The organism is Pseudidiomarina terrestris (assembly GCF_030466405.1).
In the GTDB taxonomy this organism is placed as follows: Bacteria; Pseudomonadota; Gammaproteobacteria; order Enterobacterales; family Alteromonadaceae; genus Pseudidiomarina; species Pseudidiomarina terrestris.
On the sequence record NZ_JAGGJF010000004.1, the window covers coordinates 1 to 115,343 of the forward strand.

Annotated in this window: 106 protein-coding genes, 1 tRNA gene and 1 rRNA gene (1 of these 108 running past the window's edge); 60 read left to right on the top strand and 48 right to left on the bottom strand. The window is 52.5% G+C overall.

Translation table 11 applies throughout. The features are described 5' to 3' along the window. From rrf to J6J34_RS08720, 4 genes are all read left to right on the top strand, one after another. Positions 1-114 (top strand): 5S ribosomal RNA (gene rrf / locus J6J34_RS08705). Positions 115-382: 268 nt separating this feature from the next. After that, positions 383-694, top strand: a complete 312-nt coding sequence (locus J6J34_RS08710) for a hypothetical protein (protein WP_301721620.1) — start codon at positions 383-385, stop codon at positions 692-694. A gap of 35 nt (positions 695-729) precedes the next feature. Further along, entirely contained in the window at positions 730-1,152 is a 423-nt protein-coding gene (locus J6J34_RS08715; protein WP_301721619.1) for a copper chaperone PCu(A)C, read from the top strand. A gap of 39 nt (positions 1,153-1,191) precedes the next feature. Further along, positions 1,192-1,950 carry a TIGR04219 family outer membrane beta-barrel protein gene (locus tag J6J34_RS08720; protein WP_301834698.1) on the top strand — a complete coding sequence of 253 codons (759 nt, stop codon included), beginning with the start codon at positions 1,192-1,194 and terminating at the stop codon, positions 1,948-1,950. On the opposite strand, the gene J6J34_RS08725 is transcribed toward J6J34_RS08720, so the two are convergent. Genes J6J34_RS08725 through J6J34_RS08745 form a run of 5 tightly spaced genes read right to left on the bottom strand, consistent with a single transcriptional unit; the run spans position 1,947 to position 6,015 of the window. After that, positions 1,947-2,447 carry a DUF3299 domain-containing protein gene (locus J6J34_RS08725; protein WP_301721616.1) on the bottom strand — a complete coding sequence of 167 codons (501 nt, stop codon included), beginning with the start codon at positions 2,445-2,447 and terminating at the stop codon, positions 1,947-1,949. The two genes, J6J34_RS08720 and J6J34_RS08725, sit on opposite strands and share 4 nt — an antisense overlap. After that, the gene (locus J6J34_RS08730; protein ID WP_301774920.1) at positions 2,444-3,748 is read right to left on the bottom strand and encodes an FtsX-like permease family protein; all 1,305 of its coding nucleotides are present in this window, start codon (positions 3,746-3,748) and stop codon (positions 2,444-2,446) included. Before J6J34_RS08730 ends, J6J34_RS08725 begins: the two co-directional genes overlap by 4 nt. Continuing rightward, positions 3,741-4,442, bottom strand: coding sequence for an ABC transporter ATP-binding protein (locus J6J34_RS08735; RefSeq protein WP_301774919.1), 702 nt, complete (start codon positions 4,440-4,442; stop codon positions 3,741-3,743). The genes J6J34_RS08730 and J6J34_RS08735 overlap by 8 nt, the downstream gene beginning before the upstream one ends. Positions 4,443-4,447: 5 nt before the next feature. After that, positions 4,448-4,978, bottom strand: coding sequence for an inorganic diphosphatase (ppa, locus tag J6J34_RS08740; RefSeq protein ID WP_301721611.1), 531 nt, complete (start codon positions 4,976-4,978; stop codon positions 4,448-4,450). Positions 4,979-5,022: 44 nt separating this feature from the next. Then, the gene (locus J6J34_RS08745) at positions 5,023-6,015 is read right to left on the bottom strand and encodes a class 1 fructose-bisphosphatase (protein WP_301721609.1); all 993 of its coding nucleotides are present in this window, start codon (positions 6,013-6,015) and stop codon (positions 5,023-5,025) included. Between the two features lie 155 nt (positions 6,016-6,170). On the opposite strand from J6J34_RS08745, the gene mpl reads away from it, so the two are divergent. Genes mpl through panP form a run of 6 tightly spaced genes read left to right on the top strand, consistent with a single transcriptional unit; the run spans position 6,171 to position 12,290 of the window. Beyond that, on the top strand, positions 6,171-7,532 hold the full coding sequence (gene mpl / locus J6J34_RS08750; protein WP_301721608.1) for a UDP-N-acetylmuramate:L-alanyl-gamma-D-glutamyl-meso-diaminopimelate ligase: 1,362 nt from the start codon (positions 6,171-6,173) through the stop codon (positions 7,530-7,532). Positions 7,533-7,545: 13 nt separating this feature from the next. Beyond that, the gene (locus tag J6J34_RS08755) at positions 7,546-8,169 is read left to right on the top strand and encodes a flavin prenyltransferase UbiX (RefSeq protein WP_301721607.1); all 624 of its coding nucleotides are present in this window, start codon (positions 7,546-7,548) and stop codon (positions 8,167-8,169) included. A gap of 6 nt (positions 8,170-8,175) precedes the next feature. Continuing rightward, positions 8,176-9,120: an ABC transporter ATP-binding protein gene (locus tag J6J34_RS08760; RefSeq protein ID WP_301721606.1), complete on the top strand. Its 945-nt coding sequence runs from the start codon at positions 8,176-8,178 to the stop codon at positions 9,118-9,120. 4 nt (positions 9,121-9,124) lie between these two features. Continuing rightward, positions 9,125-9,901, top strand: a complete 777-nt coding sequence (locus J6J34_RS08765; RefSeq protein WP_418055180.1) for an ABC transporter permease — start codon at positions 9,125-9,127, stop codon at positions 9,899-9,901. Then, positions 9,898-10,605, top strand: coding sequence for a tRNA (guanine(46)-N(7))-methyltransferase TrmB (trmB, locus tag J6J34_RS08770; RefSeq protein WP_301721604.1), 708 nt, complete (start codon positions 9,898-9,900; stop codon positions 10,603-10,605). Before J6J34_RS08765 ends, trmB begins: the two co-directional genes overlap by 4 nt. 32 nt (positions 10,606-10,637) lie before the next feature. Beyond that, the gene (panP, locus tag J6J34_RS08775; protein WP_301721603.1) at positions 10,638-12,290 is read left to right on the top strand and encodes a pyridoxal-dependent aspartate 1-decarboxylase PanP; all 1,653 of its coding nucleotides are present in this window, start codon (positions 10,638-10,640) and stop codon (positions 12,288-12,290) included. Here the strand turns inward: panP and panC are convergent. The 7 genes from panC to sfsA all read right to left on the bottom strand — a co-directional run bounded on the left by panC (position 12,287) and on the right by sfsA (position 18,025). Beyond that, positions 12,287-13,132 carry a pantoate--beta-alanine ligase gene (panC, locus tag J6J34_RS08780; RefSeq protein WP_301898883.1) on the bottom strand — a complete coding sequence of 282 codons (846 nt, stop codon included), beginning with the start codon at positions 13,130-13,132 and terminating at the stop codon, positions 12,287-12,289. The two genes, panP and panC, sit on opposite strands and share 4 nt — an antisense overlap. A gap of 3 nt (positions 13,133-13,135) precedes the next feature. Continuing rightward, positions 13,136-13,933, bottom strand: a complete 798-nt coding sequence (gene panB / locus J6J34_RS08785) for a 3-methyl-2-oxobutanoate hydroxymethyltransferase (RefSeq protein ID WP_301721601.1) — start codon at positions 13,931-13,933, stop codon at positions 13,136-13,138. A 40-nt stretch (positions 13,934-13,973) separates the two neighbouring features. Beyond that, the gene (folK, locus tag J6J34_RS08790; protein ID WP_301721599.1) at positions 13,974-14,453 is read right to left on the bottom strand and encodes a 2-amino-4-hydroxy-6-hydroxymethyldihydropteridine diphosphokinase; all 480 of its coding nucleotides are present in this window, start codon (positions 14,451-14,453) and stop codon (positions 13,974-13,976) included. Continuing rightward, positions 14,450-15,820 carry a polynucleotide adenylyltransferase PcnB gene (gene pcnB, locus J6J34_RS08795; RefSeq protein WP_301721598.1) on the bottom strand — a complete coding sequence of 457 codons (1,371 nt, stop codon included), beginning with the start codon at positions 15,818-15,820 and terminating at the stop codon, positions 14,450-14,452. Before pcnB ends, folK begins: the two co-directional genes overlap by 4 nt. A gap of 102 nt (positions 15,821-15,922) precedes the next feature. Further along, positions 15,923-16,774: a tRNA glutamyl-Q(34) synthetase GluQRS gene (gene gluQRS, locus J6J34_RS08800; RefSeq protein ID WP_301834690.1), complete on the bottom strand. Its 852-nt coding sequence runs from the start codon at positions 16,772-16,774 to the stop codon at positions 15,923-15,925. Position 16,775: 1 nt separating this feature from the next. Then, positions 16,776-17,228 carry an RNA polymerase-binding protein DksA gene (dksA, locus tag J6J34_RS08805; protein ID WP_301721596.1) on the bottom strand — a complete coding sequence of 151 codons (453 nt, stop codon included), beginning with the start codon at positions 17,226-17,228 and terminating at the stop codon, positions 16,776-16,778. Between the two features lie 74 nt (positions 17,229-17,302). Beyond that, positions 17,303-18,025: a DNA/RNA nuclease SfsA gene (sfsA, locus tag J6J34_RS08810; RefSeq protein WP_301898884.1), complete on the bottom strand. Its 723-nt coding sequence runs from the start codon at positions 18,023-18,025 to the stop codon at positions 17,303-17,305. Positions 18,026-18,094: 69 nt separating this feature from the next. Between sfsA and pepB the strand changes: the two genes are divergently transcribed. The 3 genes from pepB (at position 18,095) to mrcB (ending at position 24,240) form a co-directional block, all read left to right on the top strand. Beyond that, the gene (gene pepB / locus J6J34_RS08815) at positions 18,095-19,381 is read left to right on the top strand and encodes an aminopeptidase PepB (protein WP_301774912.1); all 1,287 of its coding nucleotides are present in this window, start codon (positions 18,095-18,097) and stop codon (positions 19,379-19,381) included. Next, positions 19,382-21,835, top strand: a complete 2,454-nt coding sequence (hrpB, locus tag J6J34_RS08820; protein ID WP_301898891.1) for an ATP-dependent helicase HrpB — start codon at positions 19,382-19,384, stop codon at positions 21,833-21,835. It abuts the gene before it with no gap. Between the two features lie 155 nt (positions 21,836-21,990). Continuing rightward, positions 21,991-24,240 carry a penicillin-binding protein 1B gene (mrcB, locus tag J6J34_RS08825; protein ID WP_301898892.1) on the top strand — a complete coding sequence of 750 codons (2,250 nt, stop codon included), beginning with the start codon at positions 21,991-21,993 and terminating at the stop codon, positions 24,238-24,240. A gap of 38 nt (positions 24,241-24,278) precedes the next feature. On the opposite strand, the gene hemL is transcribed toward mrcB, so the two are convergent. The 3 genes from hemL to hemJ all read right to left on the bottom strand — a co-directional run bounded on the left by hemL (position 24,279) and on the right by hemJ (position 27,133). Beyond that, the gene (gene hemL / locus J6J34_RS08830; protein WP_301774909.1) at positions 24,279-25,568 is read right to left on the bottom strand and encodes a glutamate-1-semialdehyde 2,1-aminomutase; all 1,290 of its coding nucleotides are present in this window, start codon (positions 25,566-25,568) and stop codon (positions 24,279-24,281) included. Between the two features lie 22 nt (positions 25,569-25,590). Next, positions 25,591-26,604, bottom strand: a complete 1,014-nt coding sequence (locus J6J34_RS08835) for an aspartate carbamoyltransferase (RefSeq protein WP_301721590.1) — start codon at positions 26,602-26,604, stop codon at positions 25,591-25,593. A gap of 100 nt (positions 26,605-26,704) precedes the next feature. Continuing rightward, the gene (gene hemJ, locus J6J34_RS08840) at positions 26,705-27,133 is read right to left on the bottom strand and encodes a protoporphyrinogen oxidase HemJ (RefSeq protein ID WP_301836230.1); all 429 of its coding nucleotides are present in this window, start codon (positions 27,131-27,133) and stop codon (positions 26,705-26,707) included. Positions 27,134-27,191: 58 nt separating this feature from the next. Between hemJ and J6J34_RS08845 the strand changes: the two genes are divergently transcribed. From J6J34_RS08845 to pepQ, 3 genes are all read left to right on the top strand, one after another. Next, the gene (locus J6J34_RS08845) at positions 27,192-27,860 is read left to right on the top strand and encodes a DUF6776 family protein (protein WP_301898894.1); all 669 of its coding nucleotides are present in this window, start codon (positions 27,192-27,194) and stop codon (positions 27,858-27,860) included. A gap of 73 nt (positions 27,861-27,933) precedes the next feature. Further along, entirely contained in the window at positions 27,934-28,281 is a 348-nt protein-coding gene (gene erpA / locus J6J34_RS08850) for an iron-sulfur cluster insertion protein ErpA (RefSeq protein ID WP_301721587.1), read from the top strand. Between the two features lie 89 nt (positions 28,282-28,370). After that, positions 28,371-29,684: a Xaa-Pro dipeptidase gene (pepQ, locus tag J6J34_RS08855; RefSeq protein WP_301774908.1), complete on the top strand. Its 1,314-nt coding sequence runs from the start codon at positions 28,371-28,373 to the stop codon at positions 29,682-29,684. A gap of 29 nt (positions 29,685-29,713) precedes the next feature. On the opposite strand, the gene J6J34_RS08860 is transcribed toward pepQ, so the two are convergent. Together J6J34_RS08860 and J6J34_RS08865 are read right to left on the bottom strand one after the other, a co-directional pair. Beyond that, positions 29,714-30,856 carry an anhydro-N-acetylmuramic acid kinase gene (locus J6J34_RS08860; protein ID WP_301898895.1) on the bottom strand — a complete coding sequence of 381 codons (1,143 nt, stop codon included), beginning with the start codon at positions 30,854-30,856 and terminating at the stop codon, positions 29,714-29,716. 2 nt (positions 30,857-30,858) lie between these two features. Then, positions 30,859-32,253, bottom strand: a complete 1,395-nt coding sequence (locus J6J34_RS08865; protein ID WP_301898896.1) for a peptidoglycan DD-metalloendopeptidase family protein — start codon at positions 32,251-32,253, stop codon at positions 30,859-30,861. A 189-nt stretch (positions 32,254-32,442) separates the two neighbouring features. On the opposite strand from J6J34_RS08865, the gene tyrS reads away from it, so the two are divergent. Continuing rightward, the gene (gene tyrS / locus J6J34_RS08870; protein WP_301721584.1) at positions 32,443-33,645 is read left to right on the top strand and encodes a tyrosine--tRNA ligase; all 1,203 of its coding nucleotides are present in this window, start codon (positions 32,443-32,445) and stop codon (positions 33,643-33,645) included. A 7-nt stretch (positions 33,646-33,652) separates the two neighbouring features. Here the strand turns inward: tyrS and J6J34_RS08875 are convergent, their stop codons facing one another. Genes J6J34_RS08875 through J6J34_RS08900 form a run of 6 tightly spaced genes read right to left on the bottom strand, consistent with a single transcriptional unit; the run spans position 33,653 to position 40,242 of the window. Continuing rightward, positions 33,653-34,486, bottom strand: coding sequence for a symmetrical bis(5'-nucleosyl)-tetraphosphatase (locus J6J34_RS08875; RefSeq protein WP_301774905.1), 834 nt, complete (start codon positions 34,484-34,486; stop codon positions 33,653-33,655). 14 nt (positions 34,487-34,500) lie between these two features. Continuing rightward, positions 34,501-34,869, bottom strand: a complete 369-nt coding sequence (apaG, locus tag J6J34_RS08880) for a Co2+/Mg2+ efflux protein ApaG (RefSeq protein WP_301721582.1) — start codon at positions 34,867-34,869, stop codon at positions 34,501-34,503. Next, on the bottom strand, positions 34,866-35,675 hold the full coding sequence (gene rsmA / locus J6J34_RS08885; RefSeq protein WP_301898898.1) for a 16S rRNA (adenine(1518)-N(6)/adenine(1519)-N(6))-dimethyltransferase RsmA: 810 nt from the start codon (positions 35,673-35,675) through the stop codon (positions 34,866-34,868). The genes apaG and rsmA overlap by 4 nt, the downstream gene beginning before the upstream one ends. Then, positions 35,672-36,664 (bottom strand): 4-hydroxythreonine-4-phosphate dehydrogenase PdxA, encoded by a 993-nt coding sequence (pdxA, locus tag J6J34_RS08890; RefSeq protein ID WP_301774903.1) that lies wholly within the window; start codon positions 36,662-36,664, stop codon positions 35,672-35,674. Before pdxA ends, rsmA begins: the two co-directional genes overlap by 4 nt. Next, the gene (gene surA, locus J6J34_RS08895; protein WP_301721579.1) at positions 36,661-37,953 is read right to left on the bottom strand and encodes a peptidylprolyl isomerase SurA; all 1,293 of its coding nucleotides are present in this window, start codon (positions 37,951-37,953) and stop codon (positions 36,661-36,663) included. Before surA ends, pdxA begins: the two co-directional genes overlap by 4 nt. A gap of 9 nt (positions 37,954-37,962) precedes the next feature. Beyond that, the gene (locus J6J34_RS08900; RefSeq protein WP_301721577.1) at positions 37,963-40,242 is read right to left on the bottom strand and encodes an LPS-assembly protein LptD; all 2,280 of its coding nucleotides are present in this window, start codon (positions 40,240-40,242) and stop codon (positions 37,963-37,965) included. A gap of 90 nt (positions 40,243-40,332) precedes the next feature. Here J6J34_RS08900 and J6J34_RS08905 point away from each other — a divergent pair, with 90 nt between their 5' ends. Beyond that, positions 40,333-41,340, top strand: coding sequence for an aminoglycoside phosphotransferase family protein (locus tag J6J34_RS08905; protein WP_301898899.1), 1,008 nt, complete (start codon positions 40,333-40,335; stop codon positions 41,338-41,340). A 15-nt stretch (positions 41,341-41,355) separates the two neighbouring features. After that, complete coding sequence (djlA, locus tag J6J34_RS08910; RefSeq protein WP_301721574.1) at positions 41,356-42,144, top strand: co-chaperone DjlA; 789 nt, start codon at positions 41,356-41,358, stop codon at positions 42,142-42,144. On the opposite strand, the gene J6J34_RS08915 is transcribed toward djlA, so the two are convergent. Continuing rightward, complete coding sequence (locus tag J6J34_RS08915; RefSeq protein WP_301721573.1) at positions 42,116-42,772, bottom strand: pseudouridine synthase; 657 nt, start codon at positions 42,770-42,772, stop codon at positions 42,116-42,118. The two genes, djlA and J6J34_RS08915, sit on opposite strands and share 29 nt — an antisense overlap. After that, complete coding sequence (locus J6J34_RS08920) at positions 42,769-45,438, bottom strand: SNF2-related protein (RefSeq protein ID WP_301898901.1); 2,670 nt, start codon at positions 45,436-45,438, stop codon at positions 42,769-42,771. The genes J6J34_RS08915 and J6J34_RS08920 overlap by 4 nt, the downstream gene beginning before the upstream one ends. A 168-nt stretch (positions 45,439-45,606) precedes the next feature. Here J6J34_RS08920 and J6J34_RS08925 point away from each other — a divergent pair, with 168 nt between their 5' ends. Next, positions 45,607-46,992, top strand: coding sequence for a PhoH family protein (locus tag J6J34_RS08925; protein ID WP_301836241.1), 1,386 nt, complete (start codon positions 45,607-45,609; stop codon positions 46,990-46,992). A gap of 17 nt (positions 46,993-47,009) precedes the next feature. Here J6J34_RS08925 and ruvX read toward each other — a convergent pair whose 3' ends face one another. The 4 genes from ruvX to J6J34_RS08945 are packed head-to-tail and all read right to left on the bottom strand — an operon-like array spanning position 47,010 to position 49,734. Next, positions 47,010-47,423 carry a Holliday junction resolvase RuvX gene (gene ruvX, locus J6J34_RS08930; RefSeq protein WP_301721568.1) on the bottom strand — a complete coding sequence of 138 codons (414 nt, stop codon included), beginning with the start codon at positions 47,421-47,423 and terminating at the stop codon, positions 47,010-47,012. Then, a complete protein-coding gene (locus J6J34_RS08935) occupies positions 47,420-47,986 on the bottom strand; it encodes a YqgE/AlgH family protein (RefSeq protein WP_301721637.1) in 567 nt (188 codons plus the stop codon). The genes ruvX and J6J34_RS08935 overlap by 4 nt, the downstream gene beginning before the upstream one ends. 7 nt (positions 47,987-47,993) lie before the next feature. Next, positions 47,994-48,947 (bottom strand): glutathione synthase, encoded by a 954-nt coding sequence (gshB, locus tag J6J34_RS08940; protein ID WP_301721567.1) that lies wholly within the window; start codon positions 48,945-48,947, stop codon positions 47,994-47,996. 4 nt (positions 48,948-48,951) lie between these two features. Further along, positions 48,952-49,734, bottom strand: a complete 783-nt coding sequence (locus J6J34_RS08945) for a 16S rRNA (uracil(1498)-N(3))-methyltransferase (protein ID WP_301834668.1) — start codon at positions 49,732-49,734, stop codon at positions 48,952-48,954. Positions 49,735-49,786: 52 nt separating this feature from the next. Between J6J34_RS08945 and J6J34_RS08950 the strand changes: the two genes are divergently transcribed. From J6J34_RS08950 to J6J34_RS08985, 8 genes are all read left to right on the top strand, one after another. Beyond that, positions 49,787-51,637, top strand: a complete 1,851-nt coding sequence (locus tag J6J34_RS08950) for a M1 family metallopeptidase (protein ID WP_301834667.1) — start codon at positions 49,787-49,789, stop codon at positions 51,635-51,637. An 18-nt stretch (positions 51,638-51,655) separates the two neighbouring features. Beyond that, complete coding sequence (locus J6J34_RS08955; RefSeq protein WP_418055285.1) at positions 51,656-52,714, top strand: NAD(P)-dependent alcohol dehydrogenase; 1,059 nt, start codon at positions 51,656-51,658, stop codon at positions 52,712-52,714. Between the two features lie 95 nt (positions 52,715-52,809). Then, complete coding sequence (metK, locus tag J6J34_RS08960; protein WP_301721563.1) at positions 52,810-53,958, top strand: methionine adenosyltransferase; 1,149 nt, start codon at positions 52,810-52,812, stop codon at positions 53,956-53,958. A gap of 80 nt (positions 53,959-54,038) precedes the next feature. Continuing rightward, positions 54,039-56,051 carry a transketolase gene (tkt, locus tag J6J34_RS08965; RefSeq protein ID WP_301898903.1) on the top strand — a complete coding sequence of 671 codons (2,013 nt, stop codon included), beginning with the start codon at positions 54,039-54,041 and terminating at the stop codon, positions 56,049-56,051. Then, positions 56,048-57,082, top strand: a complete 1,035-nt coding sequence (gene epd / locus J6J34_RS08970) for an erythrose-4-phosphate dehydrogenase (RefSeq protein ID WP_301721560.1) — start codon at positions 56,048-56,050, stop codon at positions 57,080-57,082. The genes tkt and epd overlap by 4 nt, the downstream gene beginning before the upstream one ends. 28 nt (positions 57,083-57,110) lie before the next feature. Continuing rightward, positions 57,111-58,295: a phosphoglycerate kinase gene (locus J6J34_RS08975; protein ID WP_301898904.1), complete on the top strand. Its 1,185-nt coding sequence runs from the start codon at positions 57,111-57,113 to the stop codon at positions 58,293-58,295. A 37-nt stretch (positions 58,296-58,332) separates the two neighbouring features. Next, a complete protein-coding gene (gene fba / locus J6J34_RS08980) occupies positions 58,333-59,397 on the top strand; it encodes a class II fructose-bisphosphate aldolase (protein ID WP_301721558.1) in 1,065 nt (354 codons plus the stop codon). A gap of 75 nt (positions 59,398-59,472) precedes the next feature. Next, the gene (locus tag J6J34_RS08985) at positions 59,473-60,276 is read left to right on the top strand and encodes a DUF481 domain-containing protein (RefSeq protein WP_301898905.1); all 804 of its coding nucleotides are present in this window, start codon (positions 59,473-59,475) and stop codon (positions 60,274-60,276) included. A 44-nt stretch (positions 60,277-60,320) separates the two neighbouring features. On the opposite strand, the gene J6J34_RS08990 is transcribed toward J6J34_RS08985, so the two are convergent. Further along, positions 60,321-61,064, bottom strand: a complete 744-nt coding sequence (locus tag J6J34_RS08990; RefSeq protein WP_301898906.1) for a TerC family protein — start codon at positions 61,062-61,064, stop codon at positions 60,321-60,323. 167 nt (positions 61,065-61,231) lie between these two features. On the opposite strand from J6J34_RS08990, the gene J6J34_RS08995 reads away from it, so the two are divergent. The 7 genes from J6J34_RS08995 to tgt all read left to right on the top strand — a co-directional run bounded on the left by J6J34_RS08995 (position 61,232) and on the right by tgt (position 67,714). After that, positions 61,232-61,912, top strand: coding sequence for a TIGR00153 family protein (locus J6J34_RS08995; RefSeq protein ID WP_301721555.1), 681 nt, complete (start codon positions 61,232-61,234; stop codon positions 61,910-61,912). A 14-nt stretch (positions 61,913-61,926) separates the two neighbouring features. Further along, a complete protein-coding gene (locus tag J6J34_RS09000) occupies positions 61,927-63,195 on the top strand; it encodes an inorganic phosphate transporter (RefSeq protein ID WP_301898907.1) in 1,269 nt (422 codons plus the stop codon). Positions 63,196-63,329: 134 nt separating this feature from the next. Then, complete coding sequence (locus J6J34_RS09005) at positions 63,330-63,872, top strand: RNA polymerase sigma factor (RefSeq protein WP_301898908.1); 543 nt, start codon at positions 63,330-63,332, stop codon at positions 63,870-63,872. Further along, complete coding sequence (locus J6J34_RS09010) at positions 63,869-64,441, top strand: hypothetical protein (protein WP_301721551.1); 573 nt, start codon at positions 63,869-63,871, stop codon at positions 64,439-64,441. Before J6J34_RS09005 ends, J6J34_RS09010 begins: the two co-directional genes overlap by 4 nt. Positions 64,442-64,445: 4 nt before the next feature. Beyond that, positions 64,446-65,387 carry a hypothetical protein gene (locus J6J34_RS09015; RefSeq protein ID WP_301834662.1) on the top strand — a complete coding sequence of 314 codons (942 nt, stop codon included), beginning with the start codon at positions 64,446-64,448 and terminating at the stop codon, positions 65,385-65,387. Between the two features lie 110 nt (positions 65,388-65,497). Further along, positions 65,498-66,544, top strand: a complete 1,047-nt coding sequence (gene queA / locus J6J34_RS09020; RefSeq protein ID WP_301721635.1) for a tRNA preQ1(34) S-adenosylmethionine ribosyltransferase-isomerase QueA — start codon at positions 65,498-65,500, stop codon at positions 66,542-66,544. Positions 66,545-66,598: 54 nt separating this feature from the next. After that, entirely contained in the window at positions 66,599-67,714 is a 1,116-nt protein-coding gene (gene tgt, locus J6J34_RS09025) for a tRNA guanosine(34) transglycosylase Tgt (RefSeq protein ID WP_301834661.1), read from the top strand. Positions 67,715-67,734: 20 nt separating this feature from the next. Here tgt and J6J34_RS09030 read toward each other — a convergent pair whose 3' ends face one another. Next, complete coding sequence (locus J6J34_RS09030; protein WP_301721546.1) at positions 67,735-68,382, bottom strand: MarC family protein; 648 nt, start codon at positions 68,380-68,382, stop codon at positions 67,735-67,737. Positions 68,383-68,798: 416 nt separating this feature from the next. On the opposite strand from J6J34_RS09030, the gene rpsU reads away from it, so the two are divergent. From rpsU to J6J34_RS09060, 6 genes are all read left to right on the top strand, one after another. Then, positions 68,799-69,014, top strand: coding sequence for a 30S ribosomal protein S21 (gene rpsU, locus J6J34_RS09035; protein WP_034733010.1), 216 nt, complete (start codon positions 68,799-68,801; stop codon positions 69,012-69,014). A 201-nt stretch (positions 69,015-69,215) separates the two neighbouring features. Further along, entirely contained in the window at positions 69,216-70,979 is a 1,764-nt protein-coding gene (dnaG, locus tag J6J34_RS09040) for a DNA primase (protein WP_301774890.1), read from the top strand. Positions 70,980-71,183: 204 nt separating this feature from the next. Further along, on the top strand, positions 71,184-71,573 hold the full coding sequence (locus J6J34_RS09045) for a DUF3192 domain-containing protein (RefSeq protein ID WP_301834659.1): 390 nt from the start codon (positions 71,184-71,186) through the stop codon (positions 71,571-71,573). A 114-nt stretch (positions 71,574-71,687) separates the two neighbouring features. After that, complete coding sequence (gene rpoD, locus J6J34_RS09050; protein WP_301721540.1) at positions 71,688-73,526, top strand: RNA polymerase sigma factor RpoD; 1,839 nt, start codon at positions 71,688-71,690, stop codon at positions 73,524-73,526. Positions 73,527-73,677: 151 nt separating this feature from the next. Continuing rightward, complete coding sequence (locus tag J6J34_RS09055; protein ID WP_301721536.1) at positions 73,678-74,472, top strand: amidohydrolase family protein; 795 nt, start codon at positions 73,678-73,680, stop codon at positions 74,470-74,472. A 78-nt stretch (positions 74,473-74,550) separates the two neighbouring features. Beyond that, a tRNA-Ile gene (locus J6J34_RS09060) sits at positions 74,551-74,626 on the top strand. Between the two features lie 32 nt (positions 74,627-74,658). On the opposite strand, the gene J6J34_RS09065 is transcribed toward J6J34_RS09060, so the two are convergent. After that, positions 74,659-75,411, bottom strand: coding sequence for a hypothetical protein (locus J6J34_RS09065; protein WP_301834628.1), 753 nt, complete (start codon positions 75,409-75,411; stop codon positions 74,659-74,661). Positions 75,412-75,736: 325 nt separating this feature from the next. On the opposite strand from J6J34_RS09065, the gene J6J34_RS09070 reads away from it, so the two are divergent. Together J6J34_RS09070 and J6J34_RS09075 are read left to right on the top strand one after the other, a co-directional pair. Continuing rightward, positions 75,737-77,068: an ATP-grasp domain-containing protein gene (locus J6J34_RS09070; protein WP_301834626.1), complete on the top strand. Its 1,332-nt coding sequence runs from the start codon at positions 75,737-75,739 to the stop codon at positions 77,066-77,068. Beyond that, positions 77,065-79,095, top strand: coding sequence for a CocE/NonD family hydrolase (locus J6J34_RS09075; protein ID WP_301834623.1), 2,031 nt, complete (start codon positions 77,065-77,067; stop codon positions 79,093-79,095). Before J6J34_RS09070 ends, J6J34_RS09075 begins: the two co-directional genes overlap by 4 nt. 338 nt (positions 79,096-79,433) lie before the next feature. Here the strand turns inward: J6J34_RS09075 and J6J34_RS09080 are convergent, their stop codons facing one another. Continuing rightward, complete coding sequence (locus J6J34_RS09080; RefSeq protein ID WP_301774872.1) at positions 79,434-81,509, bottom strand: S8 family peptidase; 2,076 nt, start codon at positions 81,507-81,509, stop codon at positions 79,434-79,436. A gap of 243 nt (positions 81,510-81,752) precedes the next feature. Here J6J34_RS09080 and J6J34_RS09085 point away from each other — a divergent pair, with 243 nt between their 5' ends. From J6J34_RS09085 to J6J34_RS09095, 3 genes are all read left to right on the top strand, one after another. Further along, complete coding sequence (locus tag J6J34_RS09085) at positions 81,753-83,285, top strand: S10 family peptidase (RefSeq protein ID WP_301898922.1); 1,533 nt, start codon at positions 81,753-81,755, stop codon at positions 83,283-83,285. 19 nt (positions 83,286-83,304) lie between these two features. Beyond that, entirely contained in the window at positions 83,305-84,087 is a 783-nt protein-coding gene (locus tag J6J34_RS09090) for a PhzF family phenazine biosynthesis protein (RefSeq protein WP_301834619.1), read from the top strand. A gap of 70 nt (positions 84,088-84,157) precedes the next feature. Beyond that, positions 84,158-85,354, top strand: a complete 1,197-nt coding sequence (locus J6J34_RS09095) for a GGDEF domain-containing protein (RefSeq protein ID WP_301834618.1) — start codon at positions 84,158-84,160, stop codon at positions 85,352-85,354. On the opposite strand, the gene J6J34_RS09100 is transcribed toward J6J34_RS09095, so the two are convergent. Further along, positions 85,351-86,271: an alpha-E domain-containing protein gene (locus tag J6J34_RS09100; RefSeq protein ID WP_301834617.1), complete on the bottom strand. Its 921-nt coding sequence runs from the start codon at positions 86,269-86,271 to the stop codon at positions 85,351-85,353. The genes J6J34_RS09095 and J6J34_RS09100 overlap by 4 nt on opposite strands. A gap of 2 nt (positions 86,272-86,273) precedes the next feature. After that, entirely contained in the window at positions 86,274-87,725 is a 1,452-nt protein-coding gene (locus J6J34_RS09105) for a circularly permuted type 2 ATP-grasp protein (RefSeq protein ID WP_301721527.1), read from the bottom strand. 145 nt (positions 87,726-87,870) lie between these two features. On the opposite strand from J6J34_RS09105, the gene J6J34_RS09110 reads away from it, so the two are divergent. Further along, the gene (locus J6J34_RS09110) at positions 87,871-88,611 is read left to right on the top strand and encodes a proteasome-type protease (RefSeq protein ID WP_301721524.1); all 741 of its coding nucleotides are present in this window, start codon (positions 87,871-87,873) and stop codon (positions 88,609-88,611) included. Here J6J34_RS09110 and J6J34_RS09115 read toward each other — a convergent pair. Then, entirely contained in the window at positions 88,608-89,699 is a 1,092-nt protein-coding gene (locus J6J34_RS09115) for a zinc-binding metallopeptidase family protein (RefSeq protein ID WP_301721523.1), read from the bottom strand. The two genes, J6J34_RS09110 and J6J34_RS09115, sit on opposite strands and share 4 nt — an antisense overlap. 181 nt (positions 89,700-89,880) lie before the next feature. Between J6J34_RS09115 and J6J34_RS09120 the strand changes: the two genes are divergently transcribed. The 4 genes from J6J34_RS09120 to J6J34_RS09135 all read left to right on the top strand — a co-directional run bounded on the left by J6J34_RS09120 (position 89,881) and on the right by J6J34_RS09135 (position 93,694). Next, positions 89,881-90,879: a hypothetical protein gene (locus tag J6J34_RS09120; protein ID WP_301834614.1), complete on the top strand. Its 999-nt coding sequence runs from the start codon at positions 89,881-89,883 to the stop codon at positions 90,877-90,879. A gap of 89 nt (positions 90,880-90,968) precedes the next feature. Further along, complete coding sequence (gene arcC, locus J6J34_RS09125; protein ID WP_301774865.1) at positions 90,969-91,877, top strand: carbamate kinase; 909 nt, start codon at positions 90,969-90,971, stop codon at positions 91,875-91,877. Between the two features lie 56 nt (positions 91,878-91,933). Then, on the top strand, positions 91,934-92,824 hold the full coding sequence (locus tag J6J34_RS09130) for a DMT family transporter (protein ID WP_301834613.1): 891 nt from the start codon (positions 91,934-91,936) through the stop codon (positions 92,822-92,824). A gap of 30 nt (positions 92,825-92,854) precedes the next feature. Further along, complete coding sequence (locus J6J34_RS09135; RefSeq protein WP_301721519.1) at positions 92,855-93,694, top strand: patatin-like phospholipase family protein; 840 nt, start codon at positions 92,855-92,857, stop codon at positions 93,692-93,694. Position 93,695: 1 nt separating this feature from the next. Here J6J34_RS09135 and J6J34_RS09140 read toward each other — a convergent pair whose 3' ends face one another. The 4 genes from J6J34_RS09140 to J6J34_RS09155 all read right to left on the bottom strand — a co-directional run bounded on the left by J6J34_RS09140 (position 93,696) and on the right by J6J34_RS09155 (position 97,675). Next, the gene (locus J6J34_RS09140; RefSeq protein ID WP_301721518.1) at positions 93,696-93,968 is read right to left on the bottom strand and encodes a hypothetical protein; all 273 of its coding nucleotides are present in this window, start codon (positions 93,966-93,968) and stop codon (positions 93,696-93,698) included. Positions 93,969-94,029: 61 nt separating this feature from the next. Then, on the bottom strand, positions 94,030-96,210 hold the full coding sequence (locus J6J34_RS09145; RefSeq protein ID WP_301721516.1) for an OsmC domain/YcaO domain-containing protein: 2,181 nt from the start codon (positions 96,208-96,210) through the stop codon (positions 94,030-94,032). A 53-nt stretch (positions 96,211-96,263) separates the two neighbouring features. Further along, on the bottom strand, positions 96,264-96,932 hold the full coding sequence (locus J6J34_RS09150; protein ID WP_301721515.1) for a LiaF domain-containing protein: 669 nt from the start codon (positions 96,930-96,932) through the stop codon (positions 96,264-96,266). A gap of 206 nt (positions 96,933-97,138) precedes the next feature. After that, complete coding sequence (locus J6J34_RS09155; RefSeq protein WP_301721514.1) at positions 97,139-97,675, bottom strand: DUF3750 domain-containing protein; 537 nt, start codon at positions 97,673-97,675, stop codon at positions 97,139-97,141. A 116-nt stretch (positions 97,676-97,791) separates the two neighbouring features. Between J6J34_RS09155 and J6J34_RS09160 the strand changes: the two genes are divergently transcribed. From J6J34_RS09160 to J6J34_RS09175, 4 genes are all read left to right on the top strand, one after another. Then, the gene (locus J6J34_RS09160) at positions 97,792-99,231 is read left to right on the top strand and encodes a DUF945 family protein (RefSeq protein ID WP_301774862.1); all 1,440 of its coding nucleotides are present in this window, start codon (positions 97,792-97,794) and stop codon (positions 99,229-99,231) included. A gap of 126 nt (positions 99,232-99,357) precedes the next feature. Beyond that, positions 99,358-100,290 (top strand): tetratricopeptide repeat protein, encoded by a 933-nt coding sequence (locus J6J34_RS09165; protein WP_301834611.1) that lies wholly within the window; start codon positions 99,358-99,360, stop codon positions 100,288-100,290. A 214-nt stretch (positions 100,291-100,504) separates the two neighbouring features. Then, entirely contained in the window at positions 100,505-101,995 is a 1,491-nt protein-coding gene (locus J6J34_RS09170) for a SulP family inorganic anion transporter (protein WP_301834610.1), read from the top strand. Between the two features lie 16 nt (positions 101,996-102,011). Beyond that, a complete protein-coding gene (locus J6J34_RS09175) occupies positions 102,012-102,863 on the top strand; it encodes a universal stress protein (protein ID WP_301898909.1) in 852 nt (283 codons plus the stop codon). 14 nt (positions 102,864-102,877) lie between these two features. Here J6J34_RS09175 and kynU read toward each other — a convergent pair whose 3' ends face one another. The 3 genes from kynU to J6J34_RS09190 are packed head-to-tail and all read right to left on the bottom strand — an operon-like array spanning position 102,878 to position 105,488. Then, positions 102,878-104,146, bottom strand: a complete 1,269-nt coding sequence (gene kynU, locus J6J34_RS09180; protein ID WP_301834705.1) for a kynureninase — start codon at positions 104,144-104,146, stop codon at positions 102,878-102,880. 1 nt (position 104,147) lies between these two features. After that, on the bottom strand, positions 104,148-104,996 hold the full coding sequence (locus J6J34_RS09185) for an alpha/beta hydrolase (RefSeq protein WP_301834608.1): 849 nt from the start codon (positions 104,994-104,996) through the stop codon (positions 104,148-104,150). Then, positions 104,997-105,488 carry an Mpo1 family 2-hydroxy fatty acid dioxygenase gene (locus J6J34_RS09190; RefSeq protein WP_301774859.1) on the bottom strand — a complete coding sequence of 164 codons (492 nt, stop codon included), beginning with the start codon at positions 105,486-105,488 and terminating at the stop codon, positions 104,997-104,999. It lies immediately after the preceding gene. Between the two features lie 82 nt (positions 105,489-105,570). Here J6J34_RS09190 and J6J34_RS09195 point away from each other — a divergent pair, with 82 nt between their 5' ends. Next, entirely contained in the window at positions 105,571-106,617 is a 1,047-nt protein-coding gene (locus tag J6J34_RS09195; protein WP_301721503.1) for an AI-2E family transporter, read from the top strand. Between the two features lie 12 nt (positions 106,618-106,629). On the opposite strand, the gene cfa is transcribed toward J6J34_RS09195, so the two are convergent. Continuing rightward, positions 106,630-107,745 carry a cyclopropane fatty acyl phospholipid synthase gene (gene cfa / locus J6J34_RS09200; protein WP_301721501.1) on the bottom strand — a complete coding sequence of 372 codons (1,116 nt, stop codon included), beginning with the start codon at positions 107,743-107,745 and terminating at the stop codon, positions 106,630-106,632. A gap of 150 nt (positions 107,746-107,895) precedes the next feature. Here cfa and rcsF point away from each other — a divergent pair, with 150 nt between their 5' ends. Then, the gene (gene rcsF, locus J6J34_RS09205) at positions 107,896-108,291 is read left to right on the top strand and encodes an Rcs stress response system protein RcsF (RefSeq protein WP_301834605.1); all 396 of its coding nucleotides are present in this window, start codon (positions 107,896-107,898) and stop codon (positions 108,289-108,291) included. A gap of 19 nt (positions 108,292-108,310) precedes the next feature. Then, positions 108,311-109,354 (top strand): cysteine synthase A, encoded by a 1,044-nt coding sequence (locus tag J6J34_RS09210; protein WP_301834603.1) that lies wholly within the window; start codon positions 108,311-108,313, stop codon positions 109,352-109,354. Here the strand turns inward: J6J34_RS09210 and J6J34_RS09215 are convergent. Beyond that, positions 109,347-109,805, bottom strand: a complete 459-nt coding sequence (locus J6J34_RS09215; RefSeq protein ID WP_301834598.1) for a GNAT family N-acetyltransferase — start codon at positions 109,803-109,805, stop codon at positions 109,347-109,349. The genes J6J34_RS09210 and J6J34_RS09215 overlap by 8 nt on opposite strands. Next, the gene (locus tag J6J34_RS09220; protein WP_301721497.1) at positions 109,805-111,271 is read right to left on the bottom strand and encodes a RimK family protein; all 1,467 of its coding nucleotides are present in this window, start codon (positions 111,269-111,271) and stop codon (positions 109,805-109,807) included. Before J6J34_RS09220 ends, J6J34_RS09215 begins: the two co-directional genes overlap by 1 nt. A gap of 156 nt (positions 111,272-111,427) precedes the next feature. On the opposite strand from J6J34_RS09220, the gene J6J34_RS09225 reads away from it, so the two are divergent. After that, positions 111,428-111,934, top strand: coding sequence for a TIGR03546 family protein (locus tag J6J34_RS09225; protein WP_301721496.1), 507 nt, complete (start codon positions 111,428-111,430; stop codon positions 111,932-111,934). A 5-nt stretch (positions 111,935-111,939) separates the two neighbouring features. Next, the gene (locus J6J34_RS09230; RefSeq protein ID WP_301834595.1) at positions 111,940-113,715 is read left to right on the top strand and encodes a TIGR03545 family protein; all 1,776 of its coding nucleotides are present in this window, start codon (positions 111,940-111,942) and stop codon (positions 113,713-113,715) included. A gap of 27 nt (positions 113,716-113,742) precedes the next feature. On the opposite strand, the gene J6J34_RS09235 is transcribed toward J6J34_RS09230, so the two are convergent. Both J6J34_RS09235 and J6J34_RS09240 read right to left on the bottom strand, forming a co-directional pair. Continuing rightward, positions 113,743-114,933: an E22 family MetX-like putative esterase gene (locus tag J6J34_RS09235; protein ID WP_301834592.1), complete on the bottom strand. Its 1,191-nt coding sequence runs from the start codon at positions 114,931-114,933 to the stop codon at positions 113,743-113,745. 12 nt (positions 114,934-114,945) lie between these two features. After that, on the bottom strand, positions 114,946-115,343 hold the 3' portion of the coding sequence (locus J6J34_RS09240) for a long-chain fatty acid--CoA ligase (protein ID WP_301834591.1). Its footprint extends 1,276 nt past the window's final position; only the last 398 of its 1,674 coding nucleotides appear in the window; its start codon lies beyond the right edge, outside the window; it ends in the stop codon at positions 114,946-114,948.

A 115,343-nucleotide genomic window follows, 5' to 3' on the forward strand; every position in this document is an offset into this window, starting at 1 on the left:
CTGGCGGCAATAGCGAAGTGGAACCACCTGATCCATTCCGAACTCAGTAGTGAAACGCTTCAGCGCCGATGGTAGTGTGGGGCTTCCCCATGTGAGAGTAGGACACCGCCAGGCTTTAATTATCGAAGAGCCCTCAGCTAACGCTGGGGGCTTTTTTTATGCCCGCCTTTTTATAGCAGATGTCTTACGGATCTAGCCTTTGGTAACTTTCGATCAAGACCGGCTATAGCTGTGTGAAACTCACCACTTTATAGTCTTTTCTCTCAATATCGACTTATCGCTATCTAAATAAATTCAATTAAAACAGCATGATAAATAACTGGCACGGTTCTTGTATTACTTTAGTAGCAACATCTTGAAGTGATACTTAATGGAGAACGTCATGGGAAACAAATCGACCTGGTTATGGGTCATTGCCGCAGTCATCGGCCTGGCCTTGTTCGGCGACGAGGTGCTTGGTCTGCTTGGTGCGATTATCGGGCTTATTGTAAGTATCGGTATCACCGGATTGGTTATGCTGGCGATTGCGATTGGTGCTTTTGCCTTAGTCGTCATGGTTGGCGGTAGCATCGCTGTTGCCCTAATTGTCTCAGCGGTTGCGCTGGTGGCGGTGCTATTCAGTTGGCTATGGCCTTACCTGTTATTACTGGGGATCCTGTACTTATTGGTTCGAAAACGCCCTAAAGCTGTGTAGACTAAAAGCCTGTCAAAACCAACCAGGGTAAACCAATGAAACAGCTCGTGGTATGTCTGGCACTGTTGCTTAGCAGTATTAGTGCCCAAGCAGAACAACTTAGCATCGACGATGCGTGGGTAAAACCCACAATTCCGGGGACAGAGAACGGTGCCGGCTATGTGGTGATCACCAATACCAGCGAAACAAGTATCACGCTTATTGGGGTGACCACGGAAGCGGCGCGGGCGGCAGAAGTGCATCAACATATCATGAGCGAAGACGGCATGATGAGGATGCGGCGTGTGCCCGAATTGGTGATCGGGCCTAAGGAAACGGTCACCTTTCAGCCAGGTGGCTACCACGTGATGTTTTTCGGTGTAAAATTTCCGTTTAAAGTCGGAGATGAGGTTGCTTTTCAGCTACAGTTCGCAGATGCTGACGCGTTAGAGGTGAACGCTGAAGTGCGTCCACTGTAGTCATCAGTAACTTTTTAGAACCGCAAGGAATACCGCTACATGGCTGATTTAAAGCTAACCAGAGTGTCGACCCTTTTAGTGTGCTGCCTGTTATCTGCACCCGTAGCTGCGGATACCGTTTTTGGTGTTTATGCAGGAGGTCAGTACTGGCAGACGGATACGTCCGGCTCCTTTGGCAGTAACAGCAATGCGCAGGAGTTCGACTTTGAGGATGAACAGCAAAAGAGCTATTACATAGCGTTTGAGCATCCCATCCCGATGTTTCCTAACCTTAAGGTGCGTCATAACGAGCTGGTCAGCTCCGGGCAGCAAACCTTAAGCCAGGACTTCAACTTCTTTGGTACCAACTTCAGCGCTGGCACGTCAGCTGCGTATCAAACGGATCTTACCCATACGGATTACACTTTTTATTACGAGCTGTTTGATAACGACTTACTGACGTTTGATTTAGGGCTAACGGCCAAGCGCGTAGAGGGTGAACTTGCCGTACAGAGTCAGCAACTCGTGGAACGTAGCGCCACTGATGGCTGGGTTCCGACATTATACAGTCAGCTTCGGGTCGGTATTCCGGCGACCCCGCTTACCTTTTATGGCACTGCCAACGCCGTCAGTATCGATGACTCAAAAATCGAAGATTACGACCTGGGTATCGAGTATCGGGTCATCGAAAACCTGGCGATTGATGTGAACCTGCAGCTGGGTTATCGGGCGTTCGCAATCGAGCTTGATGATTTGGATGGCGTCTACAGTAACTTAGATTACAAAGGCCCTTATCTGGGCCTTGAACTGCACTTCTAACCACCGTAAGGCGTTACCGTGGCCGCTTCAAGCTGGTAACCAACCACCGCCAGCTCGCCGTCGGCGCGTTCTACCTTAATCGTGCCTTCGACCCACACCGGGTTGAAGGCCTGTCGAATCGGATAGCCCTCTGGGTAAGTGACCAGCAAGACCTGATTCGGTGGCGGTGGTGGTACGTGGATACAAGCGCCCTCGTAAGGTACCAGCAAGAACTCTGTAACCTTGCTGTCTTCCGCCTGTAACTGCACGACAAATCCTGGAATGCGTACTTTCTGGCCATCCAGGGCTGCCACGACAGGGGCATTCAATTCAGGCTGACCCATGGCTTCAGGGTTCATGTCATAGTAAGCCTGACTGCGCACCGGTGGCGGCGTATAACCTTCCGGGATCAGATTCTTCCACTCCAACTCACGGTAATCACTGGCAGTTGCCGGATTTACCGAACTCACCGCAACTAATGCCATTGCCGCGATACTCAGAAACCAACTTTTCATCATAATTTCACCGTTAATCCATCTGCTAAAGCATTGCGATAGGCTCGCCATGCCGGATAAAAACTCAAAATGATCGCAGCGCCTATTATCGCTGCCAGCAAGTAGATCTCACGCAGGGTCAATACACTCGCAGTCACCTGGATACCTAAGGTGTTCTGTAAAGCGTCGGCACCAAAGATGAGTACCGCATAAAGCGCGGCGGTGCCCGCAGTTGCGCCGACAATAGTGACAGCGGCTGCTTCACAGACTAATAAACCAAGAATCGTCACCGGACCCGCACCAATAGAACGTAAGACCGCCATCTCGCGGCGGCGTTCCCGTAAACTGGCGAGCAATGTGGTGAGCATCCCCAACAGTCCCGTAATGACCACCAATACCGAGATTGTCATCAAGGCACGCTCAAACAAATTCAGGGTGCGCCAGAAGTTCTGTAGCGCCAGACCGGGCATGATGGCGGACAGTGCTTCCTCATCATAGGTATTAATGACACGCTGCAGGCGCAGGGCGTAGGCACGGTTTTCAAGACCCAGCAGTACAGCGCTTAAGGTGTAGACCGGTGGCGCTGAATGCTCATTCGCGCTTTCCTGTTGATGCTCGTGCGCGTGTTGTTCATGCGCATGCCCTTCAGCAGAATGTGTGGTCTCAACTTCCGTTGCTGGCAAGTAGTCGCCGTGCACCAACCCTTGTCCTTGCAGAGGGATGAAGACACCACGATCAATCGGTGTCCCAGTTCTGGCTAACACGCCAGCCACGGTAAACGGGTGCGCGTCATGATCACTAAAACTGATGTCCCCGGTACCGTGAGAAATGGTGAGGGGTTGGTTGATAGTTTTGCCGAGCTCTGCTGCGGCCTCGGCACCCAACACCGCGACAGTGAAGTTTGTATGGGTAGCGAAGTTGCCCCCGGACTGAAACTGTAACGATTGTTTGGAGCCATATTGGAAATGTTCAAACAATGCATCTGTGGTGGCAATAACCGGAAACCCCTGCACACTGTCGCCCATAGCCATGGGAATATGCCAGTCGACGCCAGGCAGCTGCTGTAGGTACTGATAACTATTCCAGTTCAGCGTATTAGACAAATTGCCGATATGAAATACGCTGCTCAGCAGAAGTTCGGTGGAGCCTGTGCGTGCGCCAACGATCAGATCAGTGCCGGAAATTGTGTTGGCGAAATTTTCCTGGGTCTGTACGCGAATACGTTCCACGCCAAGCAACAACAAGGTGCTCACCGCGATGGCGACCACCGTCAGCCAGACGCTGCCGCGACGATTCCACAGGCTCGCTAAGGCCAGTTTAAACATGGGCAGCTCCACTGGCCTGGTTCAGCTCGTGCAGCTCAATCGTGCGCGGGAAATGTGGCGCTAAGGTGGCGTCGTGGGTGACAAATAACAACGTGGTATCCTGCGCTTCGCAGGCTTCAAACAGGAGTCGGATAAAATCGTCACGATGAGCCTGATCAAGCGCCGAGGTTGGCTCGTCGGCAATGATTAAAGCTGGACTGCCTAACAGCGCTCTGGCTGCGGCAACGCGCTGTTGCTGGCCCACGCTCAATTGGTGCGCCGGCTGCTGTTGCTGTGAGCGGCTCAGACCGAGCCGATCCAGTAAGACTTCTGCGGCAGCCTCGATGCTATGTCCTTGCAAACGATGCCGGCGCGCAGGGGCAAACTGACAGGCAAGCGTGACGTTAGCGAGCGCTGACAGGTAAGGCAGCAAGTTGAATTGCTGAAAAATATAACCGATTTCATTGGCACGCAGCCGATCGCGCTGATGTTGGCTTAATTGCGCAAGGTCATGGCCAAGCACATTCACCTGACCTGCTGCAGTGGTATGGATGCCGGCAATCAAGCTGAGCAAGGTGGATTTACCACTGCCACTGGCGCCGCGAAGCAGAACTCGTTCGCCGCGGGCGAGGGAGAGATGCGGGATGCTCAGCAGGGCAGACTGAGCACCCGGCCAGCTAAACTCGAGTCGATTTAGCTCAACACAGGTGCTCATTCGACTTACTTAGCTTGTGCGCGTTCGAATGACGTCAGGATCTCGTCTTTGGCTTCGTTCACGTCGCCCCAGCCTTCAACCTTGACCCATTTGCCACTTTCCAGCTCTTTATAGCGCTCGAAGAAATGCGTAATTTGTGCTTTTAAAAGCTCTGGCAAGTCGCTGACGTCTTTAATGTGATCGTACTCTTTGCTCAGCTTGCTGATGGGCACTGCGACGACTTTCGCGTCTTCGCCAGCTTCGTCGGTCATCTTCAGGACGCCAACCGGGCGGCATTTGATCACAGATCCCGCTTGCAACGGATAAGGTGTCGGCACCAATACGTCAACAGGGTCACCATCCAAAGATAAGGTGTCGTTTACGAAGCCGTAGTTGCATGGGTAGAACATTGGCGTTGACATAAAACGGTCAACCCATAGCGTACCTGTGTCTTTATCGACTTCATATTTGATCGGGTCCGCATTGGCCGGGATCTCGATGATGACATTTACTTCTTCAGGCAAGTTTTTACCTGCACTCACATCACTTAAACTCATGATCGTTCCTGTTTAACAAATAATGGTGAAAAATAGGTGACTTATTATACGTCGGTTGTCGTCGAATGCGAATCTTGCAAATACTCTAAGCAGGTGCTTACTTCCTGCTCTGAACCCAAGATAACACTGACGCGTTGGTGAATATGTTCAGGTTGCACCTCAAGGATTCGTTGCTTTCCCGTATGGGCGATACCGCCCGCTTGTTCGACCAGCATCGCCATTGGGTTACCTTCGTACATGAGTCTTAACTTGAAGGGTTTGCCCGGCTTACGGCTATCGCCTGGATAGGTAAACAATCCGCCGCGGCACAGTACACGGTGCACGTCAGCAACCATGGCGGCAATCCAGCGCATATTGAAGTTTTTACAACGGGGTCCGGTCTCCCCTGCCAGCAAGTCGTCCACATAGCGCCGCATTTGCGGCTCCCAGTGGCGGTAATTTGACATATTGATGGCAAATTCACAGGTGCTTTTCGGGATCTCGATGTCGGTGTCGGTCAGCAGGAATTCGCCCACCTTCTGATCCAGAGTAAACATGCGTACGCCACGGCCGGTGGTGAACACCAGCATGGTTGACGGACCATAAAGAACATAGCCAGCGGCGACCTGATGGGTACCAGGTTGCAGGAACATGTCCTCACCGGTACGGCCGTCTTTCGGTGTGGGCATGATCGAGAAAATCGTGCCGACCAAACTGTTAATATCAATATTTGAGCTGCCATCAAGGGGATCGAAAGCCACCAGATACTCGCCCTCGGTCGTCCCTTCAACGATGCCTTCTTCTTCCTCAGAAGCCACTGCGCGAACGTGTGGATTCTCCAGTAAGATATCTTTCAGCAGCTGGTTGGCCAGCACATCCAGCATTTTCTGTGTTTCACCCTGAATGTTTTCGTCCAGAGTTGAACCCAGCACACCTGCTAACTCACCCTGATGGAGACGGAACGAAATTTCTTTAGCACAAATTTGTAGTGTATTTATGACTGAAAGAAGCTCTTCATCGACCTGATCACGGCGTAAAGTAGGTATTAAGCGTTGCATAACGTCCTCATATGGTGTGCTGCTCAAAATCGCGGCTAAGTTTACCGCAAAAAGAGGTAAAATGCCTGCAAGAATCTCCGTAAATTGCGCCTGCATGCTACACTAGCTCCCTTTTTATTATGCACAGCACTACGATGTAACCGTTGGACGAAATTATGCACATTCATATTCTTGGGGTTTGTGGCACCTTTATGGGCGGTATCGCCGCGCTGGCCAAGGCGATGGGCCACCATGTCACGGGCAGTGACGCAGCCGTCTATCCGCCGATGAGTGATCAACTGGCAGCGCTGGGGATTGACGTTTATCAGGGCTATGATCCAGGGCAGCTGGAGCCGCGTCCTGATCTGGTGATTATTGGTAATGTCCTCAGTCGTGGTAATCCGGCGGTTGAAGCGGTGCTTAATCAACGCATCGCGTATCGTTCCGGTGCCCAATGGCTGCACGATACTTTGCTGCAAGACAAATGGGTCCTGGCGGTAGCCGGTACCCATGGAAAAACAACCACGGCAAGTATGTTGGCCTGGATTCTGGCGCAGGCAGGCTACCAGCCAGGCTTTCTGGTCGGCGGCGTGCTGGCCAATTTTGGTTGTTCTGCACAACTCGGTGCCAGCGACTTCTTTGTAATAGAAGCGGATGAGTATGACACTGCGTTTTTCGACAAGCGTTCGAAGTTTGTCCATTACCAGCCGTCGACGCTGGTTTTAAACAACCTGGAATACGATCATGCGGATATTTTCCCGGATCTGGCCGCGATTCAGACCCAGTTCCATCATCTGATTCGCATTATTCCCGGTCACGGTAAGATTATTTATCCGGCCAACACCAGCAGCATCGAGCAAGTGTTAGAGCGCGGGTGCTGGAGCGAGCGCGCGACCCTGGCGCCGACGGTCGATAACATCCCTGCGGACTGGCATTACCAATTGGTTAACGCTGACGCGAGTCGTTTTATTGCCAGACATGGTGACACCGAGGCGACCGTGAACTGGGAGCTGGTAGGCGAGCATAATGCGGCGAATGCGGTGATGGCAATGGCCGCGGCCCACCATGTGGGAGTGCCTTTAGAGGTGTCTGCGCAGGCGCTGGGTGAATTTAAGAACACCAAACGGCGGCTGGAATTAGTGGGTACGCCGAACGGCATTGCGATTTACGATGATTTTGCCCATCATCCGACCGCCATCGCAACGACCCTCGCCGGTCTGCGGGCCAAGGTTGGCGATGCCCGGATTGTCGCGGTATTGGAGCCGCGTTCCAATACTATGAAACAAGGCATTCATGCCGACAAGCTGGATGCTGCGCTCGCGGTGGCCGATGCTTGCTTTATGCTTGAGCCCGAAGGGTTAGAATGGTCTATTGCCGAGTGCGTTCCAGCAGCGACTGTGGCAACGTCTGTCGATGAACTTGCCGCGCTGCTGGTGCGTACATTAGAGCCTGGTGATCAATTGCTGATCATGAGCAATGGTGGCTTCGGCGGCTTGCACCAGCGCTTGCTGCGCGAGCTTGAACCTCAACAAAACTAACGAAGGTGGTGTGATGAACGTTTCCAGTTCAGCAATAACCCTCGCGATCACGGGTGCCTCAGGTGCACCTTATGCGATGCGTTTGTTAGAATGCCTGTTGCAACAACAGCAACAGGTGCATTTGTTAATGTCGAGCGCAGCGCGAGTGGTGTTTGCGACGGAGCTTGACTGGCAACTGCCAGCAGCCCCACAAGCCATGGGGAACGCCCTACGCGAACGCTTTAAGGTGAGTGCCGAACAACTGCAGGTGTACGGCAAAGAGCAATGGTTTGCACCAGTGGCATCCGGCTCTGCTGCGCCCAAACGAATGCTGGTATGCCCCTGCTCAACAGGGACGCTTGCGGCGATCGCCAGTGGTGCCAGCGACAATCTGATTGAACGTGCCGCAGATGTGGTGATAAAGGAGCGCGGACAGCTTGTTCTGGTGCCGCGCGAGATGCCGCTTTCTGCGATACATCTTGAGAATATGCTGAAACTGGCGCGGTTAGGGGTCACCATCATGCCTGCCGCGCCAGGGTTTTACCATCAACCGCAGAGCATCGACGATTTAGTCGATTTTGTGGTGGCGCGGGTGCTTGATCACCTCGGGTTAGAGCAAACTTTGCAGCCTCGCTGGGGCTACGGAGAGGAGTCGTAATTCGACATGAAAGCTTTATCGATTAGTAATTTAAGAAAAACCTACAAAGGCGGATTCGAAGCCCTGAAAGGCATCGATCTGGATGTCGAGGAAGGTGACTTTTTTGCCTTGCTCGGTCCGAATGGGGCAGGCAAGTCGACCACCATTGGTATTATTTCATCGCTGGTCAACAAGAGCGCCGGTCAGGTGAGCGTGTTTGGCTACGATCTGGATACCCAGCTGGTCGACCTGAAGAAGCAGATCGGACTGGTGCCACAGGAATTTAATTTCAATCAGTTCGAGACCGTACGCCAAATCGTGGTGAATCAGGCCGGTTATTACGGCGTGCCACGGCAAGTGGCGCACGAACGCGCTGAGCATTACCTCAAGCAACTGGGTCTATGGGACAAACGTGATAACGCTGCCCGGATGCTATCAGGCGGGATGAAACGTCGTCTGATGATCGCCCGCGCACTTCTGCACGAACCTAAATTACTCATTCTGGATGAGCCTACCGCTGGCGTGGATATTGAATTGCGGCGCAGTATGTGGGATTACCTCATCGATATAAATAAACAAGGCATCACCATTATCCTCACCACGCATTACCTGGAAGAGGCAGAAACCTTGTGCCGTAACATCGCCATCATTGATCAGGGTAACATTGTAGAAAATACCTCAATCAAACGCTTATTGGCCACGCTGAACCGGGAAACCTTTGTACTGGATCTGAGCCGTGACGATGACACGCGGGTTGAGCCTGCTCTTGAGGGCTTTACCATGCGTCAGATGGACGACCATACAATAGAGGTCGATGTCGAGAAATCCCAAGGTCTGAACAAGGTTTTTGACCAGCTCAGCGCACAGAACATTAAAGTCTTATCGATGCGCAATAAGGCCAACCGCTTAGAAGAGCTGTTTGTCGATCTGGTTGAACGTGGACGTACAGAAAAATCAGCAGCGGGAGCCTAACATGATGACCACGTCTTATAATTTTACCGCGCTTAAAACCATCTGGATTAAAGAGTGTACGCGCTTCCTGCGCATCTGGGTGCAGACGTTGGTGCCACCGGCCATCACCATGACCCTGTATTTTGTCATTTTCGGTAGCATTGTCGGTGAGCGTATCGGTGACATGAGTGGCCGCCCCTACATGGAGTTCATCGTGCCCGGTCTGATCATGATGTCGGTGATCACCAACTCCTATTCGAACGTTGCATCATCTTTTTTCAGTGCTAAGTTTCAGCGCAATATTGAAGAGATGCTGGTTGCCCCCGTGTCCACGCCGGTGATTATTGCCGGCTATGTTGGCGGCGGTTTAGCGCGCGCTATGATCGTTGCGGTCATCGTTACGCTGGTCTCTTTTACCTTTGTTGAAAATGTCAGCATCAATCACGCGGGTATTCTGGTATTGACTGTGGTGTTGACCTCAACACTGTTTTCACTGGCGGGACTCATTAACGCGGTCTACGCCAAAACGTTCGATGATATCTCCATCGTACCGACCTTTATTCTGACCCCCTTAACCTATTTAGGCGGGGTGTTCTTCAGCATCAGCCTGCTGCCTGGCATCTGGGAAACCGTCGCCCGGGCTAACCCGGTTTTGTACATGGTGAATGCGTTCCGCTACGGCTTCCTTGGCGTGTCTGATGTCAGTATCAGCGTCGCGCTGAGTGTCATCATCGCTTTTAATCTGGTGTTTTTCGTGACGGCTTACACTTTGCTGCAACGTGGTATAGGGATCCGTTCGTGAGTGCCAAAGAATCGCGTCCAGTTACGACCAATCAGCACGGTAATCATGAGGATTTGACGCAGGTGGTGATGCGCCATCTGCGCTCACCATTTAAAAAGCCGATCCAGGAACATAACCGGGAGGCCTTTCAGCAAGCGGCGCAGGCGGTTGCCGAATGGCAGGGGCCGGTGATTTTGGACTCCTGCTGTGGTGTGGGTGAAAGCACGGCCAGGCTGGCGGAACAGCATCCGCAAGCACTGGTGATCGGGGTGGATAAATCGGCCCATCGCTTGCAGCGCCATGCCAATTATCAGACTGCCGAAGCAGGACAACGTTACTTGTTGGTGCGCGCCGATTTACAGGATTTCTGGCGCCTTGCGGTCGAGGCAAACTGGCAGCTCCAGCAGCATTATATTTTGTACCCCAATCCCTGGCCAAAAGCCTCGCATTTTAGCCGCAGATGGCATGGCAGTCCGGTCTGGCCCTACGTTTTGGGACTTGGCGGTGAGTTGATCATGCGCTCAAACTGGGTGACGTATCTGACGGAAGTGGCCAGTAGTCTGGCACTGGTCAACTGTTCTGCAACCTTGCAGCCGTTGCTGGCGCGCCATGAGCCTATTACGCCGTTTGAACGTAAATACCAGCGCAGTGGACAGCAACTGTGGCAATTAACTGCTACTCTGCCAGAGGACGGTCGCTATTTTTCTGCAATCGAGGCAGAATAATCGCCTGCTCATAACGAATAAGGGTTAACGCCTTGAGTGATCAAGTTTTTGCTGAAGTGAGTGAAGAAGCGTTATTGAAAATATTTACGCTTCCGGAAGCACCTGACTCGACCCTGGGTCGGATAGAAAAGGACTTATCAGAGAACCTGATGGGATTTCTCGGTGAGCACATTGTCGCTCGCGAAAAACCTCTGCATGAAATAGAAACCAATTTTTCGGCCAGTGAGGTTCCTGAGCAGCCACGCTATGTGTCTGACCATACGGAATTTTTGTTAGATAATCTCGTTGCTCACTCGGTGCACACATCATCACCTCGTTTTATCGGCCATATGACCTCGGCACTGCCTTATTTTCTGCTGCCGTTAGCGAAACTTATGGTGGGTCTCAATCAGAATCTGGTGAAGATCGAAACATCCAAGGCGTTCACTCCGCTCGAGCGTAATGTGCTGGGGATGTTGCACAACCTGGTTTACGACCGGGATAAGAGCTTTTATCAGCGCTGGATGCACAGTGCTCAGCACTCCTTAGGCGCTATGTGTTCCGGCGGGACCGTTGCCAACATTACCGCGTTATGGGTCGCCCGCAACGTCCTGCTGAAGCCAGCGCAAGGCTTTGCCGGAGTCGCTGCGGATGGTTTTGCGGCCGGGCTCAGTCACTACGGCTATAAACGGTTGACGGTGATGGTATCTGAGCGCGGGCATTACTCGCTGGCAAAAGCGGCAGATATTCTTGGTATTGGCCGTAACAACTTAATTGGTGTGGCCACCGATGATCATAACCGTATCCGCGTAGATAAGCTGCGCGAAGCTTGCGCACAAGTGGCTGCCGACGGCGGCAAAGTGCTGGCGATTGTCGGTGTCGCCGGCACCACGGAGACCGGGCATATCGATCCGCTCAGCGAGCTTGCCGATTACGCCGAAGAAATCGGCGCACACTTTCATGTCGACGCCGCCTGGGGTGGTGCCACCTTGATGTCAAAGCAACACCGACACTTGCTTGCTGGTATCGAGCGGGCCGACAGTGTCACCATCGACGCACACAAACAAATGTACGTGCCTATGGGCGCTGGCATGGTGCTCTTCAAAGAGCCCGGCATGGTGCGGGCCATCGAGCATCACGCTGAGTATGTTATTCGCCACGGTTCGAAAGATTTGGGGGCGCACACCATGGAAGGCTCTCGTCCGGGCATGGCGATGCTGGTGTATTCTGCCATGCATGTGATGGGCCGGCGCGGTTACGAATTACTAATCAACAAAAGCATTGAGCAGGCGAAACAGTTCGCGCAACTGATTCGGGCGCAGGATGACTTTGAAGTCATCACTGATCCACAGCTGTGCCTGCTGACTTACCGGTTCGTGCCGAAAGCGGTGAAAGCAATTCTGCAGCAGGCGACAGCAGAGCAGATCCGGCGCTTAAATCCTCATTTAAATGCCATCACACGCTTTATTCAAAAGCGGCAACGTGAGACAGGGCGCTCCTTCGTGTCACGGACCAAGCTTACCCCAGCACACTATTATCGTGAGCCGACCGTAGTCTTTCGGGTGGTACTCGCCAATCCGCTAACGACCCAGGAAATGCTTGCGGAAGTATTGCAAGAGCAACGGGAAATTGCTGAGCAGGCCTTGGGACTGCGGGGCGCACTGCACACAGAAATGCGCGAGCTGGGCCTGCTGTCGCGACATTAAGCGTCGCGGGAAAACTGCAGATTATCAATCAGGCGGGTGCGGCCAAGAAATGCAGCGACCAGTACCACCAGATCTTTATCCGTGGCGTTCGCCGGTTGCAAATCCGCCTGCCGGCGAAGTTCCAGATAATCCATACGGAAACCGCTTTCCTGCAAGGCAATACGAGCTTCGGCGAGCGCCTGTTCCGCATCGATCTTGTCATGTTGAATGGCATGCGCAACAGTCTTTAGCACCTGGTACAAAATGGGTGCGAGGCGGCGTTCGGATGAGGACAGGTAGCCGTTGCGGGAACTTAATGCCAGGCCATCAATGGCACGCTCAGTCGGCATGCCGATAATTTCTACCGGAAAGCTTAAATCCTGTGCCATTAACCGAATGACCTGCAGTTGCTGGTAGTCCTTCTCACCGAACACTGCGTGGTCTGGCTGGACCATATTAAACAGCTTGGCAACCACAGTAGCGACGCCGCGAAAGTGACCGGGACGGCTGGCGCCGCAAAGGATGTCAGCGATTTTTGGAACTTCAATCGAGGTTTGTGCTTCCAGACCGCGCGGATAGACGTCAGTCACTTGCGGCGCAAACACCGCTTGTACGCCACGTTCGGCCAGAGCCTGGCAGTCAGCGTCGAGGGTACGGGGATAGCTATCAAGATCTTCATTGGCACCAAATTGCATCGGATTGACGAAAATGCTGACAATCACCTGGTCGGCATGCTGTTGCGCTAAGTCGACCAGTTTCAGATGGCCTTCATGCAGATTGCCCATCGTCGGTACCAGCCCCAGCGTTCCCTGTTGTTGGCGATGCCATGCTCTCAATTCCTCTAAGCTTTTTAATAACCGCATCGCTTAACCCTTAAAACTATGCTCAGGACCGGGGAAGCTACCGTCCTTGACTTGCTGCACATACAATTCAACTGCTGCTGTAAGATTACCGGCTTCAGCCAGGAAATCTTTCACAAATTTGGGCAGGTACTCACTGTTGAGGCCAATCATGTCATGCATGACCAGGATCTGGCCATCACACTCGGGGCCGGCGCCTATGCCAATGGTTGGAATGCTGAGTTTTTCGGTAATACGTTTGGCCAGCGAGCTCGGCACACATTCAAGTACCAGCATCTGTGCACCAGCTTCCTGTAGTGCCAGCGCCTGGCGGACTGTATTATCGGCCGCGCTGGCGTCTTTACCCTGCACTTTGTAGCCGCCGAGTACGTTAACTGATTGCGGCATTAACCCCAGGTGGGCACAGACGGGGACACTACGCTCGACCAGCTTATGGATAGTTTCGAGCAACCAGTCACCCCCTTCCAGCTTGACCATATTCGCGCCTGCACGCATCAGCTTGGCAGCTTCCAGACACGCTTGTTCGGGCGTGGCATAACTCATGAATGGCATATCGGCGATGACAAACGCCTCGGGTGCGCCGTTGCGCACTGCCTGGGTATGGTAAGCGACATTTTCGGTCGTCACCGGCAAGGTGCTGGAGGCTCCGAGGATGGTATTGCCAAGTGAGTCACCGACCAGCATAAAATCGACACCGCATTGCGCAAACAGCTTTGCAAAAGAGGCATCGTAAGCGGTCAGGGACGTGATTTTGTCGCCCTCGGCTTTCATTTTAGCGAGTTTAGCAATGGTAGTTGCGGCCATGATGAGTCCTTAACGCCGGGCAAAAGAGATGTTGATTGTATCAGGTAATTTTTATCAGGTCATGACTGGCCATGGAAGCACGCAGCTCGGAGACGGGACGACCATCCGGTAACCTCAGTTCAGGTGCGATTTCCGCCAGCGGCAGTACCACAAAGTCACGTTCGGCAAGCCCAGGATGGGGAACTTGCAGGCGTTCATGCTGTAGGGTGACATCGTTGTAAAGCAGCAGATCAAGGTCTAGTGTGCGAGCGCCCCAGCGGCGACCGCGCACACGACCGAATTGGCTTTCCAGCTGTTGCAGGTAATCCAGTAACGCAAGTGGTGCCAGGTCCGTCTCGGCGTAAAACACGGCGTTGACGTAGTCGGGCTGATCCTGCGGGCCCATAGGTTTGCTGCGATAGAAACTCGAGCAGCGAATAGCGCTTAATTCAGGCTGCACGCGCAAGTGCTCGAGCAGACGTTGCAGAGTTGTCACTGGGTCACCAAGGTTAGCGCCCAGAGCAATGTAGACCTGGCTCATGAGCTTGATGAACTGCCTGGCTTCTTACGTCGCCGGCCGCCGCGACGACCGCGGCGTTTAGCAGGGCGCACTTCGTCGCTGGCAGGTGCAGCTGGCGTGTGCTCCTGCTGTTTGGTCCAGAACTGTGCCAGTTCGTTGAGTTTCTTTTGCTCAAGCGGCGTAGCGGTAGCCGCGCGCAACAACAGGAAATCATAGGCCGCGCGAAAGCGAGGGTGGCCCAACAGCGATTTGACGCGTTTCCCTTTGGCGCGTTCCAGACGTTGCTGTAACTGCCAGATCTCACGGGCGGGAATAGTAAATCGTTTCGGCACTGCAATACTTTGCATCTGGCGGCCAATGACGTCTGCCGCGGCGATGTTCATGGCATCGACTGGTGGCAGTCCGCTCTCAAACATGAGCTCTTCCATGCGCGCCTGCAATGGCCACCACAGCAATGCTGCGAATAGATAAGCAGGGGTAATGCTGAGTCCTTTGGCCAGACGCGCATCGGTATCCGCGAAGGTCTGACGCAGCATCTGATAGGGCGATTCTTCAGGTGCTTTTAAGTAGTTTTTGAGTTGCGGGAATAGCTGCTGAAACAGGTGATAGTCGCTAAGCATTTCGAAATTTGCCAGCGCCTTACCGGCGGTAAATAACTTCAGCGACTCTTCAAACAGTCGCGCCGCAGGAATGTTTTGCAGAAGTGCCGCATGCTGACGAATAGGGTCGGCAACACTGGCATCCATGCGCATGGATAATTTGGTGGCAAAGCGAATGGCGCGCAACATTCGTACCGGATCTTCCCGGTAACGGGTCTCGGCATCGCCAATCATGCGCAATACACCGTTTTCAATGTCACGCACGCCGTTGGCGAAATCGTGAATTGAGAAGTCGGCGATATTGTAATACAGAGCATTCACGGTGAAGTCACGGCGTTGCGCGTCTTCCTCTATGCTGCCGTAGACATTGTCGCGCAGCAGCATCCCTTCGTTATCACTCTTGGCGTGTTTTTGCGCTTGTGCGTTTTCTTCGCTGTCGCTGTGGTGGCCGCGGAAGGTTGCTACTTCGATGATTTCACGGCCAAACATAATATGGGCCAGACGAAAGCGGCGGCCGACTAAGCGGCAATTACGGAATAACTTTTGCACTTCTTCAGGCTTGGCACTGGTAGCGACGTCGAAGTCTTTGGGTTGGATGCCAAGCAGTAAGTCACGGACGCAACCGCCGACTAAGAAGGCTTCATAACCCGCATTGTGCAGCCGGTACAGCACCTTTAAAGCAGGCTCGGCAATATCTTTGCGCGAAACCGGATGCTGATCGCGAGGTATAACCAAAGGTTTCGCGAGTATATTGCGAGGTAAGTCCGAACTGGGTTCGGCTTGCCGCATCGCTTTCTTGGCGAGGGCTTTGATGCGTTTGATAATAGTTTTGTCTCCCTAATCAAACCTTTGGTGTAGTGCAATGTGCGTATTGTAGCCGTTACTGAAGCTTCAGGAAAGGTACTTTAGCCGCCATGCTATGGTTGCTTGTTGTAGTAACTCAGCAGGCGACGCATCAGCTGCTATGTCGGTCAGGCCTAAAAATTCAAAGGCGCGCAGCAGTTGCGCTGGCACCTGGTCTGCACGCAGGGCTGGCGCGTGGTTCTGTTTACTCAGTTTGCGACCGTCCGGATCAAGCGCTAAGGGGACATGCGCAAGCCGGGGGCGACGCTCGCTGAGCTGTTGCCAGAGGGCAAGTTGCCAGCTGGATGCGGTCATCAGGTCGGCACCACGAACAATATCGGTTACGCCTTGTTGATGGTCATCAACGACCACTGCCAGTTGATAGGTATAGAGCTGGTCGCGACGATACAAAAGGAAGTCTTCGCGCGCAAATACCGGCTCCAGCTGGACGTCACCCTGAATACGGTCATGGAACTGCAGGCTGGGCTGGTCATTACGGAAACGCTCGGCGCTGCCTGCGGCAGGTCGTTGACGGCTGCGGCAGTAGCCAGTGTAGTGGGCGCCACGCGCTTTAATTTGTTTACGGGTGCAGGTGCAGTAATAAGTCAGGCTTTGCGCACGAAGTGTTTCGAGAGCTTGCTGATAAGCGGCATCGCGCTGCGACTGATACCAGATCTCGCCATCCCACAGCAGGCCATGCTGTTCCAACTGGCGTAAAATGGTGTCGCTGGCACCAGCGACTGCACGGGGTTTATCGACATCTTCGATACGCACCAGCCAGCGTCCGTCATGGGCTTTGGCGTCGAGGTAACTTGCAACTGCAGCGACTAAAGAACCAAAATGAAGAGGCCCCGACGGGGTCGGGGCAAAGCGTCCGCAATACGGGAGGCCGGTCGCCATATCAGGCGCCAGTCATTTGCTTCTCTTTGATTTCCGCGAGGGTTTTGCAGTCCACGCAGAGATCGGCGGTAGGGCGCGCTTCAAGTCGGCGAATACCAATTTCGATGCCACAGGAATCACAGAAACCAAAATCGTCGGCTTCAATTTTCTGTAGTGTCTTTTCAATCTTTTTAATCAGCTTACGCTCGCGGTCACGGGTGCGTAACTCAATACTGAATTCTTCTTCCTGTGCAGCACGGTCGACCGGGTCAGGAAAGTTCGCCGCTTCATCTTTCATGTGATGCACGGTGCGATCCACTTCCTCACGCAGCTGGTTGCGCCATACTTCCAGAATTTTACGGAAGTGGTCGCGCTGCTTTTCGTTCATATATTCTTCGTTTGGCTTTTCCTGATAAGGCTCTAAGCCAGCTTGTGCCAGAATGCCATGGGCTTTTTTGGGCGTTCCTTGAGGCATTGTGGATCTCCTGTATGAGATGATTCGTCAAAAAAGGTCGGTACATATACCAGAAAGCCAACCCCTGCGCAATTTTATTTGCTCGGAAGTTCGCCAATGGCGCGGATACCCTGTGGCGTGATATCGGTCTGTAATGCATAGAATTCAACCCCTGACTGCTTTGCTTTGTGGGTTAATTCAGCGTAAGCAGGATCGCAGTGGGCCGCGGCTTGTACACTCTTCACATCGCCATGAAGCACACAGTAGACTACCGCTGCCCGGTGTCCGTCGCGGCACATATCTATTAAACTCAGTAAGTGTTCACTTGCTCGCTTGCTAACGGTATCCGGGAAGTAGCCTTGTCGCTGTTCAGCCAGGGTGACGCTTTTCACTTCAATGAACACCTGCTGCCCCTGAGCGTCCCGGGCCAGCCAGTCAATTCTGCGGTTATCGTAACCGTAACGCTGTTCGGCACGCAGCTCCTGCAGCGGGCCAAGGGACTTCAGTAAGCCTAGCTGTAAAGCCTCCCCGACGACGGTATTGGCGCGCTGGGTGTTGACACAAATACCGGCACCGCTGGAGGTTTCGGCAAGTTCCCAGGTGTAGCGGTATTTGCGTTTGCTGTTATTGGAGTCGCTTAACCAGACCCGCATTCCCGGTTCAGCACAGCCAGTCATGGCCCCGGTATTCGGACAATGGACTGTTAAGGGGGTTTCCGCTGCAGCGTACTCAGGCCAGTCCGGATGATAGACATCGGCCAGAAAGCGCTTGTACCTGCGCACTAAAAAAGCCTCGCGTAAAGGGTTGTCAAACTGCATTGCCAGCCTCATATACTTTGCATAGGATATACTCAAATTGATTCGCAACCTTAATGGGAGCTGTAAAGCATGTCTACTGCATTAGCTGTATTTATTGTTCAACAAGAGTTTTCAGACGCTGCGTGGAAAAAGAGCGCCGCGGTCATCATGGGTGAAAAGGGCGCAACCATCTACGTCGGTAGCGACGAAGCGGAAAACTTACGCAAAGTTCAAAAAGCAGGACGTCAGCTTGACTCACTGGGCGTGAGCAAAGTCAAACTGGCCGGCGATGACTGGGATTTTGAGCGGCAATGGGCATTCGCTAACGGCTATACCGACACCCGCAGTACCAACTCCATCGAGTTTGCGGGTGATGCACAAACCTTAACCTCGATGCGTGAGCTGGTGAACTGGTCGCGCGAGCTGACCAACTTACCTCCGGCAGATATTTACCCGGAGTCACTGGCTAAGCGCGTCTCCGAAAAGCTTGAAGCCATTGCCCCTGAGCACGTCAGCAGCCGGGTCATCTCCGGCGATGAACTGCTGGATGAAGGCTGGGTGGGTATTCACACCGTGGGTCGTGCCAGTAAGCATAAGCCTTGTATGTTGATTGTGGACTATAACCCGAGTCAGCAAGACAGTGCCCCTGTTGATGCGGTGCTGGTCGGTAAGGGCATTACCTTTGACTCCGGTGGTTACAGCATTAAATCCAGTGAAGGCATGCTGGCGATGAAGTGTGACATGGGTGGTGCGGCCACGGTTGCTGGTGCTTTAGGGCTGGCGATACAGCAAGGCCTGCAAAAGCGGGTGCAGCTGGTACTTTGCTGTGCCGAGAACCTGATTGATGGCACCGCCTACAAGCTAGGGGATGTGATCACCTATAAAAATGGCACGACCGTGGAAGTCGTCAATACCGATGCTGAAGGCCGTCTGGTGCTGGCTGATGGCCTGCAATACGCGGGCGAGGTCAATGCTAAGCTGGTGCTGGATGCTGCCACCTTGACGGGTGCCGCTCAGATGGCGGTAGGTAATGAATACAACGCACTCTTTAGTGTCGACGATGAACTTGCCAATAAAGCTCTTGCAACGGCGGCGCAACAGCGGGAAAACCTCTGGCGGTTGCCGCTGAACCGCTGGCATAAGGAGAATACCCCGTCCGCCTTCGCCGATTGCGCGAACAGCCGACCACAGAAAGGCGGCGGCGCTGCTGGCGCAAGTAATGCTGCGGGCTTCCTGCTGCGCTTTGCGCCAAATGAAGGTAAAGGCTGGCTGCATTTTGACATTGCCGGAGCTTATCAAAACAATGCCAATGCAATGTGGGCAACAGGTGCGACCGCGCTTGGTGTGCGGACCATCGCTGCCTTGCTTAACGACTAAGTGAGCGGCCCGCAAGAACTACCTGTCGCTGCGCTGGTTCCTGAGGTTCTGGCGCAGCTTAAAGGTAGCAAACTTGTCTTGCAGGCGCCGCCCGGCGCCGGCAAATCTACCTACTTACCTTTAGCTTTACTGCAACAGGGCGACTGGCAAGGCCGGCGCATTCTGCTGCTGCAACCGCGGCGCCTGGCGGCGGTTGCCATTGCCCACTATCTGGCCGAGCAGCTGGGTGAATCTGTTGGCCAGCGCGTCGGCTATCACGTCCGTGGCGAGCGCCGCGCGCAGGCGAACACCCAGCTGATGGTGATCACTGAAGGTATTTTCGTACAATACCTGCAACAGGATCCCGAGCTCAGTGATGTTGCTGTGGTGCTTTTTGACGAGTTCCATGAGCGTAACTTATTCAGTGACTTAGGGCTGGCGATGTTGCTCGAAGCCTTGCCTTTAAGGCCAGACCTGGGCGTTCTGATCATGTCTGCAACGCTGCCGGCTGAGACCATTGCCAGCTGGCTGGGTGAGGATGCCAGAGTCTTGCAAAGTGCCGGACGACAGCATCCTATCAGCGTGCATTATCGCCCGCCAAAGGTCGCTAACGACTGGTTACAGCATAGTGTGCAGGTGATTAGCGAGGCACTGCAGAGCGCCGCGCAAGGCGTACTGGTGTTCCTGCCCGGCTGGCGCGAAATCCAGCAGTTACAGCAACGCTTGCAGCTGCCAGCCGAGGTACTGCCCTTGCACCGGCAATTGCCCTTAGCGGCGCAACGCGCAGCACTTGGTGAACTCCCTGAAGGTCAAAAGAAAGTTGTGCTAGCCACCAATATCGCCGAAACCAGCCTGACCATTCCCGGCATCGACGTGGTGGTCGACAGTGGCCGTGAGCGGCGCTCGGTGTTTCATCCGCGGCATGGCGTCAGCCGTCTGCAGACACAGCGGATCAGTAAGGCCGCGGCAACTCAACGCGCCGGCCGCGCAGGGCGGCTTGGTCCTGGTCAATGTTTTCGTTTATGGAGCCAGAATGAAGAACACAGTATGCGCGACTACGATGAGCCGGCGCTGCTGACCGACGACCTGAGTGGTGCCGCACTGGAAGCAAAACGCTGGGGCACTGAGCTGTCCGAGATGCAGTTTCTGTCGCCGGCAAACCCTGTGCATGTGGAGGTCGCGCAACAGCACTTGCAGGCGCTCGGTGTCATTGATGGCACTTTGCATTTGACCGCACTTGGGAAACGCGTCGCTGAGTATGGTGCGGAGCCACGCCTGGCCAGGATCGCCGTCGCCGTTGAGCAGGCTTCTGCGGAGCAACGCGGTGCGGCAGCATTAGTGCTGGCGCAGCTTGAACAGCCGCCACGGCAACCGGAACAGTTCCCGTTAACCGCAAACCAGTTGCAGGGCGAGGCACGCAAACGCTGGCAATTCTGGTGTCAGAAGTTGCGGGTCAAACCCGTAGTGACCCAGGTTGCTGCGCCACTTGCCGCAGAGCTTGCGCTGTGGGGCTTTGCCGATCGGATCGCCCAGTGTCGTGGTGAAGCCGGTACTCATTATCGTCTTGCCTACGGTGGCGGTGCACGCTTTCATCATGGCGATCATCGTGTTGGAGGAGAGTGGCTGCTGGTGTTAACCATGAACTTCAGTGAAGCTCAGGCAGATGCCATTATTGGCTGTGTGCTACCGCTGGCTGAGAGCGATTTTCGGCATCCGGCCCTGACCCTGGCGTGGCAGCAGGAGCTGCGCTTGAGCGGGCCCCGGCAGCGTTTTGAGGTGGTCGAGGTACAACGCCTGGGCGTGTTAACCGTAGCGCAGCGTGCTGCACAAACTCAACCGACCCACGACGAGCGCGTACAACTACTGGTGGATTACGTGCAGCAACAGCCGTCTGCTGCGCTGGACTGGGACTCCGCGGCCAGTTTATTGGCGCGCCTCAGATTAGCGCAGCGTTATTTGCCGGAGAGCGAACACGGCCACTGGCCCGATTTCGAGCAGCGTCCATTACTGGCTGAGCTGGCGCACTGGGCCGCACCTTATTGGCAGAACATTAAGGATCTCGAGCAGCTGCGACTCTGGTCGCCACAGGCCGCCTTAAAGGCGCGGCTCAGCTATCAGCAGGAACAACTGTTAGAGCATCTTTGTCCACAGTACTGGCACGCTCCCAGTGGCCATCGCCACGCCATCGACTATACCAGTACACCGCCGAAAGTAGCGCTAAAGCTGCAAGAGGTGTTTGGCACGCCAGCATCCCCCGCCCTGTGTCAGGGCAAGGTTACACTCATGCTCGAGTTACTTTCACCCGCGGGCCGGCCGTTGCAGCGTACCAGTGATCTGGCAAGCTTTTGGCAAAACTCCTATCAGCAGGTGAAAAAAGAAATGAAAGGCCGCTATCCCAAGCATCCCTGGCCCGACGATCCGGTGCAGGCGCAAGCGACGCGCAAAACCAAAAAGTTTCTGCAGAACAACGAATAAGATGAGCACGACGGATTTGTGTACAACGCCGCGGCAGGCGGGCTGAGCAGGATAAAGGTGCAGATTAAATTTAATGAAAATTCTCGCGAAAAGGGTACACATCAACAAAAACCAAAGTATCCTAGTGGGTCTCTGATAACAGAAGACGGATGCTGATGCGCTTTTTGCTAGTGACTCTGGCCAAGCTCGCCCTTGTGGTGCTGATTACGCTTGGCTTTTATGCCATATACCTCGACAGCTCGCTGACCAAACGCTTCGCCAGCGAGCGTTATCAGGCTTCAGCTATTGTTTATGCGCGGCCCCTGACCCTGGAGCCCACCGCACCATTGCGTATGTCGCAGGTGCTGGCAGAATTAACCCAATTACGCTATCAGCAAAGTGCCACCACTGCTGCGAGCGGCAGTTACCGTCGCTCAGGCGATCAGCTGGAAATCCACCGCCGCCCCTTTGATTTTGCCAGCGGCCCGGCAATGGCACAAAAGGTTCGTGTCAGTTTTGCCAATGGCCGGGTGGCAAGTCTACGCAGCCTGCCAGACGGGCGCATGTTAAGCCAATTTCAGCTGGATCCCTTAGTGCTTGGACAGGTCACCGGTGACCAAGGCGAGGACCGCCTGCTGGTGGGGCTTGAACGCGTGCCAAACTTGCTCATAGAAACCTTATTGCTGGTTGAAGATCGTGACTTTTACCATCACGCCGGGGTCTCCCTAAGCTCCATTGGACGTGCGGCACTGGCCAACCTTGCGGCAATGGAAACCGTACAAGGTGGCAGCACCCTGACCCAGCAGCTAGTGAAGAACCTTTATCTGACGCGGGAGCAAACGCTTTGGCGAAAAGCCAACGAGGCGTTGATGGCATTGATCATCGATTTTCGCTTTAGTAAGAACGAAATCCTCGAAACCTACTTTAACGAAATTTATTTCGGTCAGGACGGTGGCCGGGCGATTCATGGCGTGGGCCTGGCCAGCCGCTATTATTTTGGCAAATCTGTGGAAGAGCTCGAACCTGCGGAAATGGCCTTACTGGTGGCTATCGTCAAAGGTCCTTCGTATTACAATCCCCACCGTTACCCCGAGCGGGTAAAAAAGCGCAGGGACATGATTCTGCAGCTCATGTTTGCCGAGAATTTATTATCCCAACCGGCTTATCTGACGGCTCTGGATACCACACTGGTCGCTCCGAAAGGGCCAGGGGTGGGTCAGACCTGGGCGCCACACTACCTGGCGCAGGTGAAACAAGAGCTGAGCCAGCTCAATGTCCCTGAAGACTGGGCCCAACAAGGACTGCGGGTATTCACCTATTTTGATCCGCTGGCACAGCAAATTGCTGAGGCCAGTGTGGCGAGTCAGCTGCCGCGTCTGAGTAAAGCCGAGGAATTACAGGCGGCGGTGGTGATTGCCGAGCCTGATAATGCAAGTCTGGTGGCCTTGGTGGGCGACCGGCAACCACAGCAGTTTGGCTTTAACCGGGCCAGCATGGCGATTCGCCAGGTGGGTTCACTCATCAAACCCACGATTTATGGCCTGGCATTGGCCCAAAAAAACAGCTTCCACCTGGGAACCATTGTTGAAGATCAGCCGCTGGAGTTACAGGAAGCGGACGGCAGTACCTGGCGTCCAGCCAACTACGACGGCAAGTTCCAGGGCAGCTTGATGCTGTACGATGCGCTGGCGCAATCGCGCAACTTGCCGGCGGTCCGGCTCGGCTTGAGTGTAGGTATTCCCGCTGTGGTCGATAAACTGCAGGCCGCCGGAGTGGATACTCCGATTCCAAGTGTACCTTCGCTGGCTCTGGGGTCGGTGGAGTTATCTCCGCTGCAAGTCAGTGAGCTTTATGGAGTGTGGGCGCAACAGGGACGCTATCGCAGCTATGCGACCATACAGGCGTTGACGGACCATCGCGGTCTTGAATTTTATCAACGGCGCCCGCCGGCAGGTTATGAAGTTTTTGATGAGGTGACGACGGCGCTGGTGAATTACGGCCTGCGCGGCGTGATTAACGAGGGAACCGGCAAGGCACTAGCTGCGCTGTTTGGCAGCGATGCACTGGCAGGCAAGAGTGGCACCACCAATGATTACCGCGATAGCTGGTTCGTAGCTTATGATGAGGACAAACTGGTCACCGTGTGGCTGGGCCGGGATGACAATCAGCCGATTCATCTAACCGGTAGCTCCGGTGCGTTGCCAGTCGTTGCCGAAATTTTCAGTCAGCTCGGCGTGCGGCCTTTGGCAACTCAGCCTCCGGCACCTTTGCAGCTTACTGCATTTCATCCGCAAACAGGTGTAGCAATACCGCTGGATTGTCCATCCCAACGTCGTTTCCCGGCGTACCCTCAGGCACTACCTGAGCAGGTGAACTGTGACGGAGAAATCGACGAACGCGCGTGGTGGGAGAAGCTATTTAATTAGCGCTCCTCCACCATGCGGTCCATTCTGAGCAGGCTGGGTTAGCCTTGTTTTAATTCAGCAAAGGCGTTGCTGGCGGCATCCAGAGTGGCGTCGATATCGGCATCGCTATGGACCGCCGACATAAAGCCTGCTTCAAACGCTGATGGAGCCAGATAGATCCCCTGTTTGAGCATGCTGTGATAGAACTTACGGAAGTGTTCCATATTACACTGGGTTGCCTGGGCGTAGCTGGTGACTTCTGCATCAGTGCTGAAGAAGAAACCAAACATTGAGCCTGCGCGATTGGTGGTAAATGGAATACCTGCGGCATCAGCGCGTTCCTGCATACCGGTTACCAAACGTTCAACCTTGGCGTCTAGTTGTGGGTAAAGCGCTTCATCGTCAAGTTGTGACAGTGCGGCAAGACCTGCCGCCATAGCCACTGGGTTCCCTGACAGGGTACCGGCCTGATAGACGGGCCCTACCGGCGCAATATAATCCATAATCTCGCGCTTACCACCGAATGCGCCGACGGGCATACCACCGCCAATCACTTTACCCAGAGTGGTTAGATCAGGAATCACATTGAAGTACTCCTGGGCACCGCCACGGGCAACGCGGAAACCTGACATCACCTCGTCAAAAATAAGGACACTGCCGTACTCGTCACAAACTTCCCGTAAACCTTCCAGGAAGCCGGGGGCAGGAGGGATACAATTCATGTTGCCGGCCACCGGCTCAACGATAATGGTCGCAATATCCTGTCCGTGTTCAGCAAAGATCTGGCGGACCGACTCGATGTCGTTAAAGGTCACCGTCAGCGTATGTTTGGCGAAGTCTTCCGGGATGCCGGGCGAGTTTGGCACGCCCAGAGTCAGCAGGCCTGAGCCCGCTTTGACTAACAGGGCATCGGCGTGACCGTGATAGCAGCCTTCGAATTTCAAAATCTTGTCGCGCCCGGTAAAACCACGTGCCAGACGGATAGCCGTCATGGTCGCTTCGGTGCCGGAGTTCACCATGCGAACTTTCTCAATGGAGGGTACCAGTGCCTTGATTTTCTCGGCCATAGTAATTTCGCTGGAGGTCGGGGTACCGAAGCTCAGGCCACGGTCGACAGCAGCGTGAGTCGCCTCGCGAATCGCAGCATTGTTGTGGCCTAAAATCATCGGGCCCCATGAGCCAACGTAGTCAATGTAGCGCTGGCCGTCAGCATCGTACATATAAGCGCCGTCAGCACGCTCGATGAAGATCGGCGAACCACCAACTCCGTTGAAGGCACGCACAGGGGAATTAACGCCGCCAGGAATGGCGAGCTGGGCTTGAGCAAATAAATCTTCAGATCGAGACATCGTGATCCTCTTTTACGATAAGTTAGACGTTGCGCTTGTCGCTGAACCAGTTGACTTCACACTCGTAGTCCTGAACCTGGTCAGCAACACCAAGAGTGAGCGCAAATAACGCCATACGGATAAGAACGCCATTGTCGGCTTGACGGAATATGGCCAAATTGGGATTTTGGTTCAAATCGTTATCAAGTTCGTTCGCTTCAGCGCGGGAATCGCGCGGCAAAGGATGCATGATAACGGTGTTGGGCTTGTAATGTTTGGTGTAGATCTCGCTGTTCAGACGAAACTTGCCACGGTACTGATCAGCTTCCTGTGGCGAGGTAAAACGTTCCTGCTGGATCCGGGTCTGATAAACAATATCAGCATCGGAGCTGCCACTGACCTGATCAGTGACATTGATTTCATGACCGGCATTGGTCAGCACGCTCATGACACTATCTGGCATCATTAATTCGCGCGGTGAGATCAGGGTAAAGCGGACATTGTCATAAAGGGCCAGCAGACGTGACAAGGAATGTACGGTTCGCCCAAACTTGAGGTCACCCATCATACAGATATGCATGCCATCAACCGTATGGCCGTGGTAGGCGAGTTCTTTTTTGATGGTGTACAAATCCAGCAGCGCCTGGGTCGGGTGTTCGTTGGCGCCATCGCCCCCGTTGATGACCGGCACCCGGCTGCCCTCGGCAAATTCTGCAACCGCCCCTGATTTGGGGTGGCGCATGGCGATAACGTCACTGTAGCTACTGAGCACGCGAGCGGTATCGTACAGGGATTCGCCTTTCGCCAGAGCTGAGCTCTCCATACCCGTGGTTTCACGAACTTCGCCACCGAGTAGATTAAACGCGGTACCGAAACTTACGCGGGTACGGGTAGAAGGTTCAAAAAACAGGTTTCCGAGAATGGCACCGTCAAGTACGCGGGTGCGTTTTTGGCGACGGGCATAGGGCAACATACGGTCTGCCACTTCGAAAATGTCGTCAATACTGTCACGATTGAATTGGTCAACAGAAAGAATGTTGGCGCCAGTGAAGTTCATGTGTTGCAGCCTCAGCGAGTTACGAAAAGAGTAGCGAAAAGTTGATCAAACACTGGACCGTTATACTAGCAGATAGTGGCGCCAAAAAGAATGTTGGCACTCAAAATGGCTTCAGTATCGCCAGTAACACAATGGCAAACAAAGCGAATACCGGTACTTCATTGAAGATACGGTAAAACTTGTGGCTGCGGCGGTTGCGGTCATTGGCAAAATCCGCCAGCAACTTAAAGCAATACAGGTGGTAGCCATATAACAGAATCACCAGCAGCAGTTTGATATGCATCCAGCCGCTGGCAGAGAACCAGGCGCTACCATAGGCGATAATTAACCAGACCCCGAAGACCAATGTCAGCAGGGCAAAGGGGGTGACAAAATAAAGTAAGCGGCGCTCCATAACTTTAAGTTGTGCGCTCACTTCTGCCGACTCGGTCTGAGCGTGATAGACAAATAAGCGCGGCAGATAGAAAATTCCGGCGAACCAGGCCACCATAAAAATGATGTGGAGGGCTTTTACCCAGAGTAAAGTCATTGTTTAATCCTTTTAAGCTGCGTAGCATAACATGCGTTCCATGATATGAAGAGCTGCTATGAATGAGAAGCAAAAGTTTGGCTTAATTGCTGTGGTTGTGATCAGCGCTTTCGTGCTGGGTTACCTGATCGGCGCCGGACAAAACTGGTATTTGCTGAGCCGGGTAAACGACCTTGAATTGCAAGTCGAGCAGCTTTATGAACAAGCCGAAACAACGGATTATCAAAAGCATATTGCTGAAGTTGAGCTTGGCATCGAGCGCGCCGCCAGTGAACAGCTGGAACGCGATCTTATTGCGGGTCAGGATGAGTCAATGGCGCTCAAACGAGAGTTGGCCTTTTATCAGAAGATCATGGCTCCGGAACTGGAAGCGCAAGGGGTGGTCATCGATGCTTTTGAGCTTTATTCGTTACGCCAGCCAGAGCATTATCAGTTTCGTCTTGCGGTCGTGCAAACGGATCGGCAGCGCGGCGGTGTCAAAGGCACGCTGAATGTCAGCTTGCATGGCCTGTTGGACGGTAGCAGAGTGGTCCTGGATGTATTTGAGCTGGCAGAGCTGCCAGCGGCTGACAAAGAATTCAGCATGCGTTATTTCAAAGTCCAGACAGGGAGCTTCAGATTACCCGATAACTTTGAGCCAGAGAGCATTACTGTACGCGTAAATGTACAGGGAAGTGGAAATACACTGCTTGAGCGCACGTTTTTATGGAGTGAGCTGCAGTCATAGTCCGACTGCAATACTTGACCCTTTTACTCAGGTACGAGAAAATAGCGTTCTAATCATCGGAGGTAGTAAACGAATGACTGATGCAGCGCAAGCGATGCCTATCCAATTTACTGAGGCAGCAGCAAATAAAGTGAAGACCCTGATCGCAGATGAAGAGAATCCTGCGTTGAAGCTGCGTGTTTACGTAACTGGTGGGGGCTGTTCGGGCTTTCAGTATGGCTTCACTTTTGACGAAAAAGTGAACGCCGGTGATATGGAAATCGAAAAAAACGGCGTGACTCTGGTGGTCGATCCCATGAGCCTGCAATATCTGGTTGGCGGTACAGTCAATTACGAAGAAGGTTTGCAAGGCGCCCGCTTCTTTGTCGATAATCCCAACGCCACCACGACCTGTGGCTGTGGTGCGAGTTTCGCCGTTTAACCTCTTATCTGCACTCGTTAACGGACGAGTGATGCCTTCCGCTTAGCTTTACGTTAGAATGCCTTCTTCATTTGTAGGGGAGGTATTCTATGAGTTCTTACGCGGCACATATTGCCACAGTTCAGGCCCGTTTCGACGCAGCCCTGGCAGCAACCAATTTCGATTCCGTTCTGGTTTACGCGGGCCAACCGCGGGTAGCGTTTTTGGACGATAATCCAGCCCCTTTCAAAGTAAATCCATTATTCAAATACTGGCTGCCGGTCACAGCAAGCCCAAAGAGTGCAATTTTCTATGAGCGCGGCCAAAAGCCGGTACTGTTCCTGTTCCAGGCTCGCGATTTCTGGCATGCACCTGTCACTATCGAGCCGGCTGAGTGGCAGGAGCACGTAGAGCTGGTGGTCATCGACGACCTTTCCAAACTGACCGCACAGTTAGGCAGTAAACTCCAGGATGCTGCTTTCATCGGCGAAGATTTTGCCGAGCCAGTGGCCAGCTGGAACGTGAAAGCACGCAATCCACAAGATCTCATCGACCACCTGCACTTTCACCGTGCTCTGAAAACTGAATGGGAACTGGAGAACCTGCGCGTGGCAAACGAGCGCGCAGCCTACGCTCATCTGGCGGCCCGTGATGCGTTTTTAGCGGGCAAGAGTGAGCTGGAAATTCACCATGCCTATCTTGCCGCGATTCACTTCCGTGAAAGCGAGCTGCCTTACAACAGTATTGTCGGCCTGAATGAGCATGGCGCCATTTTGCATTACGATGTGTACGAGACCCAAGCTCCTGCCGAAAGCCGTTCATTCTTAATTGATGCTGGCGCCACCTATCGTGGTTACTGCGCGGATATCACCCGCACATACGCCCGTAATGAGGGCTTCTTTGCCGATTTAGTGACAGCGGTAGATGATGCGCAGCAAGCGTTGCTGAAGGAGATCAAGCCTGGTGTCGATTACTATCAGTTGCATGTCTCCCAGCACCTGAAAATTGCCCAGATTCTGAGTGATTTTGGTTTTGTGGAAGGCTCAGCAGAGAGCATTTATGAACAGGGCTTCAGCAGCGCATTCTTCCCTCATGGGCTGGGTCACTTTATTGGCCTGCAGGTGCATGATGTGGGTGGCTTCCTTCGCAATGATCGCGGGGATACGTACGACCGCGACCCACGCCATCCGTTCCTGCGTTTGTTACGCCCGGTAGAAGAAGGACAGGTCTTCACCATTGAACCCGGTCTTTACGTCGTCGATCAGCTGCTTGAAGCACATGCTGATGCCAAAGAACTGAACTGGGAGCGTATCGCTGAGTTACGCCCTTACGGCGGTGTGCGTATTGAAGACAGTATCGTGGTAGGTGCTGATGGCAACAATGAAAATCTTACCCGTGATGCTTTTGCGAAGCTGCAGGCTTAAGAGCCAAAGCTTAGCCTGATACAACGTCATTAAGGTAAGTAAAGACCACCGAGTACAGTGGCGCGGCTGGCGCCCGTCACTGCCGGCATATTGCCTGGTAAACCGAGCATAAACTGGCGCGCTAACCAGGCAAACGCCATCGCTTCCAGTTGTTGCGGGTCTACCCCTAAGGCAGCAACACTACGCCACTGAGCCTCGGGATAGTGCGCCGCTAAGCGGCCTAATAAATGCTGGTTAAAAGCTCCACCACCGGCAACAAAAACGCTATGGACCGGTGTCGGGCTGGCTTGCTGCAGGCCGTGAGCGACCGTGGCAGCGGTAAATTCTGCCAGGGTTGCCTGAATGTCCTCACTCCGCCACCCGCTATCTGAGCCATTTGCAGACTCAAGATAGCTCATTAGCCAGTTGTAATTAAAGTACTCGCGGCCGGTGCTTTTCGGAGGTGCCTGCTGGATGTAATCGTCGGCAAGCATAGCCGCAAGCAGCTCATGAATCACTTTGCCACTGGCACCATAACTGCCTTCCGGATCGTAGCTTTGCGCTGCGTCTGGGTGGTGGAGTTGATACCAAAGGTCGAGGAGCGTGTTGGCCGGTCCGGTGTCAAAGCCGGTGACCTCACCGCCGTTGGCTGCGAACAAAGTAATATTCGCAATGCCGCCGAGGTTAAGCACCGCCGTTGGACAGTCTTCTGCCAGACGCGTTTTAAACAAGGCCTCGTGAAAAGCAGGTACCAGCGGGGCTCCCTGACCACCTAAGGCAATGTCTTTGCGGCGGAAGTCTGCGACGACGGCAATTCCCGTTAGTGCGGCAAGCGTATTGGGATCAGCGAGTTGCAAAGTGTAGGGCGTCAGTGCGTCAGGCATATGGCGTACGGTCTGACCATGGCTGCCCACGGCTGCAATGGCTGAGGCTGACAGTTGAGCCTGCTCGAGCAATGCCAACACCACCTCAGCACTGTATTCGGCAAATTGCCGATCCGCAGTAGCGAGTCGGTGCAGTTCATTAGTACCGGGGGCACAGAGGTCTTGAAACTCTGCCTTGAGGTGCGGCGGAAGTGCCTGGGAGTAGTGTTGCAGAAGCTGCGGTTGTTCGCCGCTAAAATCAACAAGGACGGCATCAAGGCCGTCCATGCTGGTTCCTGACATTAAACCGATGTAAAGCTGTTCGCTCATGCTCAGCGCATGGCCAGGAAGACGCGTCTGTTATCTGCCAGCATCGCTAAACGTTGGTCAGCAATTTGCTTGAACTCTGGCATTTCGCTGGCGGTCAGTGACTCGGCCTCAGGGAATTTGACGGTGCGCGGATTACGATGCACACCATCTACCAAAAATTCGTAATGCAGATGAGCACCGGTGACACGGCCGGTTGCACCAACACGGCCAATCAAGTCGCCTTGCTTGACCCGATCGCCACGTTTCACCGTGCGCTTGCTCAGGTGCAGGTACTTGGTGACATAGCGCTCGCCATGCTGGATAAACACGTAATTGCCGTTCAGATTGTTGTAGGCGCTGGCAATGACTTTACCGCTACCTGAGGACATAACCGGTGTGCCGACATTGGCAGCGTAATCAATCCCATTGTGGGGACGGACCCGACCGGTAACAGGGTGCAGGCGGCGCGGATTAAAGCTAGAGCTTATATAGGTAAATTTCACCGGCGAGCGTAGAAATGATTTACGCATGGCGTTGCCATTCACCGCGTAGTAGTCGCCGTTGCTGTGTAAAATCGCCTGGAATTTACGATCCTGATTGACAAACTCGGCGGCCAGAACTCGGCCATAACCGACGAACTCACCGTCAACGTACTCTTTTTCAAAGATGACCGAGAACTCGTCACCCTTACGCAGGTCGAGTGCAAAGTCGATGTCCCAACCAAAAATATTGGCGATACTCATGATTTGATTTTCGGTCAGGCCCGCATTAATACCTGCGTTCCAGAAGCTTGAATCGATTTCAGCAAAGGCAAAGGCTTCCTGAATCTGCACTTCTTTAGTGTCGATTTCACTGGCGTAGCCCTTCGTGGTCTGGCTCACGATCAGGGTATCCACAGGACTGATTTGGTAGGCCAGCTGCAGCAGCTCGCCTTCAGCATTCTTGGCAAAGCGCAGGGTATCGCCCGGATGCAGCTTCAGCAGGTACTTGTTTGCTTGCTTATCTTGCGTAACCCGATAGAGCTGTTGCGGTGAGAAGCCCATGACATCGAAAATACGTGCCAGACTATCTCCGGACTTAACTTCATAACCGCTCCAGTGCACAGCAGGCTCTGCAGGTTCCTCTACGGCGACCGTTTCAGCGGCTGCGGTAGAATCTACGGCTGGCTTTAGCTGCAATTCCTGCGCGGCTGGGGCAGTCACTGTGTCCTTCAGGGTGAGCGGAATTTCGAGACGCTCGCCCAGAATCAACTGTTTATCGGCAAGTTTGGGATCGGAGGTATTACGCGACGCGGTCGCTGGCTCGGATGGCAGCAACATGACAATTAGCGTCGCGAGGCAAACCCCCGACAGTAAGAGCTGGTGACGTCGTGGCAGTTGCTTTAAAACACCTGCCATTCTAGTAGTTAATACCTTCATATACTTCCTGAAGTTAGCGCACTGGGAACCCTATTTCCCATAGTTCTTTTGGCAGAATAATACGAAGTGCAACGTTTTTCCAGTCGCTTTACCTTTATTTCCGCTTAAAAGACCGTCTCAAATAGCATACAATGCAACGTTTGATAGCCCTTCCCGCGTCACGGTCGACAGCTCAGGAGTATGAAAGTAATGACAAAATCAGCGGCGGATGCGTTTGCAGAGATAGCCCGCGGCACAGAAGAAATTCTGCTCGCCGACGAACTTAAGGATAAGCTCGCAAAAGGTAAACCTTTAGTGATCAAGGCCGGTTTTGATCCAACCGCACCAGATTTACACCTTGGCCATACGGTTTTAATCAATAAAATGCGGGCGTTTCAGGATCTCGGCCATGAGATCGTTTTTCTTATCGGTGATTTCACCGGCATGATCGGCGATCCAACGGGTAAAAATGTCACCCGTAAACCCTTGTCGCGTGACGATGTAATTGCCAATGCGCAAACCTATAAAGAACAGGTCTTTAAGATTCTCGATCCGGCAAAAACCCAAATTCGTTTCAATTCAGAATGGATGAATGAGTTAGGCTCGGACGGCATGATCAAACTGGCGGCGCGTCAGACCGTTGCGCGTATGCTGGAACGGGATGACTTCAAGAAGCGTTACGCTTCCGGGCAGCCCATTGCCATTCATGAGTTTTTGTACCCGCTGGTACAAGGCTGGGATTCCGTGGCACTGCGTGCCGATGTGGAACTCGGTGGTACCGATCAGCGCTTCAACTTGCTGATGGGCCGTGAACTACAAAAAGATGAGGGTCAGATCCCCCAAACGGTGATCATGGTACCTTTGCTTGAGGGCCTTGACGGGGTGCAGAAGATGTCGAAGTCGCTTGGCAACTACGTTGGCATCACTGAGCCCGCCAACGATATGTTCGGTAAGTTGATGTCGGTCTCGGACGAGCTGATGTGGCGCTACTTTGAATTGCTGAGCTTCCGGCCACTGGAAGAACTTGCACAGTTCAAGCAGGCGGTCAGCGCAGGCGCTAACCCTCGTGATTATAAAGTGCTGCTGGCAAAAGAGATTATCACCCGCTTTCATGACGCCGAAGCAGCCGAGGCAGCAGAGCAGGATTTTGTGCAGCGCTTTAGTAAAAATGCGATCCCTGATGACATGCCTGAACTTGAGCTTAACACTGAGGCTGGCGAAATCGGTATTTGCCACTTGCTTAAAGAAGCTCAGCTGGTCAACTCCACCTCTGATGCGATGCGGATGATTAAACAAAGTGCGGTGAAGGTGGATGGCGAGAAGGTCACCGATACCAAACAAATGATTGCAGCCGGCACTACGGCGGTCTATCAGGTTGGCAAACGTAAGTTTGCGCGGATTACTGTAGCTTAGGTGTCGCTTAATCCGCACCTTCAGGATTTTCTGCCTGCCAACGCTGGCCTTCGGGCCAGCGCAGCAGGGTCATTGTTTCGCCCCATACGCAGCCTGTTTCCAGACCAATCACATCGTCACGACCAGTATGACCTTGTAAGGCAGCCCAATGCCCGAACATCAGGGTCATGGGTTGTGGTTGCCAGGTTTCAAACCACGGTATTAGTCCCCGCTCCCGAGTGTCGGCATCTGGCGCTCCTTTAGTATCTAGCTCCAGGCAGTGATTCTCGTCGATAAAGCGCATACGCGTGAAGGCATTAATAATAAAGCGGATCCGCTCGGGGCCCTGCAATGTCGATGACCAGCAGGTCGGCTCATTGCCGTACATTTTATCCAGCCACTGGGCCAGCTTGCGGTGTCGCCAGGCACGCTGCAGACTCGCGCGGACTTCCTCGGCTAGCGCCGCAGCTTGCGCTAAAGACCACTGCGGATAGATGCCAGCATGGGTCATTACGACATCATCGACCTGGCGCATCAGCGGTTGTTGCACCAGAAATTCAATCCACTCGTGTTGTTCAGCTTTAGGAAGCGCGAGAATGGCATCCAGCTTGTCTTTCGGGTTGGCCTTGCGCACCCCAGTCAGCACCGCAAGTAAATTCAAGTCATGATTGCCGAGCACGCACTTTGCTGCTTCACCCAGGTCACGCAAGCGTTGCAGGCAGGCCAGTGAGTCCGGGCCGCGGGCAACGATGTCGCCGACGCACCAGAGTTCATCAAAGCGTGGATCGAAGTTGACCTGTGCCAGCAATTCGTCGAGCTGGGTCACACAGCCTTGCAGATCTCCGACAAAATAGCGTGCCATACAAAGCTCCGGTGTTAGTGCAGAATATTAGGCACAGCCAGACGGAATGACGGGATAGTAACCTCAAATTTCGAGCCATCAGCAGCTTCCATACCGTAATGTCCTTCCATTGTACCGATCGGTGTAGCGAGCACGGTGCCGCTGGTGTAGCTGAAGGATTCGCCCGGGGCTATGTGAGGCTGCTGACCGACTACGCCGTCACCGGCGACCCGGGTGATTTTGTGATCCGCATCGGTGATGCGCCAGGCACGATTCAGCAGTTGCACCGCTTGGGCGCCATCATTACTGATGGTGATGGTGTAGGCAAAAACATACTGACCATTATCCGGTGCTGATTGGGCAGCAAGATAGTGAGTTTGAACCTCAATACGTATGTCACTCATAAAGCACCTTCGTTTTCGTAATACCAATTGGCGAGCCGACAATAGTCGGCCACGGATAATGTTTCCGGACGTGTGCCCGGGTCGATTCCCAGCGCCTCAAGTTGTGCATCAGAGAAATGCTGTTTTAAGTTGTTGCGGATGGTCTTACGGCGCTGGTTAAAGGCAACCAGACAAAGTTTCTGCAAGGTTTTAAAGTCGTGCACCGGGTGGGGTGGCTCCGCATACGGAGTTAACCGTACCACTGCCGACTCCACTTTAGGTGGCGGGGTGAAGGCGCCGGCAGGCACCGTCAGCACCGGCGAAACGGCACAGGCTTGTTGCACTGCCACGGTCAGGCGACCATAAGCTTTAGTACCAGGTTGTGCTGCCAGACGCTCGACCACTTCTTTTTGCAGCATGAAATGCATATCGCTAATCGCGTCGACCTGGTCGAGTAAGTGAAAAATAATCGGCGTTGAAATGTTGTACGGCAGGTTGCCGAACACGCGCAGTTTTTGTCCGTCTTGTTGGAACTGACGAAAATCTGTTTTCAGCGCATCACCACGATAGACCGTCAGCTTTTGCTGCAAGAACGGATGCTGTTCGAGGCGATCAGCAAGGTCACGGTCAAGCTCGACCACGGTCAGGTGATCAATGCGGTCGCAGACCGGCTCAGTAAGTGCTGCAAGGCCAGGGCCGATCTCAAGCAACTGCTCGTCTTTTTGCGGATTGATTGCATCAACGATAGCGTCAATCACAAAGGTGTCGTGCAGGAAGTTTTGTCCAAAGCGCTTACGTGCGCGATGTCCCAAATGCGTTTTTGTCATTCCGTTACCATGGTTAAGGCGGTCTCTAAAGCGTAGCAGGCACTGCCGATGTCAATTGCGCCGGTGCCCGCTTTATCGAGGGCAGTGCCGTGATCCACCGAGGTGCGAACAAAAGGCAGGCCGAGGGTGATATTCACGGCATTGCCGAAGCCCCGGTATTTTAGCACGGGTAACCCTTGATCGTGATACATGGCGATGACAGCATCGGCGTTGGCTAAATAATGGGGTTGAAATACGGTGTCAGCCGGCCATGGGCCGCTTACCTCGATACCCTGCGACTGCAAGGCTGCGAGCGCTGGCTCTATGTGTTCGATCTCTTCCCGGCCGAGATGGCCTTGTTCGCCGGCATGCGGGTTAAGGCCACACATCAGTAATTTGGGCGAGCTGCACTGAAAGCGCTGGCGCAATTCTGTTGCTACGATCTTGGTCACACTCTCCACCAGCGGCTGGGTAATAGCTGCCGGAACCTGACTCAAGGGCAGGTGAGTGGTTACCAGGGCAACACGAAGACCTTCAGTGGCCAGCATCATGACCACTTGTTTGGTGTGGCTAAGCTCAGCGAAGAACTCCGTATGACCACTAAAGGCGATGCCAGCATCGTTAATCACCCCTTTGTGAACGGGGCCGGTCATGATGGCATCAAATTCGCCTTGCATGCAGCCTTCGCCAGCATGGCGTAGCAGGCTCAGTACATAGGCACTATTGGCACTATCCAACTGCCCGGCCTGCACGGGTGCGCCAAGTTCATGCTCGGCGACCACCAGAGTTCCGCTGGGCCAGAGTTGCGGGGGCCGTTCAGCGTCATAGTCGACACAGGAAACGACAAGACCGAGCTGTTCAGCCCGGTCTTGTAGGAGTTGTTTGTTACCCAGTACCACCAGTTCACAGGGCCATTGCTTCGCGGCCATCTCTTGCATTAAATACAGTGCAATGTCAGGACCGATGCCGGCCGGCTCGCCGGAACTATAGGCGATACGTTTTAAACTCATTTAATGACCTGTTCAATATACGCCTGGTCACGGATCTCTTGTTGCCAGTTTTCCAGCTCTTCCTGGTATTTACGACGGAACAGTAACTGATACGCGCGGTTTTGTTTACTCCGCTCGGTGGCGTCCTGAACACGGCGGTCGAGAACTTCAACGATGTGCCAGCCAAACTGTGATTTGAAAGGCTCACTAATGACACCGATCTCGGAGCTATCGACGACCTGCTTAAAGGCTGGGTCATAGACATCGGTTTGCGACCAGCCTAATTCACCGCCCTGGCTCGCTGAACCCGGGTCAGAGGAATGCTCACGCGCCATCTCTTCGAAGGTCGCTTCACCGGCGACGATTTGCGCACGAATCTCGGTCAGCTTCTCGCGGGCACGTTTGTCAGAGAGAATCACAGAAGGTTGCAGCAGAATATGCCGGGCATTCACTTCTTCCACTTCAACAGTTTCTAAACCGCGAGTGTCGGCAACTTTCAGAATATGAAAACCAACACCACTTTTAATCGGACCAATCAGGTCGCCTTCGCGCTTACCACGCACGGCTTCTGCGAATAACGTTGGCATCGCATTAATATTCATCCAGCCCAAATCACCACCTTCCAGTGCGCGTGAGCCCGACGATGCGGAAATTGCTGTCTCGGCAAAATCAGCACCGTTACGCAGAACATCTAACAGCTGTTCAGCACGCTCGCGTGCGTCCTGGACTTCGTCACCGCCACTGCCGTCACGTAAACCCACCAAAATGTGGCTCAACCGGTACTCGACTTCCTGGCTGTTGACTTCGTCCAGCATCTCAGACAGATTCTGAATTTCCTGTGGTGAGATATAAACCCGCTCGCGTACGGCGCCGCGCTGAATTTCACCTAGCAGCATTTCTTTGCGCACTGATTCACGGTAGCTCGACCAGGAACTGCCCAGACGCTCAATCTCGTTACGCAGCTCATCAACACTCATGTTGGATTCCTGAGCGATGCCTTGAATGGTTTGTTCAAGTTGCGCATCACTCACCTCAATACCGGCACGACGGGCGATTTGAAGCTGGACTTCCTGCAACACCAGGCGATCGATCGCTTGTACCCGCAGCACTTCATCACCGGGTAGGCTGATATCTTGTTCAGCGGCGTTACGCTTGATCTGAGCCAACATGGCTTCGACTTCGCTTTGCAGAATCACACCGTCATTAACGATGACAGCGACCCGGTCGAGCACTTCGTTGGCTTGCACTGAGACTACGCTGCTTGCGATTGCCAGCCATGCAATGCTCACTAACTTCAACATCTTGTTCATGAAAACTACCTAGTTGCTTAAATAAAACGGGTGGCGATAACCAAACAGGCTCTGCTCAATAAGTTCCAGCAGATTACCATTGTCAGAGCCAAGCCCCTTAATTATGAATTGTATACTGACCCCATTATCGAACTCTGGTTCACCTGCCATGGGATCAAATTGTTGTAATTCGAGATTGCGATTGATGCGACGATAGGCACTCACGCGTACGGCCCAACAACAGTCGTTGTACTGTAACGCAAGAAGCGCGTCGTTGGTACGCTTCTGCTGCAAATCGTAGTACCAATTTGTGGCCAGTTGCCACTTGCTATTCACTTGATAGACCGTCTGTAAACCTAATTGTTCGATATCATCGTTAAGAATGTTGGTCACCTGCCGGTGACTCAGCTGCACGAGGTTACTCTCATTGACGCGATACTCAACCGCAGTTTGACTCTTACGGGTGTTTTCCTGCTCAAGATCGTACTGCACAGCACCGTTGATAAACCAACGCTGGCCAAGGCGAAAACGGGTTTCAAAAGCCACATCAGAACGGTCATCGGAAACCTGGCTGGCTTCATCGAACAGATTGACCTCGCTGTCATCAAAATAATAAATCTGTCCTACACTAAAACGCATCAACTCGCGGGCGCTGTCGTTGTAGACACTGGTCGAGGCGCCGATAGTGACCTGGTTGGCATCGGCGATTCGGTCAAGTCCGGAAAAACGGCGCGCACGAAACAAACCGCGGTAGTCATCCTGCATTAAGGTCGAATCATAGATACCGATATCAGACTGATCCCGATAGGGCACATACAGATACTGAATCTGGGGTTGCAGGGTTTGGCGGTAATTCGTGTTGTCCCAGTTGAACTCGCGTTCGAGATTCAGACGTCCGCGCATCCGGAATTGCGGTAAACCGCGCGAGGGGTTTTCGCTCAGGCCACTGTCGCTGGCCGTCTGGTCATAGTATGTGTAGCTATAACGTAACTCTGTCAGCCAGTCATAAGCAGGCTTCTCAAGCGCCAGGCTGACCTGTGGTTCAACATGCAGACGCGAGGCATAATCGCGACTGTCTTCCTGATTCTGAAAGTGGGTGAGCTCGGAGAACACGCCATAAGACAGCATCCGCGGTCCCTGCCAGTGCGCCTGCGTCACAATTTGCGGCATCGTACGGTACGGCGAGCGGTAGTTACCGAGTAGCTCAAAATCTTCCGCCCGGAGCATGACCTCGACGTTGTCACTCAGATAATCGATACGGGCGTGACGATAAAGCTGCGCATCGGCTCGCCCGGCAAAGTCGCTACCAAAATCATTTAAGTAATCGTCATCGCTGATATCAAGAGCATTGATGTACGAACGCCAGTTCTGATTCCAGTTCTGGGCGTGCTCAACCCGCCACAGATAACGTGACTCCTCGGTCTCAAGACTATTATCGTCGTTGAGATAAGCCAGGTTTAACTGACCATAGCCGTCGTCGGTAAGCACACGGTACTCGGCTTGCATTTGCAGCCCGCGTTCAGCCATGTAGCGCGGCGTGATCGTGGCGTCCTGATTAGGAGCGATGTTGATGTAATAAGGAATTTCAAACTCAAAGCCGTTTTTCTGTGACGAGCGGATAGTCGGGAACAAAAATCCGGTTTTGCGTTCGTCATTAATCGGAAAGTTAAGGTAAGGAACATACAGCACCGGAACACCAAAAAGCTCAAACTTAGCGTGCCATGCTTCACCCCAGGCTTCATCTTCGCTAATACTGATTTCTTCAGCACTAAGCTGCCAGGCAGGGTTATCTGTCGGACAGGTGGTAAAGGTCGAGCCGGTCAGCAAAACTTGTTCCTGAGCAATGGCTAGAAGCTCAGCGGTACCGTGTGCACCGTTATCAATCAGCTGATATTGAGCACCCGACAGGTAGGCACGGTTTTCACCGGAGTTGAGACGGAAATTTTCACTTGCCACCTGGACGTAACCATCAGTAAATTGAGTCGCACCACTGGCATTGATATTGCCCGTCGCTTGATTCACAGTAGCCTGCTCAGTCAATAAGAATTGATTATTAAATTGCACCTCAACATTGCCGGTAAACGAGGCGATAGAAGTTTCTGAGTCAATGTCGGCTTGATTTGCTCGGACGCCAATAGCATCAGTGCTAAGGTTACGGATAGGTTTGAGTTCATCCAGCTGGAATAACGGTGCGCGGACGGGACATTGGGCAAGGAACTCTGCGTTGTCCTGCGCCTGTGCTGAGACGACTGTGGTGCCGCATAAATATAGGCCAATGCCCCAGCCGGCTCCGCGAATAAATGAATGCATGTTAGTGATGACTCAACTTTGTCCTTAACAATGTGGAAGGTATGATAAAGCAAATTTACTTTGCCTGCCATTTGTGAGCGAGGAATAAGCGTGGAAAATAAACGAGAAGTAAAGTTGCAGGCGTGGTGTGAGGCGGTGACCGGGCACCCGCAACAGGATCTGCAACCGGTATTTGGTGATGCCCGTCCCTGGCGTTACTACCGAACTCATGATGGTCTGCGTAGTCTTATTGCAGTTGATACCATGAACACTGAGGCGGTTTTGGAAAACTACCTAGCAGTTGCTGACGCTTACAGTGAACGCAATATAGCCGTTCCCGAACTGGTGGCTGTGCAGCAGCAACATGGTTTTATGCTGATCACAGATCTGGGCTCGAGCTTGTTGCTGAGCCACCTAAGTGAACACTCACTCAGTGACTGGTACGCGAAAGTATTCTCTGATCTTGGCGAGATTATGCGGGTACGTGAAACCCAGTATGGCGCCTTACCGGAATTTAATCGCACACAGTTACAGGCCGAGCTTGATTTGCTGCCAGAATGGTTAGTGAAGGCTCACCTGCAGATCGAGTTTACTGCTGCAGAGCAAGAGGTATGGGAGCGATTTTGCGCAACGCTGGTCGACAATGCCACCGCCCAACCGCAGGTCGGGGTGCACCGCAAATTTCATGCGCGGAACGTGCTGGTGCAAGGGGATAAATCTCTGGCTTATACGGGATTTCATGATGCAGTGATTGGGCCAATCACCTATGATGTCGTCAGTTTGCTGCGTGACTGCTATGTGCGCTGGCCAGAAGAGCAGGTACGCCGGCTGTCAGCAGAATGCTTTGATTATCTGTGTAAAGAGCAGAGTGATTTAGTAAAAGATGTCGATAGCACCACCTGGCAACGTTGGTTCGATTTAATGGGCTTACAGCGCCATGCGTATGCCAGTGGCTTGTTTGCCCGCCGCTATCAACGGGATGGTAATCCAGGGTACGTGCAGGATATTCCAAGAAATTTGGGCTATCTTCACGACGTTGCTGCCATCTACCCGGAGTTCGACGATTTTCGCGATCTTTTAAAAGACCGTATCTTGCCCGCCATGGCGGCACTGGATTAAGTACGAGGAGTAAGCATGTTTTTGGGTAAAGTGCTCGGTGGTTTCTTCGGTTACCTGTTTCTAAAACTTCCCGGTTTGTTTCTGGGGCTCTTGATTGGGCATTGGTTTGATCGCGCTTTGCAGCAATCCATGCGCCCGGGTGGCGCGGTCGATCAGCAGCTATTTACAGATACGCTGTTTGCCGTGTTAGGGCATCTGGCCAAATCGAAGGGCCGCGTTACGGAACAGGACATTGATTATGTGAATGCCCTGATGCATCACCTGAAACTCAGTGATGATGCTCGCAGTCGTGCCCAGGAAGCTTTTCGCGAAGGCAAAGATGCCGGTTATCCGCTGGTCAGCAAAGTCAGCGCCTTCCGTCGCCAAGTGGCATGGCGCAAAGACATTCTGCAGTTTTTCATTGAGCAGATCCTGATTGTTGCCTTACATGATGGCAAGCTTGATCAAGCCGAGTACGACGTGCTGCTGCGCATCACTCAGGCGTTGGGTTTCCGCCGCGCTCAGCTTGATCTGTGGTTGCGGATGGCACAGGCTGGCCAGCGTTTTCGGGGCGGTCAGGGCGGTAGCAGTGGTGCTACTGCGGCCAGTCAACTTGATGATGCCTATGCGGTACTGGGTGTGGACCGCAAAGCCAGCTTCGCTGAGGTGAAAAAAGCCTACCGCAAGTTGATGGCAAAGCACCACCCGGACAAGCTGGCAGCGCAAGGTCTGCCAGAGGAAATGCGAGCTTCAGCCCAGCAAAAAGCGCAGGAAATTCAGGCGGCTTATGAACTTATCAAAAGTCAGCAGGGCAGTGAAAGTTAATCGCTGCCCCGCTCAGAGGATGAGTAAAACCAATCTCTTCGGCATGTAAAAGTAAACGGGAAGCGGCGGCATAAGCGGCCGCGCCCGCATAAAACTTGTCCCCCAGAATAGGTGTGCCTAACACCTGCATATGTACCCGGAGCTGGTGCGACCGACCGGTGACAGGAAATAACATCACTTCGCTTATTTCGCCATCAAAGGCCACCACCTGATAGCGGGTCTGGGCCTGACGCCCCTCAATTAAATCGATCATCTGCCGGGGCCGGTTGGGCCAGTCACAGCGCATCGCCAGATCAATCACTCCGGCAGTGGCGGGGAGTTGCCCAGCGACACGAGCGCGATAGTACTTATGCACTTTGCGCTGTTCAAACTGACGCTGTAAATGCGCTTGTGCGGTTTTGTGTAAGGCCAGCACGATGAGACCCGAGGTCGCCATATCCAGGCGGTGAACGACACGGGCCCCCGGTAAAACGCGGGTGACCCTAGCCCAGACCGAGTCGCGGTGTGCCGGATCTTTACCAGGTACACTCAACAAACCGGAAGGCTTATTCACCACCACAATGGCCTCATCACGGTAGACAATATCCAGATAAGGCTCGGTGGGTGGCGCGTAGTGCAGCAAGGTCATGCTGGCGAATTCACAACGATACGGACACTGTCGAGCTGCAGCATAGGCTGACGCAGAGCCGCGGTAAGCTGTTGCTGACGTGAGTTCAGCGCGTCCACTTCGCTCTGCCGCACCGCCGGGTTGCGTTGCTGCAATTGTTGCAGTCGTTGCTGGGCCGCAGCCATACGTTGTTCAAGGCGTTCCGCGGCTTGGGCAACGAGCGCCTGCTGTTGCGTTTCGGCCGGCTGCCAGGCGCTTTGAATATGTTGCTGAATGGTCTGCCGTAACTGTTGCAACAACGCGCGGGACTGTTTTTTATCAATAAACTGCAATTGTTTATCAAATGCGTTGGCTTGCACGCGCGAGGTCAAGTCCCGACCTTGACTGTCCAGCAGCACCCGGATGGCCTGCTGCGGGTAAAATTCCTGCGCGACCAGATGGGCCGGTGCCGTCAGCTGACTGCTAAAGGTCAGCTCAACAAACCAGCTGCCCGCCGGCAGGGCGCGATTCTGGATCAGAGCAACACAAGTGCTCCCAAAACTATCGGTGCTGAGTAATTCCAGTGCGTGTTGCACCTGCGGATGGTCCCAGCTCAGGAACTCCACCTGTTCGTTGGCCAGCGCATAGTCACGGGAAAAGGTGACCGTCAGGCCCTCATCGGGCAAACCCGGGAGCTGAACCCGCATATGTTCGGTGGGGCGCAACCAGCCACTGTCGGCATTCAGCTCATCGTAATCGAGGCCAAACCGTGCCCAGAAGTTGTGCATGAAATCACGTAGCTGCTGCGGACGCTCATCACTGGTAATTGCGTCGAGTATCGCCTGCGCCTGATGCGGCCGATAAGCGTTCAGTTCCTGCAGGCGGTCACGGCCCTGGCGGATTTGCTCACGCAATTGCCCGGCGCGCTCGGCTGTGGCTTCCAGCAGTCCTTCGAAGCCCAGCTCGTCATGATAATCACCGCTTAAATAGGGCTGCAGTTGCTCACTGAATTCATTATAAAGCATGGCACCAACCGCGTTTGGTGCGGCAAACGCCTGCATTTGCTGATACCACTGGAACAGGTAAGCATCGCGGCTGTCGGTAACATAAGGCACATGAATCTGTACGTCCTGATTCTGGCCAAGGCGGTCCAGTCGTCCGATGCGCTGCTCGAGAAGATCCGGGTGCTCCGGCAGATCAAACAAGACCAGGTGATGGGCAAACTGGAAGTTGCGACCTTCGCTGCCAATTTCGGAACACAGCAGTACCGGGCAGCCATCTTCTGGACTGGCAAAGAATTCAGCTGCGCGATCACGCTCGAGCAGGCTCATGCCCTCATGGAATACGGCGGCATGGACGCCGTGTTGCACCCGCAGGTAATCGTACAGTTCCTGCACGGTCAGAGCTGAGCGACAAATCAGAATAAACTTTTCCGGCTTGTGCTGGCGCAGCAGGTTATGCAGCCAGTTGGCTTTGCTGGTGAATTCATCGTTGTCGGCTTCTAATGGCGCAGGCTGACACTGGCGCTCAGGGAAGCCGCCGACGTGCGCGCGGCTGTTACGGAACATCAGCCGCCCGGTGCCGTAGTGATCAAGCACACGGTCAAGCAACTTATCGGCTTCCACTCGCGCCAGCACCTCGGCTAAAGGACTCAACTGCTGGTAACTTTCCTGCTCGGCGACAAAGTCGTCAAAGCTGTGGAACCGATCAGGGTCGAGCAGTTGTAAGCGGGCAAAGTGTCCCTCAAGTCCGGCTTGCTCTGGTGTCGCGGTAAGCAGCAACACAGCAGGAATCGCGCCACACAATTGCTGTAACTGAGCAAAATGTGATGTTTGTGGTGCGATGCGGTGCGCTTCATCGACTATCAGTAGATCAAAGTCCGCCGCAGCGAGCTGGGCTTGCCAAGTTTCACTTTGCAGCAGACTCTGAGGTACCACTACCAGTTGTTCAGCGCTGAAGACGTTGTCGTACTCGTGCAGAGTCTGTTCGCAGCGCTCTTCATCAAACAAGCTAAAGGCCAGGGCAAAACGCCGCTTAAGTTCGACCAGCCATTGATGACAAAGGCTGTCCGGTACTATCACCACCACCCGCTGACTCCGTCCGCTGAGTAAGCGTCGCTGCAAAATTAAGCCTGCTTCAATGGTTTTGCCAAGGCCGACTTCATCGGCGAGCAACACCCGCGGCTGAAAACGGTCGGCCACAGTATGGGCAATGTAAAGCTGATGAGGGAGTAACTGTGCCCGGGCGCCAAGCAATCCGGCAACGGAAGATTGTTGCCAATGTTGTAAGTGTTGCTGTGCCTGCTGGCGCAGGCGGTACATGTCAAGTCGATCGGTTTTGCCCGCCAGGATGCGGGTTAATGGATGCTGAGTGGCGACCTGTGCAGCCAGCTGTGTTTCTGGCAGAGTGACCTTTTCATCAGTATCTTCACGCACGCCGTGGTAATGCAGTACTCCAGCTTTAGTCTCGACCTCAGTCACACGGAAGAACCAGCCGTCAGCGTGTTGACCCCGATCGTCAGGTAACAGCCGATAGCGCGCCAGCGGTGCCTGCTGAATGGCATAATGGCGCAGTTCCTCTGTCGCAGGGAACAAAACTGTGAGCATGCGGCCTTCAACTTGCGTCAACAAGCCAAGCCCCTGTTCAAGTTCCGTTTCGCTTAACCAGCGCTGACCTGCAACATAAGTGTGCTCGCTATCTTTTGACATGCAAAAACCTCTACAACTCAACACGTCCGAGGACGTTCTACCAAAGGGCGCACATGGTAGCGAAATTTTTTTCAATGTTCACACCATTTTCATGAAAACTGCGCTAGTCTTAAAAGTGCATGGCAAGCCAAAATTATAAATAATCTTCATAGCTGCTTGAGGTCACGCATGACTGAAACAATGCCCAAATACTACCTGCTCGACACCAATATCTTACTCCACGAACCGCTCGCCTTTTTAAACTTTGAAGAACATAACGTTATTATTCCGATGGTTGTGCTCGAAGAGCTCGACAACATTAAAGATCGCCATAAAGATGTCAGCCGCGAGGCCCGGGTCGCAATTCGCTCGTTAGAGGATGCCCTGAAGGACGCCAGTCCTGAGGAAATCATCGAAGGAGTACCACTTAACCGTATACAAGGAGCGCATCGCGCCGAAGGTACACTGGCCATTTTCCCTGATTATCAGTTAAAGCAAACCGAGTCGGTACTGAACCTCTCAGAAAATGATCACCGCATTATTCAGGCCGCACTTGAGCTGCAGAAGACCAAGAGAAACGCCAAAATTGTCTTAGTCACCAAAGACATCAATATGCGGTTAAAGGCGAAAGGCGCTGGAGTGAAGTTTGTTGAGGACTACCGCACGGACCAGTTGATCGACGATATCCGCTTCTTATCGAAAGGCTTTGTTGAGCTCGAAGGTGATTTCTGGCAAAGCGTTGGCGAAGTCACCAGCGTACAGGAAGGTCGGGAAACCTTCCACGAACTGAACCGGGACATTTTACCGACCGTCTTTCGCAACCAGTACCTGATCGATGAAACCGAGCATTTTGCGGCCAAAGTAGTAGGCTACGGTGACGAGCTTGTGCGGCTGCATGATCTGGGCTTCGAGCGGATGATGAGTTATCACGCCTGGGGAATTCATCCGAAAAATATTTATCAGGCAATGGCCATGAATGCTCTGCTTGATCCGACCATTGATCTGGTGATTCTGACCGGTCCGGCAGGCAGTGGTAAAACCCTGCTGGCGCTGGCCTCGGCCCTGGAGCTGGTTATTGAACAAGGTATTTATGAAAAGATCATCGTGACCCGCAATACACCGGAAATTGCTGAGTCTATCGGTTACCTGCCTGGCACTGAAGAAGAAAAAATGGCGCCCTGGCTGGCGGCAATTACCGATTCGCTGGAAGTGTTGCACAAAAACGATGAAAGCATGGAGTCGAGCCTGAATTACATCATGAATAAGGCCAATATCCAGTTTAAGTCGTTGAACTTTATGCGCGGACGAAGCATTCAAAATGCCATCGTATTATTAGATGAGTCGCAGAACCTTACCGCGTCGCAGCTAAAAACCATTATTACCCGCTGTGGTACCGGTACTAAAATCATTTGCTCCGGTAACCTGGCGCAAATTGACAGCTATTATCTGACCGCAGTGACTTCAGGTTTAACCTATATTGTGGAGCGTTTTAAAGATTACCCCGGCAGTGCGACGGTGAATTTAAATGGTGTGGTGCGCAGCAGTCTGGCGCAATACGCCGAAGAAAATTTATAGGCAATGCAGCTGCTGCATCAGCTTAACTGACTAATGTAGTCTTCGAGGATGAGCTGCGCAGCAGCACTGTCGATTTTATCTTTGCTGAGCTGACGAAAGCCGCCGCGCTCAAACAACTCTTCTTTTGCGGCGACAGTGGTTAAGCGTTCGTCCTGCAGGTGCACGGGTAAACCAAACCGGCCGTGTAAGCGGTTGGCAAATTTACGCGCCAGCTCGGTTACTGGCTGTTCGGTACCATCCATATTCAGAGGCAAACCTACCACCAGACACTGGGGCTGCCACTCGTTAATCAGCACCTGCACTTTGTGCCAGTCCGGCTGGCCGTCTTTGGCTTTTAATGCGGCCAATGGCGAGGCGGTGCCGGTAATTGTCTGACCCACGGCAACGCCGATATTATGAGTACCAAAATCAAATCCGAGCAGTTGACTCATGCGTGACCGGCTCCGGGCCCTAATTGCCAAGCGTGAAAGCCTAGTGTTTCCGTGGCTTTTTGCCAACGCTCGGTGATAGGCGTGTTAAACAGGATTTCCGGATCAGCGGGAATCGTCAGCCAGCTGTTGTCCGCCAGTTCCTGTTCCAGTTGGCCCGCTTCCCAGCCGGCATACCCCAGAGTCAGCAGAAACTTCTCTGGCGCATCGCCGCGGCCCATAGCCTCAAGAATGTCTTTGGAAGTGGTAATCATGACGTCGTCACTTAATCGTGCCGAACTACGCCACTCTTCTTCCGGCGAGTGCAGCACAAAGCCGCGGTCACGTGCCAAAGGACCGCCGGCAAAAACTTGCTTATCGAACATCAGCGACTGCTCAGGCACTACAATCTCAAGTTGCTCAAGCAGGTTGGCGACATTAAGTTCTACGGGCTGGTTAATGATAAGACCCATCGCCCCTTCCGCATTGTGCTCGCAGATGTAAGTGACCGAGCGATGGAAAAAGGGGTCGTCCATGCCCGGCATCGCAATTAAAAAATGATTCTGTAAATTCGTGAGTGCTTCCATAATGACCTTATCTGCTTTTTGCTTCGCGGCGTGCCTCAATGGCTTCATAAAGTTTGCCTGCGATATTGATATCATATGCGGCTTCGATCTCGCGCATACAAGTTGGACTCGTGACATTAATTTCAGTGATGCGATCGCCAATCACGTCAAGTCCAACCAGCAACAGGCCGCGACGTTTCAGTTCAGGCCCCACTTCACGCGCTAACTCCCAGTCGCTATCACTCAATGGCTGTGGTCGGCCGCTGCCTCCTGCTGCCAGGTTACCGCGGGTTTCACCGGCCGAAGGTACCCGTGCCAGTGAGTAGGGCATAGGCTCGCCATCAATAATCAGAATACGCTTATCGCCGTCTTTTATTTCCGGCATATAGCGTTGGATCATGGCAAATCGCTGACCGTGAGCGGTCAGTGTTTCGATGATGACGCCCAGGTTATTGCCATCTTCGCCGACCCGGAAAATGGAAGCGCCACCCATGCCATCCAGAGGCTTTAAAATAATGTCCTGATGCTCTTTATGAAACGCACGGACCTCGTCCGCGCGACGGGTGACAATGGTCGGCGGCGTTAAATGAGAGAACCAGGCCGTGAACAGTTTCTCATTACAGTCGCGCAAACTGCGCGGTTTATTCACTACCAGTGCACCGGCTTCCTCTGCTAGTTCGAGCAAATAAGTGGTGTATAAAAATTCCGTATCAAAGGGCGGATCCTTGCGCATCATGATCACGTCAAAATCGGCTAGCGGCTGATTCACGCTTTCACCTAACTTATAAAAGTCACGCTCCTGATCAACAACATCGACACGGCGGGCATGCGCCATGGGTTTGCCGGCAATCAATGAGAGATCGCTCATCTCCAGGTAATAGCATTCGTAGCCACGCTCCTGCGCTTCAAGCAGCAACCGGAAGCTGGTGTCCTTGTAGGTCTTCACGGTGGCAATGGGGTCCATAATCATTGCTAACTTCATAAGGTTACTCCTGAATAATGGGCGTGGCTAAATCGCCAAATTGATATTGCATGACACTAAGTGCCGTTAAGGCTGCGGTCTCTGTGCGCAGCACTCTGGGGCCAAGTTGTACGGGCTGAAAATCAGCTTTTTTCGAAGCGGCAATTTCGGTATCGGTCAGGCCGCCTTCCGGGCCAATGAGCAGTTGCACGTGCTCGCTGGTCAGCTGCTGCTCGCGCAAGGGTTTACGGGCGGTCGGATCGAGGGTCAGCCGTAACGCCGGCGGCAGATTTGCCAGCCAGTCATTGAGGGCCACCGGTGAATGAACTTGTGGTACGACACTGCGACCACTTTGCTCGCAGGCAGCGACGACAATCTTCTGCCATTGTTGCACTTTTTTCTGCAGTCGGTCACCGCTTAACTTCACTCCACAGCGCTCGGTAAAGACAGGCGTGATGCAGTGTACGCCCAGTTCCACCGACTTTTGCAGCACGAAGTCCATCCGGTCGCCGCGGGAAATGCCCTGGCCAAGGTGAATCTTCACGGGGGACTCGGTGGCGTTGACCACCATGTCTGTGATCTCAACCCGCACATTTTTCTTTGTCGCAGCGACAATCACCGCCTGGTAATCCTTGCCATCGCCGGTGAAGACCACCAGCGGCTGGCCGTCCTGCATACGCAACACCCGGCCGACGTGATTCGCCGCCTCGTCGCAAAGATCGAGTTGTTGGCCCACGCTGAGCGCAGGTTGCGTACTATTTTCAAGCGTATTCGCCGGCAAAGGATGATAAATTCGCGGTACTCGCATAACATGATCCTAAATATGTTTATGCCATCATCTTATCAGAAGGAAACCTTTTATGGCGATACAGCAGCAACTGATTCAGTGGGCAGGCGCGGTAACCCTGGTCGCTGCGGCGAACTCATCAGCAACGGCGTGGGCGGAAGACGCGCATAGTTATGCTCGCCTTGATGAAGTCAGCACCCCTCACTTAGAGTTGAACCTGACCGTCGATTTTGCCGAGCAGCAACTGGAAGGAACCGCGACTTATGATCTGCTGCGTCGCTCCGATGCTACCGCCATCCATCTTGATACGCGTGATCTGACCATCCAAAAAACCGAGCTATGGCAGGATGGTGTCTGGCAGGAAACGCCCTTCGCTTTAGGCGAACCCCATCAAACGCTGGGGCAAGAACTGACGGTGACCATAGGTGAAGATGCCGATAAGCTGCGCATCCATTATGAAACAGCGCCAACGGCGAGTGGTCTGCAGTGGCTAACGCCGGCGCAGACTGCGGGTAAAGAACATCCCTTTATGTTCAGCCAGTCACAACCGATCCATGCACGCAGCTGGATCCCAATTCAGGATACGCCTGCACTGCGCCTGACCTACAATGCGCAGGTCTACACGCCCGCCGGCTTGTTAGCGGTGATGAGTGCAGATAACAGCTTGAGTGACGACCGTGATGGGAACTACAGCTTCACCATGCCGCAGCCGATCCCGCCTTATCTGATTGCAATTGCTGTGGGCGATCTGGAAATTAAATCCATCAGCGATAACGTTGCTGTGTTTGCTGAGTCTTACATTATTGATGACGCCGCCTGGGAGTGGGCGGATACCCCGGCGATGATTACCGCTACCGAAAAAATGTATGGCCCTTACCGCTGGGATCGGTACGACTTGCTGGTACTGCCGCCCAGCTTTCCGTTCGGCGGTATGGAAAACCCACGGCTGTCGTTTATCACCCCGACCGTGGTTTCCGGTGATCGCTCCCTGATTAACTTAATTGCTCATGAGCTGGCGCATTCCTGGTCAGGCAATCTGGTGACCAATGCCAGCTGGCGCGACTTATGGCTCAATGAAGGCTTCACCAGCTATGTTGAAAACCGCATCATGGAAGCTTTGTTTGGTGAGCGCCGGGCCCAGATGGAGCTGGCGCTGGGGTATCAGGATCTGTTAGCTGATATGGAACGGCTGCCAGCGGCCGATACCGTTTTAAATATCGATCTGGGGACCCGCCATCCTGACGACGTCTTTTCCAACGTTCCCTACGTTAAAGGTCAGTTGTTCCTGGTTTACCTGGAGCACAAATTTGGTCGCGAAGTCTTCGATGCCTTTTTACGTCAATACTTTGCTGATTTCGCCTTTCAAAGTATTTCGACCGCTCAGTTCAAACATTACCTGGCCAAGAACCTGCTGGCCAAGCATCCCAATGTGGTTAGCATGGATAAAGTGAACGAATGGATCCATGAGCCCGGCCTGCCTGCGGATGCACCAAAACCCGAGTCCGATGCTTTTGCCCAGGTCGAGCGACAAATGCAGCGTTGGTTAAAAGGTGGGCAGCTGCAAACCGCAGAATGGACCACGCATGAATGGCTACACTTTATCAATAACTTACCGCTGGATATTTCCAGTACCAACATGAAAAGGTTGGATAACGACTATCATTTAACCGCCAGCAGCAATGCCGAAATTGCGCATGCCTGGTTGAAGCTGGCGATTACTAAAAAATATGAACCAGCGCGTGATCGTTTACGTAACTACCTGCTCAACATTGGTCGCAACAAGCTGGTCAGCCCGCTTTATCGGGAACTGGCGAAAACACCGGAAAACCTGAAATGGGCACGCGAAGTCTATGAACAGGCGAAATCTGGCTACCATCCGTTGACACAAACCGTCAACGAAGCGTTGTTGTACCCGGAACATTAAGCGAAAAAGGAGTGAATAATGCCACGAGCTATTGGTTATGCAGCGCATGCTGCGGACAAAGAGCTGGAGTATTTTGAATTTGACCGGCGCGAGCCAACCGAGCTTGATGTAGAGATTGAGATTGCTTACTGCGGTGTTTGCCATTCGGATTTACATCAGGTACGCGATGAGTGGGGTGGCAACACCGTGTTCCCTTGCGTCCCAGGTCACGAAATTGTGGGTAAAGTGACCCGTGTTGGCAGCAAAGTCAGCAAGTATAAAGTTGGCGATAACGTCGGTGTTGGCTGTATGGTGGACTCTTGTGGCCACTGCCATAGCTGTGATGATGGTCACGAACAGTACTGTGAGAACGGTTTCGTCGCGACTTACAACGGCGAAGACAAACACTCGGGAGGCGTCACTTTTGGTGGCTACTCAAATCGCATTACAGTCACTGAAGACTTTGTCTTACGGGTTGCTGATGATGCTGATCTGGCTGGCGTGGCACCGCTGCTATGCGCCGGTATCACCACCTACTCACCACTACGCCACTGGGGTGTGAGCAAAGGTCACAAAGTGGGCGTTGTCGGCCTAGGTGGACTGGGTCATATGGCGGTAAAACTTGCCAAAGCCATGGGAGCAGAAGTGGTCTTGTTCACCACCTCGCCCGGGAAAGTTGAAGATGGTAAACGTCTGGGTGCCGACCATGTGGTGATCTCAAAAGACGAAGAAGCTATGGCAGAGTGGGTGAACTCGCTCGACTTTATTCTGAATACCGTTGCAGCTCCGCATAACCTGGATGAGTACCTGGCGTTACTACGGTTAGACGGCACCATGTGTCTGGTCGGCGTCCCGGCTGAATCGCATCCGTCGCCGTCGGTCTTCAACCTGATCGCCAAACGCCGTTCACTGGCAGGGTCTTTGATTGGCGGTATTGCCGAAACGCAGGAAATGCTCGATTTCTGCGCTGAGCACAACATCACCTCGGATATTGAACTGATTGCGATGAATGATATCAATAAAGCATATGAGCGGATGTTGCGTAGCGATGTGAAATACCGCTTTGTAATTGATATGGCGACGTTAAAACAGCGATAAAGACTTTTAGACGTCTAAATGTAGAAAACTGGGCGTGGTTTCGCTAAACTACGCCCAATTTTTTAAGTCCGGATAAAAGTAGAGACACCTAAACTATGACGAAGCACCTTTTTACTTCTGAATCTGTTTCAGAAGGACATCCTGATAAAATTGCAGACCAGATTTCAGATGCGGTTCTTGATGCTATTCTGACGCAAGATCCCCGTGCCCGAGTGGCCTGCGAAACTTACGTAAAAACCGGCATGGTATTGGTTGGCGGTGAAGTCTCCACCAAGGCCTGGGTGGATATTGAAGAATTGACCCGTAATACCGTACGCGATATTGGCTATGTTCATTCAGATATGGGCTTTGATGCTGACTCTTGCGCAGTCTTAAATGCCATCGGTAAGCAGTCGCCGGATATTAATCAGGGCGTTGACCGGACCTCGTTGGAAGAGCAGGGCGCCGGTGACCAGGGGCTGATGTTTGGCTATGCCTCAAATGAAACTGACGTATTAATGCCAGCGCCGATTACCTATGCCCATCGATTGATGCAACGGCAAGCGGAAGTCCGTAAAAACGGAACTTTGCCGTGGTTACGGCCTGACGCCAAAAGCCAGCTGACCTTTATCTATGAAGACGGCAAGCCCGTTGCCATTGATACAGTGGTGCTGTCTACGCAGCACGCCGAGGGTATTACTCAGGCAGAGCTGCGGGAAGCGGTGATTGAAACCATTATCAAACCGGTGTTGCCGGGCCAATGGTTCCCAGCGAATCAAGAACGCATTTTCATCAACCCGACCGGTAAATTTGTGATCGGTGGGCCTATGGGTGACTGTGGCCTGACCGGGCGCAAGATCATCGTCGATACCTACGGCGGTATGGCGCGGCATGGTGGCGGAGCGTTTTCCGGTAAAGATCCGTCCAAGGTTGACCGCAGTGCCGCCTATGCGGCGCGTTATGTCGCGAAAAACCTGGTTGCTGCTGGCCTGGCTGACCGCTGTGAGCTGCAAATTTCGTATGCGATTGGCGTTGCCGAGCCGACTTCAATCAGTATCGAAACCTTTGGTACCAGCTCGTATTCTGAGGAGCGCCTGATTGCTCTGGTCCGCAAGCACTTTGATTTACGTCCTTATGGCTTAATTAAGATGCTAAACCTTGAGCAACCTATGTATCTTGCGACAGCAGCCTACGGCCACTTTGGCCGGGAAGAGTTTCCGTGGGAGAAAACAGACAAAGCCGAAGCCCTTCGCGCTGACATCTGATTTGCTTAGAAGCCCCGAATTGTGGAGAATACGCGCACCAAGTGAGCATTTTCTCAAGCAGCAATTCGGGGTTATTTGTTATGACGACAGCAGTTTCTGAGCGTAAGCATCTCGCCAACGCTATTCGTGCCTTAAGCATGGATGCCGTACAGCAAGCCAACTCGGGCCACCCGGGCGCACCTATGGGCATGGCGGATATTGCCGAAGTCCTGTGGCGTGACTACCTGAAACACAATCCTGAAAACCCTGATTGGGCCGACCGCGACCGTTTTGTCCTGTCCAACGGACACGGTTCTATGCTGATTTATTCATTGCTGCACCTGACCGGTTATGAACTGCCCATCGAAGAGTTGAAAAATTTTCGTCAGTTGCATTCAAAGACTCCGGGTCACCCGGAATATGGTTATACTCCTGGCGTTGAAACGACCACCGGACCTTTGGGTCAGGGGCTGGCTAACGCAGTCGGAATGGCATTAGCAGAGAAAGTGCTGGCGGCGCAGTTTAACCGTGACGAGCACAATATCATTGACCATAACACCTACGCTTTCTTAGGTGATGGCTGCTTAATGGAAGGTATTTCCCACGAAGTTTGCTCGTTAGCCGGCACCTTAGGTCTTGGTAAATTGGTGGCGTTTTATGACGACAACGGCATCTCTATTGATGGTGAAGTTGAAGGCTGGTTCACCGACGATACCGCCAAGCGTTTTGCAGCTTATGGTTGGCATGTTATCGACAGCGTAGATGGTCATGATGCCGAAGCAATTAAAACTGCTGTCGATGCCGCTCACGCGGAGACAGCGCGGCCCACATTAATTATCTGCAAAACGATTATCGGTTTTGGTGCTCCCAACAAGCAGGGCTCGGAAAGTTGCCATGGGGCGCCACTTGGTGATGATGAAATCGCGGCAGCCCGCAAAGAGTTAGGCTGGTCTTATGGACCGTTTGAGATTCCTGATGACGTTTATCAAGCCTGGTCGGCCAAAGAGCGCGGCGCTGAGCAAGAGCAAGCTTGGGAGCAGCGCTTGGCCGCATATGCGCAAGCCTACCCTGAACTAGCAGAGGAACTGAAGCGCCGGTTAGCGGGTGACTTACCTGCGGATTTTGATGCTCATGCGCAAGCTTATATCGAACAGCTGCAAGCTGAGCCAGCCGACATTGCCAGCCGTAAAGCGTCACAAAACGCGCTGAATGCTTATGGCCCGAAGTTACCCGAGTTACTCGGCGGTTCCGCTGACCTTGCCGGCTCAAACCTGACTTTGTGGAACGATGCCAAAGATGTCAATGCCGACGATGCCAGCGGCAACTATGTTTACTACGGTGTTCGTGAATTTGGTATGTCGGCGATTATGAACGGTGTTGCTTTGCATCGTGGGTTGGTGCCTTACGGCGCAACGTTCCTGATGTTTATGGAATATGCCCGCAATGCAGTGCGCATGGCAGCGTTGATGAAACAGCGCAGTATTTTTGTTTACACCCATGACTCAATTGGTCTGGGCGAGGACGGGCCTACCCACCAGCCGGTGGAGCAGTTGGCCAGTTTGCGCACCACACCAAACATGAGCACCTGGCGTCCATGTGACCAGGTTGAGTCTGCAGTCGCCTGGAAAGCTGCACTGCAACGCACTGACGGGCCAACGGCATTGATCTTCAGTCGTCAGGGCCTGGCACAGCAGCAGCGTAGTTCTGAACAGCTCGCGAATATTGCTCGTGGTGGCTATACCTTATTGGATGGTCAGGGCGCGCCTGAGCTGATTTTGATTGCTACCGGTTCGGAAGTTGCACTTAGTGTCGCCGCCGCAAAAACTCTGCAGGCCAAAGGCCACTCAGTGCGCGTGGTGTCGATGCCAGCGACCGACGTATTTGATGCTCAGCCAGCGGATTATCGTGAACAGGTACTGCCAGGTTCAGTCACTAAGCGTATTGCTGTGGAAGCGGGGATTGCTGATTACTGGTACAAGTACGTCGGCCTGCACGGACGTATCCTTGGCATGACCAGCTTTGGCGAATCGGCACCGGCTGGTGATCTATTCAAACACTTTGGATTCACGCCTGAGCACCTGGTGGCGATGGCTGAGGAGTTACTAGGGGAATGACGCAACCACGGGCACGGTTAGCACTCAACGGATTTGGTCGAATTGGACGCAGTGTGCTGCGTGCTTTGTATGAACGTGGTTATCGCGAGCACATTGAAATTGTCGCCATTAATGAGCTGGCACCGGTCACTGCCATGGCTCATTTACTTAAGTACGACACCAGTCATGGTCGCTTTGAGCAGGCGGTGACCTGCTCAGGCGAGCACGAGTTGCGCGTCGGAGCCGATGTGATTCGGGTTTCTGCCGAATCGGAAATCAGCAATCTTAGCTGGCAGGACCTGGACGTAGATCTGGTGTTGGATTGTACCGGCGTGCATGGCACCCCTGAAGATGGCGCGCATTATCATGATGTCGGTATCCCACAGGTATTGTTCTCACATCCAGGCTCGCCGGATGTTGATTTCACTGCAATTTATGGCGTCAATACAGACCAGTTAACGGCGGCACATCGGATCGTTTCCAATGGCTCCTGTACCACCAACTGCTCGGTCCCCGTACTGAAGGTATTAGACGATCTGTTTGGCATCGAAAGTGGCGCCATTACCACCATCCACGCTGCTATGCACGATCAGCAGGTGATTGATGCTTACCACAAAGACCCGCGTCTGGCGCGTGCCGCAGGGCGTTCTATTATCCCAGTGGATACTCGCCTGGCACGCGGTATCGAGCGTATCATGCCGCATTTTGCCGGTAAATTTGAAGCCATTCAGGTGCGTGTGCCCACCACTAATGTGACCGCCATGGACCTCAGTGTCACGGTCCGTGATGAGGTGTCCATCGAGACGGTGAACGAGGCGCTGGCGAAGGCTGCCCGGGGCGCGATGGCGACGATTCTCGGCTACACCGATGAGCCGCTGGTGTCGATTGATTTTAACCATGATCCACGTTCAAGCATTGTCGATGGCACCCAGACCCGGGTCGCAGGTAAACATTTAATTAAAGTGCTGTGCTGGTGTGACAACGAGTGGGGGTTTGCCAATCGCATGCTCGATACCGCCGAAGTTATGCTGCAGCAAGCACGGCAAGATTAATCAGAAGTAGATGAGAGAGGAAACAACGATGTCCGCAGTCATCACAATGGATGATTTAGATTTAGACGGATTGCGCGTTCTGATCCGCGAGGATCTTAATGTTCCGGTCAAAGACGGAAAAGTGAGCTCTGATGCCCGCATCAAGGCCGCATTGCCTACTCTGAAGCAGGCACTTGCAGGTGGCGCCAAAGTCATGGTGATGTCGCATCTTGGCCGGCCGGAAGAGGGCGAGTATAACCCTGAGTTTTCGTTGCAACCTGTGGTTGATTACTTAAAGGATGCGCTGGAAGCACCGGTACGGCTTGCTAAAGACTATCTGGACGGGGTCGATGTTGCTGCCGGCGAAGTGGTGGTCTTTGAGAACGTACGCTTTAATCCAGGCGAAAAGAATAACGACGATGCGCTGGCGCAGAAACTCGCAGCACTTTGCGATGTGTTTGTTATGGACGCCTTTGGTACCGCACACCGGGCGCAAGCCTCCACGCATGGCGTGGCGAAGTATGCTGACGTTGCCTGTGCTGGACCGTTGCTCGCCGCAGAGCTGGATGCACTGGGCAAAGCCCTGGCTGAGCCGGCACGGCCGTTGGTGGCCATTGTCGGTGGCTCGAAAGTCTCAACCAAGCTTACGGTACTGGAATCTTTATCAGGAGTGGTCGATCAGCTGATTGTTGGTGGTGGCATCGCCAACACCTTTATCGCGGCCGCGGGGCACAACGTTGGTAAATCGCTTTACGAGGCCGATCTTACCGATGAAGCGCAGCGTCTGGTTGATGCTGCGCAAGCGAAAGGTGGTGATATTCCACTGCCGACCGATGTGGTCACTGGCAAGGAGTTCAGCGCTGAAGCTCAGGCTGAAACCAAAGCTGTCGATGCGATCAGTGACGATGACATGGTATTTGATATTGGTCCTGATACCGCTGAAGCCTTCGCAAAGATTCTGCAAAATGCGGGCACTATCGTATGGAATGGTCCAGTCGGTGTGTTTGAATTTGATCAGTTTGGTGCAGGTACCCAACGTTTAGCTGACGCAATAGCAGCAAGCTCAGCATTTTCTATCGCAGGCGGTGGTGACACCCTTGCGGCAATTGATAAGTATGGTATCGCTGATAAAATCAGCTATATCTCGACCGGCGGTGGTGCCTTCTTAGAGTTCTTAGAAGGTAAAAAACTTCCCGCAGTAGCGATTCTGGAAGAACGCGCAGAACATGGCTAAGCCTAGCCGAGCAGAACAGGAAATCAGGAGATAAACTATGGCTTTAATTTCATTACGTCAGTTGCTCGATCACGCCGCCGAGAACGATTACGGCGTGCCGGCATTCAACGTTAATAACCTCGAGCAAATGCGCGCCATCATGGAAGCTGCTGATGCGACAGATAGTCCGGTCATTGTACAGGCCTCGGCAGGCGCTCGCTCCTACGCAGGAGCACCGTTTTTGCGTCACCTTATTCTGGCAGCTATTGAAGAATGGCCGCATATCCCGGTCGTTATGCATCAGGATCACGGTACTTCTCCGGCGATCTGTCAGCGTTCCATTCAACTGGGCTTTAGCTCGGTCATGATGGATGGCTCATTACAAGAAGACGGTAAAACACCAGCGGATTACGATTACAACGTCAAGGTCACGCAAACAGCTGTGGCAATGGCCCATGCCTGTGGCGTGTCGGTCGAGGGCGAGTTGGGTGTGCTGGGTTCGCTTGAAACGGGTGAAGCTGGTGAAGAAGACGGTGTAGGTGCAGAAGGTAAACTTAGCCACGACCAACTGCTGACCGATCCCGAAGAAGCAGCACAGTTCGTAAAAGCGACCAATGTAGATGCTTTGGCCATCGCCTGTGGTACCTCACATGGCGCTTATAAGTTTAGTCGCCCACCGACCGGTGATATTCTGGCGATCGACCGTATCAAAGAGATCCACAAACGCATTCCAACCACCCACCTGGTCATGCATGGTTCCTCTTCGGTGCCGCAAGAATGGTTGAAAGTGATCAACGAATTTGGTGGTGAAATCCCCGAAACTTATGGTGTCCCGGTGGAGCAGATCGCTGAAGGCATCAAGCACGGTGTTCGTAAAGTGAATATCGATACCGACTTACGCTTGGCATCTACCGGTGCGGTGCGTCGTCATTTAGCGCAGAACCCCAGCAATTTTGACCCGCGCAAATTCCTGAAGGCTTCAACCGATGCTATGTACGATATCTGTAAGGCACGTTTTGAAGCATTTGGCTGTGCTGGTCAGGCCCACAAAATTAAACCGATTTCTCTGGAAGAGATGTTCAAACGCTACGAAGCGGGAGATTTAGACGCTAAAGTGAACTAGTCGGGGTTCATTTACGCCGCAATCCCACGTTATACTAATGTAAACGTGGATTGCGGAAGATTAAAAGAGGTGTTTGTGGCATATCAGAAAACTTTAACAGCATTGGCTATTGTCGCGTGCTTAGGCGGGGCGTCTGTTGCGAACGCGCAAGCCTCGATTTTTATGTATGACGATGCCAGTGATTTGAACACCGAAGAAAAGTCGGACTGGGATGCTTCGGCAGAGCTTGGTCTGCTGTTCACTTCAGGTAACACTAAGACTGAGACATTTAAGACCAAGTTGAGTGCCGCGCGTGACTACCAGAACTGGCGCCACAAAGGCATTATCGACTATTACCGTTCCGAACAGGAAGACCAAAGTACGGGTGATACTTATGTGACCGGCGACAAGCTGTTCATATCAGGTCAGTCGAACTACAAGTTTAATCCTGAGAGCCGTTCCTCACTATTTGTGTTTGGCTCGTATGAAGAAGATAAATTCAGTGGTTACGAGTATCAGGGAACCATCGCTGTCGGTTACGGTGCCCGCTATCGTTATAGTCCGTCATTGTACACCGACTATGAAGTGGGTCCGGGTTACTCTGTGAATAAGCCTATCGTCAATGGCGTGGTGCAGGAGCAGGAAAGCAGTGCTATCTTGCGTGTGGCGGGCAATCTGGTCTGGGATATTACCAAGACCTCAAAATTCAACGCGCTGGCATCAAGTGAAGTTGGTCAAGACAACACCAAGTCGCGTGCTGAAATTTCGGTATCTGCGAACGTGAACAGTTCACTGGCGCTTAAATTTTCGGTTGCTGCAAATCACAACTCGTACTTAGAAGATGAGAGCAAAGAAAAGCTCGATACTGAAACTGCGGTGACCTTGGTCTACAGCTTCTAAAACATCGAGCTTTGCGGGTTTTAGTCCAGCAAGCGGGTTGCCGATTAGTCCTCGGCAATCCGCTTTTTCAAATGCACGGGCTTGTTGCGCTTGCGCACTTTGATATTGAGCAGTTCGACAGTCAATGAGAAGGCCATAGCGAAGTAGACATAGCCTTTCGGTACGTGGAAGCCCAGCCCTTCGCCCATCAACGTAAAGCCAATCAGAATCAAAAAGCTCAACGCCAACATCTTGATGGTGGGATGACTATCGACAAAGTCACCAATCGCCTTCGCTGCCAGCATCATTACCAGTACCGCCACCACGACAGCAATAATCATGACGGCAACGTAATCAACCAGTCCGACAGCGGTAATCACGGAATCCAGCGAGAAGACAATATCAATGACGGCAATCTGCGTGATAATGGCAGTAAAGGTTGCGGTCTTCCCCGCCGTTTTGTGTTCTTCGACACCTTCTAAACTGTGATGAATTTCCAGAGTACTTTTCCCTAGCAGGAACAAACCACCGAAAAACAAGATCAAGTCACGTCCAGAAAAATCAAAACTGAACACCGAGAAAAGTGTCTCCGTCAGCCCCATCACCCAGACAATTGCGAGCAGTAAGGCAATCCGCATGCCCATGGCCAGCAATAGACCAATTTGCCTTGCTTTCTGCCGTTGATGCTCCGGCAATCGACCAACCAGAATTGAGATAAAGATAATATTATCAATACCTAAGACAACTTCTAAAGCAGTGAGCGTGGCTAGCGCTATCCATGCTTCTGGTAAAAAGATCCACTCGAACATTTCGCTTACTCTGACAATATGGGAGGATTGGATTACAATAAACAGGTTATTGTGCAAAAACAACGGACAATAACTTTTGCGTGTCCTTCGGCTTTTAGCTAGTATGCGCGCACCCCTGGATGATGGGGGACATTTGACTCTAATAGCAGCAACAAAGGCGAACTTTTATGTCTGCAAATTCGTTTCTGGGTGTTTTCGCTAAGTCTCCGATCAAACCAATGATCGAGCACATTTCTCAGGTGCATGACTGCGCGATGACCTTAAAACCTTTTTTTCAAGCTGTGTACGCGGCGAACTGGGATGATGCGGAAGAGCATCGCAAAGCCATCGTCAAGAAAGAGAAGGCTGCGGATGATATGAAGCGTGAAATCCGTCTCAACCTTCCTAGTGGTTTATTCATGCCCGTTGAGCGTACCGATCTTCTGGAACTCGTTTCTCAACAAGACCGTATTGCCAATAAAGCCAAAGATATCTCAGGATTGATTACCGGCCGTGAGCTGCAAATCCCAAAAGATATGATCGAGGGCTTTGATGCTTATCTGCAGCGTTGTCTGGACGCCACTGATAAAGCTAAAGAAACCATCGGTGAGTTTGACGATCTGCTGGAAGTTGGCTTTAAAGGCCGCGAACGACGTATCGTGGATAGTCTGATTTCCGAACTAGACAGCATCGAGCAAGACACCGACGCGTTACAAGTAAAATTGCGTCGTCAGTTGCGGGCTTTGGAACAAGAAATGAACCCGCTGGATGCTATGTTTCTCTATAAAATTCTTGATTGGGTCGGTGATCTCGCGGACCTGGCCGAGCGCGTGGGTGCGCGTTTTGAACTCATGCTTGCACGGGTCTAAGTCGGAGACGAACAATGGATATTATTTCTACTTATAATCTCACGCTGATTTTAATGGCAGCAGCTTTTGCTTTCTTCATGGCGTGGGGTATTGGTGCAAATGACGTCGCTAACGCGATGGGCACCTCGGTAGGCTCCAAAGCCTTAACCATCAAGCAAGCCATTATCGTTGCCATGATCTTCGAATTTGCCGGGGCCTACCTTGCTGGTGGTGAGGTAACGTCAACCATTCGTAAGGGGATTATCGATTCAGCCTACTTTATCGACACACCGGAGCTGTTGGTGTTTGGTATGATCGGCTCCTTGCTGGCGGCAGGGTTTTGGCTACTTATCGCTTCTTATCTGGGCTGGCCGGTTTCTACCACGCACTCCATTATCGGTGCCATTGTCGGTTTTGCTGCGGTGGGCGTAAGCCCGGACGCGGTCGAATGGGGCAAAGTTCTGGGTATCGTGGGAAGTTGGGTGGTGACACCGATGATCGCGGGCTTGCTGGCTTACTTTATCTTTATCAGCGCACAGAAGCTGATTTTTGATAGCGAAAGTCCGCTGGATATGGCCAAACGTTACGTTCCCTTTTACATGGGCTTGACGGGCTTTGTCATCGCACTGGTAACCATCACCAAAGGTCTGAAACACGTTGGTTTGAACTTCACGTTAATGGAATCCATTGCCCTGGCGATAGGTATTGCTGTGGTGGTGTTCTTCCTTGGTAAAATCATGATCGGCCGCTTACGCTTTGATCCGGCAGCTGACCGCGATATGCATTATACCAACGTCGAAAAAGTCTTTGCGGTACTTATGGTTGTGACCGCGTGTGCCATGGCATTTGCCCACGGTTCGAATGACGTTGCTAATGCCATCGGTCCACTGGCCGCTGTGGTCAGTATTGTGCAAAATGGTGGCGAAATTTCCAGCAAAGCCACCCTGGCCTGGTGGGTATTGCCAGTAGGTGCTGTAGGTATCGTGCTAGGTTTGGCAATGTTGGGCAAGCGCGTCATTGCCACTATCGGTAAAGGCATCACCCATTTAACCCCAAGTCGTGGTTTCGCTGCGGAACTTGCAGCGGCCTCAACGGTGGTTATTGCATCAGGTACAGGCTTACCTATTTCAACCACACAAACCTTGGTTGGTGCGGTGCTTGGTGTTGGTATGGCCCGTGGTATTGCCGCCCTGAACCTTGGCGTGGTGCGCAACATCGTGGTCTCATGGGTCGTTACCCTGCCTGCGGGTGCAATCATGTCGATCATTTTCTTCTATATGATTAAAACAGCATTTGGCGTCTAAAGCCTTATGCAACCTGTTTTTAAAGGCGACTTCGGTCGCCTTTTTTTATGCCCGCTCGATTATTTTTTGCTTTTATGGCAACTTTTTTATCAGCCACCACGACCTTAGTGGCAGTAGAAAAAGGAAACGACACTGTGTTTGCACCATCAGATGAAAGGCTCGTGAAACGAGCTCTGGAAAATAATAAACAAGCTTGGCTGCAGCTGGTAAAGCGTTACGAGGGCTTGGTCTTTAACTACGCGTTGCGCATGAGTGGTAGTCGCGATGACGCTCTGGACCTGATGCAGGACGTATTTATGTCACTGTTTCGAAACCTGGCTGGCTGGCGTGGCGAGAGCTCGTTTAAGAACTGGCTGATGACCATCGCTCATCACCGTTGCATCGAGCACTTTCGCCGGCGCAAGGATTTTGCTGACGATTACGATTTCGACCAGCAACCGAGCTCATCGGACTGGCACGACCCCGAGGCGGTGTACCGCGGCCAGCAGCAAACACAGCAGCTGGTGAGCGCGATGCAGAAGTTGCCTGTTGAGCAGCGCCTCATCGTGGAATTAAAGTTTTTTCAGCACTTGAAGCTGCAGGAAATTAGTCAGCAACTTGAAGTGCCACTGAATACCGTTAAGTCTCGTTTGTACAAAGCGGTAGAAGAGTTGAAAACGTTGGTGGAGGCTATATGAACAAGCACGATGAATTCCAGAACTGGATCGAAAAAACGGCCACTGACACCCGGCCTGAGGCTGTGCCTGAGTGGCCGCGGGAAACGACCTTTCGCGCTCGTTACAACAGCACCGAAACCCTGCGCTGGTGGCAACGCCCCCTGTTACCTGTTGCTTCGCTGGCGTGCTCAGCACTGGCAGTACTGGCTGTTGTTACACAGTTACAAGTGCAGGTCACAGAGCAAGGTTTTAACGTACATTTCGGCGGTAGCCTGACAGAGCAGCAGTTGCAGGCTGCGGTCAATGAGCAAATCACTGTTTTTGCAGCAGAGCAGCAACTGCAACTGGCGAATTACGCAGCCAATTTACGACAGGATTTTAGCGACGATGTAGCGGCTGCGAATCAGCAACTGGTGAATTATATTCTGACCACCAATCGCACCGAACGTCAGGAAGATATGGAAGATATCATCCGCTACGTCAACGCCCAGCGTGAAGACGACCAAGTCTACCTGGCCTACCAATTATCACAGGTTACCGGCGAATTACTCGAAGACGGTGACTATCAGAACGACCCAACTCAGGAGTAAGACCATGCGTACATTAGCAGTAGTTTCAGCCATCGCGGTGGCGTTGCTGGGCAGTGCCGGAGCACAGGCCGACCAGCAGCAGCGAGAGGAGTTACGTAAGCAGCTAGAGATTATGAACAGCATTTTTACCACGACGCTTGATCAGGAGCGCAGTGAAGACGGCCAGGGTAACCTGCGCAGCAATCGTCTCAGCTTTAATTACCTGGCGGGTCAGGGGGTCGTGTACCGGACCAAACTAGGTGGCGGACACCGGGTGTTTTTCAATGGCGGTGTGCCGATGCCCCCAATGCCGGATCTGCCCCACTTAGATGGCATAGAAAGCATCGAGCTGGAGGCTGCCATGGCCGAAGGACTGGCCGCTGCAGGTGAAGTGATGCGTGAGATTGAGGTGGTGACCGATGAAATCGTGATCAATGACGGCGAAGTGTATTTCACCAGCGACGATGGCGATGGCAAAGTGAAAGTGGTGCGCCAGGTCTCACGAAAAATGCGCGACCATGCCCAACAGGTGCGCGAATTACGGCGCCAGGTGCGCGACCTTGAATTAGCGCGCGCCAACGCGGACGATGGCAAAGCTATTGAAAAGCAGTTAACGGAAGTTCGCGAACAGCTGCGGAAAAGCGAAGAGAAAGTTGCCAGCGCCCGCGCGGAACTTGACGAAGCGAAGACGCAACTGCAAGCAAGAGCAGCAGAACATCGTGCTAAACGCGCTGAGAAAAGAGCACAGCAATTGGCGCAGTTTGAGCAAACCATGACCAGTACCTTGTGCAATTACGGCCGTACCTTACGCGCCTTACCAGACCAGGAGCACGTCACCTTTGTCGTTGAGGGCGCAGGAAACGGCGCAGACGGAAGTGACAAAATCTTTATTTTTTCTAAGCAGCAATTGGAAAATTGTTCATCGGCCAGTGATCTATTAGCAAAAGCAACCACGTATAGCTTTTAACTGACCAAAAGGTCGGTTGTCATCTCTGTTTAGCACGCCTGCCGGCGTGCTTTTTTTTGTCGCGTAAAAAAGGTAAAGTACGCGCACAAAAACCAGCAGCAGTAAGCCCTATGGACGTTAAAGACTTTAACTTTGATTTACCCGACCAATTGATTGCCCGCTACCCACAGCCAGAGCGCAGCGCGAGCCGATTACTCGTGCTCGATGGAGCGACGGGTGAGGTGACCCACGACCAGTTCAAAGCCATTGAAGATCATTTGCAGGCAGGTGATTTGCTGGTTTTCAATGATACCCGGGTGATTCCAGCGCGGATGCTGGGTGAAAAAATCTCGGGCGGCAAAGTCGAAATTCTCGTCGAGCGTATGCTTGATGATAACCGCGTGCTGGCGCACGTACGCAGTAACCGTGCGCCTAAGCCTGGCCAGCGGATGCGCATGGAAGATGCCGTTGAAGTTGAAATGCTAGGGCGCGACGGAGCGCTGTTTGAATTGCGCTTTGATACTGAACAAAGTGTGCTCGAGGTTCTGGAGCAGCATGGACACATGCCATTACCTCCTTATATCGATCGCCCCGATGAAGCCAGTGATCGTGAGCGCTATCAGACGGTCTATAACAAAAAGCCCGGTGCCGTCGCAGCGCCCACGGCAGGATTGCACTTTGATGACGCCATTCTGGCCAAGCTGAAAGCCAAAGGCGTTAACTTTGCTTATGTGACATTGCATGTCGGCGCCGGAACCTTCCAGCCGGTGCGCGTCGATAAGATTGAAGAGCATCACATGCACAGTGAATACGCTGAGGTCCCCGAAGAAACCGTGACCCTGATAAAACAAACTCAGGCCAATGGCGGCCGGGTGGTCGCAGTGGGCACGACTTCGGTGCGTTCACTGGAATCTGCCGCGCAGGCTGCGGTCCAGGAACAGCGAGAATTGGCACCGTTTTTCTCCGACACTGACATTTTTATCTACCCTGGCTACAAGTTTGAGATCATCGATGCGATGATCACCAACTTCCATTTACCAGAGTCAACTCTCATCATGTTGGTGTCGGCATTTGCTGGTCGGGATCATGTGCTGAACGCCTACCAGCAGGCGATTGACAACAGCTATCGCTTCTTCAGCTACGGTGACGCGATGTTTGTGACCCGTCAGCCGAGCTAAGGTATACTGATGCTCTCGGACTGTTTTTCCGTGATTTAACCTAGCGGTGATGAAATGAAGTTTGAATTACTTTCGACCTGTGGCAAAGCTCGCCGCGGGCGCATGATTTTTGAGCGGGGCGTGGTTGAGACACCAGCCTTTATGCCCGTGGGTACTGCAGGTACTGTAAAAGGGATGACGCCAGAAGAAGTGAAGGATACTGGCGCGCACATCTGCCTGGGCAATACTTTCCATCTGATGCTGCGTCCCGGTACGCAAATCATCAAGCAACATGGCGATTTACACGACTTCATGAATTGGGATAAACCCATTCTGACGGATTCGGGTGGCTTTCAGGTGTTTAGCCTGGGCGAATTGCGCAAGATTACTGAGGAAGGCGTGACTTTCCGTTCGCCAATCAATGGTGAAAAAATTCTGCTGACGCCAGAGAAGTCGATGGAAGTGCAACGGGACTTAGGTTCTGACATCGTGATGATTTTTGATGAGTGCACACCTTACCCGGCGACGCAGGCCGAGGCCCGCAGTTCTATGGAGTTATCGCTGCGTTGGGCGGAGCGCTCTAAGACCGCACACGGAGATAATCCGGCGGCGTTATTTGGCATCATTCAAGGCGGTATGTACGAAGAATTGCGGACCATCTCGCTGGATGGTCTGACCGATATCGGTTTTGATGGCTACGCTGTCGGCGGGCTTTCTGTGGGTGAACCCAAAGAAGATATGATGCGGGTACTGGACCATATTGCGCCTCAAATGCCGGTGGACAAACCCCGTTATCTGATGGGCGTAGGTAAACCTGAGGATCTGGTGGAAGCGGTACGGCGCGGCATTGATATGTTCGACTGCGTGATGCCGACCCGTAACGCCCGGAATGGTCATTTGTTTGTCAGTACTGGCGTGGTCAAGATCCGTAACGCAGTGCACCGTACCGATACCGGGCCGCTGGATCCTGAGTGCGACTGCTACACCTGTAAAAACTACTCGCGCGCCTACCTGCATCACCTGGATCGCTCCAACGAGATGTTAGGCGGACGCCTGAATACCATCCATAACCTGCACTTCTATCAAAAAGTCATGCGTGATTTGCGCGAGGCGATTGCCGCCGACCGCCTGGATCAGCACGTCGCCGAGTTTTATCAAAAACGCGGCATGGATGTGCCAGCGCTGGACTAACGAAATCGATCCCGGTCTGCTCAGGCCGGGATCGACGTCGCGATATCAATGATGTAGGGCTTGATGCCGGCGAAGAAGAACTCGACGGCAATCAGCATGACGATTAAGCCCATCAGGCGCATCAGGATCTTACTGCCGCTACGACCGAGCTTAGCCAGCATTTGCCGGCCACTGGCCAAGACGATGGCCGTCAGTACGCATACCGTGGCAATAGCAATAAATAAGCTAATAGTGGCAGAGGCGGTTGCTTCGGTAACTTTGCCTTCCTGAATAAACAGAATCACCATGGTGATCGCACCGGGTCCGGCAATCATCGGAATGCCTATAGGGGTGACTGCCACATCAGAACCAAAGTCCCCGTCGGTCTCACCGTCCACCCGCTTGGGTACCGTGCGCCCGCGCAGCATCTCAAAGCCCATCACGAAGAACAAAATACCACCAGCGACGCGTAAGCCGTTTACGGAGATATTAAAAAAGCTGAAGATTGCTTCGCCCAGCAGGGCAAACACTGTTAGAGCAATAAAAGCCGTGACAGCCGCACGCATAGCAACCCAACGCGCAGCCTTCGGAGTCATTGCCTCAGTTAACGCGATATAGATGGGAATTGCGGCAATCGGGTTAATCATGGTGAATAACGAAGTGAACTGGAACAGAAAAGTGTCAAGCATGGTGCGATTCCCGAAAAAATAAGTTGAGGTATTGTATCAACTTATAAAAATTGTAGCTAAAAAAGAAAAAGTTTTAAGCGAAAAAAGTTGCTGCGACACGCTTTGGCGCAATAAACTGTCATACTACTGGTTACAAAAATGAAACAATAGTCTCAGTTCATTTGAGGCGAACCCTTCGGCCAAAAATTTGGAAGCGGTGACTAAGAGCATGGGACTCTCGTTGACCAGCCTGATACCATGCTTCACCGCTTCCATCCCTGCCGCTGCTAGTGCTAAATCCCCTTAATTAAATTGATCGCAGGCTTTACATCAGGATCTGAACTCGCTACAATTCAGCACCATTTTTATTCGTCTTGGTTAATTAGTAACCAATGTTGATAACCCAACAACAGAATTTTCATTGAGGTGAGATTTTAATGCCAGTTGTTAAAGTAAAAGAAAACGAACCGTTTGACGTCGCTTTACGCCGCTTCAAGCGTTCTTGCGAAAAAGCCGGTGTACTTTCAGAAGTGCGTCGTCGTGAATTCTACGAAAAGCCAACTTCAGAGCGTAAGCGCAAGAAAGCTGCAGCCGTAAAACGTCACGCGAAGAAATTATCGCGCGAAAACGCGCGCCGCACTCGTCTTTACTAAGAACAAGCAAGTATTGCTTAGTAGAGAGAGTCGCTAGCTTTTACGTCGCGACTGGTTACTGAAAGCTTCAGTAACTAATCGAAGGCCGGAGCACGGAAACGTGGTCCGGCTTTTTCATTTGGGCTTTTTGATTTAGGCTTTTGCAATTCCCATTCAGCAAGTACAATCAAGTCAGTTCAGAACAACGGAACACAAATAACCATGGCAGGCCTGATCCCAAAAAGCTTTATTCATGATCTCCTTGATCGCGCAGACGTGGTCGAAGTCGTGGACAGCCGCGTTCCGTTAAAAAAAGCAGGCCGTAACTACCAGGCGTGTTGCCCCTTTCATAATGAAAAGTCCCCAAGTTTCACTGTTGCTCCCGACAAGCAATTCTTTCATTGCTTTGGTTGCGGTGAGCATGGCAATGCCATTGATTTTTTGATGCGCTATGACGGCCTGGACTTTCCTGATGCAATTGAAGAGTTAGCGGCAATGCTGGGCATGGAAGTGCCGCGGGAAACCTCAGTTAATCCTCAGGCAGAGGCGCGCAAACGTCAACAGGCGGCCGATGACTACCAGCAAATGGAACATGCGGCTAAGTTCTTTGCTCACCAGCTTCGCCGCCATGCCAATGCACCTAAGGTCATTGACTACCTAAAGGGCCGAGGCCTGAGTGGTGAAGTGGTGAAAGCTTTCCAGATTGGCTATGCCCCCGATGGTTGGGACGATCTGCTGAAAACCCTGGGCAAAGGCCAGGGATCACGCGATCAGTTAGTGGATCTGAAACTCGTCAATCGCAACGATAACGGACGTTATTATGACTTTTTCCGGGATCGGGTGATGTTTCCGATCCGGGATCGCCGTGGTCGCGTGGTCGGTTTCGGTGGCCGCATCCTTGAAGGCGATGGGCCTAAGTACCTCAATTCGCCCGAAACCCGTGTTTTTCACAAAGGCCGGGAGCTGTACGGATTTTATGAGGTGAAGCAGGCCCATCGGCAGATTGAACAAATCGTCATTGTCGAAGGCTACATGGACGTGGTGGCACTGGCTCAGGCGGGCATTGATTTTGCTGTTGCCTCGTTGGGTACAGCCACTACGACGGACCAGTTACAGATGCTGTTCCGCGCTACGCGCAAGGTGGTCTGCTGTTACGATGGCGATCGCGCCGGCCGTGATGCTGCATGGCGCGCACTGGAAAATGCCTTACCTCTTTTAACCGACGGCCTGGAATTGAGCTTTCTGTTTCTGCCTGACGGTGAGGATCCCGATAGTCTGGTCCGCCAGGAGGGTGCTGAAGCCTTCACCGCGCGACTCGCTCAGGCGCAAAGCTTCACCAGCTATTTTTTCAGTCATCTGTCAGAGCAGTTGGATCTGGCTTCCGACAGTGGCCGAGCGGCATTGCTCAACCAAGCCAAGCCTTTAATTGAGCGCATTGCCAGTGACTATTACCGCGAAGCGCTGTTGGCCGAGCTCGCGCGGCTGTTGCGCCGCGAGGTGTCACAGGTTGCGGCACAGGTACGGCAAGCGAAAGCCACCACCACCGAGCGGGACGAGCTTAAGATCACGCCAATTCGACGTGCTATTGCACTGTTATTGCAATACCCGCAACTGGCCCAGGAAGTACCGGTTCATGATGCGCTTGGTCAGCTCAAGCTACCAGGTATCCAGGTATTTATGCAGCTGCATCAGCAGGCCCGCGAACAGAACCTGACTTCAGCTCAGCTACTCGAACAGTGGCGCGGCAGCCGTGAAGAGAAACTGCTACGTCAGTTAGTGACCTGGGAGCACCACCTGGATCAGGATAAGATTGGCCAGGAATTTTTTGATACGTTCTTGTTCTTTATCGATCTTTTTGTTGAGCAACGTGCCAACGAACTGCTCGCCAAGGAACGTGAAGCACCGCTGACCCATACCGAGAAAAAAGAGTACATGGCGCTGATGCAGCACCGCGCACAAAAAAGCCAGGTTAGCGACAGCGACTAGCGAATTTGACCAACGCTTGGTGATTCTGCCAAACAATTTCTCGAACGAGTTTCCATACCTTTTCTTGTTTAAACTTTAAGTGTTTGAATTAAAGTATAAAAATAGAATTCTGATAACTTGGCATCATCTTTGCTTTAAAACCTATGTCATAAGTCAAAACCACGACCTAATAATAACCTGACGTCTTATCTAGGAGAAAAACGAATGAAAGCAATAAAAGGTTTAGCAGCTGCTGTAGCAATCTTAGCCGCGAGTGCGACTTTGCAAGGATGTATCATTGTTGCCGACGGCGAGCATGGCGATGGCTACTCAAGCAGTGACTTCCGCAAACAGGAAGAGCAGAACCGCCAGATGATTTCGGCGTTGTCGGATAGCGCGACCTTGACCGATGTTCGCAGTCGCATGGGAACCCCGGATTTTGCCAATCGCACCACCCTTGATGGCGCCCGCTACGATGTCCTTTACTACCGTACACACCGCGTCGAAGCTGATGGCAATACCAGCAAAGACGAGTGCACACCGCTGGTTTTTAAAGACAGTATTCTGGTCGGAACCGGTGAATTGGCACTCAGCCGAATCCCACAAAGCTACTGATTAATTTCTGGCTCAAAACTGCATATTCTGCTATAATTTCCGGTCTTGAATTTGATTCGTAAGTTTAAGACCGGTTTTTATTTATCCATTTGAAATGACAGGTGGTAGATCTGTATGCAGCAGAGTCGTCAATCGCAACTCAGAATTCTTATTGCCAAAGGGAAAGAGCAGGGGTACCTGACATTTTCCGAGGTTAACGATCATTTACCTTCTGAGATTGTAGATTCCGATCAAATCGAAGATATTATTGCCATGATCAATGACATGGGTATCAAGGTGTTTGAAAACGCCCCTGATGCCGATGACCTGATGATGAGCGAAGACACTGCCGATGAAGATGCCGCGGAAGCCGCAGCTCAAGCACTTGCGAGTGTTGACGGTGAACTTGGCCGTACCACCGACCCGGTGCGTATGTACATGCGGGAAATGGGTACCGTTGAGCTATTGACTCGTGAAGGCGAGATCGATATTGCCAAGCGTATCGAAGAAGGCATCAACCAGGTCCAGTGTTCCGTCGCTGAATATCCAGAAGCGATTAACTTTTTACTTGATCAATGGGATCAATGTGAAGCCGAAGAGATGCGTTTAACCGACATCATCTCTGGCTTTATCGATCCAAACGAAGTCGACGAAGCGCCTGTCGCCGCGACCCACATCGGTTCTGAGCTATCTCAGGATGAGCTCGATGACGAAGATGATGACGACGACGATGACGATGACGACGATGATGCAAATGAGGGCGGTATCGATCCGGAATTTGCACGGCAAAAGTTTGGCGAATTACGCGCGCAGTATGAAAAAACGCGCAAAGCTATCAGCAAACATGGCCGCGATAACGCAAAAGCTCGTAAAGAAATCGACGCGCTGAGCGACTTATTTAAGCAATTCCGTCTGGTTCCTAAGCAGTTTGACCGCTTGGTCAAAGATATGCGTGACATGATGCATCGTGTTCGCGTGCAAGAGCGCTTGATCATGAAGATGAGTGTCGAACAGGCACAAATGCCAAAACGCGCCTTCATGAAAGCTTTTGCCGGTAACGAGAACAGCACTGCCTGGCTTGATGCCGCTATCGACAGTGGCGAAAGCTATGCGCAAGGCTTGAGTGACCTGCGCCCGGAAATCGAGCGTTGCATCTCAAAACTGTCTGAAGTCGAAATTGAAACCGGTTTGACCATCGCGAAAGTGAAGGATATCAACCGTCGCATGTCGATTGGCGAAGCCAAGGCACGGCGCGCCAAGAAAGAGATGGTCGAAGCGAACTTACGTTTGGTTATCTCGATTGCCAAGAAATACACCAACCGTGGTCTGCAGTTCCTGGACTTGATTCAGGAAGGTAACATTGGTCTGATGAAAGCCGTCGACAAATTCGAATACCGTCGTGGCTATAAATTCTCAACTTATGCGACCTGGTGGATCCGTCAGGCGATCACCCGTTCGATTGCCGATCAGGCACGGACCATCCGTATTCCTGTGCATATGATCGAGACCATCAACAAGCTCAACCGTATTTCGCGGCAGATGCTGCAGGAGATGGGTCGCGAACCGTCACCTGAAGAGCTGGCTGAGCGCATGGTGATGCCAGAAGATAAAATCCGTAAAGTGCTGAAAATTGCCAAAGAGCCGATCTCCATGGAGACGCCAATTGGCGATGATGAAGATTCGCATCTTGGCGATTTTATCGAGGACACGACCCTCGACCTGCCAGTCGACTCTGCAACCTCGGAAAGCTTGCGTAATTCAGTCCGCGAAGTCCTGGGAGGATTGACCCAGCGTGAAGCGAAGGTCTTGCGGATGCGCTTCGGTATTGATATGAATACGGACCATACGTTGGAAGAAGTGGGCAAACAGTTCGATGTCACCCGCGAACGAATTCGTCAGATCGAAGCTAAGGCGCTGCGTAAACTGCGTCATCCTAGCCGTTCTGAGCAACTGAAATCGTTCCTTGACGAGTAAGCGTCTTACCCCGAGGTAAGTGCTTACTACTTCGAAAGCCCTTGTAGCGAATAGCTCAGGGGCTTTTTTGTAATGAGTATAAACGCGGCTGATGTGAAATTTGCCGCTAAATTTGTTAAGGTGAGGCTAACTTCGCTGAAAAGGATACCTTATGACAGAGTCGGATAAGAAAATCGCTGATAACCCACAACCGGGTCGTATTATTGACGCGCATCTACACATTTATAATGATGCGTATCCGTTGATCGAGAATCAGGGATTTTTACCGCCACCATTTTCGGTGGAAGACTACCAACATCGTACACGCGATCTGCCGATCGTGGGTGGGGTTGTTGTGTCAGGCTCATCCCATGGGTTTGATCAAAAGTATTTGAAACCCGCACTGGAGAAGCTCGGTGATCAGTTTGTTGGCATCACCAATCTGCCGAGTACGGTCTCCGATGAAAAGATTTTGAGCCTGCGGGACGCAGGTGTGCGAGGCGTTCGTGTTAATTTGAAGCGCGGCGTGGTGAGCGGTCTGGATAACCTGGTCGATTTCGGCATGCGGATCTGGGATCTGGCGGGCTGGCATCTGGAAATGTACGTCGATAGCCGTGAGCTCGATGAAATCATTCCGAAGCTGATAAAGTTACCAAAGGCATCAGTGGATCATCTGGGCATGGCACGTTCAGGTCTGTCACAGGTGCGCAAGCTGGCAGAAGCTGGGGTGAAGATTAAAGCAAGTGGCTTTGGTCGGACGGAAGTAAACGTTGCTGAAGCCGTGCAGAAGCTGTACGAGACCAACCCTGACTGTTTGATGTTCGGTACCGACCTGCCGTCAAATCGCGCTGAGCGACCGTTTAACAGAACCGACATCTCAGTTGTCGCTGGCGCGTTGGACAACGCCGACGCGATTGACAAAGTATTCGCGCGCAACGCTGCCGAATTCTACAATATTAAACTGTAAAAACCGCCCTCAGGGGTCATGACAAGCGGGCCGAAATTTCATATACTTGCGCCCGCTTTTTCAATTCCTATCTGTAATGGCCCCTTAGCTCAGTGGTTAGAGCAGCCGACTCATAATCGGTTGGTCCCCAGTTCAAATCTGGGAGGGGCCACCATCTTAAGTCTATGTAGCTGGCCTATTTTTAATTTACTTCACCGGCAGCGAAATCCCGTTTTGGCGCAACTCGTCTTCAACTTGGTCTCTGATTTCTTTCATTTGATTGGCAAAGTAATGAAATTGCGCTGCATGCAAGCGAGCGAACGTAAGAAAGTTATAAATCGAGGCGCGTAGCCGGGTTAACTCGGCCGAACTAATATCGTTAAAGCGCTTGATGCTGCCAAAATCGATATCTGAGGCGGTACTCTGAAACTCCAGTGCAGGGGTTAAGTCATCTACCATTGTAAGAAAAAGCTGAATGAGCATCTCATTGACTGTCGTCATGTGCTTTGACGTGCTCTCGTAGTAGCCACCCAGCCTACGCTGTAATTGAGGATCGTCAATTTGGGTAAGTAAGTTTTGTGCTTTGGCCGATTCGTAGCCAGCGCGATTTTGCTTGATTGGTGAGCCGCTCAGTAGCGACAGAATACGTTTTTCAAGTTCAGGTGATGCACGCCATTGAGCTGGGTTCTCTGCCGTTTGATAAACATACAGCCCGCTTTTCGCACTTAAGGCGAAAGATTGTCCGAGCTGCTCAAATAATTGAATGTCTTGCTGCAAGTCAGCATGAATAATGAGTAGAACATCATTCTTCTGATTTTCTATAGTGAGCTTCTCGCGCAAGTCGTCGGCGAAAAAGCCAAGTATCACCGCAATGAAGATGACGACCCCCTCAAGGGCAGCCTTCCTGATAAACGCGAAATCAATCCTGTTGTTGTTGTTGTTTTTTGCAGAGGCGGACATGTTGTTTTCCTTAATTTGCTGCCTATGACTTATACTATGCCATCAGCTGGTCAGGATTTTAAGCTCCTCGCGAGGGTCACCACGGATGCCGCTGGGAAATGTATAAATACCGGCGAGTTTGAACATTGGACTGTATTTCTTTCCTTTGGTCATGAACACTCCTTATGGGCATATCAAAGCCTCGTTTGGAATGTGTGCGTAAAATTTGCGTAGAACCAATCTCAGTGCTCCCGCTCTCGGTCTATTCGCAGGCTCGTCCAAATAGGAAATTTCTTAAGACGTGTCCTATACTTCTGGAAAGTCTAGCAGTACAGGGATATTACAGATGAACGATCGGACTCAGGCCAGCAGCGGCAAAAAAAAGATCTTCGTCGTCGGTGCCGACGACTTCAATCTCTCCCTGATCGAGAAAATTCCAGGCTCGGAGAACTGGGAACTGATCCGCACACTTGAATATTCTGACGTTCAGCCAGCCAGCGGCCGTATCGATTTCGACGAGCTTTACGAGCATGCCAGATCCATTATCGACGCGCATGGCGGCAGCCCAGATGCGATCATCGGCTATCTGGATTTTCCTGTGACCTCGCTCGTTTCGTTGCTGCTGCGCGACTACGCAATGCCGGGTGCTAGTCCCGAAGCGGTCGCGAAATGTGAGCACAAGTACTGGGCACGCCTGAAGGAGAAAGAGACCTTCCCCGATGTTGCACCCGAGGTGCGTGCCATCAATCCCTTCGAGCCGGAAAATGCGAAGAAAGACGCGCCGGACTATCCGTTTTGGCTCAAACCGGTCAAAGGTCATTCCTCGGTGCTCGGGTTTCTGGTCGAGGACGAGGAAGGATTCGATGCGGCGTTGCAAGCCTGTCGCCAGAAGATCCATCTGATCGGCGAGCCTTTCAACGCTTTCCTGGACAAGCTTGAGGACCGCAGCGAGATCGACGGTATCGACGGTAATTTCGCCGTGGCCGAACAACTTATTTCGGCCCAGCGGCAGTTCACGCTGGAAGGCTATGTCTGGCAGGGCGAAATTAGGGTCTACGGCGCGGTGGAGTCCCTGCGCGAGGGCGAGCACGCGTCCAGCTTCTCGCGCTATCAGTACCCCGCCGATCTGCCCGAAGAGGTCATCGAGCGCTCCACCGAGATCGCCGGCAAGATGATGACGGCGATCGGCTATGACGGCTCGCCGTTCAATGTCGAATTCTTCTACGATCCCGAAAGCGGCGACCTGCATCTGCTCGAGATCAACGCCCGAATCTCCAAGTCCCACTCTCCGTTATTCCACATGGTCGACGGCGCGGCTCACCAGAAGGTGGCTATCGAGCTGTCGATGGGGCTCGAGCCAGACATGCCTTACCGCGAAGGAAAAGACGCCATCGCGGGCAAGTTTATGCTGAGAAGCTTCGAGGCCGATGGCATCGTCAAGCGCGTGCCCAGCTCTGAAGAGATCGCGGAGTTGAAGCGCATCCTGCCCGATTTCGATGCGAACGTTCTGGTCGAGAAGGATCAGCGTCTCTCTGACATGTTTTACCAAGACAGTTATTCGTACGAGCTTGCCGACATTTTCCTCGGCGGCCATGACAAGGACATGCTGGAGGATGCGTATAACCGGATTTTAGCTTCGCTTCCCATCTACATTCAGCCGCACCCCGAGGACTTATGAAAAGCGTATCCGACTTTCCCCGCGAGATCATCGAGGAGGAGAATGTCTGGATCCCGGTCGGCGACGGCCTGAAGCTGGCCGCGCGCGTCTGGCGCCCGAAGGATTCAGGCGACGATCCGGTACCGGCGATCCTGGAATACATTCCCTACAGAAAGCGCTTCGGTTCGACCGTGCGCGACGAGATCACGCACAAATACCTCGCCGGGCACGGCTATGCCTGTGTTCGCCTGGACATTCGGGGCAGCGGGGAGTCCGAGGGCGTGCTGACTGACGAGTACCTGCAGAGCGAGCTCGATGACGGCGTGGCCGCCATCCACTGGCTGGCCGAGCAGGACTGGTGCGACGGCAATGTCGGAATGATGGGCATCAGCTGGGGCGGGTTCAACGGTCTGATGATCGCGGCGATGCAGCCCGAACCGCTCAAGGCCATCGTTACGGTCTGCTCCAGCGACGACCGCTATGCCGACGACATCCACCACATGGGCGGCACGCTGTTGGGCGACAATCTCTCCTGGGCTGGCGTCATGTTCTCTTACAACACCATGCCGCCCGACCCCGCGCTAGTCGGGGACCGCTGGAAGGAGATGTGGATGGAGCGCCTGAAGGGGAGCGGACTGTGGCTGAAGACCTGGCTGCAGCATCAGCGCCGCGACAGCTACTGGCGGCACGGCTCAGTTTCTGAGCATTACGGCGACATCAAGATCCCGGTCTTCGCAGTCTCAGGGTGGGCCGACGGCTATACCAATACCGTCTTCCGCCTCATGGAAAATCTCGACGTGCCGCGTAAGGGCCTCGTCGGGCCCTGGGGTCACACCTATCCGCATATCGGAAGCCCCGGGCCGGCCATCGACTTTCTCGGCGAGCTTCTCGATTGGTGGGATCACTGGCTGAAGGGCAAGGACCAGGGCATGGACGACGAGAACATGCTGTGCGCCTACATGCAGGACTCCGCGCCGCCCAATCCCCAGTACAAATACCGCAAAGGCCGCTGGGTGGTCGAGGCTGAATGGCCGAGCCCGGATATCGAGCCTCGCGCCTACAGCTTCGGGACTGGACGCCACCTCATCGCAGAGGATAGCGGTGAGGAGACCGAGGAGGTGGGCATGAAGGTCCAGTCCCCGGTCACGCTGGGACTGTTTGCCGGCAAATGGTGTTCCTACGCCAACGGGCCGGATCTCGCAGGTGACCAGCGTTCCGAGGACGGCGGCGGACTGATCTTCCAGACCCACGAGCTGGAAGAGGACGTGGAGATTCTTGGTCAGCCGGTCGTCGAACTCGACTTGGAGAGCGACCAGCCGATCGCCATGGTCGCGGTGCGTCTGTCGGATTTCCTGCCCGACCATCAAATCACGCGCGTGACCTACGGGATGCTCAACCTCACCCATCGTGACAGCCGCCAGCACCCCGAATTACTGGAACCGGGCAAGCGCTACAGGGTCAAGGTGCCCTTGAACCATATCGCCCAGCGCTTCGAGAAGGGCCACCGAATTCGGGTTTCCGTCTCCACCGTCTACTGGCCGATGGCTTGGACCCCGCCGGAATCCACCAAGCTCACGGTCTATACGGGCAAGAGCCGGATCATCCTGCCCTGCCGCACGAAAAATGTCGGCGGCGAGGAGGAGGCAAGCTTCGATCCGCCGGTCTGCGCGCATCCCCCCTCGACCACTGTGTACAAATCGGGCGAGCATCGCTGGCTGGTCCATCGCGATCTTGCTGACCAGCGCTCCGAACTGGAGGTCATCGATGATCGCGGCCTGTTCCGGTTCGACGATATCGACCTGACGGTCGGCACCCATGCAGTGGAGAAATATTCAGCCGTCACGGGCGATTTCACCAGCGTGATGGGGACAACTGAGTGGATCCGGACGCTCCAGCGCGACGACTGGAAGATCAAGACCCGGACCTATACCTGTCTGACCTCGGACGAGAACAATTTCTACATCCGCGCCGAGCTCGATGCCTATGAAGGTGAGACGCGGGTGTGCTGCATGAGTTGGGACGAGACGATCCCGCGCGACCATATCTGAGGGTGCCTAGCTGCGGCGGGCGTGCTGTCCGGCTTCTTATTCTTGTCTACGCCGGCTCTTGTTCTCGCAACCGAGCCTACAAAGCTACCAATAATCTATCTGGAAGTCGTCACGCTACACGCACACGATTTTTTTGTCTCAATTTAGCATGCCAAGTTGCAGATTTAGCTTGCATGGCAAAACAAACGCTTTACAACAAAATTTGTGAAAACAAAAAAGTTGGCCCTATTCATTCAGTACCTCCTTACACTTGAAAAACTCATTAAGTAAAAAGGCGCCAATGGCGCCTTTTGGTTAGAGCTCACGAATGCGTCATGCATTCCGCGCTTGTTAAACTATTACCGTACTTCAGAGGTGATGTCGGTCGTGATGGTAAATGGTGTAGCAAGACTAATGTAGCCAGTTACACGCAGCGTGTAGGTGCCTGGCATATCGGTCCAGAACTGGATTACCTCAGGGTTCTCCAATGATGCACTGGAAGCGACTTCGACGCCCTCTGGATTGACCAGGAAAAAGTCCAAGTCAGCCACACCCGTCCAGTTCAGGGTTGAAGTGATGCTGACATCATTTGGTGCGATTTCCAGCGGGAATTCTTGTACTTCGAGGTTCTCGGCTGAAACGCCCATAGTGCCGGAATCCATCTGCTGACTGGTGGTAAAGCTGACATCTGGAGATAGAATTGCTCCATCCACATCCATACGGTCAAACATGACGCGTTTATCCAGAATTCGGACTTCCAGGTCGTGGATTCCTTCACCTAAGTGATCAAAGGCGACGGCAACGTCCTTTGGTGCCGCTTCTGACGCATCAGCAGCATAGATTGTTTTCGTCCCCATGGATTGCCCATCAGCAATAAGCTCAATCGAAACTGGCTTATCATTGACGGCTAAAAAGTGAAAACGAACCCGTTCGCCACGTACTTTTACGAAAACCGACGAATGAGGATTCTTCGCCGTAGTCACGGTTTGTTGGAATGCGGAATCGTAGTGTTTAGTTTGCCACTTACCCACATAAACAAATTGTTCAGCGCTTTCATCGGCCGCCGTCCACTCACCTTGACTCGACCATAGAGTATCGCCGTCCAAAAAGGCACGGCGCTTACCAGTTGTTACTTTCGCTAAATCGACAGCTGCTTTGACATCTATATAGCCGCTACCCACCTCGTGCGGTGCGTAGTCCATTGGCTCTGCAGTATCTTTTATGATTTGCTCAATCTGATCAGGCGATAAGTCTGGATTAACTTCCAGCAACAATGCGGCGACCCCTGCTACAAATGGCGTGGCCATCGAAGTACCGCTGATCGTGTGGTAATACACTGTATATTCAGGGTGCGCTGGGTCGGTAACCGGGCCGGTTGCTCCAATAGCGGTATTCGGAGCCCGGGTAGAAGTAATATCTTGCCCTGGTGCTGTAATATCCGGTAGCTTGTACGGGTGGCCCGCCACACCGCGACTTGAGAAGTCGGCGAGAAGTTTTTCGCTCGTGCCCGCCGCGACATTAATTACCCATGGTGCAACGGCATACTGGTTTAGGGTATCTTCAGCAGGACCGGAATTAGAAGCTGCGAAGCTGACAACCATACCCTTACTATAAGCCTCGAAGGAAGCCTTGTTGATAGGGTTATTTGGATCAAATTCAGCACCGTCTCCGCCGCCCCAACTATTAGTTATAATATCAATATCAAGTCGGTCTTGATTGGCAATGGCATAATCGAAACCTAATAACGCATATAGGATCGAGATACCTTCCCCTGCGCCAAGGCCAATAAGACTTGCTCCTGGGGCAATACCATCGTGATAGTAAGCCCGGCGCTCATCGTTAACTGACGCCATACCAGAGCCTGCAACTGTGCCCGCAACGTGGGTACCATGACCTGACGAAGTATCGCTATTGGGAACTCCTTCGATAAAGGCGTTGCGTCCACCAAGCAAATCAAGGTCACCGACAATCTTCACATTTTCAACGGTTTTTGTCTGAAACTCTAGGTCTGGGTGCGTTGCATCTACTCCTGAGTCAAGTACCGCTATGGTCACGCCGTGTCCGTCTAAGCCATAATAGTCTTGCACGTAATGACCACCAGTAATCTCACCAGAGGTGTAATTACTGTATTCTAAAGGGGTATTCGCATAAATACTGCTAACTGCAGGGTTAACCATCAGCGCTTCTAATTGCAATTTAGTTACAGTGGCGCCCGCCATTGGCATGGTTTTAAGTGCCAGAAATGGGATTCCCAAATTCTGCAACACGGGTTCGATAGTACTCTGTTCGTCAAAGGATACGATGACATCGTATGGCCCGGTAAGGCTTTTTAAATCTTGTGCCAATTTAGGTCCCAGTAATGCATCAGCGCTAACCGCTGGTGCGACGAAGAGGCCTGAGGCCAAAATACCTAATGATAGAAGTGTTCGTTTCATGGTTAATCTCCAAAAAGGTTGTGGTTGACCTTCTCAGAGTTACACCTCCCCCTGAAGAACGATATAGGGGAGTTCCCCCTAAATTGCCCCGTGGGCGAACACTACCTTAGGTCTTCGGTGCTGTATGTTCATTCCGCTGCACATGCAGCCATAACAGGCTTGGTTGCTTATGCATCGCTTTGCCTTTCCTATTTATGGTAATCTGCGTAAATAGCCCAGATAGGAAGCAAAACAGTGAAAATAATGCACAACTACTTAGCGTTTTTATCTCTTTTAATGTTGGTGGCGTTGCCTGCCAGCGTTTCAGCGCAACCGGCTGAAACCAGCAAAGCAGCAGAGCAAGCCGAGCAGCCAGTGCCGGCGCCGACGCGTTTTCGCTCGGAACATAAAGGTACCTTTAATGGCAAGCGCCTGACTTATACGGTCGACGCCGGCGAAACCTATATTCGCAATGGTGAAGGGGAGCCAACAGCGGCGATTTTCTCGTTCGATTATGTGGTCGACAAAGAGCAGAATCGCCCGGTGACCTTCATCTGGAATGGCGGTCCGGGATCCTCTTCGACCTGGTTACACATGGGGGGCTACGGTCCCAAACGTATCGTTGTTCCGAGCGATGCGGAGCATCCGGGCGTTGCGCCCTATACGCTAAAAGATGCACCGGAAACCATTCTCGATGTCACCGACATGGTCTTTATTGATCCCGTAGGCACAGGCTTTTCCCGCGCTATCGGTAAAGGCAAAAAGGAAGACTTCTGGGGACTGACGGAAGACGCCAACTCAATGGCAGCCTTCATTGCTGAGTGGCTGACTGCGAATAATCGTTGGAACTCCCCGGTCATCCTGATGGGGGAGAGCTTTGGTACCACCCGCGCGGCAGCCGTAGCCAAGGTGTTGCTGGATGACTACGTGATCAACGTCAACGGCATCGTGTTTGTCTCACAAGCCCTGGATTACCAGGGGTCGACTCCGTACGTTGATGACAATATCATTTCCTACATTACCTATGTGCCGACCATGGCGGCGACCGCCTGGTATCACGGCAAAGTGGATAACTCAGGCGATTTTGAAGCCTTTATTCAGGCCAGCCGCGACTTTGCTGCGCAGGAATTGTTACCGGCACTGTTCCAGGGCAATCTGCTAAGTGACGCCAAACGTGCAGAATTAGTGGCTAAACTGCAGCGTTTTACCGGTTTGAGTAAAGAGTACATTGAGCGTGTTGACTTGCGCATCAATGCGTTCCGTTTTGCCAAAGAGCTGCGTCGCGATGAAGGCATCGCAGTCGGTCTCCTCGATAGCCGCTATACCCAAGACGAGCGCGATGATGTCGCAGCACGACCTGAAGGTGATGCGGCTCGTGTGATTTCACCTGCGTACAAAGCGGCGTTGATGCATTACATGGCGAGTGACTTAGGTATTGACTGGCAGCGTAAGTATCTCAATCCGTCGGACCCTGAATTGTCAGGCAAGTGGCGTTGGAGCCCTCTGCCTGAAGGCCGTTCGTGGGAGCCGCATTACGTTAATACCGCCCCTGATTTGGCGGATGTTCTGCGCAATAATCCCATGTTAAAGGTGATGGTAGGTTCCGGTTATTATGATCTGGTCACACCTTTTTTCGATGCTGAGTACACCTTGAATCGCCATGGCATTGCGGGCGAGGACATTATTTACCACTATTATCACGGTGGCCACATGATGTATGTGCACGAGCCGGCGCGGCAGGCGTTGTTAAAAGACACCCGCGCCTTTATTAAGGCACAGACGGGGCAAGCTGACTAAGCAAGGTAGGGGAGAGCAGATGAAGTTAAAGATGTTTCAGGTGGATGCGTTCAGTGAGCATGTCTTTGGAGGTAACCCGGCTGCGGTTTGTCCCCTGGAGGCCTGGCTTGATGACAGTATGCTGCAAGCTATTGCTGAGGAAAATAACCTTTCTGAGACGGCATTTTTTGTCGCCAAAGACGATGTTTTTGAGCTGCGTTGGTTCACCCCCGTTGAAGAAGTGGATCTGTGTGGTCATGCGACCTTGGCGACGGCGCATGTGATCTTTACTCACCTTGCCTTTAACGAGCCTGAGGTTGTCTTTCAGACCCGCAGTGGTGAGCTTCGTGTAAGCCGCGCAGAAAGCGGTTATGCCATGGACTTTCCTGGAACCTTGCCGAACCCAACTGAAGCACCACAGGAGCTTACGGATGGACTGGGCAAGCCACCTGAACAGGTACTTGCCGGGTTTGATTATGTAGCGGTGTATGGTTCAGAAGACGAAATTCGCTCGTTATCCCCTGATTTCGAAAAACTCAAAGACCTCAGCTTGCGAGGAGTTGTCGTTACCGCACCTGGCAAGAATGTCGATTTTGTCAGTCGCTGTTTTTTCCCCAAGCTGCGGGTAAACGAAGATCCCGTCACCGGTTCAGCACATTGTGAGCTTGCGCCGTACTGGGCCGACCAACTTGGTAGGAGTAAACTCAGCGCCGAACAACTTTCCCAACGGGGTGGCAGGATAGAGTGTGAAGTCAAAGGCGAGCGCGTAGTTCTTATCGGGCGTTGTGCAGATTTCATGAGCGCTGAAATTCAGGTGGCTTAATAGCTGAATAAAGGAAGGGTTCAAATGCTGCAACAGACCCCATGACCGTTTTATAGAGGAAAGAGTAACGTTGTCATCCGCACAGAAACAATTTGATCTCCATTGGTTGACCGGACAATTTCGCGATCCTGACAAGGAGTCGGATTATCGCAGTTCGATCAAAACCAGAGTTCGGCATGAGTCGCGTCTCGCCTGGGTACTGATAGCCATAGTCTTTGGTATGTTTACCATTACGGACTACAGTCTGCTCGGTTTAACCGGTGAGTATTACCTGTTGGCGAGCATGCGCGCGGTGGTGGTCAGTCTTTGTCTGGTGTTGGCACTTGTTCTTGGCCGGCGAGGCGACTACAACCGGAACCGCTGGCTGCATCTATTACCGCTTTTGATTGTGGCTACGGGCATTCTTTTAATCGTTCCTCTGCGCCCGGAAAGTCTCTCGAGCCAGGTGACAGCGGCGGCCGTTGCGGTTCTGGCGTTCTTCCTGCTCATCCCCAACCTGCTTACCGTAGCCGCGTTAGGCTGCCTGTATTTGAGTGTTGGCTTTATCGCTGCGGTGATGCTTTTTACGGGACTCTCACCGGCGGAAATTGTGCGGATAGTGCTGTTGTTAATTATGGCTAATATCGTTGGCTACTGCGCGTTACTGCGACTCGAGTTCCTGCAGCGTAAACAATTTGCGCTACTTCACGAAGAGCGTCAGCAAAATCGCGATCTAGTCGCAGAAATTGCTCACCGGAAGTCACTGGAAGCACAGTTACGAATGGTTGCCGAGCGGGACGCGCTGACCGGGCTCGACAGCCGCTCTTATTTCATGAAACGCGCCGAAGGGCTGCTGCAACGCTCATGCTCAGAAAAAACACCGTTCTGCCTGTTCATGATTGATGTGGACCATTTTAAAAGTATCAATGATACCTGGGGGCATACCCGCGGCGACCTTATTTTGACCAAAATCGCCGAGGTTTGTGCACAATCGCTGCGCCCCACAGATGTGATTGGGCGCTTTGGTGGTGAAGAGTTTATTGTCGGACTGCCACAAACTAGTCCCGCCGACGCCCAGGTGATAGCTGAGCGATTGAAGATGAAGGTCGCCGAACTGCCAGAGAAGGAAGACATGGGCGATCTTAATTTAAGCGTCACCGTTGGAATTGCAGTCGCGCACGACGACGATGTTGATCTGGAGGCCCTCATCACGCGCGCCGACAAGATGCTGTATGCGGGCAAGCGCGAGGGCCGAAACCGGGTCATCATGTGCGAACAAGGACGCTAAAAATACGTCTCGTTGATCTCCTCGGCAATCTTGATCAACCCTAACTGCATCTCATCAATAAACTCGTGCAGGCTATCCTGTTTTAAGGATTGCGGTTTGGCTTTTAACAGCTTCGACTGCAGCTTATCAATAGGTTCTATCGCGCTGCTATGATGCGGTAGCTCCTGCAATAGTGCCTTAACCTGCTTCAGGGTATGCGACAAGGAACGCGGAAAGCGAGGCTCCTGGAGCAGAAATTTCAGCACGTCGGCGCGGTTGATACGCAGGCGCATTTCCCGCCGGTACATTTGATACGCAGACATGGATTTAAGCACGCCCATCCACTGAATATTTTCGAACGCTGATTGCTCTGTATCAAGTTCAGGGAGCAAGGTCGCCGAGCGTACATCAATAATACGAGTGGTCATATCGCCTCGTTCAAGGTTACGGCCAATGCGCAAAAAGGCGTAGCCCTCATCCTGAGTCATGGTACCCGAGAGCATACCCGTGATCGTTTGGTTGGAGCGGATGACATCGCCTAGCGCTTCGTAGCGGTGACGTCTGCCCAGCATCGAAGCACGATTTTGCATGGCCGAAAGGTATAGGGAATTAATCTGCTCCCAGGTTTCGGTGGGTAAAATTTCCCTTATCGTGCGGGCGTTTTCTCTGGCCATGGTGAGCGAACTGATAATAGAGCTGGGATTATTTTTATCTGTGACCATATATTTGACCACACTGTGCTCATCAGCCTCTTCATAATTTTCATAGAAATCTTCCCTGACGGATAAAATATCGATAATCGGCTCCCAACCGAGCTTTACCGTGCGCGGTAAATCCATTAACAAATGCGAATTAACGTTAATGACCCTGGCGGTGTTTTCAGCGCGCTCAAGGTACCTGCCCATCCAGAAGATATTGCTAGCTACTCGTGACAACATGATTAGGCCTCCATATCCACTATCCAGGTATCCTTACTGCCGCCACCCTGAGAGGAGTTGACGACGATTGAACCTTTGCGCAGAGCTACCCGGGTTAAGCCGCCCATGGTGACCTCAATAGCTTTACCACTTAAGACAAATGGTCGTAAATCCAAATGTCTGGGCTCAGCTTTATTGCCAATTAAGGTTGGCGCGGTGGATAGCATCAGCATAGGCTGCGCGACATAATTACGCGGATCTCTGCGGATCAGACGCTTAAACTTTTCACATTCTGCTTTGCTGGAATGGGGACCGATCAGCATGCCGGCGCCACCAGACTCATTAGCTGGCTTAACTACCATGTTATGAATATTCTCGATGACATGGTCCCGCTCGTCTTTGTTAATACACTTGTAGGTGGGAACATTGGGCAGGATGGCATCTTCGTTTAAATAATACTTAATGATATCGGGCACGAAAGCGTAGACGACTTTGTCATCCGCAACTCCTGAGCCAGGCGCATTGGCAAGTGCGACATTGCCCGCTTTCCAGGCGCGCATCAGACCAGGAACACCCAGCATCGAATCCGGGTTGAATACCTCAGGGTCAATAAAGTGGTCATCAACCCGCCGATAGATAACATCCACCCGTGCAGGACCCTCAATCGTACGCATGTAGACAACATCGTCGTCATCGACAAACATATCCCGTCCTTCAACCACCTCTGCTCCCATCTGCTGGGCCAGGTAAGCATGCTCGAAATAGGCGGAATTGTAGATGCCCGGAGTTAGCAGGACGATTTCCGGCTGTTCAATGTCTCTTGGTGATAGTTCACACAACATGTCGTAAAGGTGCGATGGGTAATCGTCCACCGGTAAAATACTGTATTGTTCAAACATTTCCGGGAAAACCCGTTTCATCACCTTACGGTTTTCAAGCATATAGGATACGCCTGAAGGAACGCGCAAGTTATCCTCAAGGACGTAAACTGTACCGTCGTTATCCCTCACTAAATCTGATCCGCAAATATGTGCCCATATTCCTAAGGGAGGATGAACACCTTTGCATTGCGGTAGAAAATTCTTAGACTTTTTCAGGAGGTCAGCCGGAAATACGCCGTCTTTGACGATGTTCTGATCGTTGTACAGGTCATCGATAAACATATTTAAGGCTTTCACACGCTGTTTTAGCCCCGCCTCGATGTTTAGCCATTCCTGCTTGTCGATAATTCTTGGAATGATATCAAAGGGCCAGTCCCTGTCGATCGATCCTTCGTCCTCGTGATAGACGCGGAAGCTGATGCCCATGACATGAATGGCTGACTCTGCAGCCATCTTAAATTCTTCAAGATCGTCATCTTTCAGACTGCGCAGATAACCGCATATGATTTCAGCTGCAGCCCTCGGTTTACCTGACGCTCGTAATAACTCATCGTACAAATTAGTGACTTTATAGCTTCCCCAACGAATGGTCATGCACGGTCCTTTTTTGTTTGATTACCTCCTTTAAACATAGTGGCAATCGCAGTAAAAAGACAAAACTGTTTGTTTTTAATGCGACTTGCATAGAGAATATGGCGAGTTTAAGCTGCGTATCAGCTGCTATTTTTTGGAGTGTTTTGTGACCTATTGTTTGGCAATTCGTGTTAACAAAGGCTTGGTGTTTGCGTCTGATTCACGCACCAATGCCGGGGTAGATTACGTTGCGACCTACAGCAAGATGCATAGGTTTTCGTGGCCTGGTGAACGCACTTTGGTGTTGCTTTCGGCGGGCAGTCTGGCGACCTCGCAGTCGGTGGTGAATGCCATAAACTCGGATCTGGAAGATCCCGAGGCTGAGTTTAACCTTCGCAAAGGCAAACATTTATATGACCTTGCCAGCTACATTGGCAACTTAAGTCAAAAAGAGCAACAACAGCACGCGTCGGCTCTGGAAAAAAGTAATGCCAGCGCCGAGGCAAGTTTCATTCTCGGTGGGCAAATTGCCGGTAAAGCTTCTGAAATCTATATGATTTATCCACAAGGCAATTACATTAGCGCGTCTGACGATACACCCTATTTACAGATCGGCGAAAACAAATACGGTAAACCTATCCTGGATCGTATTATCGCGCCCAATACGTCGCTGGAAGATGCCGCGCGCTGCGCCATGGTGTCTCTTGATTCTACCGTGCGCAGTAATATCAGTGTGGGGTTACCTATTGAGCTGGCGATTTACGATGACGGTAGTCTTGCCGAGCCCTGGCACAACAAATACAGCGCCTTCAGCCCGATGTACAAATCTATGCAGAAGCAGTGGAATGAAGGTCTGCGACAGGCATTTTCCGGCCTGCCGCGGTTTGATTGGGAAAAAGAGGATTAACTTGAACTGCTATGCGCTGAGCTTATGACCTTGTGCACAAAGCGGAGTTTACCTATGGCGACGTTGGAGAGTACGAAAGGATAGGCATCGTCCAGTCCCATGCTGCGATTAAGTGCATTTAATACCGCGGTGAGTCGACACCAGTCGTTATAGAGCTGATTGAAATGCGTTTCACTTTTCGCTTCATCACTTTGTGGTAATTGCAGCAATGGATTGACGACCTGATGTGAAGATACGCTGAAATCAAAATCACTGGCGGTTTCCAGGGTGTCTACCATGTGTAAGTAATGAGCCCAGGTTTCCGCCCAATCCTCCCATGGGTGCATACTGGCATAGGCACTGACCCATACCTTGTGCCAGTCCGGTGCTGGGCCCTGTTCATAGTAGTGCTGCAGCGCATAGGTATAATCCAGCCGCTCGTCACCAAAAAGCTCTCTAAAATCATCCAGCCAGTGGCTGTTACGTACCAGTCGGTCCCAAAAGTAATGCCCGGACTCATGCCGAAAATGCCCGACAAGAGTACGGTATTGCTCATTCATTTCTTCGCGCATTTTCATTCTTGAACTTGGTTCAGCTTCTTTTAAATCAAGCGTGATGATGCCGGCGTTGTGACCGGTGGTGACGAAATTCTTAACCGTCAGCTCGTTGCCATACTCATCTTCAGTCTGATCTTCAAGAAACTCAAAACCCAGACCTTGCTGTGGGTCTTGTTGTCGCGAGATGACCGGCAACTCAAGTTTATAAAGGGTATAGAGTAACCGCCGTTTGGCTTGCTCCATCTGCGCCCATAGGCCCCGGTTATCAGGCTGGTCGAGATTAGGAATGGTTCGGGTTAACTCGCAGGACGCACATAACTCTCCCTGTTGGTCTGCCGGGACCATCCAGTTACAGACGTCCTGTATCGAATAATTCTTGCACTGACGGTAGAGTTTGCCGTTCGCTGCGGCGCGCCAGACGCCTTTTTCGTGGTGGGTAAAAGCACTCAACTTTTTTTCGTCAGGCATAAAGCCTAGCATCAGACCACAACTGACACAGCGGGTGTTGGCAAAATGCAGAGTATTACCACACTGACAAGAAAACGTTTGCATAATTAGGTACCCAAGGTCCGGTGCTCGCTTGTATTGAGCGTTTATTTTATGCACTATTTTAACACGTTACCAAAAAAGCGCTGGGCATTATCGAAAAAACACTTTAACTCCGTGTCGATAAAGGTGCGCCCAGCGCTCTTGGAAACGACGTAAAGGTCACCATCACAGCTCAGGGAACACTATGCGATCCTCCGTGAAACGACAGTCTAAGACAGAACCCAAATTTGCACTACTGGTGGTCGGTGTTGGCCAGGTGGGGAGTTGCTGGCTGGAGAACTTTGCACCACAGCTACCGGCGTCTGCGGTCGTCACCAGCACCCACAACTCGCGTAACCCGCTAACCCTGGCGGACATTGAGCAGCAGCGAAGCCAAGGGCGCATACCGCTGGTGCTGGATCTGACCGCATCGGAAGCTGTCAGTCGTTGCTATCCTGATTGGATTGGCGCCGGTGCTGATATTGTTAGCGCAAATAAATACGCTGGCGCTGCGCCGCGCGAATTCTATCAGGAGGTAAAAGCCGCTCTAGAAAAACATCAGCGGCAATGGCTCTATGCGGCCACAGTTGGCGCGGGTGTGCCAGTACCCCAGACCGTGCGGGAATGTTATGAAGCGGGCGATTCAGTGCTGCGGGTGGAGGGAAACTTTTCCGGCTCACTGACGTGGATTTTTCAGCAGTATCGGCCCGGTGAGAAGCTCTCAGAGTTACTTCGTAAAGCGCGCGATGCCGGTATTACAGAGCCCGATCCACGTACCGACCTCGGCGGTAGGGACGTTGCGAAAAAACTACTGATCGTTGCGCGCGAGGCAGGTTGGGACTTTGCGCTGGAAGATGCCGAGATTCAGAGCCTGGTGCTGGCGTCCTCTTTAGATGATGAATTAGACGCGGCGTTCGACCATTGGCGCTTAACGACTTATCCGGATGCCACTCAGTTTTGTTACATAGGACGACTGCAGGCAGACGAGCATCAGCAAGTTAAAGCCAGCGCTGCGTTGGAGCCGGTAAGCAGTGACTCACCCTATGCTCAGCTCGCTCCCGAACGCGCATATTTCAGAGTCTGGACGGCGCGCGATCCAGACACCCCAATTCCCGTTGAGGGCGTAGGCGCTGGCCTTGAGGCGACGGCAGGCTCGGTTCACCAGGACGTGTTGGCGGCCATCGGTCATTACAGCAACCGTTAGCGTGGCGCAGCACGCGACGACTGGACGGATGCCACCGCCATCAACTAGGGTTTAGCTAGACAACTTTGCTCTGCGCGTGAGGAGGAATCATGCTGGTGGTCGTGGCTTTGGGAGGTAATGCATTGTTGCGTCGTGGCGAGGACGTCACCGCCAAAAATCAGCGCGATAACGTGCAAAAGGCGGTGAAAGTGTTGGCTGAACTAGTAAGGGAAGGACATCACTTGGTAATCACCCACGGTAATGGTCCGCAGATAGGATTGCTGGCCTTGCAGAACCATGCTTATGACGCGGATAGCGCTTTTCCCCTGGATATCCTCGGTGCCGAATCTGAGGGCATGATTGGCTACCTGATTGAGCAGGAACTGGAAAATCAGCTGGGTGATAACTACTCTGTCGCTACCTTGCTCACCCAAATCGCTGTTGCCCCTGATGATCCTGGCTTCGACAATCCAAGCAAGTTTATCGGTCCGGTATATGATGAAGAGCAGGCAAACAAGCTCAAGCAACGACATGGCTGGACCCTTGCCAAAGACGGCGACGACTGGCGGCGGGTGGTGCCATCACCTGAGCCTGGGGAAATACTGGATTTAAAAATTCTCAAGCTGCTGCTAGCGGAGCAGGTCATCACCATCTGCATTGGCGGTGGCGGGATTCCTATTGTACGCCAGCCGGACGGCACCTACCGTGGGGTGGAAGCGGTCATCGACAAAGACGCCGCCAGCGCCTTATTGGCCGAACAGGTTAACGCCGATGCGCTGTTACTGCTGACCGATGTGGCCGCGGTTTATCATGATTTTGGCGGACCCGATGAGCACGCCATCGAAGCCATGACCGTCAGTGAAGCGGAACAGTTTGACGCGCCGCAAGGCTCGATGGGACCTAAATTAATCGCAGCGGCACGTTTTGCCCGTGCGGGCAGATTTAGTGCAATAGGTGCAATGGAAGATGCGCTGGACCTGGTGCAAGGTAACGCAGGCACCCGCATCACTGAAGGATAACGCCGATGCCCTTTGGCTTATACGCTCCTTTACGATTAGTCTCACCAGGCAAGTGGGTGCGGCGAAGTACGTTGCTGGTCACCCTGGCGGCATTTTGCTGGGGCCTCTCAGGCGGTATTGGCGCCATTTTGATGGAGCGCGGTTGGGATGCATTCACCGTGTCCTTCTACCGCGGAGCGGTCGGGTTCCTGTTTGTTGTCATCTGGCTAGCGCTGCGTCCACAGCGCAGTGGTTTAAGCAAACCAAAGTTGTGGCTATGGTCGGTCGTGGCCGGAGTTGGCGTTGCTGGTAACTTCGCTTTTTATTTTCTGAGCATTGCCGAAGGCAGTGTTGCTGTTGCCGCAACACTGATGTACTGCGCCCCGGTGTTTGTTTATCTGGTCTCCTTTGTTCTGGGTCTTGAATCACCTTCATTGTTCAAATGCCTGGCCATTCTTCTGGTCATGTCAGGCGTGGTTTTATTAACGCAGATCTACACTCTGAGTGCCGGCGCGGTAACCCTGTTCGCAGTAACGACCGGTCTACTCTCAGGATTGTCTTATGCAATGTTCATCTTTGGCTTCAAATACGCCGCACCCCACGGTAGTGCGCAGGCGATTCTTGTGATAGCTTTTGCGGTGCTTGCGGGAATCCTAATCGTGCTGGGTGAAGTCGATCAGGTCAGCGCCGCATGGTCCTCGGCAAGTTTTCCGTTACTGGTTTTATTGGGTGTGCTTGGCGCTGGATTGTCGTTTGTCTTTTATATATTTGGGCTCAACTATACCGCACCCGCGATCGCCTCAATGGTGGCGATGGTGGAACCTATTACCGCATCGTTGTTTGGAGTTGTGGTGCTGGGTGAAAACCTGAATGTCATTCAGATCCTGGGCATGGCGCTGATTTTAGTTACGGTCACTGCGCTAAGTGTACATTCGAGCCGTCGCAAAGCGTCCATTAAAGACGCATAAAACAGCTCCAGCTTAAGGTTAACCGCAAACATGACAACACATAAGTCACGAGCAATAGTGGTAGAGGGCGGTGCCATGCGCGGCATCTTCGCTGCCGGTGTACTGGACGGTTTTATGCGCGAGTCCTTTAAACTCTATGATTTTGCCATAGGCGTTTCTGCTGGCTCGACTAATCTGATTGGTTATCTGACCGATGACTATCAACGCAGTTACCGGATCCTCACTGAACTGGCGCAATCGAAAGATTTTATCGACCCTGTCCGCGGTCTGCTGGGTGGTCACTTCTGTGATGTTGAGTGGCTCTGGCGTACCTCGTACAAGGAAATTGAACTGCATTTTTCGCGCTACCTTTCCGGGCATGTACCGCTCTATGTGGTCACCACTCAAGTTGAAGACGGCGCGCCGTGTTATATCGAGGTGACGGAGAACAATCTGCATCAGCTCTTCCCCGCTTCCTGTGCGATTCCATTAGCGTTTCGTGATTTCCCTGAAGTTGAGGGCGTGGCGATGACTGATGGCGGTGTCGCGGATTCTATTCCAGTCCTGAAAGCCTACGCAATGGGCGCCCGTGAAATAACCGTAGTGCTGTCTCGGGCAAAGGGCTATCGTAAGAAAAATGGCCATACTCTAGGGATCACCCGACGCATCCTGAGCCAATATCCGAAGTTATGTGATGCGATTGAAGATCGCGCAGAACGCTACAATGCGACCGTGGATTTTATTGAGAACCCACCCGACGATTGTGTGGTGCACATTATCGCGCCACCCGAAGATATGCCGGTAGGACGCTTTACCCGGCAACGCGAGCGCTTGGATGTCGGCTACAATGCTGGCTTACGTGCGGCGTTCGAGCATATTGACCACCTATAGCTCAGACGCTGTCATCGTTGTTGTCGTCCTGGTACCGCGCAGAGACACTCTGCCCTTTAGCGTTAATGCCGTTTACTGACCAGACGCCGGTAATGGGATGCTGGGTGACCCGCCCGGTAAGTTTGGCGACCTCCCCATTATCAAAAGTGACTTCAACGGTACAAAAGTGATTCAGTACTTTTTCGAAGTCGGGAACAGATATAGCAACGGGTTGAGGCTCAACCGTTGCTTTGCGGCGTTTGTGCCAGCTCAGTTGCTGAATAATGAAGGTCACGAAACCTCTCCTGTTCAGAGCTAAGTCTGAGTGTGCAATTATCAGATGACTTTTGTAGAGTTCATTTCATGCGAGCACGCGCGGCATGCAATTTCTGGTAACTATCCAGTAAGCGTTGATGCTTATCCAGGCCTTCCAGCTGCATGTTGGTTGGTGTCAGGCCGGAAAACTTAACAGAGCCAGCCACCGAACCGACCACCGCCTGCATGGTTTCGACGCCATACATACGTTGCAGATTATGCGAAAAGTCCGCCATTTCCAACTCGTCATCAAGTTCAATCTCAAGGGCTGCCTGCATGGCACGGTAGAACAGCACGCGCTCGACGGTATTATCGTTGTATTGCAGGAAGGCTTCGACCAGTTCCAGTGCTTCTTCGTGACGCTGCAGAGCAAGGTAAATTAACAGTTTAAGCTCAAGTATCGTGAGTTGACCCCATACGGTATTTTCATCGAACTCAACACCAATCAAGGTAATGATATCGGTGTAATTGTCGAGCTGACTTTCTTCCAGGCGATCCACCAGGTCCTCCAGCTCGGCATCACTGAGTCGGTGCAGATTCAGAATATCCTCACGGAAATTCAGCGCCTGATTGGTGTTGTCCCAAACCAAATCCTCAACGGGGTAAACTTCCGAATAGCCGGGCACCAGAATGCGGCAAACGGGTGCACCCAGAGCGTCATGCTGCGCCACGTAAACCTCTTTCCCCATTTGCGCAAAAATACCGAATAAGGTGTCGGCTTCTGCTTGGTTGGTGCCGGAGAAGTCCCACTCAGTAAAGTCATAATCGCTATGCGCACTAAAGAAGCGCCAGGAGATCACGCCGGATGAATCAATAAAGTGTTCGACAAAATTGTTCGGCTCGGTCACTTCCATGCTGTTGAAGGTGGGCGGTGGTAAATCATTAAGGCCCTCAAAGCTGCGGCCCTGTAGTAGCTCTGTCAGGCTGCGCTCAATAGCAACTGCCATGCTGGGATGCGCGCCAAATGAAGCAAACACGCCGCCGGTGCGGGGGTTCATCAGGGTCACACAAGCGACAGGGAACTGACCGCCCAGCGAAGCATCTTTAACCAGCACGGGGTAGCCCTGGGCTTCAAGAGCTTGCACACCTTCGACCAGATGCGGGTACTTGGCCAGTACCGTGTCCGGCACATCAGGTAGGGCAATCTCTTGCTCAATGATTTGTTTTTTGACCGCTCGTTCAAAGATCTCGGACAAACACTGGACCTGCGCTTCAGGAAAGGTATTTCCCGCGCTCATACCGTTGCTCAGGTAGAGGTTCTCAATCAAATTCGAAGGGAAATACACAGTTTCGCCATCGGAGCGACGCACGAAAGGCAGGGCACAAATGCCGCGTTCCACATTGCCGGAATTGGTGTCAATCAGGTGCGATCCGCATAGCTCGCCCTCTGGGTCGTAAAATGCCCGGCAGTGCTCATCCAGCACTCCGTCGGGCAGGCTATCGTCAGCACCGGGTTTAAACCATTTTTCATTCGGGTAATGCACAAACTCCGCGTTGGCGAGCTCTTCGCCAAAATACTGATCATTGTAGAAGAAGTTGCAGCTCAGACGTTCAATGAACTCACCAAGCGCGGACGCCAGCGCCGCTTCCTTCGTGGCGCCTTTGCCATTGGTGAAGCACATGGGCGAAGCCGCATCACGAATATGCAAAGACCAGACATGAGGCACAATATTGCGCCACGAGGCGATTTCAATTTTCATGCCCAGGTCAGCAAGAATCTGCGTCATATTAGCGATAGTCTGCTCCAGTGGCAGATCTTTACCTTCAATATAGGTCAGTGCGTTGCCATCTGGTGCACCCATCAGCAGAGCCTGAGCATCTTCATCAAGGTTCTCAACCACTTCAATCTGGAATTCGGGTCCCGTTTGCACCACTTTTTTAACCGTACAGCGCTCGATTGAGCGCAGAATACCTTGCCGGTCTTTGTCAGAAATATCGTCTGGCAGCTCGACCTGGATCTTGAAGATCTGGTTGTAACGATTTTCCGGGTCGACAATATTATTTTGTGAAAGACGAATGTTGTCGGTAGCGATATCGCGCGAGACGCAATAGACCTTTACGAAGTAGGCGGCGCATAGCGCTGATGAGGCCAGGAAATAGTCGAACGGACTCGGCGCCGAGCCGTCGCCTTTGTAACGGATAGGCTGATCGGTGATGACCGTGAAGTCGTCAAATTTAGCCTCGAGACGCAAGTTGTCGAGAAAGTTTACTTTTATTTCCATGGCGGGCTACCGGGGTTACGAATGAGGGTATGCCCGCTATTATCCCTGATAAGCTACTGCTTTTCCATGCCGAAGGTTTCCCGCATGCTGTTGGCAAAGGCGACCAGTTTTTCTTTCATGGTGCGTTTCACGGAAACTTCTACCGAGCCAAGCAGCGTCCAGCCGGTGATGGTAATTTGCGGAGCCTGACGACTGCCCATCGATGGCGCATGGTTTTCTGCAGAGCCGATGATATTAAACATGCGGCTGGTGACATTTACATTTTCAGGGACAAAGACTTCCAGGCTGCCGAGGACATTAGATACGTGAATTTCTACATGCTGGTGCTGAAAAACGGCGTCGGTGAAGTCGATCTTAGCCGAGCCCAAAACATCCACAACGACAATCTTTTTAGGCACCAGCCATTGCCCTTCACGAACATTGGAACCCAGAATGCTAATGAGTTTATCGTCAGTCTCGCCATGCTCTGATTTTGTGTTGGCCGCGGCGTAATTTGGGGTAAACGAACGCTCTTTAGAATCGTCGTAGCCGGGGTCAGCTTCTAACGGCAAGTCAGCAACGAGCTCAACCAGCTGTTGATTGGAGTCCATGGCCATAGCTTCATCAAGACGTCGTTCAAAAGCTTCGGCGGAAATAATCGCGCGACTATAATTGACGATAAGCTTATCGACGGTTTCTTCGCGGACTTGTTCAAGCGGACGGTCTTCGAGTTTAACAGGCATTAGTCTTCCTTATTGTGCGAACCCTGCCGATAATTATGCAATATTAAGGCCAAAATATAAGCCATTGTAAGTCAACGTTTTTATCTTGGTCCGCATAGATACGGTTGGTTAATTTAACCAAATGCATTCAAAAGTCACCAGTTTTTAACGCGATTCGTTACGAGCGCAATGACTGCAAGAATCTTAGTCGACCATCATTAATGTTGCTACTCGTTATCGGCATAGCCGCTACCGATGGCACTGAAGGGGAGCTTTAGCCCCAGTTGCGGAAATTGTAATGCAATCCAGGCCGGAAAAGTGTTGCTGTTGGGGCCAGGAACCGCGCGGTATTCATTTGCCCAGGGGTAACGGGTTGATGCTTCCGCAATTTGTGGGATCAGCTCAGCCGCCTCTATACCGGTGAGCGACAGCAGCTTCTCAGGACGTGCGCCATACCAGTAGCGATCGGGAGTTTTAGTTTGGTAGACGCGCAGTGCAGGCTCGCCATTATCAACCCGCCAACCGACCACCTCATAAACCGTATACTCAGTCGCGTTCTCGGGTTTTACCGCCAGCCAGGTATGAACCGCAAACCAGCCGCGCCAACCAAAGGCATCAGCGGCATAGGCCTCAATAATGGCCTGATTCTGTAGCTGCGGATCCGCGGCCAAGCCCGCCGACTCCCGCGATGCATCGCGCCAATCACTTGAAGAACAAGCACTGATCACGAGCAATAAAGTGAGAATAACAACTGATTTTTTCATAGCGCCGTGCCTTTCCTTATATTTAGTTACAACATTAAACTTAAAAAACTATGATAAGAAGGATCAATTTTGTTATCTTCTCGTTACTTTTAACATCAAGATATGGATCAATGAGTATGAGCAAGAAGGGCGCATTTATCGGGATTGTCGTGGTTGCTGCAGGGCTATCGGTCACTCCTTATTTCATCGGAACGCAAACAGAGTCAGCGATTAAAGATTACGTGGCCCTTTTTGATGAATCTCAGCATTTATATCAAGCGCGGGTGGTCAGCTACGAGCGCGACTGGTTGAGCGCAAATGCTGTGATCGAGGTTGGTATTGATACGCGTGCTCTGGGGCTCGAAGACGGGGCAACCGGTGAGGTGGTGACCACCGAGTTCGAACTTTCCCTGCAACACGGTCCGTTATTGACAGATCAGGGACTGGCAATTGGGCTTGCGTCGTGGCAGGTCAGCAATGATGGTCAGGGCCTGCAAGATTATGTGCAGTGGGATAGCAGCCGTTTACTTTACCTGCAGCAAGGTACCGTCAATCTGGTTGGCAATGCCAGTTATCGCGACAGTATTCCGCAGTTGAGTAATACCGAGCGTACCGGCGAAGTACGTTTTGAACTGGCAGAATACGGTGGTCAGGGGCAGTACGACGGTAAAACGTTAAGATACGAAGGCGCTTTTTCAGAGTTTAATCTAGGGGTCGAGTCGTTGCAGGTTGAACTGCAAAATGCACAGTTAAGTGGCCTTGCTGAAGCATCGCTGCAAACCCTGTTACGCGGTCAGTTTTACGAAGGGCACGGCAGTATGACTCTGGATGCCATGACAGTGACGACCGCAGAAGCCGGCGAAGTGATGGGGGCCGACAAGGTCTCTATGGACTACGTCATGTCCATCAGTGAGGCAAGTGCGACCGGTAACGAGCTCGTGCAGATGGCCATGGACTACGGGTTTGATACTCTACGGGTGAATGGCGTCGAGACCAATGACCTGCGTATGAATACGGCCATGAACGGTATCGATAAGGGATTTATGGATGCCTATCTGCAACTACTGCAAAGTGATGCTGGCACAGATCCCGAGCAGCTCCAGGCAGCTCTCGAAGAGTTGTTCGAGCAGCAGGGACTGGCGTTGTTACAGGCCGAGCCAGAGCTGACGATCACTAACTTTAGTGGCAGCTTGCCCGAAGGTCAGTTTGTTGCCAGCGCCTCGCTGTCGGTTGCTGGTGTCCGTGCCTTACCACAAGCCATGGACGATGATGCGTTTTGGCGTGAACACATGCGCGCCAGTACCCACCTGAATGTAGAAAAACCGCTGTTGCAGTGGGCAACCCAAATGTATGTGCAGATGAGTCTGGTTAATGCCGGACAAGCGCGCGAATTGACCGTTGAACAACTGCAACAGATTGCAGCCCAGCAAGCCGCGATGATGATCCAAAGCTTTGTGCAGCAGGGTGTATTACGCGAGGAAGATGGTTCTTACGTATTGGATCTGCAGGTTGCCGCTGGCGTATTAGATATGAATGGCCAACAAGTGCCCTTAACGCAAGCTATGGGCGGCATGTAACAGGCGTACAGTCGTTACAGAAAACCTTGGTTACAATTGTTTACCACGCGGCAATGTTGTTGCGCTGCAGCCAGTGCTATGTTGTGCGCGTGGTCATTATCCGTTCTTTTAAACAGGTCATCAGCTATGTTACGCACATCATTTCCGGGTCTCACGTTAGCAATCTTGCTCGCCGTATCTGCGATCTCGCTCAGTGCTGGCTCCGCGGCACATGCGCAGGTCAGTGAAAACCTGACCATTTGTGAAAGTGGCGATTGCCAGCGCCAGTTGGCAGAGCTTGAGCGTTTGGCACGCAAGGGCAGTGGCGATGCCGCTGCTGTGGTAGCGCTGGCCTACGCCAGTGGTGATGGTGTGGAACAAGACACCGAAAAAGCCCAACAGTTTATGGAGCAAGGCGCAAACCGGCGCAACCCGTTAGCGATGTACGTTATTTCTGACTGGTACCAACGCGGCTTCGTAGTGGAACAGAATGCAGAGCAGAGTCAGCGCTGGCTCGACCGTGCTGTCAAAACTGGTTACGCGCCCGCCCTGTACTTGAAGGCAACGCAATTGCTGGCCAGTAATACTGTCACTGAGCAGCAACAGGCAGTTCCCTTGTTAGAGCAGGCTGCTGAAACAGGATTGCTGACGGCCATGTACGCGCTGGCACGGTTGCAACAAACCGGAACTCTGGTGGAGCAGGATTTGATTGCCGCAGGCACACTATTTGCGCGCTTAGCTCGCTCAGGTTATGGCGACGCGCGGCAGCAACTGCAGCAGGTTAATCAGCAGTTAGCCGGCACTGAATTTGCTGCGAGCGATGATGGCCAGCTGCTGCGTCAGGCTGAGCAGGCCATGGAGCGGATCACGGTCACCGCAGACGCAAGTCTGTACCGTACTCAACTCGATCGTCTGGTCAATCAGCTGGACGCTTCAGGCAGTTTTGATAACCGTTCCATTGGCTCACGCATTCGCGGCGTTGGCTGCGCTGACACGGGCTCTCCGTGCGCAGTATTGAGTCCTGGTAGAGGACAAAGCAGCCTTGGGGATGTGCTTAGCGGTAATCGCGGCGGCAACTAAAATCGGCGGGGCATTTGCGCCGCCGCCTGATTTTCTATATCATTCCCGCCCTCTATAGGGCTTCGGCCCAAACCATGCAACAACAGTGGAGTTTGGGCTTTGTTCCTGCTTACGCCACCCTAGCCGTAACAGTTTTCTCTTCTTTTAGCTGGCCAGCTTCTGTGCCGGCGCATTTTCGTGTTCTTAATTTCTAACTTTAAAAGTGATAACAATTATGTTGAAGACCATTCAGAACCAATGGCTCTCGAATATCCGTGGCGATCTGCTCGCGGGTATCGTGGTGGCGCTGGCGCTTATCCCTGAAGCCATCGCCTTTTCTATTATTGCCGGAGTCGATCCAAAAGTTGGCTTGTATGCCTCGTTCTGTATCGCCGTTATTATTGCCTTTACAGGTGGCCGACCGGGCATGATTTCTGCCGCTACTGGCGCCATGGCGCTGCTGATGGTGACGCTGGTTCGTGAACATGGGCTTGAGTATTTGCTCGCGGCAACCTTGTTGACCGGCGTGCTGCAGATCGTCGCCGGCTATTTGAAACTTGGCGATTTAATGCGCTTTGTCTCCCGTTCTGTGGTGACGGGATTTGTGAATGCCCTGGCGATACTAATTTTCATGGCACAATTACCTGAGCTGACGAATGTGACCTGGCATGTTTACGCTATGACCGCTGCCGGACTGGGTATCATCTACCTGTTCCCTTATGTTCCAGTGATTGGCAAAGTACTGCCATCGCCGTTGATTTGTATTGTTGCACTGACCCTAGTTGCCATTTTCTGGAACATTGATATCCGTACCGTTGGTGATATGGGGCAGCTACCTGATACCTTGCCGATTTTTCTCTGGCCTGACGTGCCCTTAACGCTTGAAACCTTGTGGATCGTGTTTCCTTATTCAGCCGCATTAGCAATAGTAGGCTTGCTTGAATCGATGATGACCGCAACTATCGTTGATGACCTGACGGATACCGATAGTGATAAAAACCGTGAATGTAAAGGACAGGGTATTGCCAATGTGGGCGCCGGTTTGTTTGGCGGTATGGCGGGCTGTGCCATGATTGGTCAGTCGGTGATCAACGTGAAGTCCGGGGGCCGTACCCGCCTTTCAACTTTTGTTGCGGGCGCCTTTTTGATGGTGATGATCCTGGTGCTCGATGAGTGGTTGAAACAAATCCCGATGGCGGCCCTGGTCGCGGTCATGATTATGGTGTCTATCGGTACCTTCAGCTGGGCGTCAATTCGTGATTTGCGCAAGCACCCGTTGTCGACCAATATCGTGATGGTCACTACCGTAGCTGTGGTTGTAGCGACGCATAATCTCGCCTTAGGTGTCGGCGTTGGTGTGCTTTTGGCGGCAATGTTCTTTGCCAATAAAATTGGCCATTTCATGCATGTTCAATCCACCATCAATGAGGCAGGGACTGAGCGTAAGTATCAGGTCATTGGCCAGGTTTTCTTTAGTTCTGCAGATAAATTTGTCGCTTTCTTTGACTTCAAAGAAGCAGTCGATAAAGTAGTAATAGACTTAACCCGTGCGCATTTCTGGGATATCACCGCTGTTGGTGCGTTGGATAAAGTGGTATTGAAGTTCCGTCGCGACGGTGCTGACGTTGAAGTCATAGGCCTGAATGAGGCCAGCGCAACAATTGTTGACCGTTTCGGTGTGCATGATAAACCTGACGCGGCCGATAAAATCATTGGCGGCCACTAGGCTGCAGGAGGACAAGATGTCATTTGTTATTGGATGTATCGATGGGGCCACAGCCAGCACCGCAGTGTGTGAGTATTCCGCCTGGGCCGCAACACAGCTTTCTGCGCCAGTACTACTTTTGCACGTGCTCGAAAACTCGACCCTGGAAGCGAGCACGGATGTTACCGGTAACATCGGGTTTGGGACTCGTGAGCATCTACTCGAGCAACTGGCAGAGCTGGATGAACAACGCGCGAAACTGGCGTTGAAGCATGGCCATATGCTGCTTGAGCAAGCTGAACAGAAGGTGCGCAAGCTAGGTCTTACCGACATTCATCAGCGCCAGCGCCACGGTGGGCTAGCACCCACTCTGCTCGACATGGAGCAGGATGTGCGGCTGGCGGTGTTGGGCTTACACGGCGAAGACTCAATAAATCAGCTCCGCAAAGTTGGCAGTCATCTGGAAACCGTGATTCGTAGCGTTCATCGGCCGTTACTGCTGACCCCTGATGAGTTCCAGCCACCGAAAAGCGCGATGCTGGCTTATGATGGCAGTGAAACCGCCAAAAAAGGGGTTGAGCTAGTGACCGAGAGCCCACTTTTTAAAGGTATGCCGGTGCACCTGGTAATGGTTGATGATGACACTGTGGAAAACCAGGAGCGCCTGGACTGGGCCGCAGAGCATCTGCGCGCGGGCGGGCACGACGTCGAAACCAAACTGTTGAGCGGAAATGTAGAAGAAAGCTTACACAGTTATCAGACCGACCATGGCATCGACATCATGGTGATGGGGGCCTTTGGCCACTCACGCATTCGCCAGTTTTTGGTGGGCAGCACCACCATGCGCATGCTGCAGGAAAGCACAACTCCAGTTCTGGTGTTGCGCTAGCCTGTCCGGGTTGATCAGGTGACTGCCTGACGCGTCTGAAAACGTGGGTCTGTATAGGCCCGCGTTTGCATAATCTCCGCCAGACGCGCGACGGCACGCCCAATATCGGTAAAACTGGTGTAGAGTGGCGTGAAGCCGACGCGCAGATAATTCGGTGCGCGAAAATCGGCAATCACCTTGTGCTCAATCAGAGCCTGACAAATCGCATAAGCATCCGGGTGAGCGAACGACAGCTGACTGCCGCGCTGCTGCGCCGTCTTCGGTGAAATGCAGTCGAATTCCCGGGCCAGTCCCGTTTGCTCTAAAAGTTCTAAAAACAGCTCTGCCAGGCCGATGGATTTCTCGCGGACCTGCACCATGGTAACATCCGCAAATACATCTAATGCCGCATCGACAGCGCTCATGGCAAGAATTGATGGCGTCCCACTGAGCATTTTTCCGATGCCGTCAGTGGCTTCGAACTGTGCATCAAAGACGAATGGCCGGGCATGACCAAACCAGCCGGATAGTGGCTGTCTGACGCTACCCAGGTGACGCTCGGCCACATACACAAAGGCCGGTGCCCCGGGTCCACCGTTCAGGTATTTGTAAGTGCAACCTACAGCAAAATCCGCCTGCCACTTATCCAGCTCGACCGGCACAGCACCTGCGCTATGGGCGAGGTCAACAATGACTAATGCGCCAGCCGCGTGGGCATGAGCGATAATCTCGGCCATAGGTAATCGCCGGCCACTACGAAAGTTGACCTCGGTTAGCATTACGATGGCGGTTTGAGCATGAATATGCTTGCTAAGATCAGCAAGCAGCTCAGCTTCATCGGCAAGCACCAGCTCACAATTCTCCGCGCCGATCAGTTGCTGCAACCCCTGCACCATATAAAGGTCGGTTGGGAAATTATCCGCGGTAGACAGCACTTGATGACGCTGGTTGCGTGGTTCGCCGCGGGCATCAAGAACCGCAAAAGCAGCACTGAGCGTTTTAAATAAGTTCACTGAGATGGAGTCACAGCAGATGACCTGTCCTGCCTGCGCGCCAATGATTGGTGCCAGCTTGTCGCCGATTTTAGCGGGCAGGTGAACCCAGCCATGTTCGTTCCAGCTGCGGATGCCGTCCTGACCCCATTGTTGCGCGGTCGTCTCGGCCACACGAGCTTGAGTGCCGTGGGTCATTAAACCCAAGGAATTACCATCGAGGTAAACGGTGTCTTCGGGAATGACAAATTCATCCCGCAGATGAGTAAGCGGATCAGCTTGGTCCAGGCGCTCGAGCGCACTGAAATTAATATCAGTCATGCATCGCTTCCAGGGTGGTGAGCAGCTGTTGCCAGGCCGCTGTATTTGGATGAACCCAGTCGAAATGGCCAGCACTTTCTGCCAGAACGACCTGAACCGCACCTTTTTGTGCATAAGCGCGGGCCTGTTCGGTAGGCACGATACTATCGGCGCCTCCCTGCAGCAAGGTGACTGCGACCTTAATGTCCTGCTCAATAGGGTTGGCTTGCTGCCAGTCGCTGGCCGAGGCGCTCTGCATAAACTGCGCGCCGGCCTGCTGGCAGCCGCCGTCGGCTGCGGTATAAGCAGCAAGATCGGTAATGGCCGCCAGGCCAACAACATGATCCACAGACTCAGCGAATGCGCTACCGGCAAGTAAAGCCAGATGTCCGCCGGCACTGTGCCCCATCACAACGACGTGTCGCTCACGAAGCGCTAACTCAGGCAGAGCAATGAGCCGCTGCATGGCATTCTGGATATCATGCCAGGTTCCGGGCCAACCCCCGCCATTATCGCCGGTACGGCGATACTCAATCGAGGCCACCGCATAGCCTGCCTGCTGCAAAGCAGTGGCGGCTGGTCGGGTATGGTCGATGTTGTAGGCATTTAACCAGCATCCACCATGAATGAATACTACCAAGGGCGCAGACACCCCAGATGTTGGCCAGAGATCGATAAATTGCAGCGGATCATCACCGTAGCTTAACCGTTGCTGTGCTGCGCTATAGCTGAGCTCGGTAACGCTTGAGTAGGCAACGTCAGGTCCAGCCAGTGTGGTCGTGTCGGTGCTGGCCACCAGGGGCGATGAGGCAAGAGAGAATCCTGCTGCGAGCACAGAGAAAATAAGTTTGCGTGGGTCCATTTACGAGAATCTCTTTTCGATGGCCTGGTGCAAATCTTTTTTCAAACCCAGCATAAAAACCACTTCCGCGACGACAAACAGGGGGCCAATGGCCAGTCCCATAATGTCGTCGACAAACGCTGGTTTGCGCCCTTCAAAATAATGCCCAATAAACTGAAAAGCCCAGCCCACTACGAACAAGCCAACCCCCCAGCTCAACCACGCACTGGTCGACAGGGCTGCTACTTGCACGCCTAGCACCACGGTCAAGGCAAGTAATACTGCCATCAGCAGTCCTAACGGACGGTCGAGACGCAAGTAGAAAAAAGATGCGATAACAGCAATAATCAGAGCCGGGCTTAAGAACCAACCCTCAAAAGACCAATGCGGACGCGAGAGTAAAATCTGTATCGCGATGACAATCATCGGGATACCCAGCAGATGGGTTGCAATATTACGGCGGTCGCGATGGTACGCGGCATACTCAGACAAATGGTCTGTTATTGTTTTCATAGTCTTGCCCTGTAGCTATTGTGCTGTCAGTATGACGGTTTGCCATCTACTATAAATAGAAAATCCACTGAAGGGAAAGGCCATGCGCGATAAATTGGAGCGTCGCTCGTTTTTGCTTCTGCTTATACTGGTAAGCATCGCTTTCGGATTCATTTTAGAGCCGTTTTTTGGCGCTATTTTCTGGGCCTGTGCGGTGACGGTTATTTTTGCACCTATGCAACGCTGGGTACTGTCAAAAATAGGCGAAAAACCCAATACCGCCGCCGGATTCACTCTATTGACCTGTATGGCGATTGTCGTTATCCCGGTTATCTTCCTGAGTACAGCCTTCGTGAAAGAGGGGATTCAATTTTACCAGCGAGTTGAAGCGGGAGAGATTGATCCCCGGCAAATCCTGCAGCAGCTCCGTGATGCTTTCCCTTGGTTTGATCAGGTATTGGTCGAGCTTGGCATCGATACCACTAACCTGCGCGAGCGCATTTCTAACAGTCTGGTCAGTGCAACGCAATTTCTAGCCAAAGAAACTCTCAGTATCGGGCAGAATACCTTTAGCTTTTTGATCAGTCTGGCGCTGATGATGTACCTGACCTTTTTCCTGCTGCGTGATGGCAGTAAGCTGATGCGGATTATCGTCAGAGCTCTTCCGCTTGGCGACGAACGCGAAGAGGCATTATTTAAAAAGTTCGCTGAAGTGACCCGCGCGACAGTAAAAGGGAACTTAGTGGTGGCGATCGTGCAGGGTGCTCTTGGCGGTATTATCTTCTGGCTGCTTGCGATACCAGGGCCCTTGTTATGGGGTGTGGTGATGGCGTTCTTGTCCTTGATCCCTGCGGTGGGCGCGGCGATTATCTGGTTCCCGGTGTGTTTGTATTTATTCGCCACCGGCGACTGGATAAGCGGCACCATCCTGCTCGCCTACGGTGCTGTTGTCATAGGCCTGGCCGACAATGTGTTACGACCGATTCTGGTTGGACGCGATACCAAGCTTCCGGATTATGTGGTGCTATTTTCTACCATCGGTGGTATCACCCTTTTTGGTATCAATGGCTTTGTCATCGGCCCGCTGGTCGCCGCGCTGTTCATGGCGACCTGGCAGATTTTTATGAAAGACTTTAATGGCGAAATGTAGCCTGTCCGCGACTTAGTCCAATGTCGGGCGGTGATAGCCGCCCTCAATCCCGTTTTTACTGAAGACCCACTGCCAGAGCTGCAGGTCGCGGGCACGAAAGGCGCCGGCACAGGAGTGCAGGTAGTACCGCCACATGCGTTTAAAGGTTTCATCGTAATCGCCGCTTAACTGTTCCCAGTTGCGCTCAAAATTGTCACTCCAGGCCATTAACGTCCGATCATAGTCGGCACCAAAATTATGGATATCTTCGGCGGTGAAATGTGCGCGGGAACTGTTATCGATGTGGGCCAGGCACGGCAACTCGCCGTTAGGGAAAATATGCCGGTTGATCCAGGGATCAGTACCACGGACATCGCGGTTTCTGCCAATCGTATGTAGCAGGAACAGCCCGTCGTCTTTTAGACTGCGCGCGGCGACTTCCATAAAACTGTCGTAATTTTTCTGACCGACGTGTTCAAACATACCAATACTGACCACAGCGTCGAAATGTTCGTTAATATCACGATAGTCTTGCAGGCGGAATTCAATGGGCAGGCCCGCGCACATTTTTTCACCAAGCTCGACCTGTGCTTTGGAGACGGTTACGCCGACACACCTGACAGAGTAGTTCTCTGCTGCATACTTCATAAAGCTGCCCCAGCCGCAGCCAATATCCAGCAGTTGCATGCCCGGACGTAATTGTAGCTTCTGACAGATCAGTTCCAGCTTGTCGCGCTGGGCATCGGCAAGATTCTCAGCCCGCTGCCAATAACCGCAGGTGTAGACCATACGCTCATCGAGCATGGCCTGATAAAGTTGATTGCCTAAATCGTAATGCTGTTCACCGACCTGGAAGGCACGCGCTCGACTTTGTAAGTTCAGCCAGCGCGCTTTAAGGTGCTGCCATAGAAAGCGCGTGGGTTTAATTTCCTGACCAAGTTGCGCGCGTAAGATTCGATAAAAGAATTCATCCAGCTGCTCACAATCCCAGTCGCCGCGCATGTAGCCTTCGCCTAAACCAAGATTACCTCGGGCGAGGACATCATTGAGTACATCAGCACGATGCAGCTGCATGTCCCATGGCCTGGAACCGTTTATACTGATATCGGCGCGGGCAAGTAACTTTTCGATATAAGCTCGGGTTTCCATGATCGCCTCTCTCCTGATTGCTAATAAGTGTAGCTAAGCTGGTGAAAAACGCAGACTATCGCAGCGAACGTTTTAGCATAGAGCGAATCGTTCTAGACTTTAGTCTGAGCAAAACGTATGGTTTCTACAAACTTATCGAAGAGGCATTTTATGTGCAAGATCCGCAACATGTGCAGCAAAGCCGCCGCCACTTTCGCGAGCCTGATGCTGTTGACTGGCTTGTCAGCGTGCGCCAGCGCACCCCAGGGGATGAGCGCCGAGCAACTTGCTAAAGCAGGTCAGGTCGAGTTTATGCGACCTTATGAATTGTCACGCTCAGACGTCGAGTTTGTCAGCGTAGGTCCGGTTCGGGGCGAGTCGTGCGCGAGTCACCTGCTGGCGGATGAGGCCTCGCAGGAACAAGCGCGCATGCGGATGAAACTTGCCGCCGCTGAACGGCAGGCAAACCGTTTAGTGTTGAAAAAATGCGTTAAAGACGACGAAGGCGGATGCACGACCCGTTGGTGGTGCGAGGGCGATGCGTACCAAGCTGTGCCATTGCAGTAATAAAGAATAGGAGTTGGTTATGCGCAACGCACAACGTCCGACAGATTTGATTGGCCAGACGGACATGATTCGTGTCCGCTCGCTGTCGGAGCTGACCGGTTGTGATATCTGGATGAAGTTGGAGTCACAGAATCCCGGAGGCTCTATCAAGGATCGTGCATCTTATCAGATGATAAAAGATGCTCTCGACAGTGGTGAGCTGGAGCCCGGCATGACCGTAGTTGAAGGCACTGCGGGGAATACTGGTATCGGTTTGGCACTGGTGGCGCGGTCCCTGGGTTTACAGATGCTGGCAGTCATGCCGAATGATCAGTCGCCGGAGAAAGAGCGCATGATCCGCCTGCATGGGGCGCAATGTAAAACTGTTGATCCGGTGCCGTTTCGCAATGACAACCATTTTTATCACACCGCCAGGCGACTGGCCGAAAGTCGCGATGATTACTGGTGGGCAAACCAGTTCGAAAATACCAGCAACGCCCGCGCTCATTATTTGGGAACTGGGCCGGAGATCTGGCAGCAAACCGAGGGTAGCATCGACATTTTGGTGTCGGTCGCCGGCACCGGCGGTACCATTGCTGGCTCATCGATGTATCTGAAAGAGCGTAATGAAGACGTTCAGGTGTGGTTGACGGACCCAGATGGTTCCGGCATTTACAGCTTTTTGAAAGACGGTGAGTATGTTGCCACTGGCGGCTCCTTTACCGAAGGGATCGGTATTATGCGTCTGGTCGAGAATTTCAAGCAGGCTCGCATCGACGCCGCGGTGAATTTGCCAGATCAGGATCTCTACGCGCTGTCGCGCTATGTTCGGGATCATGACGGTCTGGTCTTGGGTAGCAGTTCAGCGCTGAATCTTGCCGGAGCATTGCAGGCAGCAGCTCTGCATGGGCCAGGCAAAACCATCGTTACCTTTGCCTGCGACCTAGGTGAGCGCTCAGCCAGTAAACTCTACAACGAGAACTATTTGCGTGAGCGCGGTATAGAGCTTGCTGCTGAACCCGCCAGGGAGATGGTCGCCCGTTACCGCGAAATGGGTGAACGGGTCTGGTACGCGGCTAAGTAAAACTCAAACGCATGCGATAGCCGTCGGCATGCCCAGGATAATAGTCCGGAAGCAGGTCGACCACCTCAAAATCATAGCGGCGATAAAGTTCGATCGCCGCTGTGTTGTCCACCTTAACTTCCAGCGATAGTCCTTTAGCGCCCTTTGCTTCTGCATAGCTCATGGCGTGTTCAAGCAACTGCCGGCCAACGCCTTGCCCGCGAGCCTGCGCCGCTACAGCAATGGAGTACAGGCGCCAGACGCGACTGTTTTTGCGGGTCAATAGCAGGCTGTAGCCCAGCACCTGTGCTGGCGCGGCTGGTGTTGTAAAGACAAAGATGTGGGCGGACTCAGCTTTCAGCAAGCGCTGGAAACTGCGCTTGCCCAATTGGCTGTAATCAAAGGTTGCAGCTTCAAGTGCAACCAGAGCGTTAACGTCAGATAGTTCTGCAGGACGAATGGAGCTGGCCATTATTTTTCGTCTAACCGCCTCGCAAAATCACGCATGATAATGTGATAGAGCTCATCACCGAGAAGTAAGTCTTCCACCCCTGCATCAATCGATGGATTATCGTTGATCTCGATGATCACTGGCCCCTGTGCCGTTAACTTCATATCGACGCCATACAAACCATCGCCAATCAACCGGGTCGCCTGCAACGCGGTTTTCACCACATCCTTTGGCACCTGATGGATGCCAACTGTTTCAAAGCCACCTGATTTGCTGCGACTGGTCGCACTGGCATGGTTATAGATCTGCCAGTGATTACGTGCCATATAGTATTTACAGGCGTAAATGGCCCGGTTATTCAAAATACCAATACGCCAGTCGAACTCCGTACGCACAAACTCCTGTGCAAGTAGTATGGTAGAAGTCTTAAACAAATCAGCGGCAATACTTTTTAACTCATCAATGGACTCAGCTTTTTCGACGCCGATGGAGAACGAGCCATCAGGAATCTTCAGCACTACAGGATAGCCTAAACGCTCACCTATGGCTTCGTAGTCGATGTCCTGCTGACTGAGAATAAGTTCTGTCCGAGGCGTCGGAATACGGTGCTTATCGAGCAGTTCCTTCAAAAAGACTTTATTCGCACATTGTAAAATCGAGTGCGGCGCGTCAATCACCACCATGCCGTTCGCTTCGGCTTTTTTGGCAAAGTGATAGGTGTAATGGCTGATGCGAGTCGTCTCACGAATAAAGAGCGCGTCGAATTCCAGCAGACGGTTGTAGTCATCTGCAGTGATTAGTTCAGCATCGATATCAGCCTCTTTAGCGGCTTTGATAAACTTCTGCAGGGCTTTTTTATCGCTGGTCGGAATGGGCTCTTCCGGATCATGCAGAATCGCCAAATCGTAACGATACTCTTTTTTCGCGCGCGCTTTACGCCAGACGCGCTTGCTAAAGCTGTCCAGACTATCGCCAAAAAAGGTCTGCTGCTCGTCCGTCAGCTCGGCCAAATTGCCAGCGATCAGGTTATGAATAAACCAGCGCCCCTGATAGCTGAACTCAACCCATAAAATTGGGCAGGGGTAACGGTCAAAGATCTGGCGTGCAAAGCTGGCCAGCAAAGGATCCTGAGTCTGGCCAAAGCAAATGAGAACACGCTGGCGCTGGCTTTCGGTTTGCTGCGTCAGATAACGACTGATCTGTTTGTCGGTGCTGGCGGGTAGCAATAACTGGTAATGCGAGAAGTTAGCCAGATCGTTGATCGTGGAGACCGAGGGCAGCACCCGCTGACCTCGCGCTTCAGCCAATAAGCTGACGTAGTAACCGGTCGACAAATAGCTCAGGTCACCACACAAATTGAGAATTTGTGCGCGCGCTTTTGCGTCCTGCTCCAGCAGGTAATCGCTGGCAGAAATGATCGATTGACTGGGGTAATAGGGCTGCCAGTCGGCAATGGAATCAAGAATAATCAGGGCTGCGTTTTGCATAGTAACTCCGCATTAGAATTGCGCGCATATTTACGGCTAAATTTACGAAAACACAAGTAAAATTTTATTTTATGCTCAATAAAAAAGGGTAGCACAACAAACCAAGTAAGCTATCCTTAACTAATTCAATGGGTTCACTTATTTAGGAGAGTTTACATGCTCACGTTACTCGCGCGATTGCTTCGTGCTTTGAACTCAGAATCCGGTGCCTGGGCACTGGCAATCGCCTTCGTGCTTGGCATGATTATGGGATTCACTCCGTTATGGCGAGTGCATAACCTGGTGATTCTGCTGATAGCTTTACTGTTCCGAGTCAATCTCTCTGGGTTTATTCTCAGCTTTGTGATTTGTTCCGGACTGGCCTTTTTACTGGACCCTGTTTTCCATCAGGTCGGCTTCGCGATACTTTCCGCTGAGAGCTGGCAGCCGGTATGGCAGGGCATGTACGATTCTGCCTTTTGGCGGGTTGTGCAATTTCACCATACCATCACGTTAGGCAGTCTGGTCATTAGTCTCGCTTTTGCACCTATACTTGCGATCCTGAGCTTTTGGCTGGTGACGCAATATCGACGTCGCATCCAGGTCTGGTTTAACAAACTGAAAATCGTTCAGGCACTTAAAGCCAATCGATTCTGGGCCGTTTATTCGAACTTGAGAGGGTAACAAGCATGGAACAGCATACTGTTCGCCGTAGTGCGTTTCGCTGGCCAGGACTGGTCGCTTTTCTCGTTATTGTCGGGCTGATTGCAGCTTTTTCCTGGTTGCTGCTCGATACTATTTTAAAATGGTCGCTGGAGCGGACGCTGGGCACACTCAACGGTGCTGAGGTGAATATTGAACGGGTCGAGCATCAGTGGGTTCCACTTACGGTCGAGCTCTCTGGCATTCAGGTGACGGATCCTTTGCAGCCTGATTTTAACCGGGTTGCCGTGGGAGATGTGCGCGGAGAATTAAGCTGGGAGCAGCTGCTTATGGGCCGTTTCCATTTTGAAGATGTGGTGAGCACAGGCATTCGTGTTCATACTCCGCGGGCAACCACCGGTGAGGTTTATCAACTGCCAAGTAAAGAGCAGGTGGGGGGCTGGTTCGGCGAAGGCATGGATAAGCTTCAGTTGTCGATGCCGTCGGTCGATGAGGTCATGGCCCGTGTTGACTTGCGCACACCAGCAGCCGTCGCTGAGGCAAAAACAAGCTTTGAGCAGCAACAAGAGCGCGTTAAAGCGGTCATGGATAAGCTGCCAAGCAAAGAGCGTCTCGCAACCTATGAAGCCGAGTTAAAAGCGCTCACCGAGGGCAAAATTGAGACCCCCGTTCAGTTGCAGGAGAGAAAAGAAAAGTTTGCCGAGTTGAAAGAAAAATTTGCAGCCGACCGGCAGGCGCTGCAGGAGTTTAAAGAAATTGCCTCAACTGCTGCGGCTGAATTAAAGACGCAAATGGAAAAAGTGAAAACGGCGCCCCAACGCGATTTAGACCGGGTCGGCGAGCTTTTGCAGATGAATAGCCAGGGGTTGAGCGAGATAACAACCGTACTTTTTGGCGAACAGGCTCGGCGCTGGGCCGACTATATGCTGCTTGCTTATGAACAACTGGCGCCTATGTTAATGCGCTCCGCGGATGAAACCGCGCTGCAACCTCCGCGCGGCGAAGGTATTTGGTTTTCCTTCACCGGTAGCGATGCGCCACCGGATTTTCTGATAAAAAAAGCACGTACTGAATTCGCAATAGGGCCTACGGTGCTGGATGTTGACTGGGCCAATATCACCCATCAGCACCAGCAACTGGGTCAACCGACCACCTTCCGTGCCCGTGGCGAAAACAACGCGCTCTGGTCGTCATTGCAGCTCAATGGCGAACTGGCCCTGACTGAGGCCGGATTTGATGCGCGCCAGGAATGGCGAGTGCAAGGGGTAAACCTGGCTCGCACGGCATTAAGTGAGCGTAGCGAGTTAGCGGCGAGCATTTTGTCGGCGCTACTGGATAGTGAAGGGAATGTCGCTTTACGCAACAGTCAGTTTGACGGCAATGCAACGCTGCGCCTGGCCGACATGGTGATCGAGGCCAGTGCTGAGAATCAGTGGGCGGCGGTGATCGCCAAAGCTTTGGAGAGCCTGCAGCGACTAGATATTAACGCCGACCTGAAAGGCGAGCTGATGAATCCCGATTTCAGTTTGTCATCTGATCTTGACCGACAGCTTGGCCAGGCATTACAGGCCGCTGCTAAAGACGCCGCTAAGGGTGAGCTGGCAAATCTTCGCCAGCGCCTGACATCACAGTCAGATGGCTTTGTTGGTGAGTATCAGGAAGAGCTGACGCAGCTGACAAGTTTACTGACTGATGCAGAAAATCGCGAAGCACGGCTGCAGGAAATGCTGGAAATGAAGTTACAGAATCAGCTTGAAGATAAAGTAAAAGATAAACTGAAAGGATTGCTGGGGAACGGTTAGTTCCCCAGCGGGTGTGGCGCTGCACGCTTATTCTTCGATAAAAGCTTTCAGTGTTGCGGCTTTGCTAGGAATACTGAACAGACCGTCCAGGTGTCCCCATACACCCTCAATTTCCTCGTATTGCGGCGCTTTGCCCTGGCGTTCCAGCTCAGTGACCGCCTGTTTGGCGAGGTACGGCTGTAACAACAGGTCATTCGTCGCTGGCAAAAACAGGGTTTTCGCTTTCACTTTAGCAAGGCCGCTGGCCAGATCATTGTTGTGCCCTGCGACAAACAGCTGATTCGCCCGCACCAGGTAAAGCAGGTGATTACCATCCGCAAGGGGCGCCCGGGTGGCGCTGCTGGCAAACAGGTAGTCAAGCACAGGAGTACTGTTGGTGACGCTTTCCAGCGCGGCTTGCGGGAGAACTTCAGGCTTAGGTGCGCGTAAGTTCATGATGACCGGATGCATCGCTTGTTGAGTAATCATGGCCAGAGTGCTGGTGACGCCTGTTAAAGGAGCTTCACCATCGTAGTAATCACCATTGTTCCAGTTCGGGTCGTGGCGGATCGGGCGGGCCCAGTGCTCAAGTGCCATAATGGTCCAGGCATCCATGGCACCCGCACCGATCACTGAAACCATTCGCTCGACCATATCCGGATAAGCAATTGACCACTCCAGAGCCTGTAGCGAGCCCATGGAGGCGCCGACCACAGCATGCAGCTTAGTAATGCCCATACTTTGCAATAGCTCATACTGTACGTTGACAAAATCACGGATGGTCACCACCGGGAAATCCAGACCGTAGGGTTCGCCGGTAGCTGGATTAATCGAGGCTGGACCAGTGGTGATAACATTTGGGTCATGTGGAAAAGCATTGACCAGAGTGTCTGAGCTAATCACAAAATACTTATTGGTATCAATGGCTTTGCCGGGACCGATAATCGCGTCCCAGTAGCCCGGCAGCACGTCATCGGCCGCGTATTTACCTGCTGCGTGGCTATTACCAGAGAAGAAGTGCGTGATCAGAATTACATTGTCTTTGTCGGCATTGAGCTCGCCATAGCTTTCCCAGCCAACCGTCACTTCGGGAATGACTTCACCGCCTAAAGTGGTGTAGTCGGTAAAGGTGAAAGAGTTTTTCTCCACCAGCATCGGCTCGGTTTCGGTCTGCGCGTGGCATCCATAACTCAGCAGCAGTGTGAATAAGCTAACAATGAAAATCATAGTACGTTGCATAGCAGGCTCCCGTTATGCGTCAGATGATTGCTCAAGTAAGTAATTTTCATACTGCTTGCGCAATTCGTTTTTTACCAGTTTACCGGTGCCAGTATGCGGCAGTTCGGCAACAATCAAAATATCGTCAGGTGTCCACCATTTTGCGATTTTACCCTGTAGGAACTCATACAGCATGGCTTTATCAACGCTGGCGCCTTTATTCGGTACCACCAGTAGCAACGGTCGTTCATCCCATTTCGGATGTTTTACGCCAATGACGCAGCTTTCGTTTACCGCCGGATGCTGGCTACAGATGTTTTCAATATCAAGAGAGCTAATCCATTCGCCGCCGCTTTTGATGACATCCTTTTTACGATCCACAACCTTCATGTAGCCTTGCGGATCGATGACGGCGATGTCGCCAGTAGCTA

Excerpts from the sequence above, each read along its gene's own strand:
- J6J34_RS08710 (WP_301721620.1), top strand. The coding sequence starts at position 383 with ATGGGAAACAAATCGACCTGGTTATGGGTCATTGCCGCAGTCATCGGC.
- J6J34_RS08715 (WP_301721619.1), top strand. The coding sequence starts at position 730 with ATGAAACAGCTCGTGGTATGTCTGGCACTGTTGCTTAGCAGTATTAGT.
- J6J34_RS08720 (WP_301834698.1), top strand. The coding sequence starts at position 1,192 with ATGGCTGATTTAAAGCTAACCAGAGTGTCGACCCTTTTAGTGTGCTGC.
- J6J34_RS08725 (WP_301721616.1), bottom strand. The coding sequence starts at position 2,447 with ATGATGAAAAGTTGGTTTCTGAGTATCGCGGCAATGGCATTAGTTGCG.
- J6J34_RS08730 (WP_301774920.1), bottom strand. The coding sequence starts at position 3,748 with ATGTTTAAACTGGCCTTAGCGAGCCTGTGGAATCGTCGCGGCAGCGTC.
- J6J34_RS08735 (WP_301774919.1), bottom strand. The coding sequence starts at position 4,442 with ATGAGCACCTGTGTTGAGCTAAATCGACTCGAGTTTAGCTGGCCGGGT.
- ppa (WP_301721611.1), bottom strand. The coding sequence starts at position 4,978 with ATGAGTTTAAGTGATGTGAGTGCAGGTAAAAACTTGCCTGAAGAAGTA.
- J6J34_RS08745 (WP_301721609.1), bottom strand. The coding sequence starts at position 6,015 with ATGCAACGCTTAATACCTACTTTACGCCGTGATCAGGTCGATGAAGAG.
- mpl (WP_301721608.1), top strand. The coding sequence starts at position 6,171 with ATGCACATTCATATTCTTGGGGTTTGTGGCACCTTTATGGGCGGTATC.
- J6J34_RS08755 (WP_301721607.1), top strand. The coding sequence starts at position 7,546 with ATGAACGTTTCCAGTTCAGCAATAACCCTCGCGATCACGGGTGCCTCA.
- J6J34_RS08760 (WP_301721606.1), top strand. The coding sequence starts at position 8,176 with ATGAAAGCTTTATCGATTAGTAATTTAAGAAAAACCTACAAAGGCGGA.
- J6J34_RS08765 (WP_418055180.1), top strand. The coding sequence starts at position 9,125 with ATGACCACGTCTTATAATTTTACCGCGCTTAAAACCATCTGGATTAAA.
- panC (WP_301898883.1), bottom strand. The coding sequence starts at position 13,132 with ATGCGGTTATTAAAAAGCTTAGAGGAATTGAGAGCATGGCATCGCCAA.
- panB (WP_301721601.1), bottom strand. The coding sequence starts at position 13,933 with ATGGCCGCAACTACCATTGCTAAACTCGCTAAAATGAAAGCCGAGGGC.
- folK (WP_301721599.1), bottom strand. The coding sequence starts at position 14,453 with ATGAGCCAGGTCTACATTGCTCTGGGCGCTAACCTTGGTGACCCAGTG.
- pcnB (WP_301721598.1), bottom strand. The coding sequence starts at position 15,820 with ATGCGGCAAGCCGAACCCAGTTCGGACTTACCTCGCAATATACTCGCG.
- gluQRS (WP_301834690.1), bottom strand. The coding sequence starts at position 16,774 with ATGGCGACCGGCCTCCCGTATTGCGGACGCTTTGCCCCGACCCCGTCG.
- dksA (WP_301721596.1), bottom strand. The coding sequence starts at position 17,228 with ATGCCTCAAGGAACGCCCAAAAAAGCCCATGGCATTCTGGCACAAGCT.
- sfsA (WP_301898884.1), bottom strand. The coding sequence starts at position 18,025 with ATGCAGTTTGACAACCCTTTACGCGAGGCTTTTTTAGTGCGCAGGTAC.
- pepB (WP_301774912.1), top strand. The coding sequence starts at position 18,095 with ATGTCTACTGCATTAGCTGTATTTATTGTTCAACAAGAGTTTTCAGAC.
- mrcB (WP_301898892.1), top strand. The coding sequence starts at position 21,991 with ATGCGCTTTTTGCTAGTGACTCTGGCCAAGCTCGCCCTTGTGGTGCTG.
- hemL (WP_301774909.1), bottom strand. The coding sequence starts at position 25,568 with ATGTCTCGATCTGAAGATTTATTTGCTCAAGCCCAGCTCGCCATTCCT.
- J6J34_RS08835 (WP_301721590.1), bottom strand. The coding sequence starts at position 26,604 with ATGAACTTCACTGGCGCCAACATTCTTTCTGTTGACCAATTCAATCGT.
- hemJ (WP_301836230.1), bottom strand. The coding sequence starts at position 27,133 with ATGACTTTACTCTGGGTAAAAGCCCTCCACATCATTTTTATGGTGGCC.
- J6J34_RS08845 (WP_301898894.1), top strand. The coding sequence starts at position 27,192 with ATGAATGAGAAGCAAAAGTTTGGCTTAATTGCTGTGGTTGTGATCAGC.
- erpA (WP_301721587.1), top strand. The coding sequence starts at position 27,934 with ATGACTGATGCAGCGCAAGCGATGCCTATCCAATTTACTGAGGCAGCA.
- pepQ (WP_301774908.1), top strand. The coding sequence starts at position 28,371 with ATGAGTTCTTACGCGGCACATATTGCCACAGTTCAGGCCCGTTTCGAC.
- J6J34_RS08860 (WP_301898895.1), bottom strand. The coding sequence starts at position 30,856 with ATGAGCGAACAGCTTTACATCGGTTTAATGTCAGGAACCAGCATGGAC.
- J6J34_RS08865 (WP_301898896.1), bottom strand. The coding sequence starts at position 32,253 with ATGAAGGTATTAACTACTAGAATGGCAGGTGTTTTAAAGCAACTGCCA.
- tyrS (WP_301721584.1), top strand. The coding sequence starts at position 32,443 with ATGACAAAATCAGCGGCGGATGCGTTTGCAGAGATAGCCCGCGGCACA.
- J6J34_RS08875 (WP_301774905.1), bottom strand. The coding sequence starts at position 34,486 with ATGGCACGCTATTTTGTCGGAGATCTGCAAGGCTGTGTGACCCAGCTC.
- apaG (WP_301721582.1), bottom strand. The coding sequence starts at position 34,869 with ATGAGTGACATACGTATTGAGGTTCAAACTCACTATCTTGCTGCCCAA.
- rsmA (WP_301898898.1), bottom strand. The coding sequence starts at position 35,675 with ATGACAAAAACGCATTTGGGACATCGCGCACGTAAGCGCTTTGGACAA.
- pdxA (WP_301774903.1), bottom strand. The coding sequence starts at position 36,664 with ATGAGTTTAAAACGTATCGCCTATAGTTCCGGCGAGCCGGCCGGCATC.
- surA (WP_301721579.1), bottom strand. The coding sequence starts at position 37,953 with ATGAACAAGATGTTGAAGTTAGTGAGCATTGCATGGCTGGCAATCGCA.
- J6J34_RS08900 (WP_301721577.1), bottom strand. The coding sequence starts at position 40,242 with ATGCATTCATTTATTCGCGGAGCCGGCTGGGGCATTGGCCTATATTTA.
- djlA (WP_301721574.1), top strand. The coding sequence starts at position 41,356 with ATGTTTTTGGGTAAAGTGCTCGGTGGTTTCTTCGGTTACCTGTTTCTA.
- J6J34_RS08915 (WP_301721573.1), bottom strand. The coding sequence starts at position 42,772 with ATGACCTTGCTGCACTACGCGCCACCCACCGAGCCTTATCTGGATATT.
- J6J34_RS08920 (WP_301898901.1), bottom strand. The coding sequence starts at position 45,438 with ATGTCAAAAGATAGCGAGCACACTTATGTTGCAGGTCAGCGCTGGTTA.
- J6J34_RS08925 (WP_301836241.1), top strand. The coding sequence starts at position 45,607 with ATGACTGAAACAATGCCCAAATACTACCTGCTCGACACCAATATCTTA.
- ruvX (WP_301721568.1), bottom strand. The coding sequence starts at position 47,423 with ATGAGTCAACTGCTCGGATTTGATTTTGGTACTCATAATATCGGCGTT.
- J6J34_RS08935 (WP_301721637.1), bottom strand. The coding sequence starts at position 47,986 with ATGGAAGCACTCACGAATTTACAGAATCATTTTTTAATTGCGATGCCG.
- gshB (WP_301721567.1), bottom strand. The coding sequence starts at position 48,947 with ATGAAGTTAGCAATGATTATGGACCCCATTGCCACCGTGAAGACCTAC.
- J6J34_RS08945 (WP_301834668.1), bottom strand. The coding sequence starts at position 49,734 with ATGCGAGTACCGCGAATTTATCATCCTTTGCCGGCGAATACGCTTGAA.
- J6J34_RS08950 (WP_301834667.1), top strand. The coding sequence starts at position 49,787 with ATGGCGATACAGCAGCAACTGATTCAGTGGGCAGGCGCGGTAACCCTG.
- J6J34_RS08955 (WP_418055285.1), top strand. The coding sequence starts at position 51,656 with ATGCCACGAGCTATTGGTTATGCAGCGCATGCTGCGGACAAAGAGCTG.
- metK (WP_301721563.1), top strand. The coding sequence starts at position 52,810 with ATGACGAAGCACCTTTTTACTTCTGAATCTGTTTCAGAAGGACATCCT.
- tkt (WP_301898903.1), top strand. The coding sequence starts at position 54,039 with ATGACGACAGCAGTTTCTGAGCGTAAGCATCTCGCCAACGCTATTCGT.
- epd (WP_301721560.1), top strand. The coding sequence starts at position 56,048 with ATGACGCAACCACGGGCACGGTTAGCACTCAACGGATTTGGTCGAATT.
- J6J34_RS08975 (WP_301898904.1), top strand. The coding sequence starts at position 57,111 with ATGTCCGCAGTCATCACAATGGATGATTTAGATTTAGACGGATTGCGC.
- fba (WP_301721558.1), top strand. The coding sequence starts at position 58,333 with ATGGCTTTAATTTCATTACGTCAGTTGCTCGATCACGCCGCCGAGAAC.
- J6J34_RS08990 (WP_301898906.1), bottom strand. The coding sequence starts at position 61,064 with ATGTTCGAGTGGATCTTTTTACCAGAAGCATGGATAGCGCTAGCCACG.
- J6J34_RS08995 (WP_301721555.1), top strand. The coding sequence starts at position 61,232 with ATGTCTGCAAATTCGTTTCTGGGTGTTTTCGCTAAGTCTCCGATCAAA.
- J6J34_RS09000 (WP_301898907.1), top strand. The coding sequence starts at position 61,927 with ATGGATATTATTTCTACTTATAATCTCACGCTGATTTTAATGGCAGCA.
- J6J34_RS09010 (WP_301721551.1), top strand. The coding sequence starts at position 63,869 with ATGAACAAGCACGATGAATTCCAGAACTGGATCGAAAAAACGGCCACT.
- J6J34_RS09015 (WP_301834662.1), top strand. The coding sequence starts at position 64,446 with ATGCGTACATTAGCAGTAGTTTCAGCCATCGCGGTGGCGTTGCTGGGC.
- queA (WP_301721635.1), top strand. The coding sequence starts at position 65,498 with ATGGACGTTAAAGACTTTAACTTTGATTTACCCGACCAATTGATTGCC.
- tgt (WP_301834661.1), top strand. The coding sequence starts at position 66,599 with ATGAAGTTTGAATTACTTTCGACCTGTGGCAAAGCTCGCCGCGGGCGC.
- J6J34_RS09030 (WP_301721546.1), bottom strand. The coding sequence starts at position 68,382 with ATGCTTGACACTTTTCTGTTCCAGTTCACTTCGTTATTCACCATGATT.
- rpsU (WP_034733010.1), top strand. The coding sequence starts at position 68,799 with ATGCCAGTTGTTAAAGTAAAAGAAAACGAACCGTTTGACGTCGCTTTA.
- dnaG (WP_301774890.1), top strand. The coding sequence starts at position 69,216 with ATGGCAGGCCTGATCCCAAAAAGCTTTATTCATGATCTCCTTGATCGC.
- J6J34_RS09045 (WP_301834659.1), top strand. The coding sequence starts at position 71,184 with ATGAAAGCAATAAAAGGTTTAGCAGCTGCTGTAGCAATCTTAGCCGCG.
- rpoD (WP_301721540.1), top strand. The coding sequence starts at position 71,688 with ATGCAGCAGAGTCGTCAATCGCAACTCAGAATTCTTATTGCCAAAGGG.
- J6J34_RS09055 (WP_301721536.1), top strand. The coding sequence starts at position 73,678 with ATGACAGAGTCGGATAAGAAAATCGCTGATAACCCACAACCGGGTCGT.
- J6J34_RS09065 (WP_301834628.1), bottom strand. The coding sequence starts at position 75,411 with ATGTCCGCCTCTGCAAAAAACAACAACAACAACAGGATTGATTTCGCG.
- J6J34_RS09070 (WP_301834626.1), top strand. The coding sequence starts at position 75,737 with ATGAACGATCGGACTCAGGCCAGCAGCGGCAAAAAAAAGATCTTCGTC.
- J6J34_RS09075 (WP_301834623.1), top strand. The coding sequence starts at position 77,065 with ATGAAAAGCGTATCCGACTTTCCCCGCGAGATCATCGAGGAGGAGAAT.
- J6J34_RS09080 (WP_301774872.1), bottom strand. The coding sequence starts at position 81,509 with ATGAAACGAACACTTCTATCATTAGGTATTTTGGCCTCAGGCCTCTTC.
- J6J34_RS09085 (WP_301898922.1), top strand. The coding sequence starts at position 81,753 with ATGCACAACTACTTAGCGTTTTTATCTCTTTTAATGTTGGTGGCGTTG.
- J6J34_RS09090 (WP_301834619.1), top strand. The coding sequence starts at position 83,305 with ATGAAGTTAAAGATGTTTCAGGTGGATGCGTTCAGTGAGCATGTCTTT.
- J6J34_RS09100 (WP_301834617.1), bottom strand. The coding sequence starts at position 86,271 with ATGTTGTCACGAGTAGCTAGCAATATCTTCTGGATGGGCAGGTACCTT.
- J6J34_RS09105 (WP_301721527.1), bottom strand. The coding sequence starts at position 87,725 with ATGACCATTCGTTGGGGAAGCTATAAAGTCACTAATTTGTACGATGAG.
- J6J34_RS09115 (WP_301721523.1), bottom strand. The coding sequence starts at position 89,699 with ATGCAAACGTTTTCTTGTCAGTGTGGTAATACTCTGCATTTTGCCAAC.
- J6J34_RS09120 (WP_301834614.1), top strand. The coding sequence starts at position 89,881 with ATGCGATCCTCCGTGAAACGACAGTCTAAGACAGAACCCAAATTTGCA.
- arcC (WP_301774865.1), top strand. The coding sequence starts at position 90,969 with ATGCTGGTGGTCGTGGCTTTGGGAGGTAATGCATTGTTGCGTCGTGGC.
- J6J34_RS09135 (WP_301721519.1), top strand. The coding sequence starts at position 92,855 with ATGACAACACATAAGTCACGAGCAATAGTGGTAGAGGGCGGTGCCATG.
- J6J34_RS09145 (WP_301721516.1), bottom strand. The coding sequence starts at position 96,210 with ATGGAAATAAAAGTAAACTTTCTCGACAACTTGCGTCTCGAGGCTAAA.
- J6J34_RS09150 (WP_301721515.1), bottom strand. The coding sequence starts at position 96,932 with ATGCCTGTTAAACTCGAAGACCGTCCGCTTGAACAAGTCCGCGAAGAA.
- J6J34_RS09155 (WP_301721514.1), bottom strand. The coding sequence starts at position 97,675 with ATGAAAAAATCAGTTGTTATTCTCACTTTATTGCTCGTGATCAGTGCT.
- J6J34_RS09160 (WP_301774862.1), top strand. The coding sequence starts at position 97,792 with ATGAGCAAGAAGGGCGCATTTATCGGGATTGTCGTGGTTGCTGCAGGG.
- J6J34_RS09165 (WP_301834611.1), top strand. The coding sequence starts at position 99,358 with ATGTTACGCACATCATTTCCGGGTCTCACGTTAGCAATCTTGCTCGCC.
- J6J34_RS09170 (WP_301834610.1), top strand. The coding sequence starts at position 100,505 with ATGTTGAAGACCATTCAGAACCAATGGCTCTCGAATATCCGTGGCGAT.
- J6J34_RS09175 (WP_301898909.1), top strand. The coding sequence starts at position 102,012 with ATGTCATTTGTTATTGGATGTATCGATGGGGCCACAGCCAGCACCGCA.
- J6J34_RS09185 (WP_301834608.1), bottom strand. The coding sequence starts at position 104,996 with ATGGACCCACGCAAACTTATTTTCTCTGTGCTCGCAGCAGGATTCTCT.
- J6J34_RS09190 (WP_301774859.1), bottom strand. The coding sequence starts at position 105,488 with ATGAAAACAATAACAGACCATTTGTCTGAGTATGCCGCGTACCATCGC.
- J6J34_RS09195 (WP_301721503.1), top strand. The coding sequence starts at position 105,571 with ATGCGCGATAAATTGGAGCGTCGCTCGTTTTTGCTTCTGCTTATACTG.
- cfa (WP_301721501.1), bottom strand. The coding sequence starts at position 107,745 with ATGGAAACCCGAGCTTATATCGAAAAGTTACTTGCCCGCGCCGATATC.
- rcsF (WP_301834605.1), top strand. The coding sequence starts at position 107,896 with ATGTGCAAGATCCGCAACATGTGCAGCAAAGCCGCCGCCACTTTCGCG.
- J6J34_RS09210 (WP_301834603.1), top strand. The coding sequence starts at position 108,311 with ATGCGCAACGCACAACGTCCGACAGATTTGATTGGCCAGACGGACATG.
- J6J34_RS09215 (WP_301834598.1), bottom strand. The coding sequence starts at position 109,805 with ATGGCCAGCTCCATTCGTCCTGCAGAACTATCTGACGTTAACGCTCTG.
- J6J34_RS09220 (WP_301721497.1), bottom strand. The coding sequence starts at position 111,271 with ATGCAAAACGCAGCCCTGATTATTCTTGATTCCATTGCCGACTGGCAG.
- J6J34_RS09225 (WP_301721496.1), top strand. The coding sequence starts at position 111,428 with ATGCTCACGTTACTCGCGCGATTGCTTCGTGCTTTGAACTCAGAATCC.
- J6J34_RS09230 (WP_301834595.1), top strand. The coding sequence starts at position 111,940 with ATGGAACAGCATACTGTTCGCCGTAGTGCGTTTCGCTGGCCAGGACTG.
- J6J34_RS09235 (WP_301834592.1), bottom strand. The coding sequence starts at position 114,933 with ATGCAACGTACTATGATTTTCATTGTTAGCTTATTCACACTGCTGCTG.